109 protein-coding genes, 5 tRNA genes and 2 pseudogenes (1 of these 116 cut by a window edge) are annotated in these 113,062 nt (G+C 70.2%); 35 read left to right on the top strand and 81 right to left on the bottom strand.

Going from position 1 to position 113,062, the window contains the following annotated elements:
* Nucleotides 1-697, bottom strand: the 5' portion of a protein-coding gene (gene tsf / locus ABZX90_RS20815) for a translation elongation factor Ts (protein ID WP_351123626.1). The gene continues 140 nt to the left of window position 1, outside the view; 697 of the gene's 837 nt are visible here — the first part of the coding sequence; its start codon is at nt 695-697; its stop codon lies off the left edge, out of view.
* Between the two features lie 96 nt (nt 698-793).
* Entirely contained in the window at nt 794-1,738 is a 945-nt protein-coding gene (rpsB, locus tag ABZX90_RS20810) for a 30S ribosomal protein S2 (protein ID WP_328447629.1), read from the bottom strand.
* A gap of 270 nt (nt 1,739-2,008) precedes the next feature.
* Between rpsB and ABZX90_RS20805 the strand changes: the two genes are divergently transcribed.
* The gene (locus ABZX90_RS20805; RefSeq protein ID WP_355206779.1) at nt 2,009-2,782 is read left to right on the top strand and encodes a M23 family metallopeptidase; all 774 of its coding nucleotides are present in this window, start codon (nt 2,009-2,011) and stop codon (nt 2,780-2,782) included.
* A 111-nt stretch (nt 2,783-2,893) separates the two neighbouring features.
* On the opposite strand, the gene ABZX90_RS20800 is transcribed toward ABZX90_RS20805, so the two are convergent.
* The 18 genes and pseudogenes from ABZX90_RS20800 to proS all read right to left on the bottom strand — a co-directional run bounded on the left by ABZX90_RS20800 (nt 2,894) and on the right by proS (nt 18,095).
* Nucleotides 2,894-3,451 carry a helix-turn-helix domain-containing protein gene (locus ABZX90_RS20800; protein ID WP_351123831.1) on the bottom strand — a complete coding sequence of 186 codons (558 nt, stop codon included), beginning with the start codon at nt 3,449-3,451 and terminating at the stop codon, nt 2,894-2,896.
* 175 nt (nt 3,452-3,626) lie between these two features.
* Nucleotides 3,627-4,469: an RNA polymerase sigma factor WhiG gene (gene whiG, locus ABZX90_RS20795; RefSeq protein WP_261708294.1), complete on the bottom strand. Its 843-nt coding sequence runs from the start codon at nt 4,467-4,469 to the stop codon at nt 3,627-3,629.
* 271 nt (nt 4,470-4,740) lie between these two features.
* The gene (gene dprA / locus ABZX90_RS20790) at nt 4,741-5,886 is read right to left on the bottom strand and encodes a DNA-processing protein DprA (RefSeq protein ID WP_351123633.1); all 1,146 of its coding nucleotides are present in this window, start codon (nt 5,884-5,886) and stop codon (nt 4,741-4,743) included.
* Nucleotides 5,883-7,508 carry a YifB family Mg chelatase-like AAA ATPase gene (locus tag ABZX90_RS20785; protein WP_351123635.1) on the bottom strand — a complete coding sequence of 542 codons (1,626 nt, stop codon included), beginning with the start codon at nt 7,506-7,508 and terminating at the stop codon, nt 5,883-5,885. The genes dprA and ABZX90_RS20785 overlap by 4 nt, the downstream gene beginning before the upstream one ends.
* Entirely contained in the window at nt 7,508-7,879 is a 372-nt protein-coding gene (locus ABZX90_RS20780) for a YraN family protein (RefSeq protein ID WP_351123637.1), read from the bottom strand. Before ABZX90_RS20780 ends, ABZX90_RS20785 begins: the two co-directional genes overlap by 1 nt.
* A 207-nt stretch (nt 7,880-8,086) precedes the next feature.
* A complete protein-coding gene (locus tag ABZX90_RS20775; RefSeq protein ID WP_003965949.1) occupies nt 8,087-8,395 on the bottom strand; it encodes a DUF2469 domain-containing protein in 309 nt (102 codons plus the stop codon).
* A 55-nt stretch (nt 8,396-8,450) separates the two neighbouring features.
* Complete coding sequence (locus ABZX90_RS20770) at nt 8,451-8,975, bottom strand: NUDIX hydrolase (RefSeq protein ID WP_351123639.1); 525 nt, start codon at nt 8,973-8,975, stop codon at nt 8,451-8,453.
* Complete coding sequence (gene lepB / locus ABZX90_RS20765) at nt 8,965-9,738, bottom strand: signal peptidase I (RefSeq protein WP_351123642.1); 774 nt, start codon at nt 9,736-9,738, stop codon at nt 8,965-8,967. The genes ABZX90_RS20770 and lepB (ABZX90_RS20765) overlap by 11 nt, the downstream gene beginning before the upstream one ends.
* Before the next feature lie 266 nt (nt 9,739-10,004).
* Nucleotides 10,005-10,946 (bottom strand): signal peptidase I, encoded by a 942-nt coding sequence (gene lepB, locus ABZX90_RS20760; protein WP_351123645.1) that lies wholly within the window; start codon nt 10,944-10,946, stop codon nt 10,005-10,007.
* Nucleotides 10,885-11,922, bottom strand: a pseudogene (lepB, locus tag ABZX90_RS20755) (signal peptidase I); the annotation flags it as partial. The gene lepB (ABZX90_RS20760) and the pseudogene lepB (ABZX90_RS20755), both read right to left, overlap by 62 nt.
* Nucleotides 11,915-12,631, bottom strand: coding sequence for a signal peptidase I (lepB, locus tag ABZX90_RS20750; protein ID WP_355206772.1), 717 nt, complete (start codon nt 12,629-12,631; stop codon nt 11,915-11,917). The pseudogene lepB (ABZX90_RS20755) and the gene lepB (ABZX90_RS20750), both read right to left, overlap by 8 nt.
* Before the next feature lie 80 nt (nt 12,632-12,711).
* Nucleotides 12,712-13,062, bottom strand: coding sequence for a 50S ribosomal protein L19 (gene rplS, locus ABZX90_RS20745; RefSeq protein ID WP_351123650.1), 351 nt, complete (start codon nt 13,060-13,062; stop codon nt 12,712-12,714).
* Nucleotides 13,063-13,193: 131 nt separating this feature from the next.
* Nucleotides 13,194-14,015 (bottom strand): tRNA (guanosine(37)-N1)-methyltransferase TrmD, encoded by an 822-nt coding sequence (trmD, locus tag ABZX90_RS20740; protein WP_351123653.1) that lies wholly within the window; start codon nt 14,013-14,015, stop codon nt 13,194-13,196.
* Nucleotides 14,015-14,602, bottom strand: coding sequence for a ribosome maturation factor RimM (rimM, locus tag ABZX90_RS20735; protein ID WP_355206768.1), 588 nt, complete (start codon nt 14,600-14,602; stop codon nt 14,015-14,017). The genes trmD and rimM overlap by 1 nt, the downstream gene beginning before the upstream one ends.
* A 181-nt stretch (nt 14,603-14,783) precedes the next feature.
* Complete coding sequence (locus ABZX90_RS20730) at nt 14,784-15,023, bottom strand: RNA-binding protein (RefSeq protein WP_003973401.1); 240 nt, start codon at nt 15,021-15,023, stop codon at nt 14,784-14,786.
* Between the two features lie 2 nt (nt 15,024-15,025).
* A complete protein-coding gene (rpsP, locus tag ABZX90_RS20725) occupies nt 15,026-15,445 on the bottom strand; it encodes a 30S ribosomal protein S16 (protein ID WP_351123659.1) in 420 nt (139 codons plus the stop codon).
* 386 nt (nt 15,446-15,831) lie between these two features.
* Nucleotides 15,832-16,428, bottom strand: coding sequence for a hypothetical protein (locus tag ABZX90_RS20720; protein WP_266763183.1), 597 nt, complete (start codon nt 16,426-16,428; stop codon nt 15,832-15,834).
* 251 nt (nt 16,429-16,679) lie between these two features.
* A complete protein-coding gene (proS, locus tag ABZX90_RS20715; protein WP_355206764.1) occupies nt 16,680-18,095 on the bottom strand; it encodes a proline--tRNA ligase in 1,416 nt (471 codons plus the stop codon).
* A gap of 197 nt (nt 18,096-18,292) precedes the next feature.
* Here proS and ABZX90_RS20710 point away from each other — a divergent pair, with 197 nt between their 5' ends.
* A complete protein-coding gene (locus tag ABZX90_RS20710; RefSeq protein WP_355206761.1) occupies nt 18,293-19,150 on the top strand; it encodes an SAM-dependent methyltransferase in 858 nt (285 codons plus the stop codon).
* A gap of 5 nt (nt 19,151-19,155) precedes the next feature.
* Here the strand turns inward: ABZX90_RS20710 and ftsH are convergent, their stop codons facing one another.
* The 6 genes from ftsH to ABZX90_RS20680 form a co-directional block, all read right to left on the bottom strand.
* A complete protein-coding gene (ftsH, locus tag ABZX90_RS20705) occupies nt 19,156-21,090 on the bottom strand; it encodes an ATP-dependent zinc metalloprotease FtsH (protein ID WP_351123665.1) in 1,935 nt (644 codons plus the stop codon).
* Between the two features lie 120 nt (nt 21,091-21,210).
* The gene (gene ffh, locus ABZX90_RS20700) at nt 21,211-22,764 is read right to left on the bottom strand and encodes a signal recognition particle protein (RefSeq protein ID WP_351123668.1); all 1,554 of its coding nucleotides are present in this window, start codon (nt 22,762-22,764) and stop codon (nt 21,211-21,213) included.
* Between the two features lie 237 nt (nt 22,765-23,001).
* On the bottom strand, nt 23,002-25,455 hold the full coding sequence (locus ABZX90_RS20695) for a [protein-PII] uridylyltransferase (protein ID WP_351123671.1): 2,454 nt from the start codon (nt 25,453-25,455) through the stop codon (nt 23,002-23,004).
* A gap of 41 nt (nt 25,456-25,496) precedes the next feature.
* Nucleotides 25,497-25,835: a P-II family nitrogen regulator gene (locus tag ABZX90_RS20690; protein WP_003993253.1), complete on the bottom strand. Its 339-nt coding sequence runs from the start codon at nt 25,833-25,835 to the stop codon at nt 25,497-25,499.
* A complete protein-coding gene (locus tag ABZX90_RS20685) occupies nt 25,832-27,169 on the bottom strand; it encodes an ammonium transporter (RefSeq protein ID WP_351123674.1) in 1,338 nt (445 codons plus the stop codon). Before ABZX90_RS20685 ends, ABZX90_RS20690 begins: the two co-directional genes overlap by 4 nt.
* 434 nt (nt 27,170-27,603) lie before the next feature.
* Nucleotides 27,604-29,079 carry a hypothetical protein gene (locus ABZX90_RS20680; RefSeq protein WP_351123677.1) on the bottom strand — a complete coding sequence of 492 codons (1,476 nt, stop codon included), beginning with the start codon at nt 29,077-29,079 and terminating at the stop codon, nt 27,604-27,606.
* A gap of 447 nt (nt 29,080-29,526) precedes the next feature.
* On the opposite strand from ABZX90_RS20680, the gene ABZX90_RS20675 reads away from it, so the two are divergent.
* The gene (locus ABZX90_RS20675; RefSeq protein WP_351123680.1) at nt 29,527-30,189 is read left to right on the top strand and encodes a bifunctional DNA primase/polymerase; all 663 of its coding nucleotides are present in this window, start codon (nt 29,527-29,529) and stop codon (nt 30,187-30,189) included.
* Nucleotides 30,190-30,336: 147 nt separating this feature from the next.
* Here ABZX90_RS20675 and ftsY read toward each other — a convergent pair whose 3' ends face one another.
* Nucleotides 30,337-31,539: a signal recognition particle-docking protein FtsY gene (gene ftsY, locus ABZX90_RS20670; protein WP_351123682.1), complete on the bottom strand. Its 1,203-nt coding sequence runs from the start codon at nt 31,537-31,539 to the stop codon at nt 30,337-30,339.
* Between the two features lie 354 nt (nt 31,540-31,893).
* Here ftsY and ABZX90_RS20665 point away from each other — a divergent pair, with 354 nt between their 5' ends.
* Entirely contained in the window at nt 31,894-32,862 is a 969-nt protein-coding gene (locus ABZX90_RS20665) for an LLM class flavin-dependent oxidoreductase (protein WP_351123685.1), read from the top strand.
* 131 nt (nt 32,863-32,993) lie between these two features.
* On the opposite strand, the gene ABZX90_RS20660 is transcribed toward ABZX90_RS20665, so the two are convergent.
* Nucleotides 32,994-34,412, bottom strand: coding sequence for a sugar porter family MFS transporter (locus ABZX90_RS20660; RefSeq protein ID WP_355206752.1), 1,419 nt, complete (start codon nt 34,410-34,412; stop codon nt 32,994-32,996).
* A 503-nt stretch (nt 34,413-34,915) separates the two neighbouring features.
* On the opposite strand from ABZX90_RS20660, the gene ABZX90_RS20655 reads away from it, so the two are divergent.
* Nucleotides 34,916-35,257: a DUF4326 domain-containing protein gene (locus ABZX90_RS20655; protein WP_351123690.1), complete on the top strand. Its 342-nt coding sequence runs from the start codon at nt 34,916-34,918 to the stop codon at nt 35,255-35,257.
* A 3-nt stretch (nt 35,258-35,260) separates the two neighbouring features.
* On the opposite strand, the gene ABZX90_RS20650 is transcribed toward ABZX90_RS20655, so the two are convergent.
* The 3 genes from ABZX90_RS20650 to ABZX90_RS20640 form a co-directional block, all read right to left on the bottom strand.
* Nucleotides 35,261-38,935, bottom strand: coding sequence for an AAA family ATPase (locus ABZX90_RS20650; RefSeq protein ID WP_351123692.1), 3,675 nt, complete (start codon nt 38,933-38,935; stop codon nt 35,261-35,263).
* 207 nt (nt 38,936-39,142) lie between these two features.
* A complete protein-coding gene (locus tag ABZX90_RS20645; RefSeq protein ID WP_028802434.1) occupies nt 39,143-39,346 on the bottom strand; it encodes a hypothetical protein in 204 nt (67 codons plus the stop codon).
* A gap of 381 nt (nt 39,347-39,727) precedes the next feature.
* Nucleotides 39,728-40,009: an acylphosphatase gene (locus ABZX90_RS20640; RefSeq protein WP_351123695.1), complete on the bottom strand. Its 282-nt coding sequence runs from the start codon at nt 40,007-40,009 to the stop codon at nt 39,728-39,730.
* A gap of 153 nt (nt 40,010-40,162) precedes the next feature.
* Here ABZX90_RS20640 and ABZX90_RS20635 point away from each other — a divergent pair, with 153 nt between their 5' ends.
* Complete coding sequence (locus tag ABZX90_RS20635) at nt 40,163-41,155, top strand: CAP domain-containing protein (RefSeq protein WP_355206747.1); 993 nt, start codon at nt 40,163-40,165, stop codon at nt 41,153-41,155.
* Between the two features lie 20 nt (nt 41,156-41,175).
* On the opposite strand, the gene ABZX90_RS20630 is transcribed toward ABZX90_RS20635, so the two are convergent.
* From ABZX90_RS20630 to ABZX90_RS20560, 15 genes are all read right to left on the bottom strand, one after another.
* Entirely contained in the window at nt 41,176-42,417 is a 1,242-nt protein-coding gene (locus tag ABZX90_RS20630; RefSeq protein WP_355206744.1) for a site-specific integrase, read from the bottom strand.
* The gene (locus tag ABZX90_RS20625; protein WP_355206741.1) at nt 42,417-42,614 is read right to left on the bottom strand and encodes a helix-turn-helix domain-containing protein; all 198 of its coding nucleotides are present in this window, start codon (nt 42,612-42,614) and stop codon (nt 42,417-42,419) included. The genes ABZX90_RS20630 and ABZX90_RS20625 overlap by 1 nt, the downstream gene beginning before the upstream one ends.
* Nucleotides 42,611-44,011 (bottom strand): replication initiator protein RepSA, encoded by a 1,401-nt coding sequence (gene repSA, locus ABZX90_RS20620; RefSeq protein WP_355206738.1) that lies wholly within the window; start codon nt 44,009-44,011, stop codon nt 42,611-42,613. The genes ABZX90_RS20625 and repSA overlap by 4 nt, the downstream gene beginning before the upstream one ends.
* A complete protein-coding gene (locus ABZX90_RS20615) occupies nt 44,008-44,700 on the bottom strand; it encodes a DNA methylase (RefSeq protein ID WP_355206735.1) in 693 nt (230 codons plus the stop codon). The genes repSA and ABZX90_RS20615 overlap by 4 nt, the downstream gene beginning before the upstream one ends.
* On the bottom strand, nt 44,700-44,936 hold the full coding sequence (locus ABZX90_RS20610) for a hypothetical protein (protein WP_355206732.1): 237 nt from the start codon (nt 44,934-44,936) through the stop codon (nt 44,700-44,702). The genes ABZX90_RS20615 and ABZX90_RS20610 overlap by 1 nt, the downstream gene beginning before the upstream one ends.
* Nucleotides 44,937-44,941: 5 nt before the next feature.
* Nucleotides 44,942-45,124: a hypothetical protein gene (locus ABZX90_RS20605; RefSeq protein WP_355206729.1), complete on the bottom strand. Its 183-nt coding sequence runs from the start codon at nt 45,122-45,124 to the stop codon at nt 44,942-44,944.
* Nucleotides 45,125-45,215: 91 nt separating this feature from the next.
* Nucleotides 45,216-45,452 (bottom strand): hypothetical protein, encoded by a 237-nt coding sequence (locus tag ABZX90_RS20600; RefSeq protein ID WP_355206726.1) that lies wholly within the window; start codon nt 45,450-45,452, stop codon nt 45,216-45,218.
* Between the two features lies 1 nt (nt 45,453).
* Nucleotides 45,454-45,756, bottom strand: a complete 303-nt coding sequence (locus ABZX90_RS20595; protein ID WP_355206723.1) for a SpdD protein — start codon at nt 45,754-45,756, stop codon at nt 45,454-45,456.
* A gap of 24 nt (nt 45,757-45,780) precedes the next feature.
* The gene (locus ABZX90_RS20590) at nt 45,781-45,936 is read right to left on the bottom strand and encodes a hypothetical protein (RefSeq protein ID WP_355206720.1); all 156 of its coding nucleotides are present in this window, start codon (nt 45,934-45,936) and stop codon (nt 45,781-45,783) included.
* A gap of 13 nt (nt 45,937-45,949) precedes the next feature.
* Nucleotides 45,950-46,138: a mobile element transfer protein gene (locus tag ABZX90_RS20585; RefSeq protein WP_355206717.1), complete on the bottom strand. Its 189-nt coding sequence runs from the start codon at nt 46,136-46,138 to the stop codon at nt 45,950-45,952.
* A 15-nt stretch (nt 46,139-46,153) separates the two neighbouring features.
* Nucleotides 46,154-46,807 (bottom strand): DUF2637 domain-containing protein, encoded by a 654-nt coding sequence (locus ABZX90_RS20580; protein WP_355206714.1) that lies wholly within the window; start codon nt 46,805-46,807, stop codon nt 46,154-46,156.
* Nucleotides 46,808-46,880: 73 nt separating this feature from the next.
* Entirely contained in the window at nt 46,881-47,060 is a 180-nt protein-coding gene (locus tag ABZX90_RS20575; protein WP_355206711.1) for a hypothetical protein, read from the bottom strand.
* A 4-nt stretch (nt 47,061-47,064) separates the two neighbouring features.
* The gene (locus ABZX90_RS20570) at nt 47,065-47,268 is read right to left on the bottom strand and encodes a hypothetical protein (protein ID WP_355206708.1); all 204 of its coding nucleotides are present in this window, start codon (nt 47,266-47,268) and stop codon (nt 47,065-47,067) included.
* An 82-nt stretch (nt 47,269-47,350) separates the two neighbouring features.
* Nucleotides 47,351-48,688, bottom strand: a complete 1,338-nt coding sequence (locus tag ABZX90_RS20565) for an FtsK/SpoIIIE domain-containing protein (protein WP_355206705.1) — start codon at nt 48,686-48,688, stop codon at nt 47,351-47,353.
* Nucleotides 48,689-48,690: 2 nt separating this feature from the next.
* On the bottom strand, nt 48,691-49,020 hold the full coding sequence (locus ABZX90_RS20560) for a hypothetical protein (protein ID WP_355206703.1): 330 nt from the start codon (nt 49,018-49,020) through the stop codon (nt 48,691-48,693).
* Between the two features lie 190 nt (nt 49,021-49,210).
* Between ABZX90_RS20560 and ABZX90_RS20555 the strand changes: the two genes are divergently transcribed.
* The 3 genes from ABZX90_RS20555 (at nt 49,211) to ABZX90_RS20545 (ending at nt 51,604) form a co-directional block, all read left to right on the top strand.
* Nucleotides 49,211-49,531, top strand: a complete 321-nt coding sequence (locus ABZX90_RS20555) for an antibiotic biosynthesis monooxygenase (protein WP_355206700.1) — start codon at nt 49,211-49,213, stop codon at nt 49,529-49,531.
* Nucleotides 49,528-50,766, top strand: coding sequence for a helix-turn-helix domain-containing protein (locus tag ABZX90_RS20550; protein ID WP_355206697.1), 1,239 nt, complete (start codon nt 49,528-49,530; stop codon nt 50,764-50,766). The genes ABZX90_RS20555 and ABZX90_RS20550 overlap by 4 nt, the downstream gene beginning before the upstream one ends.
* A 670-nt stretch (nt 50,767-51,436) precedes the next feature.
* Nucleotides 51,437-51,604, top strand: a complete 168-nt coding sequence (locus tag ABZX90_RS20545) for a hypothetical protein (protein WP_351135383.1) — start codon at nt 51,437-51,439, stop codon at nt 51,602-51,604.
* Between the two features lie 354 nt (nt 51,605-51,958).
* Here ABZX90_RS20545 and ABZX90_RS20540 read toward each other — a convergent pair whose 3' ends face one another.
* Nucleotides 51,959-52,402, bottom strand: a complete 444-nt coding sequence (locus ABZX90_RS20540; RefSeq protein WP_351135385.1) for a hypothetical protein — start codon at nt 52,400-52,402, stop codon at nt 51,959-51,961.
* An 88-nt stretch (nt 52,403-52,490) separates the two neighbouring features.
* Between ABZX90_RS20540 and ABZX90_RS20535 the strand changes: the two are divergent.
* From ABZX90_RS20535 to ABZX90_RS20525, 3 genes and pseudogenes are all read left to right on the top strand, one after another.
* Nucleotides 52,491-52,688 (top strand): annotated as a pseudogene (locus tag ABZX90_RS20535) (IS630 family transposase); the annotation flags it as partial.
* Between the two features lie 227 nt (nt 52,689-52,915).
* Nucleotides 52,916-53,245 carry a hypothetical protein gene (locus ABZX90_RS20530; RefSeq protein WP_355206694.1) on the top strand — a complete coding sequence of 110 codons (330 nt, stop codon included), beginning with the start codon at nt 52,916-52,918 and terminating at the stop codon, nt 53,243-53,245.
* A gap of 469 nt (nt 53,246-53,714) precedes the next feature.
* Entirely contained in the window at nt 53,715-54,137 is a 423-nt protein-coding gene (locus ABZX90_RS20525; protein WP_355206691.1) for a hypothetical protein, read from the top strand.
* A 370-nt stretch (nt 54,138-54,507) separates the two neighbouring features.
* On the opposite strand, the gene ABZX90_RS20520 is transcribed toward ABZX90_RS20525, so the two are convergent.
* Both ABZX90_RS20520 and ABZX90_RS20515 read right to left on the bottom strand, forming a co-directional pair.
* The gene (locus tag ABZX90_RS20520; RefSeq protein ID WP_351123700.1) at nt 54,508-54,819 is read right to left on the bottom strand and encodes a hypothetical protein; all 312 of its coding nucleotides are present in this window, start codon (nt 54,817-54,819) and stop codon (nt 54,508-54,510) included.
* Between the two features lie 294 nt (nt 54,820-55,113).
* Nucleotides 55,114-55,713, bottom strand: a complete 600-nt coding sequence (locus ABZX90_RS20515; protein WP_355206688.1) for a flavodoxin family protein — start codon at nt 55,711-55,713, stop codon at nt 55,114-55,116.
* A 134-nt stretch (nt 55,714-55,847) separates the two neighbouring features.
* Between ABZX90_RS20515 and ABZX90_RS20510 the strand changes: the two genes are divergently transcribed.
* Complete coding sequence (locus ABZX90_RS20510) at nt 55,848-56,282, top strand: helix-turn-helix domain-containing protein (RefSeq protein WP_351123704.1); 435 nt, start codon at nt 55,848-55,850, stop codon at nt 56,280-56,282.
* Nucleotides 56,283-56,315: 33 nt separating this feature from the next.
* Here the strand turns inward: ABZX90_RS20510 and mutM are convergent, their stop codons facing one another.
* From mutM to recG, 8 genes are all read right to left on the bottom strand, one after another.
* Nucleotides 56,316-57,176 carry a bifunctional DNA-formamidopyrimidine glycosylase/DNA-(apurinic or apyrimidinic site) lyase gene (mutM, locus tag ABZX90_RS20505; protein WP_355206685.1) on the bottom strand — a complete coding sequence of 287 codons (861 nt, stop codon included), beginning with the start codon at nt 57,174-57,176 and terminating at the stop codon, nt 56,316-56,318.
* A 214-nt stretch (nt 57,177-57,390) separates the two neighbouring features.
* The gene (gene rnc / locus ABZX90_RS20500; protein WP_351123709.1) at nt 57,391-58,248 is read right to left on the bottom strand and encodes a ribonuclease III; all 858 of its coding nucleotides are present in this window, start codon (nt 58,246-58,248) and stop codon (nt 57,391-57,393) included.
* A 19-nt stretch (nt 58,249-58,267) separates the two neighbouring features.
* Nucleotides 58,268-58,441 (bottom strand): 50S ribosomal protein L32, encoded by a 174-nt coding sequence (gene rpmF, locus ABZX90_RS20495; RefSeq protein ID WP_006139588.1) that lies wholly within the window; start codon nt 58,439-58,441, stop codon nt 58,268-58,270.
* A 2-nt stretch (nt 58,442-58,443) separates the two neighbouring features.
* Nucleotides 58,444-59,097, bottom strand: coding sequence for a DUF177 domain-containing protein (locus tag ABZX90_RS20490; protein WP_351123712.1), 654 nt, complete (start codon nt 59,095-59,097; stop codon nt 58,444-58,446).
* A 172-nt stretch (nt 59,098-59,269) separates the two neighbouring features.
* Nucleotides 59,270-60,367, bottom strand: coding sequence for an ATP synthase F0 subunit B (locus ABZX90_RS20485; protein WP_355206681.1), 1,098 nt, complete (start codon nt 60,365-60,367; stop codon nt 59,270-59,272).
* A gap of 99 nt (nt 60,368-60,466) precedes the next feature.
* Nucleotides 60,467-60,946: a pantetheine-phosphate adenylyltransferase gene (gene coaD / locus ABZX90_RS20480; RefSeq protein WP_351123834.1), complete on the bottom strand. Its 480-nt coding sequence runs from the start codon at nt 60,944-60,946 to the stop codon at nt 60,467-60,469.
* 26 nt (nt 60,947-60,972) lie between these two features.
* On the bottom strand, nt 60,973-61,599 hold the full coding sequence (gene rsmD, locus ABZX90_RS20475; protein WP_351123837.1) for a 16S rRNA (guanine(966)-N(2))-methyltransferase RsmD: 627 nt from the start codon (nt 61,597-61,599) through the stop codon (nt 60,973-60,975).
* 29 nt (nt 61,600-61,628) lie between these two features.
* Nucleotides 61,629-63,845 (bottom strand): ATP-dependent DNA helicase RecG, encoded by a 2,217-nt coding sequence (recG, locus tag ABZX90_RS20470; RefSeq protein ID WP_355206678.1) that lies wholly within the window; start codon nt 63,843-63,845, stop codon nt 61,629-61,631.
* A gap of 167 nt (nt 63,846-64,012) precedes the next feature.
* On the opposite strand from recG, the gene ABZX90_RS20465 reads away from it, so the two are divergent.
* Nucleotides 64,013-65,851, top strand: coding sequence for an HSP90 family protein (locus tag ABZX90_RS20465; RefSeq protein WP_355206675.1), 1,839 nt, complete (start codon nt 64,013-64,015; stop codon nt 65,849-65,851).
* Nucleotides 65,848-68,973: a tetratricopeptide repeat protein gene (locus ABZX90_RS20460; RefSeq protein ID WP_355206672.1), complete on the top strand. Its 3,126-nt coding sequence runs from the start codon at nt 65,848-65,850 to the stop codon at nt 68,971-68,973. Before ABZX90_RS20465 ends, ABZX90_RS20460 begins: the two co-directional genes overlap by 4 nt.
* Nucleotides 68,974-68,983: 10 nt before the next feature.
* On the opposite strand, the gene ABZX90_RS20455 is transcribed toward ABZX90_RS20460, so the two are convergent.
* Nucleotides 68,984-69,928 carry a LysR family transcriptional regulator gene (locus ABZX90_RS20455; protein ID WP_355206670.1) on the bottom strand — a complete coding sequence of 315 codons (945 nt, stop codon included), beginning with the start codon at nt 69,926-69,928 and terminating at the stop codon, nt 68,984-68,986.
* 81 nt (nt 69,929-70,009) lie between these two features.
* Here ABZX90_RS20455 and ABZX90_RS20450 point away from each other — a divergent pair, with 81 nt between their 5' ends.
* Nucleotides 70,010-70,942, top strand: coding sequence for a DMT family transporter (locus tag ABZX90_RS20450; RefSeq protein ID WP_351123727.1), 933 nt, complete (start codon nt 70,010-70,012; stop codon nt 70,940-70,942).
* A gap of 91 nt (nt 70,943-71,033) precedes the next feature.
* Here the strand turns inward: ABZX90_RS20450 and ABZX90_RS20445 are convergent, their stop codons facing one another.
* Entirely contained in the window at nt 71,034-73,094 is a 2,061-nt protein-coding gene (locus tag ABZX90_RS20445) for a DAK2 domain-containing protein (protein WP_355206667.1), read from the bottom strand.
* Between the two features lie 255 nt (nt 73,095-73,349).
* Between ABZX90_RS20445 and rpmB the strand changes: the two genes are divergently transcribed.
* The 3 genes from rpmB (at nt 73,350) to ABZX90_RS20430 (ending at nt 78,034) form a co-directional block, all read left to right on the top strand.
* Nucleotides 73,350-73,535: a 50S ribosomal protein L28 gene (rpmB, locus tag ABZX90_RS20440; RefSeq protein WP_037625034.1), complete on the top strand. Its 186-nt coding sequence runs from the start codon at nt 73,350-73,352 to the stop codon at nt 73,533-73,535.
* Nucleotides 73,536-73,673: 138 nt separating this feature from the next.
* Entirely contained in the window at nt 73,674-76,775 is a 3,102-nt protein-coding gene (locus ABZX90_RS20435; RefSeq protein WP_355206664.1) for a BTAD domain-containing putative transcriptional regulator, read from the top strand.
* A gap of 35 nt (nt 76,776-76,810) precedes the next feature.
* Entirely contained in the window at nt 76,811-78,034 is a 1,224-nt protein-coding gene (locus ABZX90_RS20430) for an FAD-dependent monooxygenase (RefSeq protein ID WP_355206661.1), read from the top strand.
* Between the two features lie 199 nt (nt 78,035-78,233).
* Here the strand turns inward: ABZX90_RS20430 and ABZX90_RS20425 are convergent, their stop codons facing one another.
* Nucleotides 78,234-79,199, bottom strand: coding sequence for a thiamine-phosphate kinase (locus tag ABZX90_RS20425; protein WP_351123739.1), 966 nt, complete (start codon nt 79,197-79,199; stop codon nt 78,234-78,236).
* 206 nt (nt 79,200-79,405) lie between these two features.
* Here ABZX90_RS20425 and ABZX90_RS20420 point away from each other — a divergent pair, with 206 nt between their 5' ends.
* Nucleotides 79,406-79,639: an Lrp/AsnC ligand binding domain-containing protein gene (locus ABZX90_RS20420; RefSeq protein ID WP_028802415.1), complete on the top strand. Its 234-nt coding sequence runs from the start codon at nt 79,406-79,408 to the stop codon at nt 79,637-79,639.
* Between the two features lie 20 nt (nt 79,640-79,659).
* Complete coding sequence (locus ABZX90_RS20415; RefSeq protein WP_355206658.1) at nt 79,660-80,169, top strand: DUF3515 domain-containing protein; 510 nt, start codon at nt 79,660-79,662, stop codon at nt 80,167-80,169.
* A gap of 21 nt (nt 80,170-80,190) precedes the next feature.
* Here ABZX90_RS20415 and ABZX90_RS20410 read toward each other — a convergent pair whose 3' ends face one another.
* The 3 genes from ABZX90_RS20410 to ABZX90_RS20400 all read right to left on the bottom strand — a co-directional run bounded on the left by ABZX90_RS20410 (nt 80,191) and on the right by ABZX90_RS20400 (nt 83,243).
* The gene (locus ABZX90_RS20410; protein WP_351123746.1) at nt 80,191-81,348 is read right to left on the bottom strand and encodes a D-alanine--D-alanine ligase family protein; all 1,158 of its coding nucleotides are present in this window, start codon (nt 81,346-81,348) and stop codon (nt 80,191-80,193) included.
* Between the two features lie 117 nt (nt 81,349-81,465).
* Nucleotides 81,466-82,476, bottom strand: a complete 1,011-nt coding sequence (locus ABZX90_RS20405) for an NAD(P)H-dependent glycerol-3-phosphate dehydrogenase (protein ID WP_355206655.1) — start codon at nt 82,474-82,476, stop codon at nt 81,466-81,468.
* Nucleotides 82,473-83,243: a lysophospholipid acyltransferase family protein gene (locus ABZX90_RS20400; RefSeq protein ID WP_351123752.1), complete on the bottom strand. Its 771-nt coding sequence runs from the start codon at nt 83,241-83,243 to the stop codon at nt 82,473-82,475. Before ABZX90_RS20400 ends, ABZX90_RS20405 begins: the two co-directional genes overlap by 4 nt.
* A 144-nt stretch (nt 83,244-83,387) precedes the next feature.
* On the opposite strand from ABZX90_RS20400, the gene cofC reads away from it, so the two are divergent.
* Both cofC and ABZX90_RS20390 read left to right on the top strand, forming a co-directional pair.
* Complete coding sequence (gene cofC, locus ABZX90_RS20395; protein WP_351123755.1) at nt 83,388-84,026, top strand: 2-phospho-L-lactate guanylyltransferase; 639 nt, start codon at nt 83,388-83,390, stop codon at nt 84,024-84,026.
* A gap of 189 nt (nt 84,027-84,215) precedes the next feature.
* Nucleotides 84,216-84,419: a hypothetical protein gene (locus ABZX90_RS20390; RefSeq protein ID WP_261708243.1), complete on the top strand. Its 204-nt coding sequence runs from the start codon at nt 84,216-84,218 to the stop codon at nt 84,417-84,419.
* A 67-nt stretch (nt 84,420-84,486) separates the two neighbouring features.
* Here the strand turns inward: ABZX90_RS20390 and ABZX90_RS20385 are convergent, their stop codons facing one another.
* The 4 genes from ABZX90_RS20385 to leuC form a co-directional block, all read right to left on the bottom strand.
* Nucleotides 84,487-85,128: an HU family DNA-binding protein gene (locus ABZX90_RS20385; protein WP_355206651.1), complete on the bottom strand. Its 642-nt coding sequence runs from the start codon at nt 85,126-85,128 to the stop codon at nt 84,487-84,489.
* Between the two features lie 138 nt (nt 85,129-85,266).
* Entirely contained in the window at nt 85,267-85,497 is a 231-nt protein-coding gene (locus tag ABZX90_RS20380) for a hypothetical protein (RefSeq protein WP_351123761.1), read from the bottom strand.
* Nucleotides 85,498-85,774: 277 nt separating this feature from the next.
* Entirely contained in the window at nt 85,775-86,368 is a 594-nt protein-coding gene (gene leuD, locus ABZX90_RS20375; RefSeq protein WP_351123764.1) for a 3-isopropylmalate dehydratase small subunit, read from the bottom strand.
* Between the two features lie 5 nt (nt 86,369-86,373).
* Nucleotides 86,374-87,798, bottom strand: coding sequence for a 3-isopropylmalate dehydratase large subunit (gene leuC, locus ABZX90_RS20370; protein WP_355206647.1), 1,425 nt, complete (start codon nt 87,796-87,798; stop codon nt 86,374-86,376).
* 191 nt (nt 87,799-87,989) lie between these two features.
* Between leuC and ndgR the strand changes: the two genes are divergently transcribed.
* On the top strand, nt 87,990-88,706 hold the full coding sequence (gene ndgR, locus ABZX90_RS20365; RefSeq protein ID WP_028806673.1) for an IclR family transcriptional regulator NdgR: 717 nt from the start codon (nt 87,990-87,992) through the stop codon (nt 88,704-88,706).
* 284 nt (nt 88,707-88,990) lie between these two features.
* Here ndgR and ABZX90_RS20360 read toward each other — a convergent pair.
* From ABZX90_RS20360 to ABZX90_RS20315, 10 genes are all read right to left on the bottom strand, one after another.
* Nucleotides 88,991-89,063 (bottom strand) — tRNA-Glu (locus ABZX90_RS20360).
* 28 nt (nt 89,064-89,091) lie between these two features.
* Nucleotides 89,092-89,163 (bottom strand) — tRNA-Gln (locus tag ABZX90_RS20355).
* Nucleotides 89,164-89,179: 16 nt separating this feature from the next.
* Nucleotides 89,180-89,252: transfer RNA gene (locus tag ABZX90_RS20350), tRNA-Glu, on the bottom strand.
* A gap of 62 nt (nt 89,253-89,314) precedes the next feature.
* A tRNA-Glu gene (locus tag ABZX90_RS20345) sits at nt 89,315-89,387 on the bottom strand.
* A gap of 43 nt (nt 89,388-89,430) precedes the next feature.
* Nucleotides 89,431-89,502, bottom strand: a tRNA-Gln gene (locus ABZX90_RS20340).
* A gap of 89 nt (nt 89,503-89,591) precedes the next feature.
* On the bottom strand, nt 89,592-90,326 hold the full coding sequence (locus tag ABZX90_RS20335) for an HAD family hydrolase (RefSeq protein WP_355206644.1): 735 nt from the start codon (nt 90,324-90,326) through the stop codon (nt 89,592-89,594).
* A gap of 36 nt (nt 90,327-90,362) precedes the next feature.
* Nucleotides 90,363-92,600, bottom strand: a complete 2,238-nt coding sequence (locus tag ABZX90_RS20330; protein ID WP_355206641.1) for a FlgD immunoglobulin-like domain containing protein — start codon at nt 92,598-92,600, stop codon at nt 90,363-90,365.
* A gap of 173 nt (nt 92,601-92,773) precedes the next feature.
* The gene (gene gltX, locus ABZX90_RS20325) at nt 92,774-94,243 is read right to left on the bottom strand and encodes a glutamate--tRNA ligase (protein WP_351123776.1); all 1,470 of its coding nucleotides are present in this window, start codon (nt 94,241-94,243) and stop codon (nt 92,774-92,776) included.
* Nucleotides 94,236-95,012 (bottom strand): fumarylacetoacetate hydrolase family protein, encoded by a 777-nt coding sequence (locus ABZX90_RS20320; RefSeq protein ID WP_355206638.1) that lies wholly within the window; start codon nt 95,010-95,012, stop codon nt 94,236-94,238. The genes gltX and ABZX90_RS20320 overlap by 8 nt, the downstream gene beginning before the upstream one ends.
* A 175-nt stretch (nt 95,013-95,187) precedes the next feature.
* Nucleotides 95,188-95,376 carry a hypothetical protein gene (locus ABZX90_RS20315; RefSeq protein ID WP_351123782.1) on the bottom strand — a complete coding sequence of 63 codons (189 nt, stop codon included), beginning with the start codon at nt 95,374-95,376 and terminating at the stop codon, nt 95,188-95,190.
* A 596-nt stretch (nt 95,377-95,972) separates the two neighbouring features.
* Between ABZX90_RS20315 and ABZX90_RS20310 the strand changes: the two genes are divergently transcribed.
* The 8 genes from ABZX90_RS20310 (at nt 95,973) to ABZX90_RS20275 (ending at nt 106,462) form a co-directional block, all read left to right on the top strand.
* Nucleotides 95,973-99,722 (top strand): nitrate- and nitrite sensing domain-containing protein, encoded by a 3,750-nt coding sequence (locus tag ABZX90_RS20310; protein WP_351123785.1) that lies wholly within the window; start codon nt 95,973-95,975, stop codon nt 99,720-99,722.
* 9 nt (nt 99,723-99,731) lie between these two features.
* Complete coding sequence (locus ABZX90_RS20305; RefSeq protein WP_266765867.1) at nt 99,732-100,145, top strand: roadblock/LC7 domain-containing protein; 414 nt, start codon at nt 99,732-99,734, stop codon at nt 100,143-100,145.
* A gap of 111 nt (nt 100,146-100,256) precedes the next feature.
* Nucleotides 100,257-100,655, top strand: a complete 399-nt coding sequence (locus ABZX90_RS20300) for a DUF742 domain-containing protein (protein ID WP_095936861.1) — start codon at nt 100,257-100,259, stop codon at nt 100,653-100,655.
* Entirely contained in the window at nt 100,636-101,211 is a 576-nt protein-coding gene (locus ABZX90_RS20295; RefSeq protein WP_028802395.1) for an ATP/GTP-binding protein, read from the top strand. The genes ABZX90_RS20300 and ABZX90_RS20295 overlap by 20 nt, the downstream gene beginning before the upstream one ends.
* A 351-nt stretch (nt 101,212-101,562) precedes the next feature.
* Nucleotides 101,563-104,781 carry a nitrate- and nitrite sensing domain-containing protein gene (locus ABZX90_RS20290; protein ID WP_355206633.1) on the top strand — a complete coding sequence of 1,073 codons (3,219 nt, stop codon included), beginning with the start codon at nt 101,563-101,565 and terminating at the stop codon, nt 104,779-104,781.
* Between the two features lie 11 nt (nt 104,782-104,792).
* Entirely contained in the window at nt 104,793-105,206 is a 414-nt protein-coding gene (locus ABZX90_RS20285) for a roadblock/LC7 domain-containing protein (RefSeq protein ID WP_266763130.1), read from the top strand.
* A 94-nt stretch (nt 105,207-105,300) separates the two neighbouring features.
* Nucleotides 105,301-105,900, top strand: coding sequence for a DUF742 domain-containing protein (locus tag ABZX90_RS20280; RefSeq protein ID WP_351123792.1), 600 nt, complete (start codon nt 105,301-105,303; stop codon nt 105,898-105,900).
* On the top strand, nt 105,881-106,462 hold the full coding sequence (locus ABZX90_RS20275; RefSeq protein ID WP_351123795.1) for an ATP/GTP-binding protein: 582 nt from the start codon (nt 105,881-105,883) through the stop codon (nt 106,460-106,462). Before ABZX90_RS20280 ends, ABZX90_RS20275 begins: the two co-directional genes overlap by 20 nt.
* Before the next feature lie 261 nt (nt 106,463-106,723).
* Here the strand turns inward: ABZX90_RS20275 and ABZX90_RS20270 are convergent, their stop codons facing one another.
* The 3 genes from ABZX90_RS20270 to ABZX90_RS20260 form a co-directional block, all read right to left on the bottom strand.
* A complete protein-coding gene (locus tag ABZX90_RS20270; protein ID WP_266763125.1) occupies nt 106,724-106,918 on the bottom strand; it encodes an acyl-CoA carboxylase subunit epsilon in 195 nt (64 codons plus the stop codon).
* A 57-nt stretch (nt 106,919-106,975) separates the two neighbouring features.
* Nucleotides 106,976-108,583 (bottom strand): acyl-CoA carboxylase subunit beta, encoded by a 1,608-nt coding sequence (locus ABZX90_RS20265; protein WP_351123799.1) that lies wholly within the window; start codon nt 108,581-108,583, stop codon nt 106,976-106,978.
* Nucleotides 108,584-108,835: 252 nt separating this feature from the next.
* A complete protein-coding gene (locus ABZX90_RS20260; RefSeq protein WP_351123802.1) occupies nt 108,836-109,333 on the bottom strand; it encodes a hypothetical protein in 498 nt (165 codons plus the stop codon).
* 290 nt (nt 109,334-109,623) lie between these two features.
* On the opposite strand from ABZX90_RS20260, the gene ABZX90_RS20255 reads away from it, so the two are divergent.
* Nucleotides 109,624-110,244 carry a YceI family protein gene (locus ABZX90_RS20255; protein WP_351123805.1) on the top strand — a complete coding sequence of 207 codons (621 nt, stop codon included), beginning with the start codon at nt 109,624-109,626 and terminating at the stop codon, nt 110,242-110,244.
* 340 nt (nt 110,245-110,584) lie between these two features.
* On the top strand, nt 110,585-111,076 hold the full coding sequence (locus ABZX90_RS20250; protein ID WP_351123808.1) for an N-acetyltransferase: 492 nt from the start codon (nt 110,585-110,587) through the stop codon (nt 111,074-111,076).
* Between the two features lie 47 nt (nt 111,077-111,123).
* Here ABZX90_RS20250 and ABZX90_RS20245 read toward each other — a convergent pair whose 3' ends face one another.
* Nucleotides 111,124-112,485 (bottom strand): hypothetical protein, encoded by a 1,362-nt coding sequence (locus tag ABZX90_RS20245; protein ID WP_355206627.1) that lies wholly within the window; start codon nt 112,483-112,485, stop codon nt 111,124-111,126.
* 209 nt (nt 112,486-112,694) lie between these two features.
* On the opposite strand from ABZX90_RS20245, the gene ABZX90_RS20240 reads away from it, so the two are divergent.
* Entirely contained in the window at nt 112,695-112,937 is a 243-nt protein-coding gene (locus ABZX90_RS20240) for a hypothetical protein (RefSeq protein WP_351123814.1), read from the top strand.
* Nucleotides 112,938-113,062: the final 125 nt, after the last annotated feature.

The raw sequence follows: 113,062 nt of genomic DNA, 5'->3' as shown, positions 1-113,062 counted from the left end.
CCTCGACGATCTTGGGGAGGGCGGCCTCGGGCTTGCCCTCGGCGCGGGTGGTCTCCTCGGCGACGCGACGCTCGGTCTCGACGACCTCGGCCGGAACGTCCTCACGGGAGAGGTACTTCGGCGCGAAGGCGGCGATGTGCTGCGCGATGCCCTTGGCGAGGTCGGCGTCGGCCTTGTCCAGCTCGACCAGAACACCGATCTGCGGGGGCAGGTCGGGCATGGTGCGGTGCATGTACGCGGACACGTAGGCACCGGAGAACTGGGTGAAGCGGTCCAGGACGATCTTCTCGCCGAGGTTGGCGTTGGCCTCGTCGACGAACGCCTGAACCGTCTTGCCGGCCTCGATCTCGGAGGCGAGCAGCGCGTCGATGTCCGCCGGGGAGGTGGCGGCGACGTGCTGGGCGATCTGGTTGGCGACGGCCTGGAACTTCTCGCCCTTGGCGACGAAGTCCGTCTCGCACTTCAGCTCGACCAGGACACCGGAGGTGTTGTCGTCAGCGATGATGGAGACCACGGCGCCGTTCTCGGCGGAGCGGCCTTCGCGCTTGGCGACGCCCTTCTGGCCCTTGATGCGCAGGGCCTCGACGGCCTTGTCGACGTTGCCGTCGGCCTCGTCCAGCGCCTTCTTGCAGTCCATCATGCCGGCGCCGGTGAGCTCACGGAGCTTCTTGACGTCGGCGGCGGTGTAGTTCGCCATGATTCCTGGAATCTCTCTCGAAGTCTGAAGATCTACGGGACGAACGGCGGGGGCTTTGTGGGCCCCCGCCGTTCACAAACCCGAAGGGGTGAGGGGTCAGGCCTGCTCGGCGTCCGCGGCGGGGGCCTCGGCGGCGGGCGCCTCGGCAGCAACCTCGGCCTCAGCGGCGGGGGCCTCGACGGCCTCAGCCTCGGCCGGAGCCTCGGCCTGCTCGGCGTCGGCGACCTTCTCCGTCTCGGCGGAGGTCTGGACCTCGGCGTCGTCGGCCTTCTTCTCGCCCTCGAGCAGGTCGCGCTCCCACGCGGCGAGCGGCTCGCCCGCGGCCTTGTCACCCGCGGCCTTACCGGCGCCGGAGCGGGAGATGAGTCCCTCGGCGACGGCGTCGGCGATCACGCGGGTGAGCAGGGTGACGGAGCGGATCGCGTCGTCGTTGCCCGGGATCTTGTAGTCGACCTCGTCGGGGTCACAGTTGGTGTCGAGGATGGCGACGACCGGGATGTTGAGCTTCCGGGCCTCACCGACCGCGATGTGCTCCTTCTTGGTGTCCACGATCCAGACGGCGCTGGGCACCTTCTGCATCTCGCGGATACCACCGAGGGTCTTCTCCAGCTTGGCCTTCTCGCGCGAGAGCACGAGAAGCTCCTTCTTGGTGAGACCGGAAGCGGCGACGTCCTCGAAGTCGATCTGCTCGAGCTCCTTGAGGCGCTGCAGACGCTTGTAGACGGTCGAGAAGTTGGTGAGCATGCCGCCCAGCCAGCGCTGGTTGACGTAGGGCATGCCGACGCGGGTGGCCTGCTCTGCGATGGCCTCCTGCGCCTGCTTCTTCGTGCCGACGAACATGACCGTGCCGCCGTGGGCGACGGTCTCCTTGACGAACTCGTAGGCGCGGTCGATGTACGACAGCGACTGGAGCAGGTCGATGATGTAGATGCCGTTGCGCTCCGTGAAGATGAAGCGCTTCATCTTCGGGTTCCAACGACGGGTCTGGTGACCGAAGTGGACGCCGCTTTCCAGCAGCTCCCGCATCGTGACGACGGCCATGGCCGTTCTCCTCGGTTTGCTCGGTTGTGCCGCGTGTGCCGGACGGCTCACGCGCCTGACGCCCGCGATGCGCCTTGCCACAAGGGACCGAGAGGCGCTGACACCGATCTGTGATGACCAGGTGCCGGGGCGTGCGAAGTCGACTCGGTGACCCGAATCGCCATCAGAAGTGTACGGGACCCGAGAGGGGGCAGGTGACGCCGCTGTCCACAACCGGCCGGTACTCCACAGATCCCGGCCATGATCCGCTCGATGCGGGACGGTTCCCGCATGCGAGTGAACCGATGTGCGCGTACGTGGCCGGGACTCCTCCTCGGCCTGACCCTGACCGTCCTGGGCGCCCTGCCCCCGTCGGCCCTGGCCCGTGGGGTCGGCCCCGCACCCCCGCCCCCGGCCGCCGCGCCGAAAACCGGCTCGCACCTCCCGTCCGGAACCGGCGCGCCCCGCCCGTCCGGAACAGGCTCGGTCCTTCCGCCGGGGGCCGACTCGGCCGTCCGGGCGGCAGCCGGCCCAGCCGTTCCTCCGGGAGACGTTCCTCCGGGAGCCGGCTCCGGCGGCCCTCCGGCGGCCGACCCCTCCGTCCCGACGCTCGCCCGCGCCTGGCCCGTGGGGGTCCGACCGTCCGTCGTACGAGGCTGGGAACCCCCGGCGACGGCCTATTCGCGGGGGCATCGCGGTGTCGACCTGGCGGCCCTACCCGGCACCCCGGTGCGCGCCGTCGCACCCGGCCGGGTGGCCTTCGCGGGCCCGGTCGCGGGCCGCGGGGTCGTCTCGGTGGAACTGTCGGGCACGGGAGCGCCCCCGCTTCGGACGACCTACGGTCCCGTGCGGGCCTCGGTGCACAAGGGCGACGAGGTCCTCGCGGGCCAGGTGCTGGGCACGCTGGAGGCGAAGGGCACCCACTGCGGACCGACGGCCTGTCTGCACTGGGGCCTGCTCAGAGGCAGGACCTACCTGAACCCGCTGTCCCTGCTCCCGCCGTGGCTCCTGAACACGGGCCCGTCCCGCCTGCTGCCACTCCACGGAACCGACGCGCACCCCTGACCCGGGCCAGAACCTGGAAGGGCCCGGACACGGTCAGGAGAACCGAAACACCTTCGCCATGGCCGGCGGAGCACTGCCGCGGACAACCGCGTGGTCATCGCCCGGCTGGGCTCAGCCCCGGACGCCCCGCAGGGCCATCGCGACGGCCGCTTCCGTGATCGCCGACGGGTCCTCCGCGGCCCCCAGTTCGATGCGCCGCACCGCGGCGTCCACCACGCCCTGGAGGAGCATCGCGGCCAGCCTCGGCTCGGCGTGTCCCATCGCGCCGAGCGCCTCACCGATCATCGTGACCAGTCCGCCGTGCGCTGCCCGGATCTTCTCCCGGGCACCCGCGTCGAGTTCGCTGGCGGAGATGGCGACCACGGCCCGGTGCCGCCGGTCCCCGACCAGGGCCAGCTGCTGCCGTACGTACGCCTCCACTGTCCCCTCGGGGCCGTCCGCCGCGGCCATCGCCGCCGAGACCTCGGCCGCCCAGACGGGGAAGTCGACCTCGCACAGCTCCTCGACCACGGCCGCCCTGGACCGGAAGTACTCGTACACGGAGGAACGCGCGAGCCCCGTGCGCTCCGCGAGCGCCGGGAAGGTCAGCGCTTCCGTCCCTCCCTCGGACAACAGGGACCGCGCCGCGTCCAGCAGGGCGGCTCGCTGCATCGACCGGTGCTCGGCCACGGAGGCCGCTCGAATCCTTGGCACGTCAACCACTGTACGGACGCACCGCCGCGTACGGGAGTCACTCCACCCAGCCGACCGCGGTGGCGTCCGTCTCCGCAGCCGGGGTGTCAGGGCGGCGCGGCACCACGGCAGCACCCGCGCCGATCCGGGCGGTGCCACGGCTCCACCCGGCTCAGCGCCCGAAACTGGCCAGTTTGGCGCGCAGCTGAAGCACCGACTTGGTGTGGATCTGACTCACCCGGCTCTCGGTCACCCCGAGCACATTGCCGATCTCCGCGAGCGTGAGTCCTTCGTAGTAGTAGAGCGTGACCACGGTCTTCTCCCGGTCCGGCAAGGTGTTGATCGCCCGCGCCAGCAGTCTCCGCAGCTCCCGGTCCTCGGCCACCTCGACCGGATTGTCGGCGGCGGTGTCCTCCAGCGTGTCCATCAGGCTCAGCCGGTCGCCGCCCTCGCCGCCGACGTGCAGCAGCTCCTCCAGAGCGACCACGTTGGCCAGCGACAACTGACTGAACACCGCGTGGAGTTCCTCCACACCGATGCCCATCTCGGCGGCCACCTCGCCCTCCGAGGGGGTGCGCCGCAACCGCGCCTCCAGGGTCGCGTAGGCGCGCTCCACATTGCGCGCCTTCTGCCGCACCGACCGCGGGATCCAGTCCAGCGCCCGCAGTTCGTCGATCATGGCGCCACGGATGCGGGTGATCGCGTACGTCTCGAACTTGATCTCGCGCTCGATGTCGAACTTCTCGATCGCGTCGATCAGCCCGAACACCCCCGACGACACGAAGTCCGCCTGTTCGACATTGGCCGGCAGCCCCACGCTGACCCGGCCCGCGACGTACTTCACCAGCGGTGAGTAGTGCAGGATCAGCTGCTCCCGCAGCCGCTCGTCACCGGTTGATTTGTACGACCGCCACAGCTCGTCGAGCGTCGAGGGCGCGGGCGGGCGCACGCTGCCGCCGTCGCGGGCGGCTGGCGGAATCGCCGTCCGGTCGGACCCGGAGGTGTGCTGGGGCATTCGTCGCCTTGTGCCGTTCTGCCGTGAACTGGGAGTGCCTGGGTGTCCTGTCGGCCTCGTGCCGAGATCGCGTGCCTGCTTCGGATCCTTGTGAGCGTAGCGTGACTGGACTGTCGCAGTGCGCGAAGAGCGGGCTGTCACCCGCACGCGAAGACTCTCCCCGGGGCGTCCCCCGGAGTCACGACGGTTGCCCTGTGTGATCGCCGGGGGCCGCCAACTGCACGGATTCCCGGGGGTGTCGGCGTTCCCCCGGACGGCCGAACACGCTCGGTCAGCATCCCTCCCGATCACCGCTGACGGAGGTCATCGCCTGGCGTGTCAACTTCCAGCCGTCGCCGTGTCGTTCGACGAAACCAAGTGCTCGGAGTTCGTACAGTCTCCCGACCGCGTCGTCCGTGGTGGTCGCCGCTCTACGGGCGATCTCCTCGACCTCCACGGGATCCCGCGCCGGCAGGGCGGCCAGGACGCGTCCCGCACCCGGGTGCAGGAGGTCACGGGGTACCACGGGCCCGCGCCGGTCCGGCGCCAGCTCACCCATGTCACCGACCAGTTCGGCGACTTCCGCGGCGTCGGAGACCAGGACGGCTTCGCCGCGCAGCAGTTCGTGCACCCCGGCCGACAGTGCACTGGTGGCGGGTCCCGGCACGCCCATCGTGAACCGCCCCAGCCGTTGTGCCGCGCGAGCCGTGACCAGCGCTCCGCTGCGGTACGCCGCCTCGACGACCACGGTGCCCCGGGTGAGCGCCGCGATGACCCGGTTCCTGAGGATGAACCTGCTCGGCGTCGGATGCTCGCCGGGCGCCAACTCCCCCACCACGAGGCCCTGTTCAGCGATCCTGGTGATCAACTGGGTGTGTCCGCGCGGGTAGGGCCGGTCGACGCCGCAGGCGAGCACGGCGACGGTGGCGCCGCCCGCCCCGAGGGCGCCCCGGTGCGCGGCGCCGTCGATGCCGTAGGCGCCGCCCGACACGACCACCCAGCCCCGCTCCGCGAGCCCGGCGCCGAGGGTGGCCGCCATGTGCGCGCCGTACTCGGTGCAGGCCCGGGCGCCGACGACGGCGACGGACCGCAGCGCCCATATCCGCAGGCCGGGCCGTCCTCGCACCCACAGTCCGATGGGCCGGGTATCCCGCAGGTCGTCGAGCTGCGCGGGCCATTCGGGTTCACCGGGACAGATGAACCGCACTCCGGCGTCCCGCGCGAGGGCGAGGTCACGCTCCGGGTCGGCCCGCCCGGCCCGGGCCCTCAGCCCCGCCCACCGCTTGTCGGTCATTCCCCGCGGCTGCCCGTCGTCGCCGTACAGCCACCGAACCGCCTCCCGGGCCCCGATTTCTCGAACCCATCGCCCGCAGACCTCGTCGCCCGGTTCGACGACCCGGGAGAGCGTGACGCGAGCCCTGCGCTCGTCGTCCGTCATGCCGGCGAGCCGATCGCCATCGGTACCCCGCGCGGGACTCCGGTGCGCAACTGGAGGGCGAGGGCGACATCCCCGCCGTCGGGCCTGTCGTGTCCCGACAGGTCCGCGACCGTCCACGCGACCCGGAGCACCCGGTCCAGCCCGCGGACCGTCAGCAGCCCGCGCTCCAGACCGCGCTCGGCCTCGTCCATCGCTCCCGTCCGTGCCTGCCAGCGACTGCGCAGCTCACGTCCCGGCACCTCGCTGTTGGTGTGCCAGGGGGTTCCCGCCAGGCGCGCGGCCGCCCGCTCGCGGGCGGCCCTCACCCGGTCCGCGACCGTCTTGGTCGACTCGCCCCGCGCGCCGCGCGCGGTGAGTTCGGCCCGGGTGACCGCCTCCACCTCCACCCGCAGATCGACCCGGTCGAGCAGTGGTCCGGAGAGCCTCGCCTGATAGCGGCGGATGGCGGAGGGCGGGCACTCGCAGAAGTCGTTCGTCGTGCTGAAGCGACCGCAGGGGCAGGGGTTGGCGGCCAGCACCATCAGGAATCTCGCGGGGAACCGTACGACACCGGCGCTGCGCGCGATCACCACGTGCCCCGCCTCCAGCGGCTGCCGCAGCGCGTCCAGCACGAAGCCACTGAATTCCGGCGCCTCGTCGAGGAAGAGCACGCCGCGATGGGACAGGGACACCGCGCCGGGCCGGGCGAGCCCCTTGCCGCCGCCGACGAGCGACTGCATGGTCGCGGAATGGTGGGGTGCGCAGTACGGCGCGACGTCCACCATGGGTTTGCCCGGTGGCAGCAGGCCGGCGACGGAGTGGATCGCCGTCACCTCCAGGGATTCCTGCCGGGACAGACGCGGCATGAGCGACGGCATCCGCTCGGCCAGCATCGTCTTGCCCGCGCCGGGTGGCCCTTGGAGGAAAACGTGGTGGCCCCCGGCCGCCGCGACCTCCATCGCGGTGCGGGCCGACATCTGGCCGACGACGTCGCCGAGGTCGTGGTCCCGGTCGTGTTCCGGCACGGCGATGCCGCACAGACCGGTGGCCTCGCCCGTACCGGGCACGCGCAGGCCGGCCAGCAGCGGATCCGGGCGGCCCTGCTCGTCCGGATCCTCCTCGGGCACCGGTTCGTCCGCGAGCACCGCGATCAGCTGGCGCAGGCTGCGGACCCCGAGCACCGACACCCCCGGCACCAGTGAGGCCTCGGCCGCCGCGCACTCCGGCACCACCACCTGTTCGTATCCGGCGTCCGCCGCGGCGAGCACGGCCGGCAGGATGCCGCGGACCGGCCGCACCCTGCCGTCGAGCCCCAGCTCCCCGATCATCACGATGTCGGTGAGCACACGGGGATCGATCCGCTCGGAGGCGCCCAGCACCGCGCACGCGACAGCGAGATCGAATCCCGAACCGCCCTTGGGCACGGAGGCCGGGCTCAGACCCACCGTCAGCTTCTTCTGCGGCCAGGACGCACCGGAATTGACCATCGCGGCCCGGACCCGGTCCCGGCTCTCCGTCAGGCTCTTGTCGGGGAGCCCCACCAGCGTGAAGGCCGCGATGCCCGGCTCCAGGTCCGCCTGCACCTCGACGACGACGCCCTCCACGCCCACCAGGGCCACCGAACACGTACGCGCGAATCCCATCAGGCCACCCCCCGCGCGTGCTCGACCACGGGCGCGCCGCGTTCGGGGAGGACGATGCCGATCAGGTCGATGCGGATGCCGCCGGGTGGGGCTCCGCCGTGTTCCTGCACCCAGCGTTCGGCCAGGCCGCGCAGTCGCCGGGCCTTCGCCGGTGTGACGCCCGCCATCGGGTGCTGGAACGCGCCCGCCCCACGGGTCTTGACCTCGCAGACGACCAGCGCGTCGCCGTCACGGGCCACGATGTCGATCTCGCCGGTCCTGCCGCAGCGCCAGTTGCGGGCCAGGATCGTCATGCCGGACCCGGTCAGCCGCCGTGCGGCCAGTTCCTCGCCGTAGGCGCCCAGCGCGTTGCGTGCCTCGGATGTCTTCATGTCGGCACCACCTCCGGCACCGACACTGAGGCCACGTCATCCAGCTATTGGATCTTGGTGGACGAGCGGGTGAGTGTGGAAAACTCCGTCACCCGCACGAGCCACCACCACGATCACCGCTCGTCATCGGCCGCCCGGGGAAGCCGCCGGCCCGGGACCGCCCACGCGTCCCGGAGCCCGTCAGCCCGCGGCCCTGCCGAGCGGGATTCAGCCGCCCGGCAGCTCCAGATCACTCTTGTTCAGTTCCTCGATATTCACGTCCTTGAATGTGAGGACGCGTACCTGTTTCACGAAGCGCGCGGGCCGGTACATGTCCCACACCCAGGCATCCGCCATGGATACCTCGAAAAACACCTCACCCTGGACCGAGTGCACCTGCATCTCGTAGTCGTTGGTGAGGTAGAAGCGCCGTTCGGTCTCGATCACATATTTGAACAGACCGACGACATCGCGGTACTCCCGATAGAGCTTCAGCTCCATCTCGGTCTCGTACTTCTCGAGGTCCTCGGCGCTCATGGCATGTTCCCCTTCAGCCGTGCGTCCCCCTATTGTGCGCCAGCCCCGAGAGCCCCTAGACGATTTCCGTGTCGAGGACCTCGGGCGTGGCCGGGGGACCCTCGTCGAGCACCCTGCGCAGCAGCCCGGCGAGCTTGGTCGGATACACCGTCTCATGTGCCTCGGTCAGTTCCCGGCACGTCCACCAGCGCGCTCCGGCGACGCTGCGCCGCTCCAGGTCCGTCAGCCCCGCGGCCACCGTGGCCGTCTGGGTCGTACGGGCCAGGAAGTACCACTCGTCCTGGTCCCAGCGCCGCCCCGCGAACGGGAACGAGCAAATCCGCCGCCACAGCACCGGGCCCAGTTCGACCTCTGTGATACCGGTCTCCTCCACGAGTTCCCGCAGGGCGGCCTGCTCCCGGGTCTCGTCGCCCTCCAGGCCGCCGCCCGGTGTGAACCACCAGTCGTCCGAGGGGTCGTCCGGCTCGTGGCCGTGCAGCAGAAGTACGCGGTCCTGCGGGTCGAGCAGCACGACCCGGGCGACCTTGCGGAGCCCGCCCCGATACGAGTCCTCGCCCCGGTCCGCCGCCTCAGCGGGCACCGGCGGGCTCCGTACGCGCGCGGTTACGGCCCGCCCGCTTGGCGATGGGCCCGTACGCCGCGCCACCCAGCACAAGCACGGCACCGGCGATCACCAGGGCGACCATCGTACGGAGGGGTCCCGGCTCGGACAGCGCGCCGAGCGCCTCGAAACCGGTGGGGCGCTCGAGCATGCCGTTCATCGGCCAGGCGATGGCGTCGACCCGGGCCGTCACGGCGCCGCGCGCTACGGTGCCGCCGGCCGCGTCCTGCAGATGAGCGGTGGAGTCCAGCGAGCCCTGCCGCTCGTCGCCGAGCAGGAACAGCCGCCCCTTGGGGACCTTCACCGTCGGGAAGTCCGTGATCTCGGCGAGGCTTCCCTCGGGCAGATACGGTTCGTCGATCTGCTTGCCGTTGACGGTCAGCTTGCCCTTGGTGCAGCAGGAGACCGTGTCACCGCCGACGGCGACCACACGCTTGACCACGGACGCGTTGGCGACCCAGGCCTCGTCCTTGAAGACGACGACGTCACCGCGTCGGACGTCGCTCCCGTCGACGCGCTGCGCCAGTACCCGGTCGCCCACATTGATCGTCGGTGACATCGAACTCGTGGGCACGGTGTACGGCAGATAGACCACCGCTCCCCAAACGAATCCGCCGAGGAACAGCACCAGGCCCAGCGCGACCGCCAGCCCGGACAACCGCTGTCCGGCCTTGCTGCCCACCGGGGCCGTGCCTGCGCCACCGCTGCGCGGGGCCGTACGTGTTGCGCTCTCGCCACCCATGGGTCCGCACCTTACCCGGGGGTACGGTCCGGGGTCAGCCCATGGTCCGGATCACGATCACCGTCAGGGCGGACACGCGTGGGGCTCGTACCGTCCGCCCTCGGCCCGCAGCAGTCCGCCACCGTGGCCCTGCCCCTGCCCCTCCGCCCTCCGCCCTCCGCCCTCCGCCCTCCGCCCTCCGCCCTCCGCCCTCCGCCGGAAAACGAGCCGGGGCCGGCCGCCCCGGAGAAATCCGGACCGGCCGGCCCCGAAGGCCGAGCGTCGTCTCAGTCGTCCTTGGACGCCTTGCGCCTGCGTCGCACCAGCACGAGCGGCACCGCGCCCACGAGGGCCACGGCACCCGGCGAGGTGATCCCCGCGGCCGCCTGGTCGTTCAGGCCGGACTGGTCGAAGGTGTCCGGGACCGGGAGGGTGCCCCAGCGGTTGATGGGCCAGGCCTTGACGATGGCACGGCCGACGACCTCGTTCACGGGCACCATGCCGTGGTGCTTGTCCGCCTGGTTGTAGCGCGAGTCCCGCGAGTTCTGGCGGTGGTCACCCATCACCCAGATCATGCCCTCGGGAACCTTGACCTTGAACTGGCCGCCGTCCTCGTCCTGGCTGCACGGGGTGTTCCCGGCGTAGACGTACGCGTCCTCGTTCAGCGCCTTGCCGTTGACGGTGAGCGGGCCGGTGCCGTTGCACTGGACGGTGTCGCCGCCGACGCCGATGACCCTCTTGATGAGGTCCTTCTCCTCGGCGGACGGCATCAGGCCGATCCAGCTGAGGAACGTCTGCAGGGCGTTCGGGTTGGCCGTGGGCTCGCCCGCCAGCCAGTTGTCGGGGTCGTGGAAGACGACGACCTCGCCGCGCTCCGGCTCCGAGCCGAACCATGGGGTCAGCTTGTCGACCAGAACGCGGTCACCCTGCTGGAGGGTGTTCTGCATCGAGTCCGAGGGGATCGAGAACGCCTGCACCAGGAAGGTCTTGATGAGCAGCGCCAGTACCAGGGCGATGCCGATGAGGATCGGCAGTTCCTTCCAGAAGGAGCGCTGCTTCGTGGACTTCGGGTCCCGCTCGGCGCGCCCGGTCGAGGCGTCCCCGTCCTCGGAGCCGCTCCCAGAACCCGAACCGTCCTCTACGGCAGGGGCAGCCGCATCGTCGGGCCGCTCCGGCTGCCCTTCGGGACCTTCGTGTCCAGACCGTGCGCCGACCGCCACATCCCCCACATCCACTCCTCACTCCGTGCCGCCGCCCGCGCCGTATTCGGCGCAGGCCCACCACTCCCATAACGAGCGGGAGTTCCGCAGGGCTCGGGAGCGGGATCAATCCATCTGGATCCGCTGAGGCCACCCTATGCGACAGGGAGAGACCGGAGGTCGACCCTCCAGGCGCGTCGGCCACCGTCGAGAAGGTGCTCGGCTCCTGCAGCCGGGTCCAGTGACCGATGGGCCAACCGATGACCATCGCCCGGCCCACGATCGACTCCTCGGAGACGGTACCGCTGAACTTGTCGGTGCGGTGGTAACGGGAGTCGGCGGAGTTGCCCCGGTGATCGCCCAGCACGAACAGACGGCCCTCGGGGACCTTCACCTCGAAGGAGAAGTCCGACGGTTTGTCGCCGGCGTAGATGTACGGCTCGGTCAGGGGTGTGCCGTTCACGGTCACCCGGCCCTGCGCGTCACAGCACTTCACCGTGTCGCCGCCGACCCCGACGACCCGCTTGATGAGGTCCTTCTCGTTGTCGGACGGCAGCAGGCCGATGAAGGTCAGCCCCTGCTTGAACTGCTTGACGACCACCGGGTCGTTCTTCTTCTTGGTGTCCTCGGCGGTGAGCCAGCCCCCGGGGTCCTTGAAGACGACGACGTCACCGCGCTTGGGCTCGGAGCCGAACCAGGGGGTGAACTTGTCCACCAGGACGCGGTCACCGATCTGGATCGTGTTCTCCATGGAGCCCGACGGGATCACGAAGGCCTGGACGAGGAAGGTCTTGAGGACCAGGGCTATCAGCACGGCGACGCCGACCAGGAGCGGTATCTCCTTGACCGCCGAGCGCCGCCTGCGCCGCTTGATCTTGCGGGCGAGCTTGCGCCGTTCGACCCGGCTGGGCCGGGCGGCACCTCCGGAGGCACGCCGGGACCCGGTGGGCAGCAGGTTGTCGGCGGCGCTGGCGGAGACCCCGCGCGCTCGTCCACGGTTACCCACGGGCACCCCCGGTGGCGGGCACACCCGCGTAGGCGTCAGAACGTGTCAGACGGGTCCAGTGGCCCGCGGGCCAGGCGATCCAGTCGGCCCTGCCGATGACGTCACCGACGGGGACCATGCCGCCGCCGGGCGAGCCGAGATGGTCGCGGGAGTCGCTGGAGCGGCTGCGGTGATCGCCCAGGAGGAAGAGGGACCGCTCGGGCACGACGATGTCGAAGGGCACGTCGGACGGGCTGTCGCCCCGATGGAGAAATGTCGACTCGTCGACCGATCGGCCGTTCACTTCGAGTCTTCCCTCCTTGTCGCAGCAGACCACATGGTCTCCCTCTACCCCGACGACGCGCTTGATGTAGTCGGCGTTCCCGAAATAGCCGGTGCCGTCGAACACGACGACGTCGCCCCGCTGCGGCTCGGAACCGAAACGGTACGCCAACTTATTTACGAGAACGCGGTCCCCGATCCTCAATCCGGACTCCATGGAGCCGCTGGGAATTTCGAACGGCTGCATCACGAAGCGGCTGACCAGCAGCAGAAATACCAGACAGCCCAGCACGGTCAGGGTGATCCGGCCTCCGGGGAGCCAGTCGGCGACCCGGTCGGCGAACGCGAAACGCGACCGTCCCTCCGGCCCCGCTGTGTCCGAGATCTCCTCGGAAGCGGAAGGGCGGGAGGAGCGGTCGCGCTCCACAGGCTGTGCTTCGGTGTCCATCGAGGCCAGATGCTATCCGGCCTCCCTGAGACACCGTCCTACCGGCTCGGTCGCCGACGGATCACCGCGGCGGCACCGGCTCAGCGGTCGCGCTTCTCCTTGATCTTCGCGGCCTTGCCGCGCAGGTCACGGAGGTAGTACAGCTTGGCGCGACGCACGTCACCGCGGGTGACGACCTCGATCTTCTCGACGATCGGGGTGTGCACCGGGAAGGTGCGCTCGACGCCGACGGAGAACGAGACCTTGCGGACCGAGAAGGTCTCGCGGACACCGGCGCCCTGGCGGCGGATGACTACGCCCTTGAACTGCTGCACACGGGAGCGGTTGCCCTCGATGACGCGGACGTGGACGTTGACGGTGTCACCCGGGCGGAACGCCGGGATGTCGGTGCGCAGCGACGCGCCGTCGACGGAGTCGAGCAGGTGAGACATTTTGTCTGCTTTCTTCGTTGATGCCACAGGTCATCAACGGGAGAGAAGTTCGAAGATGATGCTGCCTCGTCGGGACGGGCGTCGTGTCCCCCCGTGGCAGGGGCGCACGCCGGACGACGGAGAGCAGCGGCCTATTCTTCCACGGCCTCGGGCCTGCGCCAAAATCGGCCGCCGGGGTCCGGCTGCCAGCCCAGGATCGAGAGCATCTCGCGGTCCTTCTTGTCGAAGGCCGCGGCATCGCAGCGCTCGATGAGGTCGGGCCGGTTCGCCGCCGTCCGGCGCAGGGCCTCGTCGCGGCGCCAGCGGGCGATCTTCCCGTGGTGGCCGCTGACCAGCACGTCGGGGATCTCACGGCCGCGCCACCGCGGAGGCTTGGTGTAGACCGGGCCCTCCAGGAGGTTGGCCATGGCCCCGGGGGCGAAGGAGTCGTCGCGGTGCGACTCGGCGTTGCCGAGGACGCCCGGCAGCAGCCGGGCCACGGCCTCGGTGACGACCAGGACGGCCGCCTCTCCGCCGGCGAGGACATAGTCGCCGATGGACACCTCGTAGACGGGCATCCTCGTCGCGTACTCGTCGATGACCCGGCGGTCGATGCCCTCGTAGCGCGCGGGCGCGAAGACCAGCCACGGACGCTCGGAGAGCTCGACGGCGAGTTCCTGGGTGAAAGGGCGTCCGCTGGGAGTGGGGACCACCAGGACGGGCCCGTGGGAGCCCGTCTCGTAGCCGTCGGCCAGGGCGGAGTCCAGGGCCTCGCCCCAGGGCTCGGTCTTCATGACCATGCCGGGGCCACCGCCGTAGGGAGTGTCGTCGACCGTGTTGTGACGGTCGTAGGTCCACTCCCGAAGATCGTGCACGTGCACGTTCAGCTGTCCACGCGCGCGTGCCTTGCCCACGAGCGAGACGTTCAGGGGTTCCAGGTACTCGGGGAAGATCGTGACGACGTCGAGCCGCATCAGGCGTCGGCCCCCGCGGCGTCCTCGTCGCCCTCCGAGGAGCCGTTCTCGGCGTCCCTGGCGGAGGCGACCTCGGCCTGGTCGTCGATCAGGCCGGGCGGCGGGTCGATGACGGCGCGCTGCTCCTCCAGGTCGATCTCGACGACGATCTCCTCCACGAACGGGATAAGCACCTCGGTCCCGTCCGGGCGCTCCACCACGAACAGGTCCTGCGAGGGCAGGTGCGAGATCTCGGTGATGCGTCCGACCTCCTCGCCGTCCTTGGTGACCACGTCCAGGTCCATCAGCTGGTGGTCGTAGTACTCGTCCGGGTCCTCCGGCACCTCGTTCGGGTCGACCTCGGCGATCAGCAGGGTGTTGCGCAGCGCCTCGGCGGCGTTGCGGTCCCGTACGCCTGCGAAGCGCAGCAGAAGACGGCCGCTGTGGACGCGGCCCGTCTCGATGGTCAGCGGTCCGGTGGAGGCCGGATCGGTGAGCAGGACGGCACCGGGCCCGAGCCTGAGCTCCGGCTCGTCGGTGCGGACCTCCACGGTGACCTCGCCCTTGATGCCGTGGGCGCGGCCGACGCGAGCGACTACCAGCTGCACTGCTTGATCTCCTGTCGTGTGCCGACGGCAATGCTTCATGACGACGACTTCGAATGCGCGGACCCTGCGGGGTGCGTGGACGTCCACGAGGTCCGCGGCCGTCCGCGAGGGTTCGCAGACGACTACGGGCCGGGGACGGCTCGTAAGCCCTCCCCGGCCCGAGCCGGTGCTGCCTGTTACGTCAGCGGACGTGGTCCACGTCGACAAGGTCGACGCGGACACCGCGGCCGCCGATGGCGCCCACGACGGTACGCAGAGCGCGCGCGGTACGGCCGTTGCGGCCGATCACCTTGCCGAGGTCGTCGGGGTGGACCCGGACCTCGAGAACGCGCCCGCGGCGCAGGTTGCGCGAGGCGACCTGCACATCGTCGGGGTTGTCTACGATGCCCTTCACGAGGTGCTCGAGAGCCTCCTCGAGCATGCTCAGGCCTCGGTCGACTCGGACTCGGCCGGAGCCTCGTCCTTCTTCTCAGCCTTCTTCTTCTGGGTGATGGCCTCACCCTTGCCCGTGTCGTCGCCACCGAGGGCGTCGAACAGCGGGCGCGCGGCCTTCGGCTCGGCCACGAGCAGCGGAGCCGGGGCCGGCAGGCCCTTGAACTTCTGCCAGTCGCCGGTCAGCTTCAGGATGGCGAGCACGGGCTCGGTCGGCTGCGCGCCGACACCCAGCCAGTACTGCGCGCGGTCCGAGTCGACCTCGATGCGCGAAGGGTTCTGCACCGGGTGGTACAGACCGATCTCCTCGATGGCCCGGCCATCACGGCGGGTACGGGAGTCGGCGACGACGATGCGGTAGTGAGGCGAACGGATCTTGCCCAGACGCTTCAGCTTGATCTTGACTGCCACGGAAGTGGTGTCTCCTGGTCTTGACGGGGTTGGACACGACGAGATGGCCGCGTGGGGTTGCGGTACCCGAGTGTCCGATGGACGCGTCAGCCGGAGGAGAGAGGGGTCCTATGCGACTGTCGAGTACAGCTAGCCATTCTGCCACATACTGCGGGCGGCCCGGACCGAGGGTGCGTCGGCCCATGCCTGACGGGCACCCGGCGTTCCGGGTGCCCGTCAGGCATGGGCCGGCACGGATCGGCGGCGGTGGGCGCGGTGAGATGCCGCCCGTGCGCACTCGTGCCTCCTGAATTCCCCCACTCCCTCAGGGGCAGTGGGGGAAGGCACGACTGCTCACGGGCCGCGCGCACTCGTCCGGCACCCACGAGACGCCGGTCGCGCGCACCTCAGCCGGCGGCCGCCCCGACCACCTCCGGAATCCGGAAGGGTTTGCCACACCCCCCGCACACGATCGGCGCCTGCGCGAGGACGGACGGGACCACGCGCACATTGCGCCCGCAGTCGCAGACGGCCTTGACGCGGACGCCTCCCCCGGAGGAGCCGTGGCGGGCGGCCGGGCCGCGGAACGAGCGGGCGGTGTCCGCGGCGGTGGCGGCCGAGTGGGCCTTCAGCGCGCGCTGGAGCCGCTCGATCGTCGGGCGGTAACGGCGCTTCGCCTCGGGGTTGAGCGTGACCAGCGAGAAGCCACTGCTGGGATGCGGCTCCTCGGGGTGGTCGAGGCCCATCTCCTCGGCGATGGCGAGGAATCTGCGGTTGTGATACCGGCCGGCGCGCGAGGTGTCGCGGACTCCGCGGGCGGCGGCGATGCCGTGGACTGCTTCGTGAAGCAGTCGTTCGAAGGAGAGCTCGTGTCCGCAGGCGGACGACGATTCTCCGATCAGGGACTCTGGCGCGGCAAGATCGGGCAACTCGGGGTGGTGCCGCTGAATGTCGGCCCACGCCCCTGCCAGCTCTGCGGCGAGAACAGGTGGTGTCGTGCTCACGTAATGACAACGAGCGGGGGTGCCCCTGTGTTCCGATTCCGGGGCATCCCAAATAATTTGCACGTACCCGTCAGTTGCCGCTGATGCGTCCTGACGAGGGCGGGTGCGCTGATCTGCGGAGAAGCGGCACAGCTCCTACCAAGGCGGTACGTAGGGACACGTACGCCCCGGCACGTAGACGGTATGCACGCGCCGGGGCACCTGTGGCCGGCAGACGCGCAAGAGGTGTTTCGGTCGCCCTCGGCGCCCGGTCAGTAGGCGCGGGCGACGACGGCGACGTTACCGGGTGCGTCGTCGGCATCGGGCACCGACCCGTCCTCGGCGACCAGACACCGTACGGTCACCGCGTGCTCGGCGAGCCTGACCTCGCCCTCTTCGCCGAGGTCGGCCCACGGAATGCGTGCCCAGCCGCCCGCGACGGCGGCCTCCACGGCCGCGTCGATCGTCGTCACGTCCGACGTGCGCGACTCGCGGCGCTCGCGCGACTGCCGCAGGAGCAGCGCCTGGTCCTCCTCCAGGATCGCGGGGAGCAGTCCCGCCAGCGCGTCGACGGCGACGGGCTCCTTGCCTCCGGGGATGCGGCGGACCAGCATCGCGGTGCCGTTCTCCAGGTCACGGGGGCCGACCTCGACGCGAACGGGGACGCCCTTGAGTTCCCAGTCGATGGCGCGGCGCCCGAAGGGGGTGTCCGTGCGGTCGTCGACCTGGACCCGTACACCCGCCGCCTTCAGCCGGTCGCCGATCTCGCGGACCTTGGCCAGAACCGATTCGTCCCCCTTGATCGCGAGGACGACAACCTGTACTGGGGCGAGACGGGGCGGCACCCGCAACCCACTGTCATCACCGTGCGACATGATCAGGCCACCCACCATGCGGGTCGAGGACCCCCAGGAGGTCTGCCAGACGAGCTCCTGCTTTCCGTCCTTGGACAGGTACCGGGTGTTGAACGCCTTCGCGAAGTTCTGCCCCAGCTCGTGGCTGGTGCCCATCTGGAGCGCCTTGCCGTCGCCCATCATCGCTTCGAGCGTGAGGGTGTTGATGGCGCCCGCGAACCGCTCGCTCGCCGTCTTCCGGCCAAGGACGACGTCGATGCCGAGGACGTCCGCCATGAAGTCGGCGTACACCTCCTTGTGGATGTGCGCGGCGTAGTCCCGGGCGTCCTCGTAGGTGGCGTGGGCGGTGTGGCCCTCCTGCCAGAGGAATTCAGTCGTTCGGAGGAACACCCGCGGACGCATTTCCCAACGGACCACGTTCGCCCACTGGTTGATCAGCAGCGGCAGGTCGCGGTAGCTCTGCACCCACTTGGAGAAGTACTCGTTGATGATCGTCTCGGAGGTGGGGCGGACGACGACCGGCTCCTCCAGCTCCTTGCCGCCGCCGTGCGTGACGACCGCGAGCTCGGGGGCGAAACCCTCGACGTGCTCCGCCTCCCGGGTCAGGTAGGACTGCGGGATGAACAGCGGGAAGTACGCGTTCTGGGCGCCGGCTTCCTTGATGCGGGCGTCCATCTCCTGCTGCATCCGCTCCCACAGCCCGTACCCGTACGGCCGGATGACCATGGTTCCGCGCACCGGGCCGTTGTCGGCCAGCTCGGCCTTGTTGATCAAGTCCTGGTACCAGCGCGGGAAATCGTCCGCTTGGGGCGTGAGAACGGGAGCCTTTGCCATGCGGCGATGGTACGGGCCCACGTTGCCGGTATGTGAATTCTCGCGCCCTTTGCGGCCCGCGCACAAACGGGGCCCCGCAACCCCTGGACGCCGCGTCGAGGGCGGAGTTACCTGACATACGGGGGGAGTGCGGGCCTCGTGCGCGGGGGCGAAGGTGAAGGCCCGGCAGCAACTCTCGGCGGATTGGGGCACTTTCGATGACACCTACGCTCGTGCGGCAGCACCTTCCTCATGCGGGCCCGTCGCCCCGCGCGGACCGGGGTGCACGCGCGCGTGACTGGGCCGAGATCCAGGAGCGGATGCTGGTGCCGCTCTACGAGGCCGTCTACGAGCGGCTCGACGTGGGCGGTGGGACACGGCTGCTGGGGCTCGGCTGCGGGTCGGGGCTCGCCCTGCTGATGGCGGCCTCCCGCGGCGCCGCGGTCACGGGTGTCGACTCCTCGTCACCCGAACGGCTGGCCCTCGCGCGGGAGCGTCTGCTGCCGGAGGGCTGGGGCACGCGCCCGCGCGGCGACACCCGGCTCGTGGCCGGCCCGCCCGGGGACGCGGCCGTCACGGGAGCGCCGGCGTACAACCTGGTGACCGCGTTCGAGCCGATCGGGTGCGTGTCCGGCGACTCCGAGGACCTCGGTTCGCTGCTCGCAAAGGCGGCACCGCTCACCGGCCGCGGAACGCCCGTGGTGCTGGTCGGATGGGGGCCGCCGGAGCGGTGCAGCACGTCGGCCGTGCTGCGGGTGGCCACCAAACTGGCCGATCCCCTGCGCGGCACGGCGCCCTTGCGCGCCGCCCGCCGGGACGACCTGGAGGAGGTCGCCCAGCGGGCCGGGCTGCGGCCGGACGGCTCGGGCCGGGTGGCCTGCCCGTTCGGGTACGCCGATGTGGACAGTGCCGTGCGGGGGCTGCTGTCCACGGGACTCTTCGACGCCGCGATCGACGCCACCGATCACGCCCAGGTCGACAAGGAGGTCGCCGAGGCGCTGCATCCGCATCTGCGGAGGGACGGGACGGTCTGGATGCCGAACGTGTTCCGGTATCTGATCGCCCGGACGGTCTGAGGCGTTCAGAGCTCCTTCACCGTCCGGGGCACCCCGGCGATCCGGTACGCCTCCACCTCCTCGAGCGTCTCGTTCGCGAGCAGCGCCTCCGCCAGGGCGTCCAGTTGTCCTCTGTGCTCGCGGAGTTTCTGGCAGGCCTCCTCGTAGCACTCGTCGACGATGCGGCGCATCTCGTGGTCGATGGAGTCGAGGGTGCCCGGGGCCGCCGCGAGGCCGTAGGCCTGCTGGGCGTCGTTGGGCAGCGCTGAGAGCCGGCCGACGCGTTCGCTCATGCCCCAGCGGGCGACCATGCCGCGGGCGATGTTCGTGACCTGTTCCAGGTCGTTCTCCGAGCCCGTGGTGACGACGTCGTAGACGACGTGTTCGGCGGCCATGCCGCCGAGGGCGCCGATGATGCGGCCGCGCAGGTACTCCTCGGTGTAGGCGTACCGGTCCGCGTCCGGCGTCGAGAGGGTGACGCCGAGGGCGCGTCCGCGCGGAACGATGGTGATCTTGCGGACCGGGTCGGCGCCGGGCCGCAGCATGCCGAGGAGGGCGTGGCCGCTCTCGTGGTACGCGGTGCGGCGGCGTTCCTCGTAGGGCATGACCAGGGAGCGTTCGGCGCCGAGCTGGATCTTCTCGAGCGCTTCGGAGAGGTCGCTCGGTGTCACCTCGTCCTGCTTGCGCTTGACGGCGAGGAGGGCGGCCTCGTTGGCGAGGTTGGCGAGGTCGGCACCGGTCATGCCCGGGGTGGTGCGGGCCACCTGGGTCAGGTCCACGTCGGGGGCGAGCGGGATCTCGCGGGTGTGGATCTCCAGGATGGCCTCGCGGCCGCCGCGGTCGGGGGGCGAGACGTTGACGACGCGGTCGAAGCGGCCGGGACGGGTGAGCGCCGGGTCCAGGATGTCCGCGCGGTTGGTGGCGGCGATGACGATGACACCCTCCGAGCCGGAGAAGCCGTCCATCTCGGTGAGGATCTGGTTCAGCGTCTGCTCACGCTCGTCGTGGCCGCCCATGCCCGAGCCGCCGGACCGCGCCCGTCCGATGGTGTCGATCTCGTCGATGAAGATGATGGACGGGGCCACCTTGCGGGCCTCGGCGAACAGCTCACGGACGCGCGAGGCGCCGACGCCGACGATCATCTCGATGAACTCGGAGGCGGAGGCCGAGAAGAACGGGACACCCGCCTCCCCCGCGACGGCCCGTGCGAGCAGGGTCTTTCCCGTACCGGGCGGGCCCGCCAGCAGCACACCGCGGGGCATCTTCGCGCCCATCCTGCGGTACGCGTCCGGGTTCTTGAGGAAGTCCACGACGTCGTTGAGCTCACCGGCGACCTCGTCGATGCCGGCCACGTCCGCGAACGTCGTGCGTTTGCCGCCGGGCACGAGTTCGACCGGCTTCGGGGGCGTCTTGCGGCCGAGCATGCCGCCGGCGCCGCCCATGCCGGAGCCCATCCGCCGGGCGATGAAGATCCACAGGACGACGAGCAGGAGCATCGGGGCGAGCGAGATCAGCAGATTGAAGAGGAAGCTGCGCTCCTGGACGACCGGCGAGGCGGTCACCGTCACGTCGTGCTTCTGCAGGTTCTCCCAGAGCTTGTCGTCCGCGAAGACCGGGCGCTGGGTCTTGAACTTGGTGTATTTCCCGTCGCCGTCGGGGTTCTCCTGGGAGTTCTTGAGCTGCCCCTGGATCGCGTCGCCCTTGGAGTAGATCTTGGAGACGTTGCCGTCGCTCACCTGCCTGCTGAACTCGGTGTACGAGATCGTCGGCTCGTTGCCCTGGTTGTAGAAGGACAGCACCAGGTTGGCGACCAGAAACACGATGAGCGCGGCCAGGGCCAGGCTCCACCAGCCGCCGGGCAGCTTCCGCCGGCCGCCCGACGGCGGTGTCGGCTCGGGCGGGGTGCCCTCGGTACGCCACGGTTGGTCGGGTGCCTTGCGCGGCGGCACGGCATTGCTCATAACTGGACGTTACGACAGATGGCGGACACCGGCACCCGCGGTCATGCCACTGGGGGCGCCCTCACGGTGAAGGGCGCCCCCAGCGGGCGTCAGAAATGCGCTCCCGTACGGAACGGGAGGTCAGCCCATGAACTTCTTGAACTCGTCCGGCAGCTCGAAGTTGTCCTGGGCGCTCTGCTGCGGAAGACCGAAGGCGTTGCCGTTCTGGGCGCCGGCCTCGCGGCGGGCCGCCTCCTCTTCCTCCTGCAGCTTGCGCTTCATCGGGTTGCCGGAGCGCTGCTTGCCCTTGGCCTGCTTCTGCTTCTTCTTGGCGCGGCCGGGGCCGCCGCCCATGCCCGGCATCCCGGGCATCCCCGGCATGCCGCCGCCCTGGGCCATGCGGGACATCATCTTGCGGGCCTCGAAGAAGCGCTCGACCAGGCCCTTGACCGCGCTGACCTCGACGCCGGAGCCCTTGGCGATACGGGCGCGGCGCGAGCCGTTGATGATCGTCGGCTCCTGGCGCTCGCCCGGCGTCATCGACTTGATGATGGCGGCCGTGCGGTCGACGTCGCGCTCGTCGAGGTTGTTGATCTGGTCCTTGATCTGGCCCATGCCCGGGAGCATGCCGAGCAGCTTGCTGATGCTGCCCATCTTCCGGACCTGCTCCATCTGGGACAGGAAGTCGTCCAGGGTGAAGTCCTGGCCCTTCTTGGACGCCAGCTTGGAGGCCATCTTCTCGGCCTCTTCTTGGCTGAACGTCTTCTCCGCCTGCTCGATCAGGGTGAGCAGGTCACCCATGTCGAGGATGCGGGAGGCCATCCGGTCCGGGTGGAACGCGTCGAAGTCGTCGAGCTTCTCGCCGTTCGACGCGAACATGATCGGCTTGCCGGTGACCGAGGCGATCGACAGGGCCGCACCACCACGGGCGTCACCGTCGAGCTTGGAGAGCACCACGCCGTCGAAGCCGACGCCGTCGCGGAAGGACTCGGCCGTGTTGACCGCGTCCTGGCCGATCATCGCGTCGACGACGAAGAGGATCTCGTCGGGGCTGACGGCGTCGCGGATGTCCGCGGCCTGCTGCATCAGCTCCTGGTCGATACCGAGGCGGCCGGCGGTGTCCACGATCACGATGTCGTGGACCTTGGTCTTCGCGAACTCCATGGAGTCCTTGGCGACCTTGACCGGGTCGCCGACGCCGTTGCCCGGCTCGGGGGCGTAGACGGCGACGCCCGCGCGCTCGGCGACGACGCTGAGCTGGTTCACCGCGTTCGGGCGCTGGAGGTCGGCGGCGACGAGGAGCGGGGAGTGGCCTTGGTCCTTGAGCCACTTGCCGAGCTTTCCGGCGAGCGTGGTCTTACCGGCACCCTGGAGACCCGCGAGCATGATCACGGTGGGCGGGTTCTTGGCGAACCGGAGTCGGCGGGTCTCGCCGCCGAGGATCGTGACGAGCTCGTCGTTCACGATCTTCAGGACCTGCTGGGCGGGGTTCAGCGCCTTGGAGACCTCGCTCCCGAGCGCCCTCTCCTTGACGTTCTTGATGAACGTCCGGACGACAGGAAGGGCAACGTCGGCTTCGAGAAGTGCGATGCGGATTTCGCGGGCCGTGGCGTCGATGTCCGCCTCGGAGAGCCGGCCCTTCCCGCGGAGGTTTTTGAAAGTCGCGCTCAGGCGGTCTGAGAGGGTATCGAACACGGTGGCGTCGGTCCTCGGAGTCGGGGGCAGTTTGGGTCGCTCTCCAGGGTATCCGCCCCCGCAAGACAATCGTCCCCGCCGGTCGATTCGGCGGGTGGGGACGAGGACCCCGCAGTGGCGGGGACAACGCGTCGAACACCGTCGCGCGCCGGGCGCACGGTCCGGCCGACCCCCGCGGCGGCGGGCCGCATATCCGGTCTGTGTCCGACCGTACGACTGTACGGCCTGACCGCAGGGTCACTCGCGCAGTGTGTCCTCCAGAGCACGCGCCAGCGAGGCGGCCTCCGCCCCCGGCAGGGGCGCCCCCTTCGTGCCTGTCACGTAGAAGGCGTCCACGGCGTTCGCGCCGAGCGTGGAGACGTGCATGCTCCGCACCCGGACGTGCGCCTTCTCCAGGGCCCGCCCGATGCGGTGCAGCAGGCCCGGGGCGTCGTGGGCGCGGACCTCTATGACCGTGGCGTGCCGCGAGGCGGCCGGGGCGACGGTCACACGGGGTGGCGGCGCGATCGTTCCGCGGCGGCGCGGGTAGGCGGCGTCGCGTTCGGCGAGGCGCGCCGCGATGTCGAGGGAACCGTCGAGGGCGCGTACGAGGTCGGCGCGCAGGCGGGCGGCCTGCGGCAGGGAGCCGTACTCGGCGGCGACCCGCCAGTTGAGCAGCAGGACCGAGCCTTCCACACCGTCGGGCAGGTCCAGGGCGCGCAGCTCGGCGGTGCGGACGGTCAGCCGGTGCATGGCGAGGACGCCGGCCACCGCGGGGAGCACGCCGGGCTGGTCCGGTACGGCGATGAGAAGTTCCACACCGAGCGGCTCCGGGTCCTCCGGGACAGTGCCGGCCTCGGCTTCGACCGGCTCGGTCTGCGCGCGCAGGGCCAGGACTGGCCCGCCCGTGCGGCACGCCTCGATCGCGAGCCGTTCCTGCTCGGCGGTCGGCGCGGCGTCCTCGGGCTCCTCGGGGGCGTCCCCGGCTAGGACGGCCGCGACCCGCTTGACCAGGTCGGCGACGAGGGAACCGCGCCAGGAGGACCAGGCGGCGGGCCCGGTGGCCAGCGCGTCCGCCTCGGTGAGCGCGTGCAGCAGTTCCAGGGTGCCCGGCGATCCGACGGCCTCGGCGACCGAGCGGACGGTGGCCGGGTCCTCCAGGTCGCGCCGGGTCGCGGTGTCGATGAGCAGCAGATGGTGGCGTACGAGGGTCGCGAGCACCGCCACGTCCGCGCGGTCGAAGCCGATGCGGGCGGCCACGTCGCGGGCGATGATCTCGCCCGCCACCGAGTGGTCGCCGGGCCAGCCCTTGCCGATGTCGTGCAGCAGGGAGGCGACGAGGAGGAGGTCGGGGCGGCCGACGCGGCGGGTGAGTTCGGAGGCGCGGACGGCCGTCTCGATGAGGTGACGGTCGACGGTCCAGATGTGGACGGCGTTGCGCTGCGGCCGGCAGCGCACCCGCTCCCAGTCGGGCAGCAGCCGGGTGATCAGTCCTTCCGCCTCCAGCGCCTCCCAGACCTCGATGGTCGGGCGGCCCGAGCCGAGGAGCGTCACGAGCTGCTGGCGTGCCTCGGCGGGCCACGGCGTGGGGAGGGGACGCGCGACGGCGGCCATGCGGCGGACGGCGTGCAGGGACAGGGGGAGGTCCGCCTGCGCGGCCGCGGCCGCGGCGCGCAGCGGGAGCACGGGGTCGCGCTCGGGACGTGCGGCGCGGGCGAGCACCACCTCGCCGTCCTGCTCGACCACGCCCTCGGCGAGGGGGGACCGCTCGCCGACCGGCTTGCCGCCGCCCAGCATGGCGCGCAGCCGCGGACGCACAGCGCGCGACCGCAGCACGCGGTTCACTTCGCGCCAGGTGACGTCACTGGCGTAAGACACGACGCGCGCGGCCTCGTAGACCTGGCGCAGCAGCGTGTCGGCGTCCAGCAGACCGAGCTCGGCGGCGACCTGGTCCTGTTCCTGGAGCGCGAGGCGGTCGGTGGCGCGCCCGGTGGTGAGGTGCAGGGCGTCGCGGACGTCCAGGAGCCTGCGGCGTGCGTCGGAGAGGCCTTCGCGGGGCGCGTCCGCGAGCCAGGAGGCGGCGACGGCGCGCAGTGCGGTGGCGTCGCGCAGTCCGCCGCGCGCTTCCTTCAGGTCCGGTTCGAGGAGGTACTGGAGTTCGCCCTGGCGTTCGGCGCGCTCCGCGCACAGTTCCTGCAGTTCGGGCAGGCGTTTGGGCGCCTGGTTGCGCCAGTCGGCGAGGACGGCCGTACGCAGTCCGGCGGTGAGGCCGAGATCGCCCGCGAGGTGGCGGGCGTCGAGGAGGCCGAGCTGGACCTTGAGGTCGTCGGAGGCGGTCTTGCGGGCCTCGGCCGGGGTACGGACCGAGTGGTCGAGGGCGAGGCCCAGATCCCAGACGGGGTACCAGATGCGGTCGGCGAGGGAGGCGACGGCGCCGGAGTCGCCGCCGTCGTGCAGGAGGAGCAGGTCGAGGTCGCTGCGGGGGGAGAGCTCACCGCGGCCGTAGCCGCCGACGGCGATGAGGGAGACCCCGCGCAGGCCTTCGGATCCGGCGGTGAACAGGCCGGTCAGCCAGTCGTCCGTCAGTTCGGCGAGGGCGGCACGGCGCGGCGGCCCGGACCGCGCCCCCTCCTGGAGGAGGCGCAGCCGGGCCGCCGCGTAGCCACTGGGTCCCGAGTCCTCTGCTTCCACTCGCGCGTCCGTACTCGTCACCCAGCGACTCCTGTCTTTCTTCTTCGTGCGGGCCGGTCCGGTCAGAGTGCGTCCGGGCCACGCTCGCCGGTCCGGACCCGGACGGCCGTATCGACCGGGATGGACCACACCTTGCCGTCACCGATCTTGCCGGTACGGGCCGCCTTCACGACGACGTCGATGAGCTGTTCGGCGTCGTCGTCCTCGACCAGCACCTCGATGCGGATCTTGGGGACGAGGTCGACCGTGTACTCGGCGCCGCGGTAGACCTCGGTGTGTCCCCGCTGCCGACCGTAGCCGCTGGCTTCGGTGACCGTCAGTCCGTGCACGCCGAAGGCCTGCAGGGCCTCCTTGATCTCGTCGAGCCGGTGCGGCTTCACGACGGCGGTGATGAGCTTCATGCGTCCACCTTCTTGGCGTCCGTGTCGGCCGAGGCGGGCACGGCGGTCCGGGCGGAGCCGCCGCCGGCACCGCTGAAGTCGTATGCGGTCTCGGCGTGCTCGGCCTGGTCGATGCCGGCGATCTCCTCGTCCTCGCTGACCCGCATACCCATGGTCTTGTCGATGAGGAAGGCGAGGATGGCGGAGACGACGAGGGAGTAGCCGAGGACGGCGAAGACGCCGGCGCACTGCTTCCAGAACTGGGTCAGGCCGCCGCCGTAGAAGAGGCCCTCGACCGTGGACTGGCCCTTGCCGCTGGCGAAGAAGCCGATCAGCAGGGAGCCGATGACACCGCCGACCAGGTGGACACCGACGACGTCCAGGGAGTCGTCGTAGCCGAACCTGTACTTCAGGCCCACGGCCATGGCGCACAGGACACCGGCGATGGCACCGACCGCGATCGCGCCGAGCGGGGAGACCGCGCCGCCGGACGGGGTGATGGCGACCAGACCGGCGACCGCGCCGGAGGCGGCGCCGAGCGTGGTGAACGCGCCGTGCCGGATCTTCTCGTAGGCGAGCCAGGCCAGCATGGCGGCCGCGGTGGCGATCTGCGTGTTGACGAACATCAGCGCGCCGACGCCGTCGTCGTTGCCGAGCCACGAGCCGGCGTTGAATCCGAACCAGCCGAACCAGAGCAGACCGGAGCCGAGCATCACCAGCGGGAGGCTGTGCGGGCGCATCGGGTCCTTCTTGAAGCCGACGCGCTTGCCGATGACCAGGATCACGCCGAGCGCCGCGGCGCCCGCGTTGATGTGGACCGCCGTACCACCGGCGAAGTCGATCACACCGAGCTCGAAGGCCCAGCCGCCCGCGCCCCAGACCCAGTGGGCGACCGGGAAGTAGACGACCGTGGCCCACAGCGCGATGAAGAGCGACCACGCCGTGAACTTGACTCGATCCGCGAGAGCGCCGCTTATCAGGGCGGGCGTGATGATCGCGAACATCAACTGGAAGATCATGAAGACGAAGACCGGGATGGTGTACCCGTCCCACAGCTCCGTCAGGCCGATGTTGCTGAGGCCGACCCAGTCAGAGGTCCAGCCGATGAACGATCCCTTGTCCGTGCCGAAGGCGAGGGAGAAGCCGTACAGCACCCACAGGATGGTGATGATCCCCATGCTGATGAAACTCATCATCAGCATGTTGAGGGTGCTCTTGACGCGGACCATGCCTCCGTAGAAGAAGGCGAGGCCGGGCGTCATGATGAGCACCAGGGCGGAACAGATGAGCATGAACCCTGTGTTGGCGGCAGACAGCTTGGGTGCCTCTGCGGCAAGGGTGATGGCTGGTGCCATCGGCGTCTCCTCGTCGTTGGTACGGCCCCGTGCGGGCGAAGCCTGAGTGGGTCGTGAGGGGTGGGCCGGTTATGCGCCATGAGATTGGCGCAGCGCGGTTTCCGTGGAAGCCCCTCGATGTTTCGCACTAGTGACGAAGGCGCCCTGCGTGTTACGCATTCATGAACTGCCGGATTGTGGCCGAACCGATCGTTATCGTGACGCAATCTCCGGCAAGGGACGTCGCGGCCTTCGGGCGGGGACGACCGCGACCAGGATGTGCGGCATCCCCCCGGTGACCAGCCACGTTCGTGAGAGCGGCCCCGGTCGGGGCCACAGACGGAACCGGCCACGGCTGGTCGTCCGATGACCTGGCATGGGGGAGCCGAGTCGGGCAGTTCGGGACGACCGGCCGCGGCCGGGGTACTGGGCGGGGCCGCCTTCGCGGCCGGGAGTCAGACCGCCTCTGCGGTCTCGGGCAGGTCGACGGCCAGCTGGTCGGTGAGGTCGATGACCTCGGCGAGGTCACCGAAATCGCGGACCGCGGCGTCGACCGTCTTTCGGATACGAGTGTTGACGCGCTCGGAGCGCACTTTCTTCCCGATCCTCAGGGCGTCCTTGGCCAGGTCCGCACTCCGCTCGGGCTCACGCTGCAGAAGGTGCACGGTGGCCATGCCGATGAGGTTGAGTGCGTACGAACGCTGGTGCTCGGAGTCCTTGCCGAAGCGGTCGACCGCCTCCTGCATCAGGGGCTCGGCCATGGAGGCGTACGTGGGGCTGCGCCCGGCAACATAGGCGAGGTCTCGGTAGGAGTGCGAGTTCTCGCCGTACAGCTCGGCCTTGGAGAAGAAGCGGATCCAGTCGGGATCCGGGTCGTCCCACTCGTGCACATCGGCGAAGGTGTCCTCGGCCATCCGGACGGCCCGCTTGCACTTTCCGGGCTGGCCCATGTTGGCGTAGGCGCGGGCCTCCATCGCATACAGCATCGACTGGGTGCGCGGGCTCGCGCAGTCGCGGCTGCCGTACTGCGCGAGATGGATCAGTTCCAACGCGTCGTCGGGCCGCCCGAGATGAATCATCTGACGGCTCATGCTGGACAGGACGTACGAGCCGAGCGGCTTGTCGCCCGCTTCCTTCGAGGCGTGCAGGGCGAGCACGAAGTACTTCTGCGCGGTGGGCTGGAGGCCCACGTCGTAGCTCATCCAGCCTGCCAGCTCGGCCAGTTCGGCGGCGACCTTGAACAGGCGCTTGCTGGTGGCAGCGGGCTGGGGCTCCTGGAGCAGGTCCGTCACCTCGTGCAACTGGCCGACGACCGCCTTGCGGCGCAGTCCGCCGCCGCACTGGGCGTCCCACTGACGGAACATCACGGTGGTGGACTCCAGGAGGTCCAGCTCCGGCTTGGAGAGCCGGCCGCCGCGGCGGGTCGTGGCCGGGGGTTCGGGCTCCTCCTGCGGCGCCGTGGGCGCGGGGACGAGCCAGCGCTGCATGGGCTCGATAAGGGCAGGACCCGCGGCGAGCGCCAGCGAGCTGCCGAGGAAGCCGCGCCGCGCCAACATCAGGTCGCTGCGCGAGTATTCGCTGATCAGGGCGACGGTCTGGGGGCCCGTCCACGGGAGGTCGATGCCCGACACGGAGGGTGCCTGGTGGGCGGTGCGCAGACCGAGGTCCTCCACCGCGACGACACAGCCGAACCGCTCGGAGAACAGCTCGGACAGGATCCTCGGGATCGGCTCGCGCGGGTTCTCCCCGTCCAGCCAGCGGCGCACCCGCGAGGTGTCCGTGGAGATGTGATTGGCACCCAACTGGCGGGCCCTGCGGTTCACCTGACGTGCGAGCTCGCCCTTCGACCAGCCACTGCGCACGAACCACGAGCCGAGCAGCTCGTTGGGGCGCCTGTCAGCGTTCGTCCCGCCTCCACCGTTGCCGCCCACTGGAACGCCCCCACTCCCCGAGACCACTTGTCGCCGCTCTGCGCCAAGCCCTATCAGAATGCCGGTAAATACGGCCGCGCGTCCGGCAGTTCTCACCCTTCGAACGGTAAGCCGACTTGCCCTTGGCATACCCACGAGTGCATACGTCCCCAGGACTCGTGCACTCAAAGTAATCCTACGATCACGCGTCCAGCCATGGCGATCCGTGAAACGCCACCATTCGCCACCCCTTCGAATGAACTCCGGGCGCCCTGCTCGCGATTGACTTGACACTAGAAGGCCGGGGGTGGGCGGAGCGGTGTACGCCGGGGCGCACGGAGCCGAGCGCACCACCTGGTGCACCACAAGGCGCTGCCTGAACGGCGCGATACGGGGCAGCCAGGAACAGAGGGTGACAATCCGGTTCCATCACGTAACCACCGGCGCATCGGACCCGTTGGAGGGGGCATGGGCTTCACGATCGGCAGCAGTCGGGCGATGCGCGACATCCGGACCGGCACTCGTCGCCGCGGCCGCTCGTCGGAGAGCACCGCCGTCGCGGAATTCACCGGACTCTGGGGGTGGGACGTGGTCCCGGGCGCCCGGGCCGCCGCAGGGGTGTGTTCGTGCGGCAGGGCCGACTGTGCGGCGCCGGGTGCGCACCCCCTGAGCTTCGCCCCGACCATCCCGGCCGGCGCGACACTGAACGAGGCGACCGGTACCTGGGCCGAGTTCCCGGGTGCCGCGGTGATGCTGCCGGTCGGCGGGGCGTTCGACGTCATCGAGGTGGCCGAGCCGGCGGGGCGCCGCGCGCTCGCCCGCCTGGAGCGCATGGGTCTCCCCCTCGGTCCGGTCACAGCCGGCGCGGACGGCCGCGCCCACTTCTTCGTCTCCCCCGGCTCCGCCGCCGAGCTTCCCGAGCTTCTCTACCGGATGGGCTGGGACGACGCCTCCCTCGACCTGCACGGCCTGGGGCCCGGTTCGTTCATCACGGCCCCGCCCTCCGACCGCGCGGGACTCGGCCCGGTCCGCTGGCTGCGCTCCCCCGCACTCGACTCCGCCACGAAGCCGCCTCCGGCCCGGCTGCTGCTGGGCACCCTCGCCTACGTGGCACACCGCTCACGGGCCTGAGCGTGCCCGCACCGGCCCGGCCGTCGCCTCAGATCGATGGCGCCGGCGCCTTCGACGGGCCCGGTCCCGGAACGACGAAGCGCCCGTCCCCCGACAGTGTCGTGGGGGCGGGCGCTTCTTCGGGCACCTACGCGTTCACGCGGGTGCTCACTCTCCGATAAGGGCGTCAACGAACGCCTCCGGCTCGAAGGGCGCCAGGTCGTCCGCGCCCTCCCCGAGCCCGACCAGCTTGACGGGGACACCCAGCTCGCGCTGCACGGCGATGACGATGCCGCCCTTCGCCGTGCCGTCGAGCTTGGTCAGCACGATGCCGGTGATCTCCACGACCTCGGCGAACACACGCGCCTGGACCAGACCGTTCTGGCCGGTGGTCGCGTCGAGGACGAGCAGCACCTCGTCAAGCGGCGCGTGCTTCTCGACGACGCGCTTGACCTTGCCGAGCTCGTCCATGAGGCCGGTCTTGGTGTGCAGCCGGCCCGCGGTGTCGATGAGGACGACGTCCGCCCCCTCCTCGATGCCCTCCTTGACCGCGTCGAAGGCGATCGAGGCGGGGTCGCCGCCCTCGGGACCGCGGACGGTGCGGGCGCCCACGCGCTCGCCCCAGGTCTGCAGCTGGTCGGCGGCGGCGGCTCGGAAGGTGTCGGCGGCGCCGAGCACGACGTTCTTCCCGTCGGCGACGAGCACACGCGCGAGCTTGCCGGTGGTGGTGGTCTTGCCGGTGCCGTTGACGCCGACGACCATCACGATGCCCGGGGTGTCGAGGTTCGAGTCGGTCTTGACCTCGCGGTCGAACTCCGGGACGAGCAGCAGGAGCAGCTCCTCGCGCAGCAGGCCGCGCAGCTCGTCCGGCGTCCGGGTGCCGAGCACCTTCACGCGCTCGCGCAGCCGCTCGACCAGTTCCTGGGTGGGCTGCACACCGACGTCGGCGACGAGCAGCGTGTCCTCGATCTCCTCCCAGGTGTCCTCGTCGAGGTGCTCGCGCGAGAGCAGCGTGAGCAGCCCCTTGCCGAGCGCGTTCTGCGAGCGGGAGAGCCGGGTGCGCAGGCGCACCAGGCGGCCCGCGGTCGGTTCCGGGATCTCGATCGCGGGGACGGCCGGAGGTTCCTCGACGACGACCGACGTGGCGGCCGAGCCGTCGGGGAGATCCACCTCCTCCAGGGTGCGGCGCGGTTCTTCGCGCGGCTCCTCGGCCTCGTCGCCGACATGCGGTTCGGCCGGAGGGGCGGTGATGTCGGGGGCGGCGGGGGGCGGCGGGGGCAGCTGCTTCCGCTTGCGACTGCCGACGACGAGCCCACCGAGCGCGCCGATCACCACCACGGCGATGACTACAGCAAGGATGATGGTTTCCATAACGCGTCCAGTATGCGTGACCCCGCGTCCGGCCAGCCGTTGGCCGTGCGGGGGCCGCGTGCCCCGCGGGCCGGGCCGGTCCGGTCCGCCGGTCGGCCGCGCGTCGGCGGGAAACCTCGACGGCGGAGTCACCACGCTTCCCGGTGTCACTCAAGGGGTGCGCGGGTGTGCGCGCAGCGTACCCAGGGTGCGGCACGGCTCCTACCGTGGACCGTGCCGCGCCCTCGCCGCCCTGTGGTGCCCCCCGGGCCCGCGGTGGCGCCCCTGGCACGGCCCGCGAAAGGTTCCGCGACTATGGATGTCTGACGCACCGTCAGCTACCGTCCCCCTCCACACACGAAGGGGGGGCTCCCCATGCCCGTAACGGTCGTGCGCTTCAACCTCGTCGAACCCGACGCCACCCCCGCCTCGCTGAGTGCCCGCTACCAGGCGGCCGTCGAGATGGCCACGTACGCCGACGACCGCGGGATCACCACCGTGCAGACCGAGGAACACCACGGCGTCGCCAACAACTGGCTGCCCTCGCCGTTCGCGTTCGCGGGCGCGGTCTTCGGGGCGACCCGGCATCTCGCGGTCACCGTCTCGGCCGTCATCGGCCCGCTGCACGACCCGCTGCGCCTCGCCGAGGACATCGCCGTACTCGACCTGCTGAGCGGCGGGCGGCTGGTGACCGTGGCCGGCATCGGCTACCGGCCCGAGGAGTACGCGCTGTTCGACGTCGACTGGAAGCGGCGCGGCAAGCTCCAGGACGAGCTGCTGGAGACGGTGCTGAAGGCGTGGACCGGCGAGGAGTTCACCTACCGGGGCCGCACGGTACGGGTCACCCCGCGTCCGTTCTCGGATCCGCACCCCCTGCTGCTGGTGGGCGGTTCCTCCAGGGCGGCGGCCCGGCGCGCCGCCCGGCTCGGGCTGCCGTTCTTCCCGAGCGCGCACCTGCCCGAGCTGGAGGCCTACTACAAGGAGCGGCTCATCGAGTACGGCACCGAGGGCTGGACCATGATGCCCGGCGCCGAGACGCCGCTGCTGCACATCGCCGAGGACCCGGACCGGGCCTGGGCCGAGTACGGCTCCCACTTCCTGCACGAGGCGCGGACGTACGCCTCCTGGCAGTCCGGCGAGATCCGCTCGGCGGTGAAATCGGCGGCCACCACGGTCGAGGAGCTGCGTGCCGAGGGCGTCTACCGCATCCTCACGCCGGACCAGTGCGTGGCGCAGGGCCTCGAGAACCTCGTCCTGCATCCGTTGTCCGGCGGGATGCCCGTCGACGAGGGCTGGCGCAGCCTGCAGCTGTTCTGCGAAAGCGTGCTGCCCCGGCTCGAATGACCTCACGGTCCGAGCCGGGGCAGCACGCCCTCTTGACGAGTACGGGGAGAGGGGCAGCGGGGACTTGGCCCTTCTCCCCGAGTTCCGGGGAGCCACCGGGGCCCGCGAGGAGCCACCGGTGACGCGGAGGGCTAGCCCATCTCCTCCAGGGTCTTGCCCTTCGTCTCCTTGACGAACTTGAGCACGAACGGGATGGAGAGCACCGCGAAGCACGTGTAGATCACGTAGGTGGCGGAGAGGTTCCAGTCGGCCAGGGACGGGAAGCTCGCGGTGATGGCCCAGTTGGCCATCCACTGCGCGGAGGCGGCGACACCGAGTGCGGCGGCGCGGATCCGGTTCGGGAACATCTCGCCGAGGAAGACCCAGACCACGACACCCCAGGAGAGGGCGAAGAAGAGGACGAAGACGTGGGCGGCGATCAGGGCGACCCAGCCCTGAGTGGCCGGCAGCTTGCCGTCGACCAGGTCGAAGGAGAAGGCCCAGGCCTCCAGACCGAGACCGATGGCCATACCCACCGAGCCGATGAGGGCGAGCGGCTTACGGCCGATCCGGTCCACGAAGATCATGGCGATCACGGTGCCGATGATGTTGATGATCGACGTCGTGAACGAGTAGAAGAACGAGTCCGCCGGGTCGACGCCGACCGACTGCCACAGCGTCGAGGAGTAGTAGAACGCAACGTTGATGCCGACGAACTGCTGGAAGACCGAGAGGCCGATACCGATCCAGACGATCGGCTTGAAGAAGACGGTGCCGCCGAGCAGGTCCTTGAAGGTCGACTTGTGCTCACGCTTCATGGCGTGCTCGATCTCGGCGACGCGGGCGTCCAGGTCGATCTTGTCGCCCTCGACCTCCTTGAGCACCTCGCGGGCGCGCTCCCTGCGGCCGACCTCGAGGAGGAAGCGCGGCGACTCGGGGATGGCGAAGGAGAGCAGACCGTAGAGAACGGCCGGGATGACCATGACGCCGAGCATGACCTGCCAGGCTTCCAGGCCCATCAGCTCGCCGCGCTGGTCGCCGTCGGCGGCGTTCAGGATGCCCCAGTTGACGAGCTGCGAGATGGCGATGCCGACGACGATCGCGGCCTGCTGGAAGGAGCCGAGCCGTCCGCGGTACGCGGCCGGGGAGACCTCGGCGATGTAGGCGGGGCCGATGACGGAGGCCATGCCGATGGCGAATCCGCCGATGATGCGCCAGAAGGCGAGGTCCCACAGCGCGAAGGGCAGCGCCGAGCCGACGGCGCTGATGGTGAAGAGGACCGCGGAGATCTGCATGCAGCGGATGCGTCCGATGCGGTCGGCCATGCGACCGGCGACCGCGGCACCGACCGCACAGCCGATCAGCGCGATGGCGATGACCTGGGCCAGGGCCGCGGAGCCGATGTCGTAGCGGCTTCGGATCGCCTCGACAGCGCCGTTGATCACGGCACTGTCGTAGCCGAACAGGAAACCGCCCATGGCGGCCGCCGCCGCGATGAAGATGACGTGCCCGAGATGTTCGGGGTGAGCCGACCTGGCTTCTGACTTAGGTGCCTGCGCTGCGCTGGTCACGTAAAACTCCTCGGGCCACCGGCCTCGCTGCCGGAGGTGGGGGGGGCGAAACCCTTCGCTGGTGCTATCAGTGGCGCATACGTCCGCGCCGCCCACCACCTGAAGGTAAAAGCAACGTCGCAGAGACTATGCCTTCAACTTTCGAAGTCAAACTTCGATTGTTATGGGGTTCTGCGCCTGATGTGGCGAGCTTGTGTTCAAAGCTTGAACATCCTATGCCCGGATGGCCCACCAAAAGCCACGGTGGGCCCGGGTCCCGTCGTCGCTCCGCCGCGTCGACACAGCGGAATCCGCAGCGTGTTGACGTGCTCGTGGCCGACCGCGCGGTCGATCGAGCCCGTCGGGAGGCCCGGCGCGGGCGGCAGCCGCGAGGGCTGTTCCGGCGCGCGGCTCCTGGGCGAAGGGGGCGGGTGTGACAGGCGGAACACGACGGACGGCCCGCAGGGGCGCGCTGCCGCCGCGTTCGCGTTGCCGGGAGGGGCGCGAGGGGCGAGGATCCGACCATGCCGCCCACGACGGTCGTCAATCTCAAGGGTCATCGCGACGATCCCGCGTATGCCGATGTGGTGTACGTCGGCCGCGCCATGCACCGGGGCGGCTGGCGGCTGGCCGGCTCCCCGCTGGCGAGCCCCTTCCGCCCGGGCCACGACGGCACCCGGGAGGAGGTCGTCGAGATGTACCGCGCGTACCTGCTGGCGCGTCCCGAGCTGCTGGCCGAGCTCCCCGCGCTGCGCGGCCACCGGCTCGGCTGCTGGTGCGTCCCCGAGCGCTGCCACGCGGAGGTGATCGCCGAACTCGCCGACGAGGGCGTGGGCGAGGACCTCACGGAGCCGGACGGGCCGTAGGGATCACCGCAGGCGCTGGCTGATGACCTTCGAGACGCCGTCGCCCTGCATGGAGACGCCGTACAGCGCGTCGGCGACCTCCATCGTGCGCTTCTGGTGCGTGATCACGATCAGCTGGGAGGCCTCCTGCAGCTCCTGCATGATCCTGATCAGCCGCTGGAGGTTGGTGTCGTCGAGCGCCGCCTCGACCTCGTCCATCACGTAGAACGGGCTGGGGCGCGCCTTGAAGATCGACACGAGCAGCGCGACGGCCGTCAGCGACCGCTCGCCGCCGGAGAGCAGGCTGAGCCGCTTGACCTTCTTGCCCGGCGGCCTGGCCTCCACGTCGACACCCGTGGTGAGCATGTTGTCGGGATCGGTCAGGATGAGCCGCCCGTCCCCGCCCGGGAACAGCCGGCTGAAGACGCCTTCGAACTCGCGGGCCGTGTCCCGGTACGCCTCGGTGAAGACCTGCTCGACGCGCTCGTCGACCTCTTTGATCACCTGGAGGAGGTCGGTGCGCGTCTTCTTGAGGTCCTCCAGCTGCTCGCTGAGGAACTTGTGGCGCTCCTCCAGCGCGGCGAACTCCTCCAGGGCGAGCGGATTGACCTTGCCGAGCTGCTGGTACGCCCGCTCGGCCGACTTGAGCCGCTTCTCCTGCTCGGCGCGGTGGAACCGCCGGGGCTGGTTGCGCGGATGCTCCGGGTCCTCGGGCAGTTCCTCGCCCTCGGCGGGCAGCGACGGCGGTACGAGCTGATCGGGGCCGTAGTCCGCGACGAGTCCCGCCGGTTCGACGCCGAGTTCGTCCAGCGCCTTCGCCTCCAGCTGCTCTATGCGCATCCTCTTCTCCGCGCCGAGCACCTCGCCCCGGTGCACCGAGTCCGTGAGTTTGTCGAGCTCCGCCTTGAGGTCGCGGCCCTGGCTCCGCGCGGCGACGAGTTCCTGCTCACGGCGGGCCTTGGCGCTGTCGGCGGCGGTGCGCTCCTCCTCGGCACGGGCGAGCGAGACCTCGACGTGCGCGAGGAGCTGCCGCGCGCCGGAGGCGACGGCCTCGGCGACGGCCGCCTCGTGGCGCAGCCGGGCCCGGCGCTGTTCGGCACGCGCGCGTGCCTCGCGTTCGGCGCGGGCGGCCCGGTCGAGCGAGTCGGCCCGTCCGGCGAGTCCCTTGACCCGCTCCTCGTGCGTACGCACCTGGAGCCGGGCCTCCATCTCCGTCTGGCGCGCGTTGGCTCCGTCGGCGGCGAGCCGGTCCCGTACCGAGGTGTCGGGTTCCTCCTCGACGGGCATCTCCTCGGCCACGGCGAGCCGTTCGGCCAGTTCCTCGGCCTCGTCCACGGCCCGGTCGAGCGCGTCCTGGGCGCGGGCGGCGGCCGCGGTGCTCCGCTCCGCCTCGCCCGCGGCGCCGCGCGCCTGCCCGGCCAGCCGTCCGAGCTGCTGCGCGACCGACGACTTCTCCCGCTCGGCGGCCCGCCGTCGCTCCCCCAGTTCCTCGACGAACGCGGCCCGCTCCTTGCGCAGCTCGGTCGCCAGCCGCTGCGCCTCGGTCAACTCGTCGCAGCGTACGGCGAGTTCCTCGAGCTCGGCTGCCGCTTCGTCCACGGAGGCCTGTACTTCGAGCAGACTGGGCGCCCCGGCGGACCCGCCGTGCGCGAAGTGCGCCCCGAGCAGGTCGCCCTCGGCGGTCACCGCGGTGAGTCCGGGCCGCGCGTAGACGAGATCCTCGGCGTCCTCAAGGGTCCCGACGACGACGATCCCGCGCAGCAGCCGCCGTACGGCGGGCATCAGCTCGGCGGGACCCCGGACGAGATCGGCGGCGTACGGCGTCCCGTCACTCCGCCCCTCGTCCAGGTCCCGGTCACGGTCAATGTCCCGATCACTGTTCCGGTCCCGATCATTGTCCCGGTCCCGGTCCCGGTCATGAAGGGGTACGTCGCTGGGGGCGTCGCCCGCCTGGCCCGCACCGGCGCGGGGCTCCTCGGGCGCTCCGGCGAGCAGCAGGGCCGCCCGGCCCGCGTCCTGCTTGCGCAGCAGGCGGATGGCCTCGGCCGCCGAGGCGGGCGTGGTGACCGCGATGGCGTCCGCGGCCGCGCCGAACGCGGCGGCGAGCGCGACCTCGAAGCCGGGGGTGACCGACAGCAGTCCGGCGGCGGGACCGAGCACTCCGGTGAGCCGGTCCTGGGCGCCGAGCAGGGCGCCCGTGCCGTCCTTGCGCCGCAGGCCGAGCGCCAGGGCCTCGTGGCGGGCCTGGGTCGCTGCCCGCCTGCGTTCGGCCGAGGTGGCCGCCTCGCGGGCCGCGGTCAGCGCGGCCTCGGCGTCGGACAGGGCCCGCTTGGCCGCCTCGTGCTGTTCGGCGAGGTCGGCGTCGCCCGCGTCGAGGCCGTCGACCTCGGCCTTCAGCTGCTCGTACTCCTCCTGGGCCGTGACCGCGCGTTCCTGGGCCTCGTCGCGGGAGGCGGCGAGCCGGTCGATCTCGGCCTGGGCGGAGGCGGCGCGCGAACGGGCGGCGTTGACCTGGCCGTTGAGGCGGGCGAGTCCCTCGCGGCGGTCGGCGATGGCGCGGGCCACGTCCTTGAGGCGGCGCTCCTCGACGGTGAGCTCGCGCTCCAGCTCGGCGCGGTGCGCGACGGTGTCCTCCAGGGCCCGCTCGGCCGCCTCCAGGGCCGCTTCGAGTTCGGCCTCCTGCTCACGGATCCGGGCGGCCTCGCGCTCCATGTCCTCGGGGTCGCGTCCGCGCCGTTCCTCGGCGGGCAGTGAGGTGGCGCTCTTCACCCGCGCGTCGGCCAGCGAGATCGTGCCGCGCACCCGTTCGGCGAGCTGGGAGAGTTCGTACCAGGTCTGCTGTGCGCGCTGCAGGCGCGGAGCCAGCTGCCGTACCTCGTCCTCAAGCAGTGCCTCCCGCTGGAGCGCCTTCTTGAGTTCGGACTCGGCGGATTCCTTGCGCTCCTTGAGCGCGGCCTCGTCGGCGATCTCGGACTGGAGTGCCCCTCGCAGTCGTACGAGGTCGTCGGCGAGCAGGCGCAGCCGGGCGTCGCGCAGGTCGGCCTGGATGACGGCGGCGCGGCGTGCAACGGCGGCCTGCCGGCCGAGCGGCTTCAGCTGGCGCCGCAGTTCGTCGGTGAGGTCCTGGACGCGGGCGAGGTTCGCCTTCATCGCGTCGAGCTTCCGCAGCGCCTTCTCCTTGCGCTTGCGGTGTTTGAGGACGCCGGCCGCCTCCTCGATGAAGGCGCGGCGGCCCATCGGGTCGGCGTGCAGGACGGAGTCGAGCTGGCCCTGTCCGACGATGACGTGCATCTCGCGGCCGATGCCGGAGTCGGACAACAGTTCCTGGATGTCCAGCAGTCGGCAGGTGTCGCCGTTGATCTGGTACTCGCTGCCGCCGTTGCGGAACATGATCCGCGTGATGGTGACCTCGGCGTACTCGATGGGCAGGGCGCCGTCGGAGTTGTCGATGGTGAGGGAGACCTCGGCACGGCCGAGCGGCGGGCGCCCGGTGGTGCCGGCGAAGATGACGTCCTCCATCTTGCCGCCGCGCAGCGACTTGGCCCCCTGCTCGCCCATGACCCAGCTGAGCGCGTCCACGACGTTGGACTTGCCCGAGCCGTTGGGGCCCACGACACAGGTGATGCCCGGCTCGAACCGCAGCGTGGTCGCCGAGGCGAACGACTTGAACCCGCGCAGGGTCAGGGCCTTGAGGTGCACGCCGCTGGACTCTACCTTTCGGGCCGGTCTCACTCCATGAACGCGCGGTTTCGCCCATGAACGCGCAGGGCACACCAGACGTTAAAGAGGGGGAAGGGTGCTCGGGGGAAAGAAAGAAGGGACGCCTAAGGGCGTCCCTTGCAAATCTGACAACTTAGCGGTTGATTCGGGCTGCCCAACCACTGCTGTCGTGGTGCGGTGCAGTGATCAGGTGAGCGCAGGCTCCGCCTGGGGTACGTCGATGCTCTCGAGAAGCGAGTCGTGAGAAGCGGCAGCCGCGAGCGCGTCGTTCTCGGCCTGAATCCGTACGAGCTCGGATTCGAGGTCCTGTACGCGCTGCTGGAGCCGTCGCATCTCGGCAATGAGTCGCGGATCGGAACCGCCGACGTAACCGAGAAGCGCCTTTGCCATGATGGATGGTCCTCCACACTGAGTGACCGACCGAAGCGGTGTGGGTCGTGAGGGAATCGCACCCGCGATGCTTGACACTGCTGATGTCCTGCTGCCGTTCCACATGCCAAACAGCTAGGGTGCGCGGGGCTTTCAGCGTCTCACCAAAAAGTTTGACGGTCAACACGATCACGCCCCGTATCGGGGGGCAACCCACTGTCGCGCGGCTCCAGGGACGGCGGCGCTGCGACTCCTGCGGGACCCTCAGGGCGTCGAGATCATCGTTACCTCGGGAGCCTGCCACTTCGAGCCGTTCTTGGCAACCACCAGGCCGTTTCCGCTACTGAGGGATGCCGGTGGCATACGCCATGGCTTCGGCGCGGGACATCGCGGCCGTCATCGTCACCGGATGGCGAAGCCGTCGTAGATCCCCCGGGGCGTGTCCCAGATCTCAGTGACTCCGTCCACCCGCCCGGGCGTGTCGTGTCCCTGGAGCCAGTCGAGCAGACCCTGACAGCCGGCCCGGGGGCCCTCCGCGACCACCTGGACGCGTCCGTCGTCGAGATTGAGAGCAAAACCACTCAGCTCGCCGATCTCCAGCGCCTTGGCCCGCGTAAACCAGCGGAAACCCACACCTTGGACCCGTCCGCGCACCCAGACGACCAGCCGTACGACCTCGTTCATGGCTGCACGCTAACCGGACAATGTCTCGCGGAGCACATCCTCCCCTTGCGCCATGGGGTACCGTCCCGACCCAATGAGTCTCATTAGAAACTCACTCTTTCGGGTGAGGTTCATGTGAGGATCGCTGACTCAAGATCGAGGAAGGCCCAAGAGATGGGACGCCACCGACGCTCCGACGCCGGCCGCGCCGCCACAGGGCGCGCCACCGGAGTCACAGATACGAACGGGGCCCACACGGAAAGCTACGGCCCGGAGAACCTGTACGGCTACGCGGCCGTCGCCGATCTCCCGTCCGCGGCCTCCGCCCGCTCGCACCGCAAGAGGAAGGGTCCGAGCCCGGTCAAGACGGGACTGCTCGGCGTCTCAGCCGCCGTGGCCCTCGGCACCGTGGCCGTCGCGGCCGGTGTACTGCCCGGCAGCGACAACTACGCGCTCGGCGGTGGCAGCAGCAACTCCGACAACGTGCAGGCCGCGAGCTCGCCGTCCAGTCTGGAGACCCAGCAGGGCGGCACCTCGGGCAACGCGGACTCCCACGACGACGGCTCGGCGACGAGCCGGGACGCCGATCGCGCCGCGACCCCGCCGGCCGCCCCCTCGACCACGTCGCCGTCGGCCGCTCCGACCACGACGGAGCAGCCGAGCGCCGAGCCCACCAAGAACGACCAGAGCGACAAGAACGACAAGAAGACGAAGGAGCCCAAGGCTCCGAAGCCTTCCAAGACCGCCACCAAGGCGCCGAAGACCGACACCCCGGTGACCGTGTCCGCGGAGGCCGCCGCCGAGGCCGAGGTGCTCAAGCTCGTCAACGACGAGCGGGCCAAGGTGGGTTGCAGCCCGGTGGCCGCGAACAGCGCCCTGTCGGACCTTGCTCAGACCTTCAGCGAGGACATGGCGGCGCGGGACTTCTTCGACCACACCGACCCGAGCGGGCTCAGCCCCTGGGACCGTGCGGCGAAGGACGGGATCACCAGCCTCGGCGGCGAGAACATAGCCCGCGGTCAGGCCGACGCGGCAGCCGTCATGGAAGCCTGGATGAACAGCCCCGGCCACAAGGCCAACATCCTGAACTGCGACTTCAAGACCCTCGGCGTCGGAGCCCACTTCGGCACGGGCGGCCCTTGGTGGACGCAGGACTTCGGCTACTGAGGTAACCGCAGGTCAGAGGGCTAGGCGCCTTCCTGGGCCGTGTCCGGGCCGTCCTCCGTGGGTTCTTCATCGCTGAAGACACCGTCCACGGCGGCCCGGGTCCGAGTCCCGCTCGACGGCATCAGATGCGTGTACGTCCGCAGCGTGAAGCCGGGGTCGTGGTGACCCAGATACTCACTGACAGCCTTGATGCTCTCCCCCGCGTCCAGCAGCACCGAGGCGTAGAAGTGCCTCAGCGCGTGCATGCCGTTGTCCCGCCCGGTCTCGACGCCCGCGGCTCGAAGCGCCGGCCGCCACTCGCGGTCGTTGAAGCGGTTCCGGTCCAGCGATAACCCCATAGGCCCGGTGAAGATCAGCGATGCCGTGACGGGCGGACCGTCGAGGGTCTTCCAGGGCAGCGTGATCCTGGTTGCCGGGTACCGCTTGAGGTGCTTTGCCAGCGCGAAGGCGACAGACTCCGGCAGAGGCACGTCACGCTCCTTGCCACCCTTCGGCGGGGCGAACACCGGACGATGCAGCCTCAGTAACTTGACCTGCCGTACGACGTGCACCACTCCCCCGAGGAAGTCCACGTCCTCCACCGCCAGGCCGAACGCTTCACCCTGACGCAGGCCACATCCGGCCGCGATGTTGACGAGAGCCTGGTAGCGCTCCGGCAGCTCCGAACGCACGGCCCTGATCCTCTCGGCCGGCCACGGCTTGACCTTGCGCGGCTCCAGACGAGGAGCACGCACGGAACGAGCCCGGCACGGATTGACCCGGATGACCCGGTCCTCAACGGCAGCCGTGAAGACCGTCGAGACGTGCGCGAAGATCCCGCGTCGGTACCCGGCGGAAAGCCCACGGTCCTCCAGGGTCCGCAGCCAGAGCCGCAGGTGGGACGGGGTGAACGATCCCATCGGGCGCGTGCCCAGGTACGGGATGGCATGCAGCCGCAAGCGACTCTCCACGGACTCACGGGTCAGCGGGTCCGTGATCTGCGTGGTCATCCACTGCCTTGCGTACTGCTCGAACGTGACGTTGCCGGCGTCGGGAGCGACATAATCACCGCGCGACATGTCAGCTTCGATGTTGGCCAGCCACTGCTCAGCCTTGCGCTTCTGCTTGTCGGGGAAGCTCTTCGACTTCTCGGACCCGTCCGGGCCGACGTAGCGGGCCCGATAGCGCAGCCCGACGCCGTAGCGCTCGGTCTTCGTCCTACGAGCCTTGCCGTCGGCACCGGGCTCGGTCTTGTACCAGCGGTCTTGGATGTGCCCGGCCATCAGGCGGCCCTTTCTCTCAGGGAGTCGACCCAGGCGCGTACGTCCTGGGGGTCAAAGCGAAGGTGCCGACCAACACGGAAGCCGCGAGGCCCGGTGCCCTTACGGCGCCACTGGTAGACGGTCTCGACACTGGGCAGACGCAGCAGAATCACCAGGTCTTCGGGGGTCAGGTACTGGTCAGGAAGAGACCGGATCACGCGTGTACCTCCCAGTCCTCTTGATCTGGCAACTCGGCCAGTGCTTCGCGTGCGGTTTCGCGGTTGAGCTGGATGTCCCGGCGGATGTTCGCGGCGAGCCAGGATTCGCCGGGGGTGTGGCCGTGGCCGGCGTAGGTCCAGTGGGCGAGCACGAGGGTGGTTGCCTCCGGGTTGTCGTCGGGGTCGGGCAGGCCGAGGGCGGCGCGTTGTTGGGCGGCGCGGTAGTCGGCTCTCACCTGGCGCAGCGCGCCGAGGGTGGTGGAGTAGCGGCGGGACTTGGTGGAGAAGTGGCCGCGGAAGCCGAGCATGTGTGCCCAGTCGCGGAGCTTCCGGCCGGGGTAGAGCGCGTGCAAGTCGAGGCAGGCTTCCATCAGCCGACGGGGGTGGTCGGGCGCGTCGAGGAGCACGAGGGCTTCCCTGTTGCCGACCCGGCGGTCCACAGCGCCCGTGCTCTCGGCCGCTTTCGTCGCGTACTTGGCGACGTAGGAGGCGACGGCCTGTTCCGTGATCTCTTCACCGTCCCCGAACGCGCTGATCGGCTGGACGTCGAGCTGTGTCCCCCAGTGCAGCGTCCGAGCCGGCTCGTCACCCGCGGCGGCGACGTCGACGGCGACGCGGGCAGCAGCGGCCCCGATCGCGTCGGTGAGCAGTCCGAGCGTGGCCCAGTGCGGGGGCGGTGTGTCGGGTCCCTCGGGTCCGTCGAAGCGGATCACCGCGTGGAAGTGGACCGCGCCGCGCTTCTGGTACTCGGCGACCTTGCCGAAGGAGACCCGGGACTGTTCGCGGGCATCCTTCTGCGTGAGCCCGGCGCGGGCGGCGATCTCCCGGCGGAGGTAGATCGAGAAGTAGCGCCACAGGTCGGATGCGTGGTTGTTCCACAGCACGGCGCCCGCGTAGTCGTACGTGTCGGGGTCGAGCGGGGTGCCGAGTTCGGGCGCGTCCTCGGGGTGGTGTTGTCCGCAGCGGCAGGGCCGGTTGCCGGGGCGGTTGTGGACGGAGCCGAAGCTCGGGGCGGTGAGCGTGGCGAAGACGCGGGGGTGTTCGCGCACGGTGTGCGGGGTGCCCTTGTCGGGGTCTCCGGTCAGGCCGGCGCGGATCAGGTGGTAGGTGTCGCCGGCGTAGGTCCAGGCGCAGGCCGGGCAGCGGGAGGCGCGGCGGTTGCCGCAGGCGATGCGGAGCATGCCGCCCGGCTCGTGCTCGGTCGTGTACGCGTGCAGGACGGTCTTGGTGGTCGGGTCGATGGTCTTGGTGGCGCCGGATAACCGGATGGGATCGGAGCATCCCCCAGTGCGGCGGATCTGTTCTTGCCAGCGGTCGAAGTCGGAGGAGCCGGCCACCCTCAGCACGTCGCCGAGGGTGGCCGCGTCCAAGCCCGCCGCGGTGGCGGGGTCGGTCACGCCAACACCTCCTGTCGGGCGGTCAGGAAGGCGGTGCCGATCCACCGCGTGTAGGCGGGCGGGATGGCCTCGGTCAGTTCCTCGTGGACGTCGGTCCAGGTGATGCCCATAGCGGCCTGCATCTCCGGCACGGTGGCCTTGCCGCCGCCCTTGCCGTACGCGGCGACATAGGGACCGTCGCGATAGACGCCGTGGCGGTGGCCGCGGACGTAGCCGTCGTGCTTGACGTGCACCGGCTTGACCGTGGACCAGTTGCCCAGCTCGAAGTTCCGGTGCCGGAAGACCTTCAGCCCGAACATCACGCCGCACAACGAGACGTCCTTGCGGATCCTCGCCCGGCCGTTCGGCTGCTCGATCACGTACGGAAGGCCGGTGCGGTCGAGGAGTTCGCGGGTCGGCGCCACAAGGTCTGTGTGCGAACCGCCCCAGCCCTGGGAGCGGTTGGTGCCCACGGTGAGGGCGCAGCCGGCCTGGCAGGGCGGGGAGGCGTGCACGAGGGTGTAGCGGTCGATGTCGCCGGTGGTGATCAGGTGGGCGAGGTATTCGAGCGCGTCGCCGCGGTGGTAGGGGAAGGGGTAGCGGGGGCGGTCGGCGATGTCGCAGCCGTCGACCTCGAACCCGGCGAGCCAATATCCCCAGCCGGCCCCGCCCGCGCAGGAGTACAGATCCAGGACACGAGGAGCGGTCATCAACGGCCCCCGCGGTGGGCCGGGCCGTGGTTGTCGGTGTAGTCGTTGACCAGGGCGGCTACGTCGCGGTGGCCAGTGGCGGTGTCGGACTGGCCGCAGCCGCCGCAGGTGTAGGAGCCGGTGGGGGTGGAGGCGGTGGTGTTCCACCAGCGGGCCGGGTCGTCGTGACTGCGGTAGAACGGTTCGGCAGCGACATGCAGACCGGGTGCGTTCTTGTCGGGGGTCAGGTCGGCCACGGCGCTCACCTCCCGGCCAGGGCGAGGGCTGCGCGGCGGACCGTGCGGCCGGTGCCCTTGCAGGCCGGGCAGGCGATGCGGAGGGTGGTGCGGGAGCCGTCGCGGTTGCGTCCGCCGGTGGTGATGGCGACGACGGGGAAGCCGTCGCAGTCGCGGCAGACGGGCGTGTTCGGGTGGTGCTGGGGCATGATGAGGCTTCCCTTTCGGGTCCGTTGGATCAGGAAGGTGGGCCGTCCGGGGCGGCGGATACTTGGCGGTTGAGGCCGCCCCGGACGGGTGTTACTTGCGGCGGTTGCGTCCGCGCGGGATGGGCGGGACGGAGTCGTAGGACTCCTGGCCGGCGCGGAAGGCGTTCAGGTCGGTCACGTCCTTGTCGGTGCCGATCTCGCGCATGATCCGGTTCATGGCCTTGGTGTCGCGGTGCCGGCGCGCGATGGCGTAGTCCCGGCCCAGTTCGACCAGATGGTCATTGCGAGCGGACTGCGCGGAGCTGTCCTTTCGGCTGAAGAGGCCCATGTCAGTGCTTCCTTTCCTGGTTGAGGATCGAGCGGAGGACGACCGCGCACACCGCCACGGACATGCCGGTGATGGCGACGGCGAGGAGCAGTGAGACCAGGACCGCGCCGACGACGAGGACCACGCCGCCTCCGGCTACCGCGAGGGCGACCGTGCTGCCGGGGGTGAGCTGAACGGTCGGCCGGTTCGAGACTTGCGCGAGCGGGGCGGGAGCCTGCGCAACGGGCACCGGGGCGCCGGCGCTCGGTGCGGTCGGGGCCGGGGCGGGCGGGGTGTCGGGGGTCGGGTACTTCGGGGTGAACACGGGCTTTCCCCTTTCGGGTTGGGGTTACTTGACGACGGTGGCGACGGTGGGGCCGAGGAAGCTGTCGGCGATGAGGTAGCCGCCGAGCAGGAGCACAGCCACGAGCCACCAGGGCGGGCGGACGAGCTTGACGCCGAGGGCACCGACGACGATCAGAGCGAGCCAGAGCGGAACGTCCATGGCGGGCGGTCTCCTATGCCTTGCAGCGGTGTGTGCGGGCGGCGAGTTCGGCGCCTGAACGGTCGTAGTAGTCGGCGGAGAAGCCGCAGCCGGGGGCGGAGCAGGCCGCCGTGTGCTTGTCCCGGCCGTGTCCGTCGAAGTACGTGGCGACCTGGACTGGGCCGATACGGATCAAGTCGCGAAAGCGCCGATGGGCGGGCATGACGGTCCCTTCGGGTCAGGTGAGTTGCAGTTCGGAGGTGATGGCGGCGGTCATTGGACCGGGCAGCCCGAGCCGAGCGGACAGTGCCTCCGCGGCCATCGGCGATCCGGTCGCAGCGCGGTGGCTGTCGGCGATCTTTCGGGCGTGGTCCAGGAGGGCGACCGGCACCGTCACCGCAGGAGCAGCAGGCACGGCGGCCGGTAGCTCCGGCGCCGCGGGCGGGGCCGGCTCGTCACGCCGTACGTCAACCTCCGGCGCGGCTGGTTCATCCACAGGCTGTGCGGAAACCGCGACCGGGGCCGGAGTGTCACTGGGTGCGTGGACGAGGAGGGTTCCGCCGAGGAAGGCGAGGGCGGGCCAGCCGGCGACGAGGATGCACAGCCAGGCCGGGACGTGGTCGAGGTCGAGGAGTCCGGCGGTGGCGATGTTCGCGCCGAGCGAGGCGAACAGGGCGATCACGAACCAGGTCCAGGCGGAGCGGTCCTTGCGCGCAGTCCGCAGCCGGCGCCATGCGGCGACGAGCAGCAGGTCGACGCTGACCGGGTAGGCCCAGGCTTTCCATCCGGACTGCCCGGCGGCCGAGGCGAGGTCGTGTAGGTGGGCGAAGGACAGCGCGCCGGCGATCACGGCCTGAACGAGCACGGCATCCGGTCGGATCGAGCGGGACATGTCTTCACCTCCTTCGCGGGAGTTGGGCCGGAGCGGGCGGGGAACGAGGTCCGCCCGCCCGGTCCCGGCGGGTTCATTCGGTGGCTTCTCCGGTGCCGAAGCAGGCCAGGCAGATCCCGGCCTGTTCGCCGACGGTGCGGTGCTTGCGGCCGACGCGGACCGTGCGGGCGACCTCTCCGGTGCCGTTGCAGGGCCCGCACTTCGGCGCAGCAGGCGCGGGGGCGGGGCGCGGGGGTGTCTTCTTGGTGGCCATGGGGTCACCAGCCGCCGGGGTAGTCGGGGCCGGCGGTGGGGTCGTAGCCGGGCGGGAACATGCCCGGCGGCGGCTCCGGCAGCGATGCGGCCAGCGACGGGCCCACCGCTTCGATGAACGCGGTGTCGGCTCCGGTCTGTTCGGCATACACGGCCAGCGCGCCGAGCATCAGCACCGTGCGGTGGAAGTCCTCGATGTGCTCACACACGGGATGGGTCCTCCTGTTTCCGGCATGGCTCGGGTAGGGACCTGGCGCGAGACGGTCACGCCAACCGGGATGGATCAGAGGGTTAGTCGGTCACCGGGACCGGCTTGACCAGCGAAGGCCCGTCGACCGCGGGTTCCGGAACGTAGGGGCGGAACGGGTCGAGCGCGGGCAGGTTCGGGACCAGGTGGGCGAATTCCCGGCACACCGCGGTGGCTTCGGCCGGGGTGGTCATCGGGGTGCGGATTCGGGACCAGCCACCCGAGGCATCCGCGGCGACCGCCAGGCCGGCTTTGTCCGGCGCCATCGACGTCACCAGCGGAACAGCTTCGGGCGCGACGTCCCCGAGGCCCATTTCGGCGGTCTGCTTGTCGTTGACCCGGTGCACCACACGCCCGGTGAGCTGCGCGCGGAGCATCGTTGCGCCCTTGCCGAGTTCGGAGCCGAAGCGCTGCCCGCAGATCTCCAGGAAGATCCCCGCGGCACGGGCCATCTGCGCCAGCCGGACCAGCGCAGTGACTAGCCGCTCGCGGCGCTCCTCATCCTTCTTGGAGGAGATCAGGAAGAGTTCGGCGATCTCGTCCACGAGGAGCACGATGGGCACCGGGCGTACGTCCTCCGGCAGCTCCCACAGGTCTGAGACGCCGTGCAGGCTTAGCAGGTCGAACCGGGATTCCATCTCGGCGACCAGGACATCGAGGAGCGAGGCGGCATCGTCCGGCGTCGTGGCCAGAGCCGACAGGCGGGGCGCGTATGCGGACTGCTCCACACCGCGCTTGCAGTCGATACCCGCCAGGGCGACAGGCAGTTGGGCGAGGCTCTTGACCAGGTTGCGCTGATACATCGACTTGCCGGACTGGTTGGCGCCTAGGGTCAGTGCCATGGGCACCTTGCGGTAGTCGCGGACGAAGACGGTCCCGTCCTCCCGCAGTGCCACCGGCACGATCATGTCGTGAGGGCGTGCCTTGCGCGGCATGCGCACCCGGCGCAGCACGTCGTACCCGGTCATGCGCAGTTCCACGAAGCCGGGCTTCGTCTCGGTGACGTTCACCGAGTGCACGCCCCAGGCGTGGCGGAGCCGTTCCGAGGAGGCCACGACGTCCATCGGCTCCAGGCCGGCGGGCAGTCGCAGCGTGACCCGCAGGCCGGTGGACGTGCCGCGGACCCGGCGGACCTTCGGCGGCACCGGCTGCACTTCACGCCGGGCCACGTTGCGGACCATGAACGCCCGAAGCCCCGACGGCTGCACCGTGAGCCCGCACACGTCCATGGTGGAGCGGTAGGAGAGGGTGAAGCGGCCCCAGGTGACCGGCAGTCCGACCAGCGACCAGTACACGCGCGGAGCGCGGACCTTCGCCAAGCCCAGACCACCGGCGCCGGCCGCAGTACCGCCCAGCTCTAACCAGGTAGCGACGTCAGTCATGGTCAGGCCGCCGCTGTGATCGCGACCGCGCGGAACGAGATCCCGTGCCGCTTCTGCCCGTTGAACTCATTCTCCCAGTCTCGGGCCTTGAGCCCGATCACCTTCACCGGCATACCCGGCGCCAGCCCCTCCGGGAGACCCGTCTCCGGGACGGTCACCTGGTAGAGGTTCCCCTCCCCCTCATCCGAGATGAGCAGGCCCACCGTGGACAGACCCGCGTTCGTCTCACGATCCACGGCCCGCTCACCGGTCTGCTTGTTGACCAGCTTCGGCACGGGCGCGGTCGCCACGAACACCACAGCGGTCGAAACGTCGATCTTGAAGGACGGCATTATGGAGTTCTCCCCTTGTGGGATGAGCCCCGGGCTGCGTCGTGATCTTGGCGGATGGCACGCAGTCCGGGGTGCCTTGTTCCTGACCTTTTCGAAGCTACTCGCAGTTTTTCTGCGGGTCAACAGAAAAGCTGCGAGTAGCAGTGAAACTCTGCTTCTGCGAGACTGAGCCCGGGAAGAAGGAGGAAGTATGGGGAATTTTGCACTCTTTGTCCGCTTCACCTTGCGCGACGGCATGGGAGACGCGTTCGACACCTTGGTGAAGGAGACCGAATCGGGGATCCGGGCGCACGAACCGGGGACGCTGGTCTACGCCTGCCACACGATTGAAGGGGAGCCCAACCAGCGGATCTTCTTCGAGATCTACGCCGATCGGGCGGCGTTCGAGGAGCACGAGCGCCAACCGCACACGGTGCGATTCCTGAGCGAGCGAACGCGGTACGTCGAGAAGACCGAAGTGGACTGGCTTGAGACGTACGCCGGCAAGTACCCGCACGGAGCCGCGAAGTGAGCACCCTTCCTCCCACCACTGGTCAGCGGGTCAAGGAGCTGCGGCGAGCCGCAGGCATGTCGCAAGCCGATCTTGCTACCGCCATGGGCCGCTCCGAGAGCTGGGTGTCCCAAGTAGAACGCGGCGTGCAGCCTGTTGAGCGTCTGGCGATCCTTCAAGGGCTAGCAGATGCGTTGGGCGCGTCGATAAGAGATGTTCGGCCGGACGCAGCACCCACTGCTGCGGACAAGGCTGATGTCCCACCCGTGCCGGAAAGCAACGATCTAGACGGCCTTCGCGTCGCTCTCACAGGTCACCCAGCCCTGGGTAGCTTGTTCGACCGCGGACCGGGTTCCCCTGTGCCCACGCTTGCCGAGTTCCGCAGTCGCGTCGACGAGGCATGGGAGTACGTCCATGCATCGAGCTTTGCGGCCTTGAGTGACCATCTCGTCAAGTTGCTGCCGGACATCGAGGTTGCGGTACGCCACGCACCCGCAGCCGATCAGATCGAGTTGCACTCTCTAAGAGCCCGCAGCTACCAGGCAGCCGCCGCCAGCTTCACGCGCCAGGATCAGGCTGATGCCGCATGGGTAGCCGCAGACCGCGCCCTACAGGCCGCCGAGATGGCCGGCCAGCCGCTTGAGGTGGTGGCCAGCCTCTTTCGCATGGCTCACGCGTTCATGCGCCAGCAACACATGGACCAGGCCGAGCAAGCAGCAAAGTCAGCGGTCGAGGTCCTGGACCCACGGGCAGGGGATCCCGCCTGCCCAGCCGAGGAACTGTCACTTCTCGGCGCCATGAACCTTGTGCTCTCGGTGATCAATGCACGCGAGGGCAACCGATCCGAGACGCACGCCCACCTTGAGCGAGCAGAGGAAATCGCCGCGCGGCTTGGCGAGGACCGGAACGACTTCGACACCGAGTTCGGCCCCACGAACGTCAAGCTGCACTCAGTGAGCACGGCCGTGGAACTGGGGGATGCCGGAATGGCATTGGAGATCGCGGCACAGGTCGACGCCAGCGGGCTCTCCGCTGAACGCCAAGCGCGCTTCCTCCTCGACGTCGCACGAGCCCATTCGCAGCGCCGACACGTCGGCGAGGCCACCGCAGCGCTCTTGGAGGCCGAGACCCTCGCACCGGAACAGATCCGCGATCACCACTTGGCCCGCGAGATCATCCGCGACCTCATCCAACTCTCCGGCCGACGCGTACCCGAGTCGCTCCGGGAGCTTGCCGACCGATGCGGCGTGAGCTGACCTGTTACAGGTTTCTCTACCTCATCAAGCCCCGGCTGCGCTCCGCTCCGCCGGGCGCGCTCCCGGCTCCGCTGCGGGCGCCGCTCCTGCCTTCGGCCCGCTCCGCCCGCGCTGCGCCGACGCGCGCCCACAGGTGGACAAGGCCGATGGCCATGAGCTGATCACTGCACATTGCAGCAGCGGTCAAAGCATGCCTCCGGCGGGGGCGCTCAGGCTCCGAGATGGCGGGGGCTCCGTTCGCGGGTGCCGGCCGATTGTGGCGTGCGCGGGGTGCTTCCCATCCCGTCTGCCGTCGACCCAGGCAGAGCCGAGCAGTCGCGGCCCAGGGCGTCAAGGTCGTTCGTCCGGCAGGGCGCTCCACCTTGACGCCCTGAACCACGCCCGCTCCACGGTGTGTGGGTCGACGGCAGACGGGATGGGAGCTGGGGCGAGTGGTGGGTGACGGGACGGATCAGCGCCGCCGTGGTTTCTCCGACAGGCCGGCCAACCAGCCGCCGAACATCCATGACCATGATCGACCTCCACTTTCGGAGCGGGGTCCTGGCACACTCCCCTCAGATTGCCCAGCCGATCCTGTGAGCCCGCGCCCCGGCTGAGCGACCCACCAGCAGACCAAACGGTTGCCAGGGGTAGCCTTCCGATCCGTTCGAAGGTCTCTGGAAGGTTCCCTGTGCACACCATCGTTTTCCTGCTGCGCGACGCGCTGGGCCTTGGCGGCTGTCTGGTGTTCACGTGGGAACTGAACCGCCAGGCTTCAGGGCCGGGCTGGAGGAAGCCACGGGTCTTCACTGCTGCGGCGGCCGGGCTACTTTCCGCGCTGCTGGCCGCCTACGCCTAGAGGCCGCCAGTCGACGTGCCCCTCCCGTGCCCGTTCGGTCGGGAAACAGCGGGGAGTCACGGGGGCCGGCGGACACCGGGCATGAGAACGGACCCTGACCGATTTACCTGGTCAGGGTCCGTTTCTGCTGGCGGTGGGTGTGGGATTTGAACCCACGGCGACTCGCGCCACGACGGTTTTCAAGACCGCCCAAATGTCCATGGCCAGAAGGGCGCTGACCAGGATGACGTCCTCCGACTGGCTCGCCTGAGGGAATCTAGCCAGAGGATGGCCGCAGAGCACTGATCCGAACGTGCGGGACAGCGCGAGGCCATCCTTATCTGGATCCGGGGCTGTCTCGGGCCGCACGGGGGACTACATGGACGGGGAACCCCCAAGGTCCCAGCGCTTTTCGCCCAGGCCGTCGTCGGCGATGTCGTAGAGAACCGTGGCGTCGCCCGTGAGGCCGCCCGGAGTTGTGGAAGTCCACGGCACCTGACAGAGGACGCCGCCGTCGGCTTCCCTGGAGTTGACCTCATCGGTGAAGTCGCAGACGGCGCCCTTGACGACGACGTCGTACTTCTCCAGCCGGAGATGGAGGTCCAGGTTGTTGAATTTGTTACTGCCGCCCTCCTGCCAGTCGATCATTGCCCAGGCCCGGTACACACCCGTGACGTCCCTCTCGACGCACACCTCGATGGACATGTCGGTGTTGTACCAGTTGGTGTCGAACTCATGGTGCTGCCAGGCGGAGCAGGAGCTGTTGGCGGCCGCCGGGGTGGCCAGGCCGAGCACGGGAGCCAGGGCAAGAGCCGACACTGCCGCGACGCTGAGCAGGCGTGGTTTCAAGTTTCCCCCTAAGAATGGATCACTAGTGCGAGCACGGTAGCGGATCATCTTCGTTCTTTGGCTCAACGTGGTCGAGCGATGGTTCGCCGAGCTGACCAACTAGAAGCTCCGGCGTGGCGTCCATCGGTCCGTCCAGGACCTCGCAGCCGACATTCACGACTGGATCAAGGGGTGGAACGACAATCCCAGGCCGTACGTGTGGACCGAGACCGCCGACGAGATCCTCGCGTCTCTGGCAGCGCACTGCCGACGGATCAAGGCGGCCGCGGGTGTGCCGGCGGTGCAGCAGCGAAGTACCGCAACCTTCGCGACCGGCCCCGAACGCCATCGGCTCTGGGTGACCGTCTGACGTGCCCGGCAGACCTCAGAGACCGCCGTGCCCATAGTTCGTATCGAGGGGGCGCGAGCGGTGGCCGTGGACTCCGCCGACCGCATGGCTTCGCCATTAAGCATGGCCGCTAGGGTGCGGAGTGGGGTGATCGAGTGCACGAAAGTCTGCCGGTTGAGAATGCGGGGAGTGCCCCGCTGTGCCTCTTCATTGAGCCGTACGGTGAGGACTTCTGGCTTGAGCCGGGTGATGCCGTCACCGTCTCGGCGGTCGACGACGGCATCAACGTTCAGTTCGCGGTAACCGTTGCGGCCGAGCTGGTCAGCGTGTGGCTCTATGAGGACGGCGACCCCTACAGGTGTGTTTCGGAATCCCAGGTGATCGATGCGGCTGGCAAACCGTTGACGTGTGGACACCAGCGTCACGACCGGCGAATCCCCGGACCGTTCATGCCGCGGGGTGGTCAAGCCGGATGCTTCTCCTGACATCAGCGTCTGACACCAACCAGGGCGAACCGCGACGGTCAACGCCGAAGCTCAGCGGCTAGCCAGAAGGGTCCGGAGCGGGTTAAGAGTGGTCCCGGCGTCCCTCCGCCTTGACTCGGCCATTGAGACTCAGCCGACCGCGTACGCACACCGCTGCCCGCGATGCACCCAGGGAAAATAATCAGCCACGTTTGAGTTGGCGGAAAACGGATCTCACCAAAGCGCCAGGGGAATACGCTACACCTTGATCAACAGAATTGATGCTGACCAACGGGCATCCGGCGAGCTCTGCACCCCCTGCACGAGTCAGTCATCAAGCACGCCGACAGAGTGGCTATTTTCCCGAGTTCGCGACGAGTAGCAGGCATCTCACGCTTGATCACGTCACATGCGAACGATATGGTGCACAGGGTTTCTCAACGCATCACAAAATCACTTTTGGTAACAAAAGGCGAGGTAGGTAATGCAAATGGCAAAGCTCTACGCACGGACATTCTTCGTGGCTCTCTCCATAGGAACTACGTACGTCGCCACCTCGTCGGCTCCAGTCAGTGCGGATGTCGCACACCAGCAGTTGATCCACCCCGCCAGCGATGTAACGTATCAATTCCCTGACGGAACAACACAACGTGTTTCGTCGACTGTCGCGAAGGCACTGGACAAGGCATTCAATGGCAGTCAAGCCCGCGCCGCATATGGTTCTGGATTTACATGGAAAGCGATTAACCCCGAGAGCCTGAAAACCGGCGATGGCGCCATGTGGGCAAACTACAACGCGCTGATTGTCGTAAAGAGCGGAAGTATAAAGGTGATTACTAATGGACAGATGAAATCCTTCAACAGTGGCGATCACGGCGGGTTCACGGGTTTCTATCATCCCGTAAAGAAGTGAAATTCAGCTTCTATCCCCGCACTCTCGCGACCAGGACGGTGACCTCAACGGCCCTCAGGCCCATAGTCCGCCAAGGGGCGCACACCGCAGCACCCCCGCTCGGGCCGTCTCTGGGCCGTACTGGGGTGCTCGACAACGACCAACGCTGACAACCGTCGACAGCTAAGTCGCAGGTCACAGCGTTGGTCGATTGCGTGACCGCAGGTCACAGACCTGGCCAGTCACTTCTTCGGCTACTGAGCCGGCCGAAGATCACAGCCCCGGCCCCGCTCGGGGAAGCCGGCCGGCGCATTGCCCCGGGCCGTGTCCGAGGTGCCAGCCGTCCCGGTCGGTCTCGGCGCCCGCGGCTCGAAGGGCCCTCTGCCGCGGGCTATGCGCGGGCGGCGAGGGAGTGGAACATGAGCGCTCCGATCCCCAGGACGATGAGTTGCACGGAGCCGGTGATGCGCAGCCGCAGGGCGAGAAGGCCACCCCCTGTGACGACCGCGCCGCCGACCAGAATCCACATGCCCTGCCACGCGACCCCCGGCGCCTCGGGTGCGTTGCCCTCGTCGTAACTGTCGGCCCATCCCGTGATCCCGTAGCCGTACAGCAGCCAGGCGATGACCAGTAGGTCGACGACAAGCAAGAGCGCGCCGATCACGACCTGCAGGCCGCTCGACGGCCCACTCCCGCGCTCCATACCCACCCCGTTCCGCCCGCAGCCGCCGGTCCCGATCGCACGCGGCCCAGCATGCCGACTCGGCGGGCGCCGCGCATGGGTACGCGTACTCAGAATCAAGGCCGGACCGCCGGTCGAGACAGCCGGTCCGGGCGCCGGACGCCCGCGCGTCGAAGCGATGAAGCCATGAAACGACGAAGCGACGCAGGAGCCGCGGTCACCGGGACACGGTGACCGCGGCTCTTCGCGAGCATGGACGGCCGCGCTTCGGCCGTCACGGCTCGGCGCGTGCAGGCGCGGCGGCGGCGCGGGTCCCTACGCGGCCACCCCGGCCAGGGCCGCGCGCCCCAGGGTGACCACCCGGGCCGCGTCCGCGATCCGGCGGCCGAGGTGTTCGGCGGTGGCGATGTCCGCCTTGTGGACGGCCTCGGGGCCCTCGTCGACGTTGGTCTGGGCGGCGGCGCCGGCGAAGACGCCGAGGCGGTTGAGGTCGTGCTCGGAGCCCGCGCTGTTGTTCCAGCCGGGGTGCAGACCGAGGTTGACCCAGTTCATGCCGTGCTGTGCGGCGAGGATCTGGAAGAACTGGAGGGTGTGCAGCTTGTCGCCGCTCTTGGACCCGGAGTTGGTGAAGCCCGCGGCGAGCTTGTCCTTCCAGTCCTGCCCGAACCAGCGCTTCGAGGACGCCTCGGCGAAGACATGGAAGGCGCCCGACGCGGTGCCCATGTACGTCGGAGAACCGAAGACGACGGCGTCCGAGGCGTCGAGCTGCTCCCACTGCGCGTCGGTGATCTCGTCGACCTTGATCAGGTGGACCTGGGCACCCGCCTCGAGTGCACCGGAGCGCACGGCTTCCGCGAGGACCGCGGTGTGGCCGTAGCCGGAGTGGTAGGCGATGGAGACAACAGGGGTCGTCACGGTACGTACTCCTCGGGAGAGGGGAAAGGGAGGCAGCCGCGTATGCGCTGCTCACCGGCGATACCGAAAGGAAAGCACTAACTAGAAGTTAGCGCAACCTACCGGGCAGCGCTGTGCCCGAGTACGCTCTTCGCATGGAATCCCCAGCGCAGACCACGAAGCGCGCCGACCGCGGCGAGAACACCGCGTGCGCCGACGGCAAGGACCTCGCGTACAACGTGTTCGCCCGCAGCTGCCCCTCGCGGGGCACGCTGGAGCACGTCACCGGTCGCTGGGGCTCGCTCACCCTGGGAGCGCTGTACGACGGCACTTTCCGGTTCAACGAACTGCGCCGCCGGATCGACGGTGTCAGCGAGAAGATGCTCTCCCAGACGCTGCACGCGCTGGAGCGCGACGGTCTGGTGCACCGCGACGCGCAGCCCACGAACCCACCGCGCGTCGACTACACCCTCACGCCGCTCGGCCGCGAGGTCGCCGAGCGGCTGCGGACCCTCATCACGTTCGTCGAGGGCCACATGGACGACGTCCTGGAGGCCCGCGGGCGCTACGACGAGACGCGCGAGGTCTAGGGAGAAAGGAGCCTGACCCCCGCGAGGCCGGGGTCAGACTCCCGGGCGCGGTGCCCGCTGGCAGCGCGGGCAGAAGTAGCTGGAGCGGTTCATCCAGGCCCGTCGGCGCATCGGCGTCCCGCAGCGGCGACAGGGCTCCCCCTCGCGTCCGTACGCGTCGAGCGAGCGGTCGAAGTAGCCCGACTCGCCGTTGACGTTGACGTACAGGCTGTCGAAGCTGGTGCCGCCCGCGGCGAGGGCGTCGTTCATGACGTCGCGGATGTGGCCCAGGAGTTCGGCGGTGCGCGGCCGGGTCATGGTCCCCGTGGGGCGTTCGTAGTGCAGCTTGGAGCGCCAGAGCGCCTCGTCCGCGTAGATGTTTCCGACGCCGCTGATCAGCGACTGGTCGAGCAGGGCGCGCTTGATCGTCGTACGGCGGGCCCGCAGGGCCGTGTGGAACGCGGCGTCGTCGAAGAGCGGGTCGAGCGGGTCGCGGGCGATGTGAGCGATGACGTCCGGAAGGCCGTCCGGGGTGTTCTCGTGCAGCGACAGCCCGCCGAAGGTCCGCTGGTCGACGAAGCGCAGCTCGGTGCCCTGCGTGTCCTCGAAGCGGATGCGGATGCGCAGGTGCTTCTCCTCGGTGGCGCCCTCCGGCTGCACGAGGAGCTGGCCGCTCATGCCGAGGTGCGCGAGAACGGAGAACGGCGAGTCGTCGAGCGGCAGCCACAGATACTTGCCGCGGCGCATCGCCTCGCCCACCCGGTGCCCGGCGAGCGCCTTCGCGAAGCCGTCGGGCCCCGCCAGATGCCGTCGCACGGCCCGCGGATGCCGTACGTCCACCGTCTTCACGACCCGCCCGGTGACCCAGCGTTCCAAGCCCCGGCGCACGACTTCGACCTCGGGCAACTCGGGCACGGGACTCCTCCGGAGGGGCGGACTGAGGCGGTGATGCCGGAAGGGTACATCGTGCTCGACAGCGGCCGCCGTCGAGCGGTTCGGCCCCGGTCCGGGCCCACTTCAACGCGCGGACCCCGCCGCGGCGCGACTGCGCTGCGGCGGGGTCCGGTACTACGGGTACTACGGGTACTGCGGGTACTACAGGTACTGCGGTGCTTCAGTGGTGAAGGATTCAGGCCGTGGCCGTGTCGGTGGTCGGCGTCGAGGAGGTGTCGGCGATCTCCTCGACGTCCTGGGCCGCCTGCTGGGCGGCACGAGCCGCCTGCTCTGCGGCCTGGGCCGACTTCGCGCGTTCGTCCGCGGCGGAACGGATCGCACGCCACGCGGACTCCGCGGCCTGCTGCTCCGCCTCCTTCTTGCTGCGGCCGGTGCCGGTGCCGTACGAGACGCCTCCGACGCGGGCGGCAGCAGTAAAGGTCTTCTCGTGGTCGGGACCGGTCTCCGAGACCAGGTACTCGGGAACGCCGAGCCCCTCGGTCGCCGTGAGTTCCTGGAGACTGGTCTTCCAGTCCAGGCCGGCACCCAGATTCGAGGACTTCTCGATCAGCGGATCGAAGAGCCGGTGGACGAGTTCGCCCGCCGCTTCCAGTCCCTGGTCGAGATAGACAGCGCCGATCACCGCTTCAAGGGTGTCGGCGAGGATGGACGCCTTGTCCCGGCCTCCCGTGCCTTCCTCGCCCCGGCCGAGCCGGATGAAGGAGCCGAGTTCGAGGCCGCGGCCCACTTCCGCCAGCGCACGAGAATTGACCACCGCGGCCCGCAACTTGGCCAGTTGGCCCTCGGGCAGGTCGGGGTGGGTGCGGTACAGCGTGTCCGTGACCACGAGGCCCAGCACGGAGTCCCCGAGGAACTCCAGACGCTCGTTGGTCGGCAGACCGCCGTTCTCGTACGCGAAGGAACGGTGGGTCAGCGCACGCACCAGAAGGGCGGACTCGAGCTTGTAGCCGAGCCGCCCTTCCAGAAGCGTGTGGGACGAGGCTGTGTTGTCCGCCTTTTTCTTGGCGTTTGTATCCGCCTTGGCGTCAGACATCAGACCTCTCACCAGCCGCTCAGACCTCGAGGACCTGGCGCTTGTTGTAAGTGCCACAGGCCGGGCACGCGATGTGCTGCAGCTTGGGCTCGTGGCAGCGCTCGCACGCAACCAGGGTGGGGACCGCAGCCTTCCACTGCGACCGGCGGTGGCGCGTGTTGCTGCGCGACATCTTCCGCTTCGGAACAGCCACGGCTACTTCTCCTGCTTCTCGTCGGCGTGCGCTGATGGAAGCGCGCCGCCGCTCATCTCGTCCTTCTCGCCATCTTCGAGTGAACCGGCGAGTCCCTGCAGTGCCGCCCAACGGATGTCGACGGCGTCATGGTGGTGGTCCGGGTCGTCCGCGAGCCGGGCTCCGCATTCGGAGCACAGGCCGGGGCAGTCGTCCTGGCACACCGGCTGCATCGGCAGTGCGAGCACCACCGCATCACGCAGCACGGGTTCGAGGTCGAACAAGCCGTCCTCGAGAAAGAGCGTGTCCTCGTCTTCCTCGGCGTCGTCGACCGGCTCCGCCTTGGGACGGTTCCGGTCATCGGCGTCAGGGTACGAGAACATCTCCTGGAAGTCCGCTTCGAGCACCTGCTCAAGCGGCTCCAGACACCTTACGCACTCCCCCTTGGCCGATGCACGGGCGGTGCCTGTGACAAGCACCCCTTCCATGACCGACTCCAGCCGGAGCTCGAGCTCCATCGGGGCGCCTTCCGGCACTCCGATGACGCCCTGGATACCGAGATCCCTGGGCGCGTCGATCGTGCGGGTCAGGCGCTGGAGCGCGCCAGGACGCCGCCCCAGCTCGTGTGTGTCGAACACGAGAGGATTGCGGTGGTCGAGGCGGGCGTTCAGAGCCATTCCTGCTTTCGATCTTCGAACTCAAGGGACGCCGCCCCCGGTCTCCCATGGGCAGCGTTGATCGCGGACGTACACGCGACCGAAGAGCCAGGATACTGGACCTTTCGCTCACGGCCCAATCCGGTACGCGCCCCGGCCTCGGCCGCCGGTCCGCCCCCTCCGGTTCCCCTGATCAGTGGCCGCCGCGCCCCTGCTCGTACGCCCTCAGCTGGTCCGCGCTGATCATGCTGGTGTCGAAGAGGCTGGCCTCGTCGAGGGCGGCCGCCTGCTGGTCCATGGCGTGGGCCTGCTGCTGGGCATAGGCCTGCTGCTGGTTCTGGTCGTACGCCGACTGCTGGTCGTACCCCTGCTGGTCGTACCCCTGCTGCTGGTACGCGGCGTACGGGTCGGCCTGCTGGTAGCCGTACGCGTCCTGCTGCTGGGCGTACTGCTGCTGATAGCCGTACGGATCGGCCTGCTGCTGGTAGGCGTACGCCTCCTGCTGCTGCCCGTAGGACGGCCGGCCGTCCGCTTCCGGGGCCTGGGCGGGCTGCTCCGGGGCCTCGGCGAGCTCCGCGAGGCCGGCCAGGTAGTCGGAGTCGCTGGTGTGCAGACCGGGCGTTCCGTCGTCCGAGAAGGCGCTCAGGTCGCCGAGGTCGTCGCTGGCGATCCGGCCGTGCAGCTTCTGCCGGCCGCGGCCGACGGCCTCCAGGGTCTTGGCGAGGACGGCCTCGAAGGCGCCGAGCTTGACGTCGACGTAGTCGTCGGCGTTGCGGCGCAGGGTCTCCGGGTCGTGGCTGCGCTCGGGGGCGTCCTCGTCCTCGTACCCCTGCTCGTCGACGCCCGGGCCGGTGCCGAGGAGCTTCTCGCGGCCGCGGCCGACCGAGCCGAGGGTCTTGGTGAGGACGACCTCGAAGTTGGCGAGCTTGGAGTCGACGTAGTCGTCGGCCTCGGCACGGATCTCCTCGGCCTCCTTGCGGGACTCGGCGAGGATGCGGTCCGCCTCGTTCTGCGAGCGGCGGGCGACCTCGGTGTCGGAGATCAGGGAGCCGCGCTCGGCGTGCGCGGTCTCGATGATCCGCTCGGCCTCCTGACGGGCCCGCTCGACCATTTCCTCGCGGCCGCCGATCAGCTCCTGCGCCTGGGCGAGGGAGCCGGGCAGCGCCTGGCGCACCTCTTCCAGCATCGAGAGCAGCTCGGCGCGATTGACCACGCACGAGGCCGACATGGGCATGGAACGGGCACCGCCGACCGTAGCGACGATCTCATCGAGCTTCTTCTGCACGTCCACCGTGTGCTCGCCACTCTCTACAGCTGTGATGGAGACGGACGGGTCGACTGTACGACCACTCCTGCCCCGCCCGACACCGGGTGACGGACTGTCAGGCGCTCAGTCCTGGCCCAGCCGCTCCTTGAGCGCCTCCAGGACCACCGGCGGCACCAGGTGGGAGATGTCACCGCCCCAGTTCGCGACTTCCTTCACCAGCGACGAGGAGAGGAAGCTGTACGTGGGGCTGGTCGGGATGAACAGGGTCTCGACGCCCGAGAGGCCGTTGTTCATCTGGGCCATCTGGAGTTCGTAGTCGAAGTCGCTCACCGCGCGCAGGCCCTTGACGATGGCCGGGATGTCCCGCTGCTTGCAGTAGTCGACGAGGAGGCCGTGGTATGCCTCGACCTGGACATTGCCGAACTCGGCCGTGACCTCGCGGATCAGCTCGATCCGCTCGTCGACCGTGAACAGGCCCTTCTTCGACTGATTGATCATCACCACGACGTGCACGACGTCGTACAGCGCGGAGGCGCGGGCGATGATGTCGAGATGTCCATTGGTGATGGGGTCGAATGACCCCGGACAGACGGCGCGGCGCAACAGTGGTCCCTCGCTCTCCGGTCCGGTCATCGTGCGTCTTCGCACGTAGAGGCGGCGCGACCGTACCAAAACGTTCCCTCGCCGTATCGACGGGCCCTGACGGCTTCGAAACCGTCCGGCCAGCCGAATTCTCCGCCTCTGGTGCTGCGCTCCACGGTGACGAGCGCATCGTCCGCGAGCCAGCCCCCGGTCCGGAGTGTGAGCAGAATCTCCCGAAGATCGTCGTCCGAGACGGCGTACGGAGGGTCGAGGAAGACCAGGTCGTACGGTGCCTCCGGCGCCGCCGTCCGGACGATCTGCTCCGCTTTGCCCGATCTGACCTCGGCGCCGGGCAGGCCGAGCGACTTCACGTTGTCGCGGATGACCTTGGCCGCGCGGGCGTCCGCCTCGACGAGCAGGGTGTGTCCGGCGCCGCGGCTGAGCGCCTCCAGGCCGACGGCGCCCGAGCCCGCGTACAGGTCGAGGACGCGCTCGCCCTCCAGCGGGCCGCCGAGCAGGGACTGCCAGGTGGAGAAGAGGCCCTCGCGCGCCCGGTCGGAGGTGGGGCGGGTGCCGGTGCCCGGCGGGACGGCCAGACGGCGTCCGCCGGCCAGGCCGGCGATCACGCGGGTCATGAGGGTCCTTTGCGCTGAGGGTGTGTCGGTTCCTCCCAGTCTCTCAGTCGCGGGCGGGTCACCGCCGCTCAGCCCTTGTCCAGATACTGCTCGCGCTCCTCGTCGAGGAGGGCGTCCAGCGCGGTGCGCAGGCCGGGGAGGCCCCGGAGGTCCGGGTCCGCGGCGACGACCGCGGTGGCCTCCTCGCGGGCCTCCGCGATGATCTCCTCGTCGTCGATGACGGTGAGCATGCGCAGCGAGGAGCGGACGCCGGACTGGGCCTGGCCGAGGACATCGCCCTCACGGCGCTGTTCGAGGTCGATGCGGGAGAGCTCGAAGCCGTCCAGGGTCGAGGCCACCGCGTTCAGCCGCTGACGGGCCGGGCTCGCCTCCGGCATCTCGGAGACCAGGAGGCACAGACCCGCGGCCGAGCCGCGGCCGACGCGGCCGCGCAGCTGGTGGAGCTGGGAGACACCGAACCGGTCGGCGTCCATGATCACCATGGCGGTGGCGTTCGGTACGTTCACCCCGACCTCGATCACGGTCGTCGCGACCAGGACCTGCGTCTCGCCCGCGGCGAAACGGCGCATGACGGCGTCCTTGTCGTCGGGGTGCATCCGGCCGTGCAGGACCTCGACCCTGAGTCCCCGCAGGGGGCCCTTGGCGAGTTGGGCTGCGACGTCGAGGACGGCCAGCGGCGGACGCTTCTCGGCCTCGTCCTCGGGGGACTTCTTCTTGCCGCCCTTCTTCGGGTCGTCGTCCTCGTCACCGATGCGCGGGCAGACCACGTACGCCTGATGGCCGTTCTCCACTTCCTCGCGTACGCGCTCCCACGCGCGCGTGAGGAAATGCGGCTTGTCGGCGGCGGGGACGACATGACTGGCGATCGGGGAGCGTCCGGCGGGGAGCTGGTCGAGCACGGAGGTCTCCAGGTCGCCGAAGACCGTCATCGCGACCGTGCGCGGGATGGGCGTGGCGGTCATCACCAGGAGGTGCGGGGGTTGCTTGCCCTTGCCGCGCAGGGCGTCGCGCTGCTCGACACCGAAGCGGTGCTGCTCGTCGACCACGACCAGGCCCAGGTCGTGGAACTGCACCTTGTCCTCGATCAGCGCGTGCGTGCCGATCACGATGCCGGCCTCGCCGGTGACCAGGTCGAGCAGCGCCTGACGGCGGCCCGCCGTCCCCATGGACCCGGTGAGCAGCACGACCTTCGTCGAGTGCTCGGCCCCGCCGAGCATGCCGCCCTCGGCCAGCTCCCCCATCATCTCGGTGATTGACCGGTGGTGCTGCTGGGCGAGCACCTCGGTGGGCGCGAGCATCGCGGCCTGCCCGCCCGCGTCGACCACGGCGAGCATGGCGCGCAGGGCCACCATTGTCTTCCCGCTTCCCACTTCCCCCTGCAGCAGCCGGTGCATCGGGTGTTCGGTGGCGACGTCGTCGAAGATCTCCTTGGAGACCTTCTGCTGGCCCTCGGTGAGGGTGAAGGGCAGTTTGGCGTCGAAGGCGGTCAGCAGGCCGTCGGGCGCAGGGACGCGGGCGACGGCCGGGAGCTGGGCGTCGGCGTGGCGGCGGCGGGCCAAGGCGACCTGGAGGACGAAGGCCTCGTCCCACTTGAGGCGGGCGCGGGCGTCGTGGATGTCCGCCTTGGTGTGCGGGCGGTGGATCTTGAGGAGAGCCTCGGGGAGGGGGACCAGGCCACGGCCGTCCCGCAGCGAGTCCGGGAGGGGGTCGACCGCTTCCTGGGCGCTCGGCAGCACCGTCTGCACGGACTTGGCGATCTTCCAGGACTCCAGCTTGGCGGTGGCCGGGTAGATCGGGATGAGGGCGCCCGCCCAGCTGTCGACGCTCTCCACGGCCTCGTCGCCTTCGCCGCGCAGCGGTTCGTACGCCGGGTGGGCCAGCTGGAGGCGGCGGTTGAAGACGGAGACCTTGCCGGAGAACATCGCGCGAGTGCCGGGCAGCAGGTCCTTGTGCGGCTTGTGCACGCCGTTCCCGAAGAAGACCAGTTGGAGGCGGCCGCTGCCGTCCGTGATGGTGACTTCGAGTCGCTGGCCCTTGCCGCGGGGCGCCTTGGACGAGGCGAAGGTGAGCAGGCGCGCGTCGGCGACCTGGGCGACCACCGTCACGTGTTCGTCCATCGGCAGGTCGGCGAGGTGGGTGAGCTGCCCGCGCTCCTCGTATCTGCGGGGGTAGTGGTGCAGCAGATCGCCGACGGTGTGCAGGCCGAGGTGCTCGGCCATCACCTTCGCGGTGGCGGGACCGAGCGCCTTCTTCAGTGGTTCTTCGAGCACGGGCACGAGATCCATTGCACACCACGACACTGACATTGCCGTATACGTCCCGGAAATCCGCTGGTCAGACGGCTCGTTCCGGGCCTAGGATGACGCGCTCCGGCCCTCTTCGCGGTCACCGTCCCCCGGGACCGCCCGACCCCGCGCCGTCGCACGTCCCCCCACCCGCCGGCGCAGCGACGATGGACTCCCAGACCTCACAGCCGTCCCAGGCATCCCCGTCACCTCATACGTTCCAGGTCGACCTGCGCGGTCTGGTGGACCTGCTCTCCCATCACCTCTACTCCAGCCCCAAGGTCTATCTGCGCGAACTGCTGCAGAACGCCGTCGACGCGATCACCGCGCGACGCGCCGAGCAGCCGGACGCCCCGGCCACGGTGCGCCTGTACGCCGAGGGCGGCACCCTGCGGGTGGAGGACTCCGGCGTCGGGCTCACCGAGTCCGACGTGCACAACCTGCTGGCGACGATCGGCCGCAGTTCCAAGCGGAACGACGGTCTGGAGTCGGCTCGTTCGGACTTCCTGGGCCAGTTCGGCATCGGGTTGCTGGCGTGTTTCGTCGTCGCCGAGCGCATCCGGGTGGTCAGCCGCAGCGCGCGGACGCCCGACGCGGCGCCCGTCGAGTGGACGGCCGCCGACGACGGCTCGTACACCGTGCGCACCCTGCCGCACGAGGCGCGCACCGAACCGGGCACCACCGTGCACCTGGTGGCGCGCGCCGGGGCCGGCGAGTGGCTGAGCGAGGAGCGGGTCCGCTCGCTGGCGCGCGACTTCGGTGCGCTGCTGCCGTACGACGTGCGGGTCGGCGACGAGCCGATCGCGGACCTTCCCGCGCCCTGGGACCGGCCCTATCCGAGCCCCACGACCCGAAGGGTCGCCCTGGCCCGGCACTGTCACGACCTGTTCGGGTTCACTCCGCTGGACTCGATCGATCTGGACGTGCCGCTCGCCGGGATCCGGGGCGTGGCCTACGTCCTTCCGTCGGCGGTCAGCCCCGCCCAGCGCGCGAGCCATCGCGTGCACCTGAAGGGCATGCTGCTCACCGAGCGGGCCGAACAGCTGCTGCCCGACTGGGCGTTCTTCGTGCGCTGCGTCCTCGACACGGACAGTCTGCGGCCCACCGCGTCGCGCGAGTCGCTGTACGAGGACGAGACCCTCGCCGCCGTACGGGAGGCACTGGGCGAGCGCATCCGGTCGTGGCTGACGGGGCTCGTGGCGGGCGATCCGGAGCGGTTGGCCGCCTTCCTGTCGGTGCACCACCTGGGCGTGAAGTCGCTGGCGCGGCACGACGCCGAGATGCTGCGCACGATGCTGCCGTGGCTGCCCTTCGAGACGACCGACGGACCGCTGTCCCTGGAGGAGTTCGCGCAGCGGCACCCGGTGGTGCACTTCACGCGGACCGTGGAGGAGTACCGGCAGGTCGCGCCGATCGCCTCCGCGCAGGGCGTCGGGGTCGTCAACGGCGGCTACACGTACGACAGCGAGCTGATCGAGGCGCTGCCGGCCGTGCGCCCCGGGACAGTCGTCTCGGAGCTGGACGCGGACACCGTGACGGCTCACCTGGACGCGGTGGACCCGGACGAGGAGCTGGCCCTGTCCGCCTTCCTGGGGGCGGCGCGGGCCCGACTCGACCCGCTGGGCTGCGATGTGGTCCTGCGCGCCTTCCACCCCCTGTCGGTGCCCGCCCTGCATCTGGACGACCGGGCGGCCCGCCACGAGCAGGCGAGGGCGGAGGCCGAGGAGCAGGCGGACGACCTGTGGGCGGGCATTCTCGGCTCGCTGCGCGGCAGCACCCCGCGCGCGCGTCTGGTCCTCAATCACCTCAACCCGCTGATCCGGCGGATCAGTTCGCTGAGGGATCCGGACCTGATAGGCACCGCCACGGAGTCCCTCTACGGACAGGCCCTGCTGATGGCGCAGCGCCCGCTGCGGCCCGCGGACTCGGCGCTCCTCAACCGCGCCTTCATCGGCCTCCTGGAGTGGGCCACCCACACCGACCCCGGAAAGGACGACCGCCGATGAGCCCGGCCATGGACTTCGACACGCTGCGCCGGGCGATGGCGGACAACTACGGGCAGCCGGAGGGGCCCGGCCGCAACGCGCGCGCGGAACAACTGCTCGTGGAGGCCGAGAAGCTGAACATCCCGCTCGCGGTCATCGAGGCGCTCGGACACCAGCTGAAGGTCTACAACTACAGCTCCGAGAAGGGCAAGATGTTCGTCCCCTTCGCGCGGCTGCTGCGCATGTGGGACGAACACCCCGAGGACTTCGACGAGTTCGAGATCCACTCCCTGCACTGGGTCTTCAAGTGGATGTCGGCGGGCATGCTCGACCAGCCGCACGTCCCGCTCGCCTCCATAGAGAAGTGGCTCGGCGAGATGGAGCACCGCTACCGTCTCGCCGGCCACTCCGAACGGGCCGTGCGCAGTGCCGAGTTCAGTGTCGCCGCCCACCTGGGCGACCTGGCGCGCGCCGAGCGGGCGTACACCGCCTGGATGGCCGCGGACCGTGACTCCATGGCCGACTGCCACGCGTGCGAGCTGCACGGGCAGGGGTGGTGGCGGGCGGTGCGCGGCGCGGACCCTGCCGCGCTGGAGGTGTGGGCGCCGGTTCTGGAGGGCGAGTACACCTGCGCCCACGAGCCGCACACCGTCCTCGCGTCCTCCCTGCTGCCGCTGCTGCGCCTCGGGCGGGTCGAGGAGGCGCGCGCCCATCATCTGCGGGGTTTCCGGCTGGTGCGCGCCATGGAGAGCATGCGGGGCGCGTACGCGGACCACGTGGAGTTCTGCGCCCTCACCGGCAACGAGGCACGCGCCCTGGAACTGCTCGCGGAGCGCCCGGCCTACTTCACGGACTCCGGGGACCCGCGCAGCAAGCTGGACTTCATGGCGGTGGTGGCGCTCACGATGGACCGCCTGACCGCCCTCGGGCTCGGCGGGCAGACGGTTCCCGGGCCCGTGGGGCGCGCGTGGACCGCGGGGGAACTCGCCGTGCACGCGCGCGGGGAGGCGTTCGGGCTGGCCGCACGGTTCGACGCCCGCAACGGCACGTCGTACGTCAGCGGGCGCGCCCGCGCGCGCATGGATCAGCCGCCGCTCATCGACCGGCTGCCGCTGGGTGTGCGCTCCACGCGGACGGCACCCACCGGGCCTCGTGTGTCGGCGCCGGTGCCCGTGCCGCAGGCCATGACCGAGGCCGCCGAGCCCGATCTGGACGCGCTGCTCGTCGAGGCCCGCCGCCTCTCGGCGCGTCGGAGCCCGGACGCGGTGGAGGCGTGGGCGGCGGTCTCGCGCGCCGCCGAGGGCCACGAGCTGGACGTCCGCGACCGCGCGGAGATCGCCGATCACGCGGCGATGGGGCGCGGCCCGCAGGGTGTCGACCTCTTCCACCGGGCCGCCGAGCTGTACGCCGAGGCGGGCGACCCCGGCGAGGCGCTGGCGGCCCGCGCCCGCGCCGCGTACGTCCACGCGCTGTCGGGCGGGACCGCGGAGGCCCTGACCACCGTCGCGGAACTGCGCGAGCAGGTGCTGGTCCTCTTCGCGGAGGGCGGGACTCAGGTGTCGCAGACGGCGTCCGTGCTGGTGGGACGGGCGCGGACGCTGATGCATCGGGTGGAGGAGGTGGAGGCCGGTTCGGAGAGCGGGCCCCTCGCCGCCTACGGCACCGGCGCGGAGGGCGATGTCATGGTCGTCGCCGAGGAGGCCGCGCGGGAGCTGCTGGCCCTCGCGGAGCCGCGTGCCGGGGACGACGTGGCAGTGGCGTCGCGGGCCGCGGAGGCGTACGCGATGCTCGGGGAGCTCGCGGCCCGTGCCGATGACGCCGAGGCGGCCGCCGAACTCCTGGCGCGCGCCGTCGAGGGCTTCGTGGCGGCGGGGCTGCCGTGGTTCGCCGTCGAGTACGACTCCCGGCTCGCCGGGATAGCGATGCACCTCGGTGATGTGGAGACGGCGGAGCGGGCGGCGCGCGCTGCGCTGGACCACGGGGGGTCCCATCTGGAGCCGACCGGCCATGCGCAGCTGCATCTCCGGCTGGCCGAGATCCTCGCCGCCACCGGGCGGTTCGGCCCGGCCTCGGAACACGCCCTGGAGTCCGCGCACTGGGCCGACGAAGCGGGCGAGGCCGCCACGCTCGGGGCCTGGGCGCGTCACCAGCTCGGTGGTTTCCTGCTCCGTCAGGGACGGTGGGCGGAGGCCGCCGAGATCCTGGAGTCGGCGCTGCCCGATCTGACCGGCGAGATGCACGGCGACGGTGCGATCGTGCAGACGCGCTGGTGGCTCGGCGACTGTCTGACCGAGCTCGGGGAACACCGCGAGGCCGCCGAGCACTGGCTGCGCGCCGCTGACATCGCCCGGCACTGGCCCGAGCAGCGCGACCACGCGATGCTCGCGCATCTCGCCGCCGAGGCCCTCGGGCACGCCGGGCTGACCGCCCAGGCGGATCAGGCGTACGCCCGTGCGGGCGACCTCTGGCGCGAGCTGGGCAACGTCCACGGGCTGGTCCGGGCGCTGCGGGCACGCGCCTGGGCCGCGGCCCGGCTGGACGGGGGGCTCGACGCGGCGCGGGAGTTGATGGGAGCGGCGGTCCAGGAGTGCGAGTCGGCGGCGGCGGGCGGGGCGGCTGCCTCGGGCCCGTCAGGTGACTCACCCGAGGCCGGGGCCGGATCCAGATCCATGGCCGGGACCAGGGGCGAGCGCGTACACGAGCACGAAGCCGAGGGCGAGGTCGAGGCGGAGCAAGAGGCGGAGCACGAGCACGAAGCCGCGCAGGAGGCCGAGGACGCGCGTCTTCGTGTGGTCGCCGAGCTCGGGCACACGCACCGCCAGTTCGGGGATCTCGTGGCCCGCTCCGTGGAGGACGACGCGGAGGAGGCCGCCACGCGGGCCGCGTTCGAGGAGGCTCTCGGGCACATCGCCCGGGCGGTCACCGTGTTCGACTCCCTCGGGGACGCCCTGCTCGACGCCCGGACGGGTGCCGAGCTGGCGGCTGGCTGGCTGGAGGCGGACCTGGGACGGCGCGAGGCCGCGACGACACGCGCGCGGGTGGTCCTCGCCGCTTGCGCGCGGCTGGACGGGGAGGTCGCGGAGGCGCGGCGGACCGAGGCCGAGAAAATGCGGGAGCTCATGGAGAGGGCCGACCAGGCCTGATCCGGATGCCTCACGGCAGACCCATAGCGGAAGACCCCGCAGCGTCGGGATCCGCGTCGTCGTCGCCCCGGATCTCCGCGGCCGCGCGGCGCAGTTCGTCGAGCACCGTGCGTACGGCCTTGCGCGCGACGCGTTCGGGCCGGTGGAGCACGTCGATGCGCCGTATGGCGTGGACCCCGCCGAGTGGTCGGAGAACCAGGGCGGGATGCGGGCGCGTGGTCCAACGGGGCATCAGGGCGAGCCCGCCTCCCGCCGCGACCGTCTCCGCGACGACCGCGAATTCGTTGATGCGGTGCACGATGTCGAGCCGCCGGTTCGCGGCGGTCGCGATGGCGTCGATGGTGGCCATCAGCGGGAAGCCGTCGTGCACGGTGATCCAGGGCCGGTCCGCGACATCCTGAGGGGTCAGGCGCTCTTCGCGGGCCAGCGGGTGGTCGGCCGGCATGGCGACGTCGAGCGGTTCACGCATCAGCGTGGTGGCGGTGACGGTGCGCGGCCAGGGCGGCGCGTGCGCGAGGTGGTGGGCGAGCACTAGGTCGTAGTCCCGCGTCAGCCGGGGAAAGTGGTCCTGCGCGACATCCTCGTCGGCGAGCGACAGTCGCGGAGCCTCCGGGCCCCGGCCGCGCAGCAGGACCGGGAAGAAGGTGGCGGCCGCACTGTGGAAGGCCGCCACCGACACGTCTCCGGCCGGCTCGTCGACGAACTCGTCCACGATGTGCCGGGCCCGGGCGAGGGCGGTCTCCACCTCGATCGCCGCGCCAGCCAGCGCCCGCCCGGCGTCCGTCAGCACCAGCCGTCGTCCGTCGCGTTCGGTGAGCGGTACGGGAATCGAACGTTGCAGCAGCCGTAGGTGCTGCGAGATCGCCGAGGGAGTCATCAGCAGCGCCTCCGCCACGGCGGTGACACTTCCCAGTTCACCGAGTTCCCGCAGGATCCGCAGCTGCCGCTCGTTCACCCGGTCATTGTAGTGATGCTTCAAAGATGGTGAAGAACATCGCTCTGGGCTTCAGGGTCGGGGTGCGGGAGCGTGTGGGGCGTGTCCCGAGTCCGCAGCACTGACGCAGTGCTCCTCCTTGTCGCCGCCGTCTGGGGTTCCAGTTATCTGGCCGCGAAGACCGCCACGTCGGCGCTCCCCGTCCTGCTCGTCCTGTTCGCCCGGTACGGCATCTCGGCCGTCGCCTGCCTCGCGCTCGTCGCCGTCCGCCACCGGGCCGGGCGCTGCACACGCGACGAGCTTCGCGTCGGGGCGGCACTGGGGGTCACGCAGGCCGCCGTCCTGGTACTGGAGACGTACGGTGTCGCGCACACCAGCGCGGCGAACGCGGGCCTGATCATCAGCCTCACCGTCGTCCTGACCCCGCTGCTGGACCGCACGGCGGGTGGGGCGGGGCTGCCCCCGCGCTACTTCGCCGCCACCGGCCTGTGTCTCCTGGCCGTCGGACTTCTGGTGTCCGGCAGCGGTTTCCACTCGCCCCGCAGCGGTGACCTGTTGATCCTCGCCGCCGCACTGGTCCGCGCGGCCCATGTCGCGCTGGTGGGACGGCTCACCGCCCGTCGCTCCGTACGGCCGCTGCACGTCACCACCGTCCAGACCGTCGTCGGCACCGCCCTGTTCGCGGTGCCCGTCGCCGGCACCCTGCCGACGCTGGGCAGGATCGACGCCGCGGGCTGGGCGCAGCTCGTCTATCTCGCCCTGTTCTGCAGCGTGTTCGCCTTCCTCGCCCAGACCTGGGCGGTGCAGCGCAGTTCCGCCAGCCGGGCCAGTCTGCTGCTGGGCACCGAGCCGGTCTGGGCCGTCGCGGTCGGCATCGGCCTCGGCGGCGAACACCTCACGGTCCTCACCGCCCTGGGTGCCACGCTCATGGTCGCCGGAACCTACTGGGGGCAAGCCGTCGAACGCGCTCACCGGACCGCCGGATCCAAGGAGGTCCCCGGACGGGCCACGGCTCGCGCGAGCGCGAGCGTCTGACCGGCCGGCTCGAACGTCGTGATCCGTACGCCGGAAAGCGGCTGCGGAAAGCGGCTCCGGCGACCGTCCGCCGTGCGGCGCCCGGCAGCCGCTACTCGACGCCGATCAGCAGCAGCGCGCCCTGGCGTCCGCCCCGGTACACCACGGTGTCCACCGCCAGGTACGACTCCCGTACCCGGGATTCGAGGTGGGCGGCGATGGTCTCGGGGGCCTCGTCGCCGAGGACGAGCGTGACCATCTCACCGCCGGCGGCGAGCATGCGGTCGAGGACGGTCTCGGCCGTGGTGGTGAGATCGGCGCCGATGACGGCGACATCGCCCTCGATGAGGCCGAGAACGTCCCCGGCCTGACAGATGCCGGCCATGGTCCAGGACTGCCGCTCGGCGACGGCGACCTCGGCATAGCGGGTGGCGCCCGCCGCCGACGTCATCGCGACCACGTCCTCGTCGAAACGGCGCTCCGGCTCGTGCACGGCCAGCGCAGCGATGCCCTGCACGGCGGAACGGGTCGGGATCAGCGCGACCCGGACGCCCTCGGCGCGGGCCTGTTCGGCGGCCGCCGCCGCGGTGTGCCGCAGGTCGGCGTCGTTGGGCAGCAGCACCACCTCGCGCGCGTGGGCCCGCCGTACGGCCTCCACGAGCTCCCCGCTGGCGGGCGGCTCCCCCGGCCGCGCCAGCACCGTGGTCGCCCCCGCCTCCGTGTACAGCCCGGCCAGGCCCTCGCCGGGTACGACGGCCACGACAGCGCGCTGCGCCCGCTCCCGGGGCGGACGCCCGGCCCCGGCTCCGGTGTGGACGTCACCGAGCGCGAAGTGGGTGATCCGGATGCGGTACGGCCTTCCCGCCTCGACCCCCGCCTCGACGGCCGCGCCCGCGTCGTCCACATGCACATGGACGTTCCACAGCCCGTCGCCGCCGACCACGACGAGGGAGTCGCCGAGTCCGTCGAGCCGGTCCCGCAGACGGTCCACGGCGGCGTCCTCCGCCTCCAGGAGGTAGATCACCTCGAACGCGGGATGGCCGTCCTCCGCCGCCCCGTCCACGCAGGCGTCCACCCCGCCGTCCTCCGGCACGTCCGCCCCGTCGGCCCCGACGTCTCCGTGCACGCGGGGACCGGGACGCCCGCCCTCAGTGGTTGCGGGGGCTTCGGGAGCTCCGGGACGGGCGTGCGGGGTGTCGGTGGTTCCGGCCGCAAGGAGGTCGGCCGTGCCGGTCACCCCCACGCCATGGGGAACGGTCTCCTCAATCCGCTCGTGCAGGCCGACGGAGGCCACGAGCGGCCTCGGCGCCTCCCCCGTGAACGTCTCCACCAGCGCCGCGAGCACCGCCACCAGACCGCGCCCGCCCGCGTCGACCACCCCGGCACGCTCCAGGACGGCGAGCTGCCCGGTGGTCGCGGTGAGCGCCGCACGCGCTCCCTCGTACGCCGCGCGCGCGACCGTGCCGCAGTCCCCCTCGGCACAGGAAGCCGCCTCGGCGGCGGCCGAGGCGACGGTGAGGACCGTGCCCTCGACGGGGTGCGCGACGGCCCGGCGGGCGGAATCGGCGGCGTTCCTCAGGGCGAGGCGCATGCCCCGGCCGTCGGTGTGAGGGGTCTCACTGTCGGCGGCGAGCACCTGGGCCATGCCCCGCAGCAGCTGCGCGAGGATGGTTCCGGAGTTGCCCCGGGCCCCGATCAGGGCCCCGTGCGCCATCGCCCGCACGGCGTCGGCGAGGGAGGGCCGCCCGATCGCCGCCACGGACGCCCCGTCCAGGCCCGCCCCTGCCCCCGATGCGGCGGCACCCTCGGTGCCGCCGGAAGTCCTGTCCCCGTCGGAGGCCGCGATCCCCCCGAGAACGCCGTTCCCTTCTGCGGTCCCGGTTCCTTCGGCGGCCCCGGTTCCTTCGGCGGCCCCGTTCGCTTCGGCCGTCCCGGTTCCTTCGGCAGGCTCCGGCGCCGGAGCGGCCGCCGCCTCGTACCCGGAGAACACCGCCTCGACCGCGGCCGCCGCCGACTCCACCGTCAGATACAGGTTCGTCCCGGTGTCCCCGTCGGCGACCGGGTAGACATTGATCGCGTCGATCTCCTCGCGCGCGCGGCCCAGGGCCTCCAGCGCGAGCCCGCACCAGGTGCGCACCGCGAGAGCATCGAATGTCTGCGGCACCTGCGGCACCTGCGCCTCCTTGAGCTGCTGGACGTGGGACGCAGCGTAGACCCAGAAAGGGTTACTGCCGGTAGCGGGCCTTGATGAGGGCGAGGGCAGCCGGGGCAGTCATGGTAGTTTCGTTCTCCGGACGCAGTCGTTGTATGCTGCTCCAGTTGCCCGATCCGATCGGGCCATCCCCCTGGCACCGACTCAGATCCTAGATCTTGATCCTCGGCACGCCGGGATCAACCGTAAGTGCATCTGAAGTCTTTGGAGTGACCCGTGGCTGCCAACTGCGACGTCTGCGGCAAGGGGCCGGGCTTCGGCAACAACATCTCGCACTCGCACCGCCGTACACCGCGTCGCTGGAACCCCAACATCCAGCGCGTCCGTACCGTGGTGGGCGGGACGCCGAAGCGCGTGAACGCTTGCACCTCGTGCATCAAGGCCGGCAAGGTCACGCGCTGACAACCGCTAGCGCGCGGCCACTGCTGGTACGTCTGCAATGAGCCCGTCCACCTCACGGTGGGCGGGTTTTTTGCTGCCCTCATCCGCCGGCCCCGCACTTCTGGCAGCGGCGTTCCACCACCTGCCAGAATCTGCCCAATGCGCTTCGGCATCCTGGGCCCCCTCGACATCCGTGCCGAGGACGGTGGCCCACTGGACCCCGGCGGGCCCCGGCCCCGCGCCCTGCTCACGCTGCTTCTCCTCCACGCGGGGCAGCCGGTCTCCACGGAACGGCTGACCGACGGCCTGTACGGCGCCGAGTGGCCGGCCGGGGCCGCCAACGCCCTCCAGTCCCAGGTCTCCCGCCTGCGCAGACGGCTCGGCACCCCTCCGGAGATCGAGGCCACCCCGACCGGTTACCGCATCGCCGTCTCCCCCGACTCCGTGGACGCCCACCGCTTCGAGCGCCTGGCCCGCGAGGGACGCACCGCGCTCCGGGGCGGCGATCACCTGAGCGCGGCGGGTCTGCTCCGGGAAGCGCTCGCCCTGTGGCGGGGCCCCGCTCTCGCCGACCTCCCCGGCGCGCACGCCCAGGTCGCCCGCCTCGACGAGCTGAGGCTCGCCGCCTTCCAGGACCGCGTCGACGCCGACCTCGCACTCGGCGGCGGCCCCGAACTCGTACCGGAGCTGCGCGAGCTGATCACGTCGCATCCACTGAGCGAGCGGCTCTACGGACAGCTGATGCGGGCCCTGCACTCCGGTGGACGGCCCGCCGAGGCTCTCGCGGTGTACGAGGAGGCCAGGCGCACGCTCGCCGACGAACTCGGTGCCGATCCGTCGCCGGAACTGTCCGCGCTCCACCTGGAACTCCTCCAGGGCGCGGAACCGGCCCGGCGGCGCATTCCTGCCCAGCTGACCCGCTTCATCGGCCGCGACGCCGAACTCCGACGGGTCGCCGCTCTCCTCACGCAGGCCCGCCTGGTGACGCTCACCGGGCCGGGCGGAGCCGGAAAGACCCGCCTCGCGATGGAGGCGGCGAGCACCGGCGCACGGGGAATCGGCACCGGCACCCGCAGCCCCGGCCCCAACGCCAGCCCCGGCCCCAGCCCCAGCCCCGTAAACGCTTGCGCAAGCGTTTACGCCGACGTCTGCGTCGTCGAGCTGACCGACCTCACCGACGGCTCCCGGATCCCGTACGCCGTCCTCACCGCACTCGGTGTCCGTGAGGGATTCCGTACGCCGGCGAGCGACACCACGCGGCGTCTCCTCGCCGCGCTGGAGGACCGTGAGCTGCTGCTGGTACTGGACAACTGCGAGCACCTGGTCGAGGACGTGGCCCGGGTGGCGGCGCTGCTGCTCGGCGCCTGTCCCGGGGTGCGGATCCTCGCGACCAGCCGGGAGTCGCTGGGGATCACCGGTGAGGTGCTGTGCCCGGTGCCGCCGCTGCCGCCGGAGGCCGCGATGCGGCTGTTCCTCGACCGGGCGGCGGCCGTGCGGCCGGGTTTCGAGGGGCACGCGCGCGTGGCCGGCATCTGTGCCGCGCTCGACGGGCTGCCGCTGGCCATCGAACTCGCCGCGGCCCGGCTGCGCACCCTCACCCCCGACGAACTCGCCGACCGCCTCGGCGACCGCTTCCGCGTGCTCTCCCGGGGCGACCGCACCAAGGCGCCCCGGCATCGAACCCTGCGGGCGGTCGTGGAGTGGAGCTGGGACCTGCTGGACGACGAGGAACGACAACTGGCCCGGCGGCTGACGGTGTTCTCCAAAGGAGCGACCCTCGCTGCGGTCGAGGCCGTGTGCGCCGTGCCGTACCCCGAGGACCTGCTGGCCTCCCTGGTGGAGAAGTCGCTGCTGGACGCCGTCGACGGGCGCTACCGGATGCTGGAGACCATCCGCGTGTTCGCCGCCGAGCACTTGGCGCGGGCGGGTGAGGAGGGCCCGCTGCGGGACGCGCACGCCGGGTACTTCCTGGGCCTGGCCGAGGAGGCGGAGCCGCATCTGCGGGACGGTGGACAACTCCCCTGGCTGGCCCGGCTGGGCGCGGAGCACGGGAACCTGGACACGGCCCTGCGCCATCTCGTCCGCACCGACCCGCGACGGGCCCTGCTCCTCATGGCCGCCCTGTCCTGGTTCTGGCGTCTGCGCGGGCTGCACGGCGAGCAGGTGCCGCTCGCCCACGCATTGCTCGCGGCCGTCGGCGACACCCCTCCTCCGGGGCTGACGGAGGAGTACGTCCTGTGCCTGATCAACACGGTCTCCGGCGACGGCGGCGATCCCGGCGCGCAGGAGCGCCTGAACCGCGCCGCCGTCCTGTTCGACACCCTCGCCGGGCCTCTGCGACTGCCCTTCGCCCTCGTGATGTGGTCGGTCGCGGACGGACCGCGCCGCGTCACCGACGACCGGGTGCGCCGCCAGGTCGGCGACGCCCCCTGGGGTTTGGCCCTGCTGGAGCTCGGCGACGGCCTCCAGCAGATGTTCGCCGGACGGCCTGAGGCGGCCGAGGCGGCGTTCACCCGCGGGCTGGCCGGATTCCGGGCCACCGGATGCCGCTGGGGCCTGGCCAACTGCCTCGACTGGCTGGCCCTGCCGGCCGACGTGCGCGGCGAGCACCGGCGGGCCCTGGCGTTGATCGACGAGGCCCTGACGTACGTACGGGAACTGGCGGCGTCGGAGGAGACCGGTGACCTGTTGCAGCGCCGGGCCACGGTCCTGTTGCACCTGGGAGACCTCGAAGGGGCTGCGGCGCACTACACGCGCGCCGCCTCCCTGGCCCGCGGCGCCGGTGCCGCGGACAAGGTCGCGGCCGCCCACCGCGGCCTCGGCGACACGGCCCGGCTGGGCGGGGACACGGCACGCGCACGCGTGCACTACGAGAACGCCCTGGAGGCGTGTGCGGCGAACTGGTTCAGTGTCGGCGAGTCCGTGCGGATCCTCATCGGGCTGGGCCGTACCGCGCTCGCCGAAGGGCACGCCGACGAGGCCCGCGACTGGTTCGCCCAGGCCGGCACCCTCGCCCGCGAGGTGCACGGCGGACTCGAACTCGCGGACGTCGCCGAGGCGTCGGCCGCCGTCGCGAGGTCTCCCGCACAGGCCGCCGTCCTGCTCGGCGCGGCCGTCGTCCTGCGGGGCTGCGCGGCCGACGGCGACCCCGAGATCGTCCATACACGGGAGCGCGTACGAGAACGGCTCTCCTCGGAGGCGTACGGCGCGGCCTTCCAGGAGGGGAGAAGCCTCGGGGCGGCGGCGGTCAGCGAACGGTAGGGGCACGGTCAGCGGCCGCGGCGAAGGTCCTGACCATGACGAAGAACTCGACAGAGAACCGCACCGGCAGGCTCGCGCACCTCGACGTCCTGATCTCCGGCGCAAGCATCGCCGGGCCCGCCCTCGCCCTCGGCCTCGCGCGGTACGGCGCCCGTGTCACCGTCGTCGAGAAGGCGTCCGAACTGCGCGAGGGCGGATTCGCCGTCGACTTCCGGGGCCATGTGCACCGGACCGTGCTGACCTCGATGGGCATCTGGGACGCGATCCACGCCCGGCAGACCCGCATGGGCCGGCAGACCGTCGTCGACGCCGACGGCACCCCTCGGGTCGATCTGCCGGCCGAGATGATGAGCGGCGACGTGGAGATCCTCCGCGGCGATCTGGCCCGGATCATGTACGAGCGCACCGCGGATCGGTTCGCGTACGTCTTCGACGACTCGATCGCCACGCTCGACGAGTCCCCCGGAGGCGTCGACGTGACCTTCGAGCGGGGCGCGCCCCGCCGCTTCGACCTCGTCGTGGGCGCCGACGGGCTGCACTCCCTCACCCGCCGTCTGACGTTCGGCGACGAGTCCGGCCACCTGCGCTTCCTGGACCACTACGTGGCGGCCTTCGGCGTCCCGAACGACCTGGGCCTGGATCGCGTCGGCCGTCTCTACAGCGAGCCGGGCCGGGCGGTCGTCATCGGCAACTACGACGGTGATCCGGACCGTGCGGGCGCGCTGCTCGTCTTCCGGTCGAGGAGGCTGGAGTTCGACCGGCGTGACGTGGCCGCGCAGAAGCGGATCCTGGCCGAGCGGTTCGCCGGAATGGGCTGGGAGGCCCCGCGTGTCCTCAAAGCCCTGGAAGGGGCCGAGGAGCTGTACTTCGACGCCATCGCCCAGGTCCATGTCGACCGGCTCACCAAGGGGCGGGTGGCGCTGCTCGGGGACGCCGGGTACGGCGCCACCATGGGCGGCATGGGGACCGGCGTCGCGATCGTGGCGGCGTACGTGCTGGCCGGTGAACTGGCTCTGGCGGACGGCGACCACCGCACCGCGTTCGCCGCGTACGAGACACGCATCCGGGACTTCGCCAAGGGCTGCCAGAAGATCTCCGGGAACGCGGGCCCCTTCTTCGCGCCGCCGACCGAGCGCAGGATCCGCAGCCGCGACCTCATGTACCGGCTCCTGAGCTCACGGCCGCTCGCGGGCTTCTTCAAGAAGCTCACCGAGAGGGCCGCCACCGGCATCGAGCTGCGGGAGTATCCGCGCCCGTGAGCCACGGCCCGGTCCTCTCAAGGGCCGGGCCCTCCCGCGCCTGATCCACCGGTCGCGGACAACTCGGCCGACGGCCCGAGAAGTTCCGCGGCGATCGTTCCACCGGACCGACGGGCGTCGCCATTTGGCCCTCCGGACCCCGAAGTCCACTTCCCGGACGGCGCGTTGGGCAGCGTCGGCCCAGCCGGCACGAGCACCCTCAGGACTCGATGTCCCCGAAGTGGTCCCAGCCGCCCTTGCTGGTCCAGGGGGCGCCGTCGACGGTGACCTGGGGCAGCGCCGACGGGTTGAGGACCTCGCCGATCACCTTCCAGCGCGCGGGCAGCTTCACGTCCGGCGGGAAGGTCGCGACGATCGCGTGGTCCTCGCCGCCGGTGAGCACCCACTGGATGGGGTCGACACCGACGGCCTGACCGATGTCGTTCATCTGGGAGGGGATGTCGATGTCCCCGGAGCGGACGTCGATGCGCACCTTGCTCGCCTCGGCGATGTGCCCGAGGTCGGCGATCAGCCCGTCGCTGACGTCCGTCATCGAGGTCGCGCCGAGTCCGGCGGCCGCCGGACCCGCGTGGTACGGCGGTTCGGGGCGGCGGTGGGCCTCGACAAAGGCGCGCGGCGAGCGGAAGCCCCGGGAGAGCACGGCGAACCCCGCCGCGGACCAGCCCAGCCAGCCGGTCACGGCGACGACGTCACCGGGCTGCGCGCCGCCCCGGGTGACCGGCTCGTGGTTGCGCAGATCGCCGAGCGCGGTGATCGCGATCGTGATGGTCTCGCCCCGTACGACATCCCCGCCGACCACGGCCGCGCCCGCGACCTGGCACTCGTCGCGCAGCCCGTCCATCAGCTCGGAGGGCCATGTGGCCGGGAGCTCGGCGGGTACGACGAGGCCGAGCAGCAGCGCGGTCGGTACGGCGCCCATCGCGGCGATGTCCGCGAGGTTCTGCGCGGCCGCCTTGCGTCCGACGTCGTACGCGGTGGACCAGTCGCGGCGGAAGTGCCGTCCCTCGAGGAGGATGTCGGTGCTCGCCACGACCCTGCGGTCCGGCGCGGCCACCACCGCGGCGTCGTCGCCGGGGCCGACCCGGACCGCCGGGGTGGTGGTGAGACGCGAGGTGAGCTCTCGGATGAGCCCGAACTCCCCCAACTCGCCCACGGTGCCCTTCATGATCGTCGTGCTCCCTCTGTCGCTGCTCGTGCCCGGTCGCGAGCCGTCTCCGTAGTCGGTACGGTCGAGTTGACCGTCAACTTGTGCAGTCCGTGCACCCCGGCGCGCAAGCCCCAGTCACCGCGGGTCTCCCCGCGGCGAGCGGCAACGCGATACCGTGGCGTTCCTTTTCCCCACATGATCCTCGTGGCCGCCCTGGAGGTTCCGTGGTACAGGCGTACATCCTGATCCAGACGGAGGTCGGCAAAGCGTCGACCGTCGCCGAGACGATCAGCAAGATCCCGGGGGTGATCCAGGCCGAGGACGTGACAGGACCGTACGACGTGATTGTGCGCGCCCAGGCCGACACGGTCGACGAACTCGGTCGCATGGTGGTCGCCAAGGTCCAGCAAGTGGACGGCATCACCCGCACCCTGACCTGCCCGGTCGTGCACCTGTAGCCCCCGTCTACCCTTGGCCGGTGAACTTCTTCCGTCACCGGCACACCGCTCTCCTCGGGCTGCCCGCTCTCGCGACGCTGATCGCGATCGCGGGCTGCTCCTCAGCAGACGACAGCGCGTCCGTCGCGGTTCCGAGCCCGGACACGAAGGTCACCGAGCTGTGCCAGAACCTGGACAAGGTGCTGCCGCGGACGTTGGACGGCCACAGCCGTGAGGACCCTGAGCCCCGGTCCGCGCTGACCGCGGGCTGGGGAAGCCCGGCGATCATACTGCGCTGCGGTGTCGAGCGGCCGCCGAAGATGGTCGACCCGAAGGTGGCGAAGGGCGACGACCCCAAGGCGGTAGGCGGCGGTGTGAACGGCGTCGACTGGCTGATGGAGAAGCAGGACGACGGAACGACCCGCCTCACCACCGCGTCGCGTCTGGCGTACGTCCAGGTCATGGTGCCCGACAGCGCCGATGTCTCCGGGGTGCTCGTCGGTCTGGCCGCCTCCGTCAAGAAGGCGATCCCCGAGGGGATCGCCGACTGACAGCAGGGTCCTGCGAGATGCTCAGCGCAGCCCCGTGGAGCGTCGCAGCGCCGCCTGCACGAGGCGGTCCACCAGCTCCGAGTAGCCGATGCCCGTCTCCTGCCACATCCGCGGGTACATGGAGATCGGCGTGAAGCCCGGCATCGTGTTGATCTCGTTGATCACGAACTCGCCGTCCTCGGTGAGGAAGAAGTCGGCGCGGACCAGGCCCTCGCAGGAGGCGGCCTCGAAGGCCTCGACGGCCAGGCGGCGGACCTCGGCGGTCTGCTCCTCGGTGAGCGGCGCGGGCACGATCCCGTCGGCCGAGTCGATGTACTTGGCCTCGAAGTCGTAGAAGGCGTGCGACTGCACGGGCGGGATCTCCGCGGGGACCGAGGCGCGCGGCCCGTCCTCGAACTCCAGCACCCCGCACTCGATCTCGCGGCCGCGCAGCAGCGCCTCCACGATGATCTTCGGGTCGTGCCGCTGGGCCTCCTCGATGGCCTCGTCGAGGCCCGAGAGGTCGTCGACCTTGGTGATGCCGAACGAGGAGCCCGCGCGCGCGGGCTTCACGAAGAGCGGCCAGCCGTGCTCACCCGCGAAGTCGACGATCTTCTTGCGGGCGGCGGACTCGTCCTGCTGCCACTCGCGCGGCCGGATCACGACGTACGGGCCCACCTTCAGGCCGAACGAGGTGAACACCCGCTTCATGTAGTCCTTGTCCTGGCCGACGGCCGAGGCGAGCACGCCCGAGCCGACGTAGGGGACCCCGGACAGTTCCAGGAGGCCCTGCAGGGTGCCGTCCTCGCCGTACGGGCCGTGCAGCATCGGGAAGACGACGTCGACCTCGCCGAGCGCCTTGGGGACCGAACCGGGTTCGTTGTAGACGACTTCGCGGTTGGCCGGGTCGACGGGTAGCACCACGCCGCCCTCGCTGGACTCGGCGAGCTGATCGACGCTGGGCTGCTTGCGGTCGATGATCGCCATGCGTTCCGGCTCGTCCGCGGTGAGCGCCCAGCGGCCGTCCTGGGTGATGCCGATCGGCAGTACGTCGTATTTCGTACGGTCGATCGCGCTGAGGACGGCGCCGGCCGTGACCACGGAGATCCCGTGTTCGGAGCTGCGGCCGCCGAAGACGACGGCCACGCGCGGCTTGCGAGGCGGCTGCTCAGGGTTCTGGGAGAGGTTCTCGGTGCTCATATCGCGTTGAGAGTACCCGGTGGTACGGCGGTGAGTCAGCGCCCCACGGCGGCCGTTGCTCAGCGTCGTACCCACCGTTGCGGAGCGTCGCCCACCTGGCGGTTCGGCGGAGCCGGTTCAGCGGCGTTCGGGCTTCGCGCTGCGCGACATCAGCTCCTTGAGGGCGACCACCGGGGGCTTGCCCTCGTGGACGATGCTGACGACCGTCTCCGTGATCGGCATGTCGACGCCGTGCCTGCGGGCCAGATCCAGCACGGACTCACAGGACTTGACGCCCTCGGCGGTCTGCCGGGTGACCGCGATGGTCTCCTGGAGGGTCATGCCCCTGCCGAGGTTGATGCCGAAGGTGTGGTTGCGGGAGAGCGGCGAGGAGCAGGTCGCGGCGAGGTCGCCGAGGCCCGCGAGGCCGGAGAACGTCATCGGGTCCGCGCCCATGACGAGTCCGAGCCGGGTGGTCTCGGCGAGGCCGCGGGTGATGAGCGAGCCCTTGGCGTTGTCGCCCAGGCCCATGCCGTCGGCGATGCCGACGGCGAGACCGATCACGTTCTTGACGGCGCCGCCGAGTTCGCAGCCCACCACGTCGGTGTTCGTGTACGGGCGGAAGTACGGCGTGTGGCATGCGGCCTGGAGGCGCCGGCCCACGGCCTCGTCCCGGCAGGCGACGACCGCGGCCGCGGGCATCCGCTGCGCGATCTCCTTGGCGAGGTTGGGTCCGGTGACGACGGCGACGCGGTGCGCGGAGACCTTGGCGACCTCCTCGATGACCTCGCTCATCCGCTTCACGGTGCCGAGTTCGACGCCCTTCATGAGGGAGACGAGCACGGTGTCCGGGGCGAGCAGCGGCACCCATTCCGCGAGGTTCCCGCGCAGGGTCTGGGAGGGCACGGCGAGCACGGTGAAGTCGGCGTCGCGTGCGGCCTCGGCCGGGTCGGCGGTGGCCCGCAGGTTCTCGGGAAGTTGGATTCCCGGGAGGTAGTCCGGGTTCATCCGCGTGGAGTTGACCGCGTCGGCGAGTTCGGGGCGGCGCGCCCACAGGGTGACGTCGCACCCCGCGTCGGCCAGCACCATGCCGAAGGCCGTACCCCACGATCCGGTCCCGAAGACGGCCGCCCTGACCGGCTTGCTCACGTGCCCTGCCCTTCTTCCTGCTGTGCTTTTTCCTTGGTCGCGGCCTTGCGGCGCTGCGCGATGCGCACCTCGCGCGGGTCGTACACGTTCTCGGGCGCCTTCTCGCCGCGGATCAGCTCCAGCTGCGCGGTGACGGCGGCCATGATGACCTCGGTGGCCTCCTTCAGGAGGTCCGGGTTCATCTCCCTGTCGTAGAAGCGCGAGAGGTCCACCGGCGGGCCCGCGAGCACGTGGTGGGTCTTGCGCGGAAGGATGTTGGGCTTCTTCGCGTACGCGGGCAGCAGTTCGTTGGCGCCCCACTGCGCGACCGGAATCACCGGGCACTTGGTCTGCAGGGCGACCCGCGCCGCACCGGTCTTGCCGGTCATCGGCCAGCCGTCGGGGTCCCGGGTGAGGGTGCCCTCGGGGTAGAACGCGACGCACTCACCGCGTTCCACGGCGTCGATCGCGGCCCGGAAGGCGCTCAGCGCGTCGGTGCTCTCGCGGTAGACGGGAATCTGTCCGGTGCCGCGCATGGCGGCACCGACGAATCCCTTCTTGAAAAGGCCGGCCTTCGCCAGGAAGCGCGGAACACGCCCGGTGTTGTACTGGTAGTGCGCATACGCGAACGGGTCCACGTGGGAATTGTGGTTCACCGCGGTGATAAATCCGCCCTCGGCCGGAATGTTCTCCATTCCGCGCCAGTCCCGCTTGATCAGAACCACCAGCGGCGGTTTGCAGAGAACCGCTGCGAAGCGGTACCAGAAGCCGATTCTGCGGCGGGGCACGCGGACACCTTCCTCTAGAGCCTGGGGGGCCGCACAAGTGTCGCTCCAGGCCGCCTGTCTGTCGAGAACACCGTACGCCCCGACGTCCGGACCGCCAGGGCGACCGGGTCACAATAAGGCGTGACTGGAGAGGGCGGAGCGCTCGTGCGGTGGACCTTGGTCGTACCCCTCAAACCCTTGGCTCGGGCCAAGAGCAGGCTGGCGGACACCGCCTCCGACGTACTGCGCCCCGGCCTCGCCCTCGCGTTCGCGCAGGACACCGTGGCGGCGGCGCTGGCCTGCGCCGCGGTCCGGGATGTGGCGGTCGTCACGGGCGACGCGCTGGCCGGACGGGAACTGTCCGCGCTGGGCGCGCGCATCGTCGCGGACGAGCCGGGAGGGGGTCTCAACGCGGCGCTGACGCACGGAGCAGCGGTCGTGCGGTCCCGGGATCCCGAAAGTGCCGTTGCGGCGCTGAACGCCGATCTGCCCGCTCTGCGGCCTTTGGAATTGGCCCGGGTGCTGGCCGCCGCCGGCGAATTCCCCCGCGCCTTTCTGGCCGATGCTGCTGCAATCGGCACCACTCTCCTGGCCGCTTCCCCGGGCCTGGAATTGCTCCCCGCTTTCGGCGGCGATTCCCGGAACCGCCATCGCGCCTCGGGAGCCGCGGAACTCCGTCTCGACGCCGTGGATTCCGTACGACAGGACGTGGACACCCGCGACGATCTGCGGGCGGCGCTGACGCTCGGCGTGGGGCCGCGCACGGCCGCGGCGGCGGCACGGTTGCTGATTCCCGGACAGTAGGCCGGTCCGCCGCCGACGGGCCGGTTCCCCGACGGCGGACCGGTCGTCCGGCGGCGGACCGGTCCGCCGGCCGTGGGCCGTCCGCGGCCGGCCGGGAGTTCCCCGCACCTCGCGAGCCGCCTCCGCGCGGCCGGAGTTCCCGCTTCCCTCAGGCGGCGCTCCGCGCAGCGGGGTCAGTAGGCTGCCCCCATGCAGGCGACCTCGTACACGTACGACCCCGAGACCCGCAGCGGACAGGTGCTGCTCGACGACGGCACCCCGGTGCCCTTCGACGGGCCGGCGTTCGATGCCGGCGGGCTGCGGCTGCTGCGCCCCGGGCAGCGCGTGCGGATCGAGACCGAAGGGGAGGGCGCGGAGCGCCGGATCACCCTGATCACCCTGCAGACGTTCTGAGCATGCCGCGGGCCGGGCTCCCGGTGGGAGCCCGGCCCGGCGCGTGAGGAACCCCAGCGCCCTGCTTCTAGCGGGCGGTGGCCTTCTTGGCGGTGGTCTTTCGAGCCGTCGACTTCTTGGCGGGGGCCTTCTTGGCGGTGGCCTTCTTCGCCGGAGCCTTCTTGGCCGCGGTCTTCTTGGCAGCGGTCGTCTTCGCCGCGGTCTTCTTGGCTGCCGCGGTCGTCTTCTTCGCGGCCGTCGTCTTCGCCGCGGTCTTCTTGGCTGCCGCGGTCGTCTTCTTCGCGACCGTCTTCTTCGCCGTGATCTTCCTGACCGCAGCCTTCTTGACGGTGGTGGCCTTCTTCGCCGCGGCCTTCTTGACCGTCGCGGAAGCTCCGCCGGAGAGGCTGCCCTTCGGGGCCTTCTTGACGGCGACGTCGTTCTTCGGGAGCTTCTTCGAGCCGCTCACCAGGTCCTTGAAGCCCTGGCCCGCGCGGAAACGCGGCACGGAGGTCTTCTTGACCCGAACACGCTCACCCGTCTGCGGGTTGCGGGCGTAACGAGCCGGACGGTCGACCTTCTCGAAGGAACCGAAGCCGGTGACCGAGACCCGGTCTCCGCCGACAACCGCACGGACGATGGCGTCCAGTACCGCGTCGACCGCGTCGGCGGCCTGCTGACGCCCGCCGACCTTGTCGGCAATCGCTTCTACGAGCTGCGCCTTGTTCACGTCTTCCCCTTCGGAGACATTGCCCGAACGAATGCGTTCAAGCTTTTTCGCACGTTAGGCAGATATATACCGCAAATCAAACACGAAACGGGCTAATCACCCTTGTGCCGCAACGAACTCGGGCCGCAGCGGAGTTCCTCAGCGTTCCCCTTCGAGGAATCGACCCTCGTCGAGGTCGTCGGTGAACCGCTCCAGACGCCTTGCCGCATCGGCGAGATCGTGCTTGGCCACGGCCGTAATGACCAGCAGCTTCCGGGTCAGCGCCATCCGTACGCCCTCCGGGACTTGCAGTGCGCGCACTGTTGTGTGCGCTTCCTTGAGTTGGGCCGCGACTGCCGTGTAGAGCTCGAGTTGGCCGTCACGTTCCATGCACAGATTGTGCCATCTGGGGCGAGTTGTCGCCTGCGCAGGGGGTAACTGCCGTCCCTCGAAGGCCTGCTGAGCGCCCCGCCCGGAAGCTGCGCATACCTGCGCGTACCCAGGCAACCGCCTTTGTAACTAAGGGAGTTGGCGGGCATTTCGGGGGCCTGCGGGGCCCTCCCGAGGGCGGATACAGCTGTACCCCCAACCGTCCACGATTGGGGGTACAGAGGGGTGTTGCGGTGGCTGAAATCAGTCTTGCCCCGGCCGCGATCGGGCCTGCGCGTCAGACCTGCAGCGTCTTCGGCTTGTGCGACGGCCGCTTGGCCTCGTACGCCGCGATGTCGCCCTCGTTCTGGAGGGTGATGGAGATGTCGTCCAGCCCGTTCAGCAGCCGCCAGCGGGCGTTCTCGTCGAGTTCGAAGGCGGCGGTGATGCCCTCGGCACGCACTTCACGGGCCTCCAGGTCGACCGTGATCTCGGCCTGCGGGTCCTGCTCCGACAGCTCCTGGAGCGCGTCCACGATCTTCTGCTCCAGAACCACCGTGAGCAGGCCGTTCTTGAGCGAGTTGCCGCGGAAGATGTCGGCGAACCGGGACGAGATGACGGCCTTGAAGCCGTAGTTCTGGAGCGCCCAGACGGCGTGCTCGCGGGAGGAGCCCGTACCGAAGTCGGGACCCGCCACCAGAACCGTGGCGCCCTTGCGCTCGGGCTGGTTGAGGATGAAGGACCCGTCCTTGCGCCAGGCCTCGAAAAGGCCGTCCTCGAAGCCGTCCCTGGTCACCTTCTTGAGCCAGTGGGCGGGGATGATCTGGTCGGTGTCGACGTTGCTGCGGCGCAGCGGGACGGCCCGGCCGGTGTGCGTGGTGAATGCTTCCATGGCTCTCAGACTCCAGCGGGCACAGGGGCGTCGGACAGGTCGGCCGGGGAGGCCAGGTGGCCGAGGACCGCCGACGCGGCGGCGACCTGCGGCGAGACCAGGTGCGTACGGCCGCCCTTGCCCTGCCTGCCCTCGAAGTTGCGGTTGGAGGTGGACGCGGAGCGCTCACCGGGAGCCAGCTGGTCGGGGTTCATGCCCAGACACATCGAGCAGCCCGCGTGCCGCCATTCGGCGCCGGCCTCCTTGAAGACCACGTCCAGGCCCTCGGAGACGGCCTGCAGACCGACCCGCGCGGAGCCCGGGACGACCAGCATCCGTACGCCGTCGGCGACTTTGCGGCCCCCGACGATCTCGGCGGCCGCACGCAGGTCCTCGATACGGCCGTTGGTGCACGAACCTACGAAGACGGTGTCGACCTTGATGTCGCGCAGCGGCTGCCCGGCGGTCAACCCCATGTATTCCAGGGCCTTTTCGGCGGCGTGGCGCTCCGAAGCGTCTTCGTACGAAGCCGGGTCGGGGACGTTCGCCGAAAGCGGCGCGCCCTGGCCCGGGTTGGTGCCCCAGGTGACGAACGGCGACAGGGAGGCGGCGTCGATGACAACCTCCGCGTCGAATTCGGCGTCGTCGTCGGACTTCAGGGTCTTCCAGTATTCGACCGCGGCGTCCCAGTCCTCGCCCTCGGGGGCGTGGGCGCGGCCCTTGAGGTAGGCGAAGGCGGTCTCGTCGGGGGCGATCATGCCCGCGCGGGCGCCGGCCTCGATCGACATGTTGCAGATGGTCATCCGGGCCTCCATCGAGAGTTTCTCGATGGCGGAGCCGCGGTATTCCAGGATGTAGCCCTGGCCGCCGCCGGTGCCGATCTTGGCGATGATCGCCAGGATCAGGTCCTTGGCGCTGACGCCGTCGGGCAGCTCGCCGTCGACGGTGATGGCCATGGTCTTCGGGCGGGCCAGCGGCAGCGTCTGGGTGGCCAGCACATGCTCGACCTGCGAGGTGCCGATGCCGAACGCCAGGGCGCCGAAGGCACCGTGTGTGGAGGTGTGCGAGTCACCGCAGACCACGGTGGTGCCCGGCTGGGTCAGACCCAGCTGAGGTCCCACCACATGCACCACGCCCTGCTCGACGTCGCCCAGCGAGTGCAGTCGTACGCCGAATTCGGCGGCGTTCTTGCGCAGCGTCTCCAGCTGGATCCGGGAGACCGGGTCCGCGATGGGCTTGTCGATGTCGAGGGTCGGGGTGTTGTGATCCTCGGTGGCGATGGTGAGGTCGAGACGGCGCACCGGGCGCCCCGCCTGACGCAGACCGTCGAAGGCCTGCGGGCTGGTCACCTCGTGCAGCAGGTGCAGATCGATGAAGAGGAGGTCGGGCTCGCCCTCGGCGCGCCGGACGACATGGTCGTCCCAGACCTTCTCCGCGAGTGTCCTACCCATCGCTTTCCCTCCGGCCGGCTTGTGTGGCGCCGGCCCAACTAGAGATTTCCGGGGCGGTGGACGTCCGTACCCCTTGTACCGGACGTCGTCCGCCGGACCCGTTGGTTCGCGGGCCGCTGTGTCTACAAGGGTGGCGCGTTCCACCGGAAATTGAACTTGCGTTTCACAGAGTGAGACGCGAGTATCGTTTCATGGACAACAGTAGCGGCGTCGGCGTTCTGGACAAGGCAGCCCTTGTCCTGAGCGCTCTGGAGTCCGGTCCGGCCACCCTCGCGGGCCTGGTCGCGGCGACCGGACTGGCACGACCCACGGCACATCGCCTGGCCGTGGCACTTGAACACCACCGCATGGTGGCGCGCGACATGCAGGGGCGCTTCATTCTCGGGCCCCGTCTCGCCGAGCTGGCCGCGGCCGCCGGTGAGGACCGCCTCCTCGCGACGGCGGGCCCGGTGCTCACGCACCTGCGGGACATCACGGGCGAGAGCGCGCAGCTCTACCGTCGCCAGGGCGACATGCGTATCTGCGTCGCCGCCGCCGAGCGGCTGTCCGGCCTGCGGGACACCGTCCCGGTCGGCTCGACCCTCACCATGAAGGCCGGCTCCTCCGCCCAGATCCTGATGGCCTGGGAAGAGCCGGAGCGGCTGCACCGCGGTCTGCAGGGCGCCCGCTTCACCGCCACCGCCCTGTCGGGAGTACGGCGCCGGGGCTGGGCCCAGTCGATCGGTGAGCGCGAGCCGGGCGTGGCGTCCGTCTCCGCGCCGGTCCGCGGTCCCTCGAACCGTGTCGTGGCCGCCGTGTCGGTCTCCGGACCGATCGAGCGCCTGACCCGTCACCCGGGCCGGATGCACGCCCAGGCGGTCATCGACGCCGCCGGACGTCTCTCCGAGGCCCTGCGCCGCACGGGCTGACCTTCTCTCCACTCCCGCGCGTGACGGGACGGGCCGGCCTCAACGCCGCGGCAGGCCCTCCCCGATGCGCACCGTCCCGTACGCGGGGTGTGCCGGCCTTCGAGGTCCCGGCACACCCCGCGCCCTCTTTACGGTTTCTCGGCGTGAGCGAACTCATGGCGCCGCATGCCGAGTTGATCTCCGGTCGGCGCGGCCGTCCGCAATCGTCCGGGCACCCTCGGTCGCCGGTTCGCCCGGGAACGCCGAAAGGGCCCCCACCGAAGTGGAGACCCTTTCCGATCGCGTACCCCCGACCGGATTCGAACCGGCGCTACCGCCTTGAGAGGGCGGCGTGCTAGGCCGCTACACAACGGGGGCGTGGATCTTGCGTTTCCGCAGACCCGAGCTGGGCTACCAGGACTCGAACCTAGAATGACGGTACCAGAAACCGTAGTGTTGCCAATTACACCATAGCCCATGGTGGTTTAGACCAGTACCCCCGACCGGATTCGAACCGGCGCTACCGCCTTGAGAGGGCGGCGTGCTAGGCCGCTACACAACGGGGGCCCTAGCGATCCTGCATGAGAGGCAGCGGGTGCGACCCGAACTGTCTCCCTGGGAAGGATCTGTACCCCCGACCGGATTCGAACCGGCGCTACTGCCGTGAGAGGGCAGCGTGCTGGGCCGCTACACAACGGGGGCGTTGCGGATCTGGATCTCCGCGTGTGCAGATGAGCTCTGCGAGCTGGCCTACCAGGACTCGAACCTAGAATGACGGTACCAGAAACCGTAGTGTTGCCAATTACACCATAGGCCACTGAAACGCAACCCCGGATGGGATTCTGTTTCGGCTAGCACCTCCGAGCTCCGGCCTTTCGGCCCGCTCCCGGCGGCGCAGAAAGAACATTACCCGAAGGTGGACCCCGCTCCAAAACGGGTATCGGTGCCGAGCAGCGCGGGGAGTTCGGCCAGCGACGAGATGCGGTGCGGACCCGTCGGCGGACCGTCGGACGCGAGGTGCGCGCCGTCCCGGTCGATCCAGACGGAGAGCAGGCCCGCCTCGGCGGCACCCCGTCCGTCGATCTCCGGGTGGTCGCCCACGTAGGCGACCCGGTGCGGCGGCAGGTCCAGGGCGTCGCAGGCCGCGTGGAAGGCGGCCGCGGCGGGTTTGGAGACGCCGAGCTCGGCGGCGCACAGGATCGCCTCGAAGCGGTCGTGCACGCCGAGGACGCGCAGTTTGCGGTCCTGCACGAGGAGGCTGGAGTTGGACAGGACCGCGTGCCGGTGGCTGGCGACAAGGGCGTCCAGCGCGGGCAGGACGTCCGGGAAGAGGGTCCAGGCGCATTCGTAGTGCGTGATGTACCTGTCGAACCACGCGTCGGCCTCGGTGTCGCTCAACGCCTCCCCCAGGAACACCCGGACGCGGTCCCGGCGCTGGCCCTGCCAGTCCGTCTCGCCCGCCGAGAACCTCGCCCACTGCGCGTCGGTGACCTCCCGCCAGCGCGCGAGGGTCTGCTCGACGGACGTGTGTCCGTCGAGCAGACCCTCGGCCACGAGGTGGTCGCGCATGCCCGCCCGGTCGGCGGCCGTGTAGTCGAAGATCGTGTCGTCGATGTCCCAGACAACGGCGTCGATGGTCATGGACCGACCGTATCCCCGGGTGCGGGCGGTTGTCCCTCAGGCGGTCGTGGTCGTACCGGTCAGCGTGAGGGCGGGGCCCACGCCGTCGCGCGGGTCCGCGGTGACCTTCCAGGTGTAGGTGCCGCGGGGTGCGGCGACGCCGGACTCGGTCCTGCCGTCCCAGGAGGCGCGGACCGCCGCGGCGGCGGTGGCTCCGGTCAGCGTGCGGACGACCGTGCCGGAGGCGTTGCTCAGCGTCAGGGTCCAGGTGGCGGGCTTGTTCACCTGCCACACGGGCCGCCACGGGGAAGAGGTGCTGGGCCCACCGGGCTGCGGGTCGGTCTGGGCCTCCATCTGCGCGAGCGGCGAGGTCGGCACGCCCGCCGTGACGATCGCCACCTGACGCCGGTCCGTGAGATACGCGACGTTCCCGCCGAACCGGTCGACCGCCCAGCGGCCGGTGCTGCCGCCGGTGTTCTGGTCCCCGGCGGGCAGCACGGCCACGGTCCGGGTGGTGGCCGTACCGGTGTGGAAGTCGGTGAGCAGCAGCTCGTGCGTGGTGCGGTCCTCGCGGACCAGATAGCCGTCGGCGAGGCGGGCCTGGCCGGCCGGGACCGTGATGGCGCGGCCCGCGGCACGGTCGTAGACGCCCGCGGGTCCGGCTCTGCCGCAGCTCCAGTACAGCCAGGTGTTGACCGCCTGGATCTCGCTGGGTGTGCAGGGGGCGCCGGTGTCGACGGTGACGACGTTCTTCTTGGCCTTCAGGTCGTACGCCACGACGGTGCCCTGCGTGCTGCCGGGGGTCCACAGGCGCTGGCCCCAGACCGCGGCGGCGGTGCGGGGACGGTCGAGCGCGGTCTCGCCGGCGGTGGCGCCGCGCGCGAAGTCGGTGACCTTCTGGCTGCCGGGGGTACCGCCGTTGTAGAGGACGTAGCGGCCGGTGCCGGTGCCGATACGGCCGGCCGCGTCGGCGGTCGGCACGCTGACGAGCGTCGTGGCGTCGGGTCCTACGACCAGGACGTGCTCCCCGCCCTGCGCGTCGGTCCACAGGGAGGCCACCCGGCCGTCGCCGAGGGCTTCGAGCTGCGGGCAGGCGGCGTCACCGCCCAGGCAGGTCGTGGGCGCGAGCGCCGGGCCGCGGCGGGACTGGAGGCCGGTGGGCCGGCCGGCGGTGTCCAGCGGGACGGCGTGGAAGCCGTAGACGCCGCCGACGCGCGTCGTGTTGCCGTACATCAGCAGCTCTCCCCCGGCGAGCGCGATGCCGTCGGGGACGGTCTGCCAGGCGGGTACGTCGAGCACCTTCTCGGTGGCGGCCGAGCCGTCGTCGGCGGGGGTGACCCGGTAAACGTGCCAGTCGACGCTCGACGGTCCGGCGGTGGCGAGGGCGCCGCCGTCCGGCGTGGGCAGGTAGGCGCCCTGGGAGTGGGCGAGCAGGGTGCGGGCCGTGTTGTCGGTGAGCGAGACGGCCGTGAGTTCGGGAGTGGCGCCGCCGGGCAGGAACGTCGCGTTGGCGGTGAGGAGTTGATCACCGACCACGGTCTGCGCCACGCCGAGGAAGGGCGCCGTGATGGTGCTCGGGGCGGTACCGGGCGCGGAGTCCACCCGGATCGCCTTGGTGCCGTTGACCAGCCAGCGGTCGTTGAAGACGATCCGCGGCTCGCCGCCGACGCCGGTGAGGTACATACGGAAGGCGCCGTCCGCGAGGTCCACCAGCCCCACGCCGGTGGTGCCGTCCAGGGTGTAGAGGGCGGCGAGGCGGCGGACCGAGCCGCCGGTGACGAAGGTCCCGGTGAGCTGGGCGCCGTCGGGGAGTCCGGTCACCGGTTGGTCGGCCGTGGTGCCGTCGGCGGCGGCGCGCAGCACGTGCGGGGCGCCCGCGGCGTCCTGGGTGAGCACGCTCCAGCCGGCGGCGGCCCGGTACGTCTGGCCGGCCGGGACGGTGACCGTTGCGGTCACGCCGGTGGAGCGGTGCTGCTGGGTCACGGTGGCGCCGGAGACGGTGGTGATCACGTCGGTGCCGGTGGACAGGTCGTCCGGGCCCGCGTGCGCGGGCGGCGTGACTCCCGGGTAGTCGGCCCACTGCGGCGGCGCCGAGCCCTCGGGCAGCCGGTAACGGAACCCGGAGGATCCCGCCCAGGTGTAGGCGACCTCGGTCGGCACCGTGCTGCTCAGCGGCACGGTGGCCACGGGTGTGTCGGCGCTCGGCGCGGCCTGCGCGGGCGCGGTGGGTACGGCGCACGACAGGGCGACGGCCCCGCCGAGGGCCACTGCGGCAAGTCTTCGTGAACGGGTCACGATCCCCTCCCCTGAAACATGGCGCACAGGCACGTCATGAACACAGGAGGCATACAACTGTCGCAGTGGGAGCGGGAGTTGACAGGAACAGTGAACTCCGGGTGACCGGTCGGCGCACAACAGGGGGGCGGTGCCCGAACCGGGCACCGCCCCCCTGCGCGTCCATCGTGTGCCTACGCGGCGAGCCGCTCCAGGGCGGCGTCGACGCGGGCCAGCGTCTTCTCCTTGCCCAGGATCTCCAGGGACTCGAAGAGCGGCAGGCCGACCGTGCGGCCGGTGACGGCGACGCGGACCGGGGCCTGCGCCTTGCCGAGCTTGAGGCCGTGCTCCTCACCGGCGGCCAGGACGGCCTCCTTGAGGGACTCCGGGGAGGACCAGTCGGCCGCGTCCAGCTTCTCGCGGGCCGTTCGGAGCAGGGCGTCGCTGCCCTCCTTCATGGCCTTCGTCCAGGAGGCCTCGTCGACGGCCGGCTCCGGCAGGAACAGGAAGTCGACGTTGTCCGTGATCTCGGAGAGGACCTTCATCCGCGACTGGGCGTGCGGGGCGATCGCCTGCCACTTCGCCTCGTCGAAGTCCTCCGGCGCCCAGGGCGCGAAGGGGGCGCGCAGCCAGGGGGCGCAGCGCTCGGTGAAGTCCTTCACGTCGAGCAGGCGGATGTGGTCGGCGTTGATCGCCTCGCACTTCTTCAGGTCGAAGCGGGCCGGGTTCGGGTTCACGTCCGTGACCTCGAAGGCGGCGACCATCTCGTCGACGGAGAAGATGTCGCGGTCCGCCGCGAGCGACCAGCCGAGCAGGGAGAGGTAGTTCAGCAGGCCCTCGGGGAGGAAGCCGCGCTCCCTGTAGAGGTTGAGCGAGGACTCCGGGTCACGCTTGGAGAGCTTCTTGTTGCCCTCGCCCATCACGTACGGGAGGTGGCCGAAAGCCGGGGTCTCCTTGGCGATGCCCAGCTCGGTCAGCGCCTTGTAGAGGGCGATCTGCCGCGGGGTGGAGGAGAGCAGGTCCTCGCCGCGCAGGACGTGGGTGATCTCCATCAGGGCGTCGTCGACGGGGTTGACCAGCGTGTACAGCGGAGCGCCGTTCGCGCGGACGATGCCGTAGTCCGGGACGTTCTCCGGGAGGTACGTGATCTCGCCGCGGACCAGGTCGTCGAACGTGATCGCCTCGTCGGGCATCCGGAAGCGGACGATGGGCGTGCGGCCCTCGGCCTCGTAGGCGGCCTTCTGCTCGGCGGAGAGGTCGCGGCAGTGGCCGTCGTAGCCGGAGGGCTTGCCGGCGGCGCGGGCGGCGTCGCGGCGGGTGTCCAGCTCCTCGGTCGAGCAGTAGCAGCGGTAGGCGTGGCCCGCGTCCTGCAGCTTGCGGGCGACATCCTGGTAGATGTCCATGCGCTGGGACTGGCGGTACGGCGCGTGCGGCCCGCCGATCTCGGGGCCCTCGTCCCAGTCGAAGCCCAGCCAGCGCATCGAGTCGAGCAGCTGGTCGTACGACTCCTCGGAGTCGCGGGCCGCGTCGGTGTCCTCGATGCGGAAGACCAGGGTGCCTTCGTTGTGCCGGGCGAACGCCCAGTTGAACAGGGCGGTGCGGACCAGCCCGACATGGGGGTTGCCGGTCGGGGAGGGACAGAAACGAACACGGACGTTAGCCACGCTTGATCACCTTGTTGGTGAGAGTGCCGATGCCTTCGATGGTGACGGCGACCTCGTCGCCGACGTTCAGGGGGCCGACCCCAGCCGGGGTGCCGGTGAGGATGACGTCGCCGGGGAGCAGCGTCATGGCCTCGGTGATGTTGACGATCAGGTCCTCGATGGAGTGGATCATCTCGCTGGTGCGGCCGAGCTGCCGCTGCTGCCCGTTGACCGTGCACTGGATGGTCAGGTCGGCGGGGTCCAGGTCCGTCTCCACCCAGGGGCCGAGCGGGCAGGAGCTGTCGAAGCCCTTGGCCCGGGCCCACTGCTTCTCGCGCTTCTGGACGTCGCGGGCGGTGACGTCGTTGGCGCAGGTGTAGCCCAGGATGACGTCCTTGACGCGCTCGCGCGGGACCTCTCGGCACATGCGGCCGATGACGACCGCGAGCTCGGCCTCGTGGTGCAGCTCGCTGGAGAAGGAGGGGTACTGGATCGGGTCGCCGGGGCCGACCACGGAGGTCGACGGCTTGAAGAAGGCGAACGGGGCGTCGGGCACCTCGTTGCCGAGCTCCTTGGCGTGCTCCGCGTAGTTGCGGCCGAAGGCCACGACCTTGTTGGGGAGCACCGGCGGCAGCAGCCGGACCTTGCTCAGCGGGACCTTCGTACCGGAGAGCTCGAAGTCCGCGAACGGGATGCCCTTGATGATGTCGAGGACGAGCTCGTCCGGCCTGTCGCCTTCGACCACGCCGAAAGCGACGTTGCCGTCGATGGAGAATCTGGCGATGCGCACGGGATCCTGGCGCCCCTCACTGAGCCGGCTGGAGTCTGACGCTCCAGGCTAACGCGGCAAGGGCTGCGGGCTTCGCGTATATCCGCCGGGACGGTGAGCGGCGGGGCGCCCGTCCGGCGCGGCGCGTGACCGGCGGGGGCGCGCCGGGCGCGGCCCCGCTCCGGGCACCGGGCTTCTATTCCGCGGCGGAGGCCGCGACCGGGATGTCCATCAGGACGGTGCGGCGGGGGTTGGCGGTCTGGAGGGGGAGGTCGAGCGAGTGCTCCGGCTGCTCCGGCGTCTGCAGGCCATCGGCGTCCTCGAGGTGCGCCAGCGTCGTGCGTCGCGGGTTGGCTATGTTGCGGAACATCATCGTCGTCTTCACCGTTGTACTCGACCTTGTCGTCCTGGGCGCCGTGGGGTCTGAAGAGCCCCGGATGGGCGCGGGTTGTCGGATTCGCCATCCCTGTAAAGCGTCAGGCTAAACATGCAATTCCCGGGCGATGCCGTGAAGACGCCATGATCGATGTGTGAGTTTCCTCACTCGCCGAGGGATGAACCGGTCAATTCCGACCCCCAACCCAGGCCGACTAAACGGACATTGCTCCACTGAAGCAATCATTCCGCTCCTGATCATCGCGACTGGGACACGGTACATACACCAGTAGCTCGTAGGGATACGCCCGGTATGTACGAGATCCCCTTACACATCTCGTGACCTGTCCCTCACATGCTGTCACGGAGGTCACAGCCTGGTACTCGGGCCTTGTTGGAGATCCTGCACTGTGCTGGAATTCCACGGACCGCCGCGGGTTAGGAACCGACGCGCAGGGGCGCAACGCAGCGCCGAGTGGCGGCGGGAAGGGGGAACCTGCGCCGGTCACTCAGACCAACAAGGGGCGCATCTGCGCTTCTTTGTACAACGCCGACACCGTCCCGCCGTTCAGCGGAGGGGCGCCTGGTCCAGAGGTTGCGACGCTAGTGCAGGGACGTTTCAAGAGGGATGGCAGCGCTTCGGCGGAGCCGGAGCCGCGCGGCGGGACCGACCGCGGTTCCTCGCCCCAGCACGCCCAGAACCCGGGACCGGCAGAGGTCGGCGGCAGCGGTGAACACTCCGCTCGCGCCGGCGCGAAGCCGAAGGCTCCCGCCACCACACCGGCCGCCAAGCCGAAGAGCAGCCCGAGCCACGGCTCGCGCGTCGCTCTGCGGAACTGGCGCATCTCGACGCGACTGGTCTCGCTGCTGGCGCTCCCCGTGGTCGCAGCGACCTCACTGGGTGCTCTCCGCATCAACCAGTCGATGGACGACATCCAGCAGCTCGACAACATGAAGCTGCTGACCGAGATGACCAAGCAGGCCACCGAGCTCGCTGTCGCGCTGCAGAAGGAGCGCGACCAGTCGGCAGGCCCGCTGGCGCACGGTGCCCCGTCCAACGACTACACGGTCAAGGGAGCGCGCGACGACACCGATGTCGCCAAGAAGCACTTCCTCGAGGGCACGCAGGACATCGACGACGCGGCGGCCAACGGCCAGCTGTCCGGTGTCCGCGACAGCCTCGTCGGTATCGCGAGTGAGCTGAACAAGCTCGCCAACATCCGCAGCGACGCCTACAACGACCCGCAGAACGCGACCCAGACGGTCGAGGCGTACCACCGCCTCGTCACCGGGCTCCTCGCGCTCTCCCAGGACATGGCCGAGGCGACCAGCAACCCGGAGATGATCCAGCGCACCCGTGCGCTGTCGGCCTTCTCCGCGGCCAAGGAGTACGCCTCCGTCCAGCGCGCCGTCATCGCCGCCGCACTGCCCGAGCGCCCGACGGTCTTCGGAACGCTCTCCAAGAACGACCAGCAGTACGCGCTCTCCGCACAGGAGAGCCAGGCGTCCGAGATCAGCAGCTTCAAGAACATCTACGGCGCCGCCAGCGCGGAGCTGCTCAAGCCGGTCGAGGGTGCCAGCCCGACGATCGAGTCCGCCGACCGGTACGCCAGGCGTGTGCTGAGCGGTCCTGAAGGTCTGAGGACGCAGAACAAGCGGTCCTACAAGGACTGGATCGACGACGACTCGTTCAAGATCGACCAGATGGGCAAGATCGAGACCACGCTGCTCGGCGAGATGGAGCAGAAGGCCCGTCAGCTGCGCAACGAGTCGCAGAGTGAAGCCATCGTCTCCGGTGTGCTGATCCTGCTCGTCCTCGGTGTCTCGCTCGTCGGCGCCTTCGTCGTGGCCCGGTCCATGATCCGCTCGCTGCGCCGCCTGCAGGACACCGCGACCAGGGTCGCCCAGGACCGCCTGCCCGAGCTGGTCAAGCAGCTCTCGGAGTCGGACCCGCAGGACGTCGACACCTCCGTCGAGTCGGTCGGTGTGCACTCCCGGGACGAGATCGGCCAGGTGGCCGCGGCCTTCGACGACGTGCACCGCGAGGCCGTCCGCCTCGCCGCCGAGCAGGCCCTTCTGCGAGGCAACGTCAACGCGATGTTCACCAACCTCTCGCGCCGTTCCCAGGGTCTTATCCAGCGCCAGCTCTCGCTCATATCCGAGCTGGAGTCCCGTGAGGCCGACCCCGACCAGCTCTCCTCGCTGTTCAAGCTCGACCACCTCGCGACCCGCATGCGCCGTAACGGTGAGAACCTTCTCGTTCTCGCCGGTGAAGAGCCCGGCCGCCGCTGGACCCGTCCGGTCCCGCTGGTCGACGTGCTCCGCGCCGCCGCCTCCGAGGTGGAGCAGTACGAGCGCATCGAACTCTCCTCGGTCCCGACCACCGAAGTCGCCGGCCGGGTCGTCAACGACCTCGTGCACCTCCTCGCGGAGCTGCTGGAGAACGCCACCTCGTTCTCCTCCCCGCAGACCAAGGTCAAGGTCACCGGTCACGCCCTGCCCGACGGCCGGGTGCTGATCGAGATCCACGACACCGGTATCGGCCTGTCCCCCGAGGACCTCGCCGCGATCAACGAGCGGCTCGCCGCTCCGCCCACGGTGGACGTCTCCGTCTCCCGCCGCATGGGTCTGTTCGTGGTCGGTCGTCTGTCGCAGCGTCACGGCATCCGTATCCAGCTGCGCCCGTCCGACTCCGGTGGTACGACCGCGCTGGTCATGCTGCCCGTGGACGTCGCGCAGGGCGGCAAGAAGCCCATGCCGAACAAGCCGGGCCAGGGTGCCCCGGGCGTCGGCGGCCCCACCGCCGCGCAGGCTTCGGCCGGTGTGGCCGCGGCCCGCCGGGGGAACGGCTCGCAGGGCGGTCCCTCGCTCGGCGCCGGTGCCCCCGCGGCCGGTGGTGGTTCCCTCGGTGCCCCGCCGCAGCGCGGACAGGTCGGCGCGGGCCAGGGTCCGCGGGCGGCACTGCCCACCAGCAACCAGGGCGGTCGCCCGGGTGCTCCCGGCGGAGCACGTGGTCCGCAGGGTCCCGGTGCCGGTCAGCAGGGCAGGCAGGCTCCGGCCGGTGCGAACGCCTTCGGGCAGAGCCCGCAGGGCTTCCCCGCCCAGAACGGCTCGCCGCAGCAGGGCTACGGCGACGGATCCGGCTCCCAGAACGCCTTCGGTGACACCTCCGGTGGTCGGCAGGGCGCGTTCGGTAACGGCAACGGCTCCGGCGCCCGTCAGAACGGCGACAGCGGCCCCGCGGCCGCCACGCCTCCGCAGGCACCGTCCGGCGGCAAGGGCAGCCGTCGTCGGCCGCAGCTTCCGGGGCGCGGTGGTGCGCGTGCCGAGCTGCCCGGCGGCGACACGGGCTCCCGCACGCCGAGCTGGAGCGACGACAACGCGCAGCCGCCCGTGCCGCGCACGTCCCTCGACACCCCGCGCGGTCACGAGGACCCCGACGCCACTTCGCGCATGCCGCGGATCGACGATCGCCAGGGCCCCGCCTCCACCTCGGAGTTCGCCCGCCCCGACTTCGACGCCCCGCGCCCCGGCGCGAGTGCGCCGCAGAACAACGGCCACCACACCGGCCAGTACCAGCGCCCGGACCTCTACGGTCCGGGCAACCCGTCCTCCGTCGGCCAGAACCCGGCCGGTACGGGACAGTTCGCCGGCCAGGGCTACGGTGCCTCCCAGGACCCGTCGTCCACCGGCCAGTTCGCTCAGCCGGGCTACGGAGCTTCCCAGGACCCCGCGTCCACCGGGCAGTACGCGATGCCCGGGTACGGCAACCAGCAGAACTCCTCGTCCACCGGGCAGTACGAGCGGCCGGGAACCCCGCAGCCGTCCGTACGTCCGCAGGAGCCCGAGGTGCTTCCGCCGGCCTCGAGCCCCGGTGACGGTCGTACCCCGCTGTTCGACACGCTGGAGACCAACTGGTTCCACGGTCAGGCGGACGGCGGCGCGCCCACCAACGGCGCTCCCCAGAGCAACGGTTCCCAGGGATCCGCGCAGGTTGTCCCCCAGCAACCGCAGACTCCCCCGGCTCCGCAGCAGCGGCCGGCCGCCGCACCGGCCACTGCTTCATGGCGCAGCTCTCCGAACGACGATCTCGTCAAGCAGGCAGAGCGCGCCCGTAAACCGTCGGCAGGCGGGGTCACCACCTCAGGCCTGCCGCGCCGCGTCCCGAAGGCCAACCTCGTCGCGGGCACGGCACAGCAGCAACAGCACCAAAGCGGTCCGCAGGTCTCGCGTGCGCCCGATGACGTACGCGGCCGGCTGACCAATCTCCGTAGGGGCATTCAGCAAGGTCGACAGGCCGCTCCCAACGGCCAGACCGGCAGCTTCCCCAGCCCCACTCACCAGCAGGAGCGTTAGTTGAGCCCGATGAGCCAGGCGGCACAGAACCTGAACTGGTTGATCACCAACTTTGTGGACAACACCCCCGGGGTGTCCCACACCGTCGTCGTGTCCGCCGACGGACTCCTTCTGGCAATGTCCGAAGGCTTCCCCCGCGACCGCGCAGACCAACTGGCGGCCGTGGCCTCCGGACTCACCTCGCTGACGGCCGGGGCCTCCCGGATCTTCGAGGGCGGAGCGGTGGCCCAGACGGTCGTGGAGATGGAGCGCGGATTCCTCTTCCTGATGTCCGTCTCGGACGGATCGTCTCTCGCGGTCCTCTCCCACCCGGAGTGCGACATCGGTCTCGTCGGCTACGAGATGGCACTGCTCGTCGACCGTGCGGGCGCTGTCCTCACGCCGGACCTGCGTGCCGAACTACAAGGCAGTCTGCTTCACTGACCGCCGCCGGATCCAGACACCGCACGAAATCACCGTCCGGCCGCCACAATCCCCCCACCGGCCCCAACAGACGGCACGACTGACCGACTTGCTGTCCCGCCCGGAGGATTCATGACCCCGCCCACCGCCTCTCATGATCCGTACGCTCAGCCGTACGAGGACGAGGGCGACCAGCCGCTGGTACGTCCGTACGCGATGACCGGCGGCCGGACCCGGCCGCGGTACCAACTCGCCATAGAGGCCCTGATCAGCACCACGGCCGATCCGGCCCAGCTGATGGGACTGCTTCCCGAACACCAGCGCATATGCCACCTGTGCCGGGAAGTGAAGTCGGTGGCCGAGGTGTCGGCCCTCCTGTCCATGCCTCTCGGTGTGGCCAGGATCCTCGTCGCGGACCTCGCGGAGGCCGGACTCGTCGCCATTCACCAGCCTGGCGGCGATGAGAACAACGGCGGCGCGCCGGACGTGACTTTGCTCGAAAGGGTGCTCAGTGGACTTCGCAAGCTCTGACGGAGGCCGGGCGACCACCTCCGCGAAGATCGTCGTAGCGGGTGGCTTCGGTGTCGGCAAGACCACGTTCGTGGGTGCCGTTTCCGAGATCAACCCGCTGCGCACCGAGGCCGTCATGACCTCCGCCTCGGCGGGGATCGACGACCTCACCCACACCGGGGACAAGACCACCACCACGGTGGCCATGGACTTCGGCCGTATCACCCTCGACCAGGACCTGATCCTGTACCTCTTCGGTACGCCGGGTCAGGACCGCTTCTGGTTCATGTGGGACGACCTGGTCCGCGGCGCCATCGGCGCCGTGGTCCTGGTGGACACCCGGCGTCTCGCCGACTGCTTCCCGGCGGTCGACTACTTCGAGAACAGCGGCCTGCCGTTCGTCATCGCCCTCAACGGCTTCGACGGTCACCAGCCGTACAACCCCGAGGAAGTACGCGAGGCTCTCCAGATCGGCCCGGACGCTCCGATCATCACGACGGACGCGCGACACCGTGCAGATGCGAAGAGCGCTCTGATCACCCTGGTCGAGCACGCCCTCATGGCCCGGCTGCGGTAGCAGCCAAGTAGACAGCTCCGTATGGAAGTTGTCGTAGACGCATTGGAGCCGACTGTGTCGTTTGACACGGTCGGCCACAGTGTTCATAACGTTTCGACAGAGAATTTCACTGGCCCCGACACGCATCGCGGTCGCCCGGTGCCACTGCGCTCATGAAAGCCCCGCCTTTTGGCGGGGCTCGCTCTTTATGACCGTTTTATCTGTGGTCAGTGCCACTCGGAATGTTGGATTCCGAGTGTTTGGAAGGGCGCCGCCTGACGTGCTGGAATGCGCTGAACTGCCCAGTAGTCAAGGGCGCTGGTAGATACCGCGGCACAACGTAGGTGCCGACGCCGAGAGGTTGTTGGTCGAGTGAGGCGAAGCATGAACGGTCCCGAGCCGTCGGCACGGGGCAACTTCACCCCGCCGCCGCGCGGAGCGGCGCCCGCACAGATGCCCGGCCCGGAGCCCACGCCGGCGCCCGCGCCGAGCGGCGGCCGTCTCTCCCCGCGCAACTGGCGCGTGCCGACGAGGCTGAACGCGATCCTGCTCATCCCCGTGGTGGTCGGCCTGGTCATGGGCGGCTTCCAGGTGAAGAGCTCGATCGACACCTGGCAGGAGGCCCAGGACGCCGAGAAGACGGCGCGCCTGGTGCAGGCGGCGCTGAACTACGGCGACAAGCTGTTCGTCGAGCGTGACGTCAGCGCGGCCCCGCTGCTCAAGCCCAAGCAGACCGCCGAGGACAAGGCGGCCGTCGCGGCCGTCCGCAAGGCCACCGACTCGGCCGCCGACGCCTTCGACGAGGCCGCCCAGAACATGCCGAAGACGGCAGGCCTGGAGCGACGCCTCGGCGTCTTCCGCAAGGTCGAGCCCAGCCTGGAGACCCTGCGCAAGGCCGCGTACACCACCAAGCTCTCCGGTGTGCAGACCGAAGAGGGCTACCTCCAGATCCAGCACCCGCTGATGGAGTTCGCCAACGAGCTCGGTCTGGGCACCGGAAACATCACCAGCTACGGCCGTACGGTCTACGCGATCTCGCTGTCCAAGGCCGCGCTGTCGCTGGAGCGGTCCATCGGCATGCACATGCTGATCAAGCCGGGCCCCGGCATCGGCAGCCTCGCCAGCCAGCGCGTCGCCCTCTCCTCGTACGCCTACCTCGAAGGCATCGCGGTCGAGGAGTACCTCGGTGGTGGCACCGAGGACGACGCCACCAAGCTCGAAGCGGCCCAGGCGAAGATCAAGGCGGATCTCACGGACCAGGCCAAGCAGGCCGCGGCCGACGACCCGAACTACGTGAAGCCGCCGGCGGACCCGATCACCATGGTCAAGGAGCTCGCGAGTCTCCCCTCCACGCTGGAGAGCGACCGCGTCACGCTCGCCACGAAGGGCATCACCCCGCAGAACTGGTGGGCGATCAACACCGCCAAGTACAACGCCTACCGCCAGATCGAGTCGGACCTCTCCGACAAGGCGGTGGCCGAGGCCGCGGACATCTCCGAGAACGCCCAGACCGACGCCTTCATCACCGGCGCCGTCGTCGTGGTCGCCCTGCTCGCCGCGTTCATCCTGGCCGGCATGGTGGCCCGCCAGATGAGCCGCGCGATGCGCCAGCTGCGCAACGCGGCCTTCAACGTCGCCGAGCAGCGCCTGCCGATGCTGGTCGACCAGCTCTCGCGCACCGACCCCGGCCGGGTCGACACCCGCGTGCAGCCCATCCCGATCACCACCACGGACGAGATCGGCGAAGTCGCCCGCGCCTTCGACCAGGTCCACCGCGAGGCCGTACGACTGGCCGCCGAGCAGGCCCTCCTGCGAGGCAACATCAACGCGATCTTCACCAACCTCTCGCGCCGCAACCAGTCTCTGATCGAGGGCCAGCTGACCCTGATCACCGACCTGGAGAACAACGAGGCCGACCCGGACCAGCTGGAGAACCTCTTCCGCCTGGACCACCTCGCGACCCGTATGCGCCGCAACGGCGAGAACCTCCTGGTCCTCGCCGGCGAGGAGCCCGGCCGCCGCTGGGACCAGCCGGTCCCGCTGGTCGACGTGCTGCGCGCCGCCTCCTCCGAGGTGGAGCAGTACGAGCGCATCGAGCTCTCGGGCGTCCCGGAGGCCGAGATCCACGGCCGCGCCGTGACCGACCTCGTGCACCTGCTCGCCGAGCTCCTGGAGAACGCGACCACATTCTCCTCCCCGCAGACCAAGGTCCGCGTCACCGCGACCCGTCTCCCGGACGGCCGCATCATGGTCGAGATCCACGACAAGGGCATCGGCCTCACCGCCGAGGACTTCGCGGACATCAACCACAAGCTGGCCAACCCGCCGACCGTGGACGCCGCGATCTCGCAGCGCATGGGCCTCTTCGTGGTCGGCCGACTGTCCGACCGGCACGGCGTCCGTGTCCAGCTGCGACCCTCGGGCGAGCAGGCCGGTACCACCTCGCTGGTCATGCTCCCCGACGCGATCACCCACGGTGGCGGCGGCGAGCACCAGCCGATGCGCGACGAGTTCACCGTGTCCCAGATCATTCCCGAGCAGCAGCAGTTCCAGGGCGAGAGCTTCGGGATCCAGCAGCAGCAACAGCCTGTGCTGACCGCCGCGGACCTCGGCTTCGACGACAGCCGCTACGAGGTCCCGGACGACGCCCGCGACCTCGACCCGGTCGGCCGTTCCCTGATGCGCGAGGAGCGCCGTGCGGCCCTGGAGGCCCAGGCGCAGGGCATGGAGGCCATCGAGGGCCCGCAGGGCTACGTGGAAGGCTTCGACGCCCAGCAGCCCGCCTACGACAACGGACAGCCGTCCTTCAACGGCGGCCCGGCGTACGACGGCGGCCAGGGTGTGCGCGAGGAGCAGCAGACCACCTACGACCAGCAGACGTCGTACGAGGAACCGCAGCAGGCCGCGTACGACGAGGCGTACTTCCCGTCCAGTGGCGGCTACCCTGAGCCCTCCTATGCGGAGCCGGAGCGCGCGGGAGCGGGCGGCCCCGCCCCGGAGACGCTGTCGGGCTTCGAAGAGCCGTCCTACCAGGACGACTGGCCGCAGCAGGACACGTACCAGAGCGCGTACCGATCCGAGTACGCTCCGCAAGCGGAGTCACCGCAGGCCGCCGACGTCAGTGAGCAGGACCGCGTAGGCTTCAGTCGTCCGGGACCGGCCCCCTCGGCCCCCCAGACGCTGACCGACGCCGGACTGCCTCGCCGCGGAGCCACCGCCGGTGGTACCGGCAACGGCCAGCGTCCCGTGGACCGGACGAGGGAGCAGGCGGCGCCGGCTTCCTCCGGGAACGCGGGCGACGACTGGCGCTCGTCCAACGACGACCGCTGGCAGCGCGCCGAGTCGCTCAAGAAGCCCAAGGCGGGCGGGGTCACCTCCTCCGGTCTGCCGCGGCGGGTGCCCAAGGCCAACCTGGTCGAGGGAACCGCGGAATCGACCCCCCAGGGCGGCCCCCAGGTCTCCCGCGCTCCTGAGGACGTCCGGGGCAGGCTGAGCAACCTGCGCCGCGGCGTGGAGCGGGGACGCAGTGCAGGTACTGACACGAACGGTCAGGGCTTCGGTTCTGACAGCACCTACAACCAGGAGCGTTAGTTGTGAGCCCGATGAGCCAGGCGGCACAGAACCTGAACTGGTTGATCACCAACTTCGTGGACAACACCCCCGGGGTGTCCCACACAGTGGTGGTCTCCGCCGACGGACTCCTTCTGGCTATGTCCGAAGGCTTTCCCCGCGACCGCGCCGACCAGCTGGCGGCAGTCGCGTCCGGTCTGACCTCGTTGACCGCGGGCGCGTCCCGTATCTTCGAGGGCGGCCATGTGAACCAGACGGTTGTGGAGATGGAGCGAGGATTCCTCTTCCTCATGTCCGTTTCCGATGGTTCGTCACTCGCAGTACTTGCACACCCCGAGGCGGACATCGGTCTCATTGGGTACGAGATGGCCCTTCTGGTGGACCGCGCGGGCACGGTCCTTACTCCGGATCTCCGTGCGGAGCTCCAGGGTGGCCTTCTCAACTAATAGACAGACGGTGCGAATTGGCGTCCCGTGGCCGTAAGGTTTCGGGACGCGGTCCCACAGTGATGGGTGCCCGGCACAGTCGGAGGAGGAGAAAGTGGTAACACCCCCAGGCGGTTCGTCTTCGGGCAACTGGTCGTACGGCCCCGGCCAGGGGCACGGCGGCCAGGGCGACGGTCCGCAGGACCCGAACCGGTACAACTTTCCCTCCGCGCCCAGCCAGCGACGGCAGCCGTACCCGCCCCAGGGTCCGCAGGGTCCCGGGCCGTCGCCGTACGACCAGCCGTCGGCACCGCGTATCCAGCCCGTCCAACCGCAGCGGCGCTCACCCGAGCCGTCGCCCGCGGGCTCCTCGAGCAACCCCCTGGTGCGTCCCTACGCCATGACGGGTGGCCGCACCAGGCCCCGCTACCAGCTCGCCATAGAGGCGCTGGTGCACACCACCGCGCAGCCGCACCAGATGCAGGGCCAGTTGCCCGAGCATCAGCGCATCTGCAACCTCTGCCGGGAGATCAAGTCGGTGGCCGAGATCTCGGCCCTGCTGACCATCCCTCTCGGTGTGGCCAGGATCCTCGTCGCCGACTTGGCGGAAGCGGGCCTGGTCGCCATTCATCAGCCGGGCGGCGACGAGAGCGCCGGCGGCCAGCCAGCCGTGACATTGCTCGAAAGGGTGCTCAGTGGACTTCGCAAGCTCTAGCGGAGGGCCTTCCCGCTCCACCACGTCCGCGAAGATCGTGGTGGCGGGCGGCTTCGGCGTGGGCAAGACCACGTTCGTCGGCGCCGTCTCGGAGATCAACCCGCTGCGCACCGAGGCCGTCATGACGTCTGCTTCGGCAGGGATCGACGACCTCACCCACACCGGGGACAAGAAGACCACGACGGTCGCCATGGACTTCGGACGTATCACCCTGGACCAGGACCTGATCCTGTACCTCTTCGGTACGCCGGGTCAGGACCGCTTCTGGTTCATGTGGGACGACCTGGTCCGCGGCGCCATCGGCGCGATCGTCCTGGTGGACACCCGGCGTCTCGCCGACTGCTTCCCCGCAGTCGACTACTTCGAGAACAGCGGCCTGCCGTTCGTCATCGCCCTCAACGGCTTCGACGGCAGCCAGCCGTACAACCCCGAGGAAGTACGCGAGGCCCTTCAGATCGGCCCGGACGCTCCGATCATCACGACGGACGCCCGGCACCGCGCGGACGCGAAGTCGGCGCTGATCACGCTGGTCGAGCACGCGCTGATGGCGCGGCTGCGCTAGCGCATCCCCCTCCGAGGCAACGGCCCCCGGTTCTCCGCCAGGAGAACCGGGGGCCGTTGTCGTGAGCCGCGCCGTCGAACTCCCGGCCCGTACCGGCCGAACTCCCGGCCCGTACGGCCCCGTTGGGCGGTGAGGTGGCCCCGCACCCCCGAACACCCCCCGGAACGCTCCCCGTTCGCGCCTGAGGGCCGTGGCGACCTCACGGACACACCACAGCCCCGCCCTCCAATCGGGAGGACGGGGCTGTCGGTGTTCAGACCCTCAGTGCCAGCTGTGCGGTGCCCGGAAGCCGGGCTCGCGCTCCAGTCGGCGCCAGCCTGCCTTCCGGTGGGCGCGGTGGGCAGGAGCGGCATCAGTGGGAGCGGCGGCGGCACGGGCCAGGAGGATCGCGGTGATGGCTGCGACCTCCTCGGGCTCGGCGTGGCCCTTCTCGACGCGGATGTCAGGGGTACTCATAGGTTTCAGTCTCCATGAGAGAGGTTTCCGCGGGGGTACCGCGGAGGATCCGCAGGGTTACTGCGGGGGGTTGCCGTGCTTGCGAGAGGGCAGGTCGGCGTGCTTGGTGTGCAGCATCGCGAGCGACTTGATCAGGATCTCGCGGGTCTCGGCGGGGTCGATGACGTCGTCGACCAGACCGCGCTCCGCCGCGTAGTACGGGTGCATCAGCTCGGCCTTGTACTCCTTGACCATCCGCACGCGCATGGCCTCGGGATCGGCGGCATCGGCGATCTGACGGCGGAAGATGACGTTGGCGGCGCCCTCGGCGCCCATCACGGCGATCTCGTTCGTGGGCCAGGCGTAGGTGAGGTCGGCCCCGATGGACTGGCTGTCCATGACGATGTAGGCACCTCCGTACGCCTTGCGCAGGATGAGAGAGATCCGCGGCACCGTCGCGTTGCAGTACGCGTAGAGCAGCTTCGCGCCGTGCCGGATGATCCCGCCGTGCTCCTGGTCGACGCCCGGGAGGAACCCGGGCACGTCCAGCAGCGTGATGATCGGAATATTGAAAGCGTCACACATCTGGACAAAGCGCGCAGCTTTTTCGGATGCCTCGATGTCGAGCACACCCGCGAGGCTCTGCGGCTGGTTGGCCACGATGCCGACGACCATGCCGTCGAGACGGGCCAGCGCGCAGATGATGTTGCGGGCCCAGCGCTCGTGGACTTCAAGGTAGTCGCCGTCGTCGACGAGCTCCTCGATGACCTTGGTCATGTCGTACGGGCGGTTGCCGTCGGCCGGGACCAGGTCCAGCAGCACCTCGCTGCGGCGGTCGGCCGGGTCCGCGGAGTCGGCCCGCGGCGGGTTCTCGCGGTTGTTCTGCGGGAGCATCGACAGGAGGTAGCGCACCTCGGCGATGCAGGTCTCCTCGTCGTCGTACGCGAAGTGGCAGACGCCGGAGGTCTCCGCGTGGACGTCGGCGCCGCCCAGGCCGTTCTGGGTGATCTCCTCGCCCGTCACGGCCTTGACCACGTCCGGTCCCGTGATGAACATCTGCGAGGTCTCGCGGACCATGAAGACGAAGTCCGTCAGGGCGGGGCTGTAGGCCGCGCCGCCCGCGCACGGGCCGAGCATCACCGAGATCTGCGGGATGACGCCGGAGGCCTTGGTGTTGCGCTGGAAGATGCCGCCGTAGCCGGCGAGGGCGGAGACGCCCTCCTGGATACGGGCGCCCGCGCCGTCGTTCAGGGACACCAGCGGCGCACCGGCCGCGATGGCCATGTCCATGATCTTGTGGATCTTCGTGGCGTGGGCCTCGCCGAGGGCGCCGCCGAAGATGCGGAAGTCATGGGCGTAGACGAAGACCGTGCGGCCCTCGACCGTTCCCCAGCCGGTGATGACACCGTCCGTGTAGGGCTTCTTCGCCTCCAGGCCGAAACCGGTCGCCCGGTGCCGGCGCAGCTGCTCGACCTCCTGGAACGAGCCCGCGTCCAGCAGCAGCTCGATGCGCTCCCGGGCGGTCAGCTTGCCCTTGGCGTGCTGCGCCGCGGTCGCCTTCTCGCTGGGGCCGCGCAGCGCCTCCGCACGGATCGCGTGGAGTTCCGCCACCCGTCCGCGGGCGTCCGTCGGTTCACCTGTGGTGCTCGTGGAGGTTGCGGTGTCGGCCTCGTCCAAAACGGTCATGTAGTGACCTTACGAAGTCCACCTAGGAAACAGGCCCGTCGACTCTGCACAGTCTCCGGACCGTTTTCCTGGTACCCCTGAACAGAAACGCCATCCCATGCAGGCGATCTGACTGCTCAGAGGGGCTTGGGCTTGTGGAGATCACACAAACTCTTCCACTGCGAGCCACCTCACATTCATGAGTGTCACATGCCGTCGCCGGGGTGACGCGGACCCCCCGTTCGGCGGTCCGCGCCCTTCCGAGCCGGCGGTTCAGCAGCCGCCGCAGTTGTAGTAGAGGACGTCCCAGTGGTTGCCCTCGTCGGCGTAGATGTTGCCGGCGCCGGACTTGTACTGCGGGGCGCCGTCGCCGCGCAGGCCAATGTAGGTGAAGTTGTTCTTGATGTAGGCGGTGACGCAGGTGTTCTTGCCGTAGTCGAGTTTGTAGCCGTTCCAGTGCGAGTAGGTGCCGCTCGCGTGGCCGGTCTCGGTGCCGCCGGTGATGTTGAGCGCGCAGCCGCTGGACCCCTTGAGGGTCTGGGCGCCCTGCGCGGTGGCGAGGTTGAGCTGCTCGAACGACGTACAGGTGGAGTTGTTGCGGTCGGAGCAGCCACCGGAGGAGGACCAGGTGATGCCGACCTGGCGGAACATCGAGGTCGCGGTGGCGTGACTGATCTTGGTGACCGCGAAGGCGTCGGTGGCGGTGCCGACGACGGCGACACCGGGAGCGACGACGAGGGCGAGAGCGGTCAGCGCGGATCTGAGCTTCATGCGGGGGGACCTTTCCTGCGGAGGACCGACGGGCGGCCGTACGGACGTACGGCCGTGCTTCCTGTGGGGCGGCAGTGCAGGGGGTGCACGCAGATGGTGCCCGAGCTCTACGCGCGTCCGCCAGAGGGCGGTGAGACATGACCCACCGTGACGCCGGAAACACACTCCGGATGATGTTGAAACTTGAACGGAATAGGTCTACGGTTGCCCTTGTTGAGCTCGTTGAACATTCAACAGATTGATGCCGTGGCTCTGAACGGAACCTCGGCCCGTCCCCCAAGGAGCACCTCATGGGCATCTTCGGCCGCAAGACCACCGACACCGCCGAGTCCTCGGCCACCGCGACGGCCACCGCCGTCAACCCGCACCTGGCCGCGCTGACCGGTGACTACACCATCGACCCGGCGCACTCGACGTTCGGCTTCGTGGCGCGGCACGCGATGGTGACCAACGTCAAGGGCAAGTTCAACGACTTCGAGGGCACGCTGCACCTGGACGGCGGCGACCCGGCCAAGTCGACGGCGACCCTCGACATCACGATGGACAGCATCGACACCGGGTCCGCGGACCGCGACGGTCACCTCAAGAGCGCCGACTTCTTCAAGACCGACGAGTTCCCGGTGATGACCTTCCGCTCCGTCAAGGCGGAGGCCCTGGGCGGCGACGACTACCGGATCACCGGCGACCTGGAGATCCTCGGCACCACCAAGCGGATCTCCATCGACCTGGAGTTCAACGGTGCCGCGAAGGACCCGTTCGGCAACGAGCGCGTGGGCTTCGAGGGCAAGGCCGAGATCCTGCGCTCCGAGTGGGGTCTCACCTGGAACGCCGCCCTGGAGACCGGTGGCGTCCTCGTCTCCGACAAGATCAAGCTGAACTTCGACATCTCGGCGATCAGGAACGCCGGCTGATCCACCGGCTCCCGTCGGCCCGCGTCGGCCGGCCTGTTCGCTCCGGCGACACCCCGAGCGCGCCCGCCCTCCTGCTCCCCGTACGGAGAGGGCGGGCGCTCCGGGTTGTCGGCACGCGGCGGCGGACCCTTCGGTGACAACGAACACGGCCCGGAAAGCGGCGCTCCGGCGCCCGCGTGCGGTCACGTCACCCGCCCCGCCCGCCTGCAACTCGCCGATGGCGCCCGCAGGCGCGCCGCGCTTCCTGTGAGCCCACTGGAGGGGCGCTCGGCCTCGCGGCGTCCGAGGGCCGCGATCAAACCCGGTGCGCGGCGCCCCGCCCGGTCGATAGCCTCCGCGTATGAACTGGCTGCCCGCTGATTTCGTTCATCCGTCGCGTGTCGAGGTGCCCGGAGGATGCCATCTGCGTCCGATCACCGGAGCGGACGCCGCCGTCGACTATCCGACCGTCATGGGGTCGCGGGAGCGGCTGTGGTCGATCTTCGGAGAGGCATGGGGGTGGCCCGCGGCGACGATGACGTACGAGGCGAATCTGAAGGATCTGGAGCGGCACGCGGCGGAGATCGCCGCCCACCAGTCCTTCAACTACGTGCTCTTCGACGCCACGGAGACGACCGAGTTCGGCTGTGTCTACATCGACCCGCCGGAGAAGGCGGGCGCCGACGCCGAGATCTCGTGGTGGGTGGTGGACGAGCGGGTGGGCACGGCGCTGGAGCGGGACCTGGATCTGCTCGTACCCCGCTGGATCGCCGAGGACTGGCCCTTCCGGCTGCCCCGGTTCATCGGGCGTGATCTGTCCTGGAGCGCATGGCTGGCCCTGCCGGACGCCTAGACCCTGACACCCGAGGCCGAGGGGGATCGGGGTGGGCTCCCCGGCTCTCAGAAGCCGCCGCCGCCGAAGTCGCCGCCGCCCCCGAAGTCGCCGCCCCCGCCCCCGCCGTCCCCGAAGCCGCCGCCGAAGTCTCCGGCGTCGAAGTCGGCACCGGAGACGTCACCGCCGTCGTAACCGCCGCCGAAGTCGCCGTAGCCGGTGCCGTAGGCGGCCCCGTACCCGGGGCTCGCCATCATGCTGCCGAGCACGGTGCCGACGAGCAGGCCGGGCAGCAGGCCGCCGCCGAAGTAGCCGCCCGCCCAGGGGCCGTACGCCGGGCCCGCGTCCCAGTACGGGCGGCGGCCGTAGTCCGTCTCGACCTCCCGGACCGCCGGGTCCTGGCCGTCGGCGAGGCGGATCCAGTCCGCCTTGCAGACCGGGACCTCGCGTGACGCGCCCCCGGCGGGGGTCCAGGCCGCGTCGGCGACGGACGGGCCGTGGCGGGGGTCGAAGAAGCAGGGCGCGCGGCGTTCGGGGACCGGCCGGCCCTCGCGGCGCGCGGCGAGCACGGCGAGGGAGAAGCGGCCCTCCTCCAGCGACTGGGTGACGGCGCGGACGTCCTCGGGGCGCTGGGCGGCTGCCATGAAGGACTTCGCCTGTTCGTAGGCGTCCAGCGCGCGTTCGTAGTCCGCGCGCATCGCGTCGTCGGCGCCCGCCTCCGCGGGGTGGAAGTCGAGACGGTCCAGTTCCTCGCCGAAGGCGGTGATGTCCTCGTCCACGACCACGCGGAGCCTGTCGAGCGCCGCCCGCTGCTCCTCTTCCTTCCGGCGCCGGTTGCGGCGTACGACCGTGTACGCACCCGCGCCGCCGACGACCGCCAGCGCGCCGACCGTGATCAGCGCCCCGGTGGAGACGCCTCCGCTGTCGTTGCCGCCGCCCCAGCTCGCCGGCGCCGAACCGTGGATGTTGGCGAGCGCGCTGTCCGTGAAGTCGTTCAGCTGGGTGTTCGCGTCCTTCACGCCCTGGACACTGGTGACGAGGTTCTGCACGGCGGAGCGGGACATCACCGCGGAGTCGGCGCGGGCGTCGAAGCGGTCGCCGAGCCTGATCTCGTACAGACCGGTGATCCCGGTGGCGGTCCGCAGGTTCTGGAAGAGGTTCTGGGTGGGGAAGTCCGCGGGGAGCACGGCGACGAAGACCGGCTTGTCGGCCTTCTTGATCTTGGCGGCCAGGGCGTCGGCCTCCGTCGCGGAGAGCTGGGCGGAGGCGGCCGGGTCCACATAGACAGGGCTCTCCCGCAGGGCCGCCGCGACGGTGGAGACGTCGGTGGCCGCGTGCGCCCGGGGCGCCGGGAACCACAGTGTCGCCAGGGCCGCGAGCATCAGTGCGACCAACAGGCCTGGAAGTCCTCGGGTGCGTGCGGCCCTCATGCCTTCGAAGCTACCCGAACCAGAGCAAAACTGGACATTGGGAGAGCGACGCCTGCGGGCGGCCGGACTCCGGCGCGCCCGCTTCACTGTCGCGACGGGGCGCGCTACGGCGGCGCCCGGCTCACTGTCCTGCAACGATCCGATTCCGCATAGCGGAATTGTGGGCTCCATCACAGCATTCAATGGCATGTACCTGCTGAAGTGATCGCATGCTCGGACTCATCATTCGCGTCCTCCCGTTCTGGGTGCGCGAGCCTCTGCTCATCGCCGTCGGCATCCCCTTCAGCGGCTTCCTCTTCTACGCCGCGGCCCGGGACGGGGAGCCGCTCATGGCGCTCCTCGGCCTCGCGGTCCTCGTGTTCACCGCGATCCGGGTGCACACCGTCGTCAAGGCCCTGCAAGCCCGCAAGCAGTCCAAGGAACTCAAGGGCGCCGCGCCGGCCGCGCCGTAGGGACCGAGGACCGGAACGCGCGCCGGCCGGGGCCCCTGCGGAACACGGAGATCACGGCTTTCTCCAGGACGTGGCCCGCGCTCTTGCAGCGGAGCTTCGACGGAATCGCCGATCGGCGGTCGCCG

Source organism: Streptomyces sp. NPDC002935, from assembly GCF_040611295.1.
Lineage (GTDB): Bacteria > Actinomycetota > Actinomycetes > Streptomycetales > Streptomycetaceae > Streptomyces.
Note: the sequence above shows the minus strand (reverse complement) of the source record. Positions and strands in the feature narration are given on the sequence as shown.

Coding starts and splice junctions, on each gene's coding strand:
- ABZX90_RS20520 (WP_351123700.1), bottom strand. CDS start 54,819: ATGGAGCGCGGGAGTGGGCCGTCGAGCGGCCTGCAGGTCGTGATCGGC.
- ftsY (WP_351123682.1), bottom strand. CDS start 31,539: ATGGAAACCATCATCCTTGCTGTAGTCATCGCCGTGGTGGTGATCGGC.
- ABZX90_RS20655 (WP_351123690.1), top strand. CDS start 34,916: ATGCCGCCCACGACGGTCGTCAATCTCAAGGGTCATCGCGACGATCCC.
- lepB (WP_351123642.1), bottom strand. CDS start 9,738: ATGGGTGGCGAGAGCGCAACACGTACGGCCCCGCGCAGCGGTGGCGCA.
- ABZX90_RS20665 (WP_351123685.1), top strand. CDS start 31,894: ATGCCCGTAACGGTCGTGCGCTTCAACCTCGTCGAACCCGACGCCACC.
- ABZX90_RS20630 (WP_355206744.1), bottom strand. CDS start 42,417: ATGGCCGGGCACATCCAAGACCGCTGGTACAAGACCGAGCCCGGTGCC.
- ABZX90_RS20615 (WP_355206735.1), bottom strand. CDS start 44,700: ATGACCGCTCCTCGTGTCCTGGATCTGTACTCCTGCGCGGGCGGGGCC.
- ABZX90_RS20390 (WP_261708243.1), top strand. CDS start 84,216: ATGCAGGCGACCTCGTACACGTACGACCCCGAGACCCGCAGCGGACAG.
- ABZX90_RS20465 (WP_355206675.1), top strand. CDS start 64,013: ATGGACTCCCAGACCTCACAGCCGTCCCAGGCATCCCCGTCACCTCAT.
- ABZX90_RS20645 (WP_028802434.1), bottom strand. CDS start 39,346: ATGGCAAAGGCGCTTCTCGGTTACGTCGGCGGTTCCGATCCGCGACTC.
- ftsH (WP_351123665.1), bottom strand. CDS start 21,090: ATGAGCAATGCCGTGCCGCCGCGCAAGGCACCCGACCAACCGTGGCGT.
- ABZX90_RS20605 (WP_355206729.1), bottom strand. CDS start 45,124: ATGCCCCAGCACCACCCGAACACGCCCGTCTGCCGCGACTGCGACGGC.
- ABZX90_RS20780 (WP_351123637.1), bottom strand. CDS start 7,879: ATGAAGACATCCGAGGCACGCAACGCGCTGGGCGCCTACGGCGAGGAA.
- ABZX90_RS20785 (WP_351123635.1), bottom strand. CDS start 7,508: ATGGGATTCGCGCGTACGTGTTCGGTGGCCCTGGTGGGCGTGGAGGGC.
- ABZX90_RS20710 (WP_355206761.1), top strand. CDS start 18,293: ATGACACCTACGCTCGTGCGGCAGCACCTTCCTCATGCGGGCCCGTCG.
- ABZX90_RS20240 (WP_351123814.1), top strand. CDS start 112,695: ATGCTCGGACTCATCATTCGCGTCCTCCCGTTCTGGGTGCGCGAGCCT.
- dprA (WP_351123633.1), bottom strand. CDS start 5,886: ATGACGGACGACGAGCGCAGGGCTCGCGTCACGCTCTCCCGGGTCGTC.
- ABZX90_RS20260 (WP_351123802.1), bottom strand. CDS start 109,333: ATGAAGCTCAGATCCGCGCTGACCGCTCTCGCCCTCGTCGTCGCTCCC.
- ABZX90_RS20300 (WP_095936861.1), top strand. CDS start 100,257: ATGACCCCGCCCACCGCCTCTCATGATCCGTACGCTCAGCCGTACGAG.
- ABZX90_RS20775 (WP_003965949.1), bottom strand. CDS start 8,395: ATGAGCGCCGAGGACCTCGAGAAGTACGAGACCGAGATGGAGCTGAAG.
- ABZX90_RS20575 (WP_355206711.1), bottom strand. CDS start 47,060: ATGGCCACCAAGAAGACACCCCCGCGCCCCGCCCCCGCGCCTGCTGCG.
- ABZX90_RS20510 (WP_351123704.1), top strand. CDS start 55,848: ATGGAATCCCCAGCGCAGACCACGAAGCGCGCCGACCGCGGCGAGAAC.
- ABZX90_RS20250 (WP_351123808.1), top strand. CDS start 110,585: ATGAACTGGCTGCCCGCTGATTTCGTTCATCCGTCGCGTGTCGAGGTG.
- ABZX90_RS20410 (WP_351123746.1), bottom strand. CDS start 81,348: ATGAGCACCGAGAACCTCTCCCAGAACCCTGAGCAGCCGCCTCGCAAG.
- leuD (WP_351123764.1), bottom strand. CDS start 86,368: ATGGAAGCATTCACCACGCACACCGGCCGGGCCGTCCCGCTGCGCCGC.
- ABZX90_RS20425 (WP_351123739.1), bottom strand. CDS start 79,199: ATGAAGGGCACCGTGGGCGAGTTGGGGGAGTTCGGGCTCATCCGAGAG.
- rpsB (WP_328447629.1), bottom strand. CDS start 1,738: ATGGCCGTCGTCACGATGCGGGAGCTGCTGGAAAGCGGCGTCCACTTC.
- ABZX90_RS20580 (WP_355206714.1), bottom strand. CDS start 46,807: ATGTCCCGCTCGATCCGACCGGATGCCGTGCTCGTTCAGGCCGTGATC.
- recG (WP_355206678.1), bottom strand. CDS start 63,845: ATGGATCTCGTGCCCGTGCTCGAAGAACCACTGAAGAAGGCGCTCGGT.
- ABZX90_RS20600 (WP_355206726.1), bottom strand. CDS start 45,452: ATGGGCCTCTTCAGCCGAAAGGACAGCTCCGCGCAGTCCGCTCGCAAT.
- whiG (WP_261708294.1), bottom strand. CDS start 4,469: ATGCCCCAGCACACCTCCGGGTCCGACCGGACGGCGATTCCGCCAGCC.
- ABZX90_RS20635 (WP_355206747.1), top strand. CDS start 40,163: ATGGGACGCCACCGACGCTCCGACGCCGGCCGCGCCGCCACAGGGCGC.
- ABZX90_RS20640 (WP_351123695.1), bottom strand. CDS start 40,009: ATGAACGAGGTCGTACGGCTGGTCGTCTGGGTGCGCGGACGGGTCCAA.
- ABZX90_RS20430 (WP_355206661.1), top strand. CDS start 76,811: ATGACGAAGAACTCGACAGAGAACCGCACCGGCAGGCTCGCGCACCTC.
- ABZX90_RS20305 (WP_266765867.1), top strand. CDS start 99,732: ATGAGCCAGGCGGCACAGAACCTGAACTGGTTGATCACCAACTTTGTG.
- ABZX90_RS20685 (WP_351123674.1), bottom strand. CDS start 27,169: ATGGCACCAGCCATCACCCTTGCCGCAGAGGCACCCAAGCTGTCTGCC.
- rnc (WP_351123709.1), bottom strand. CDS start 58,248: ATGTCTGACGCCAAGGCGGATACAAACGCCAAGAAAAAGGCGGACAAC.
- ABZX90_RS20560 (WP_355206703.1), bottom strand. CDS start 49,020: ATGCCGTCCTTCAAGATCGACGTTTCGACCGCTGTGGTGTTCGTGGCG.
- ABZX90_RS20565 (WP_355206705.1), bottom strand. CDS start 48,688: ATGACTGACGTCGCTACCTGGTTAGAGCTGGGCGGTACTGCGGCCGGC.
- ABZX90_RS20245 (WP_355206627.1), bottom strand. CDS start 112,485: ATGAGGGCCGCACGCACCCGAGGACTTCCAGGCCTGTTGGTCGCACTG.
- ABZX90_RS20675 (WP_351123680.1), top strand. CDS start 29,527: ATGGGCTTCACGATCGGCAGCAGTCGGGCGATGCGCGACATCCGGACC.
- ABZX90_RS20490 (WP_351123712.1), bottom strand. CDS start 59,097: ATGGCTCTGAACGCCCGCCTCGACCACCGCAATCCTCTCGTGTTCGAC.
- lepB (WP_355206772.1), bottom strand. CDS start 12,631: ATGGACACCGAAGCACAGCCTGTGGAGCGCGACCGCTCCTCCCGCCCT.
- ABZX90_RS20590 (WP_355206720.1), bottom strand. CDS start 45,936: ATGGACGTTCCGCTCTGGCTCGCTCTGATCGTCGTCGGTGCCCTCGGC.
- ndgR (WP_028806673.1), top strand. CDS start 87,990: ATGGACAACAGTAGCGGCGTCGGCGTTCTGGACAAGGCAGCCCTTGTC.
- leuC (WP_355206647.1), bottom strand. CDS start 87,798: ATGGGTAGGACACTCGCGGAGAAGGTCTGGGACGACCATGTCGTCCGG.
- ABZX90_RS20255 (WP_351123805.1), top strand. CDS start 109,624: ATGGGCATCTTCGGCCGCAAGACCACCGACACCGCCGAGTCCTCGGCC.
- ABZX90_RS20380 (WP_351123761.1), bottom strand. CDS start 85,497: ATGGAACGTGACGGCCAACTCGAGCTCTACACGGCAGTCGCGGCCCAA.
- ABZX90_RS20265 (WP_351123799.1), bottom strand. CDS start 108,583: ATGACCGTTTTGGACGAGGCCGACACCGCAACCTCCACGAGCACCACA.
- ABZX90_RS20730 (WP_003973401.1), bottom strand. CDS start 15,023: ATGCTCGAGGAGGCTCTCGAGCACCTCGTGAAGGGCATCGTAGACAAC.
- ABZX90_RS20270 (WP_266763125.1), bottom strand. CDS start 106,918: ATGAGTACCCCTGACATCCGCGTCGAGAAGGGCCACGCCGAGCCCGAG.
- rplS (WP_351123650.1), bottom strand. CDS start 13,062: ATGTCTCACCTGCTCGACTCCGTCGACGGCGCGTCGCTGCGCACCGAC.
- ABZX90_RS20525 (WP_355206691.1), top strand. CDS start 53,715: ATGGCAAAGCTCTACGCACGGACATTCTTCGTGGCTCTCTCCATAGGA.
- ABZX90_RS20335 (WP_355206644.1), bottom strand. CDS start 90,326: ATGACCATCGACGCCGTTGTCTGGGACATCGACGACACGATCTTCGAC.
- ABZX90_RS20690 (WP_003993253.1), bottom strand. CDS start 25,835: ATGAAGCTCATCACCGCCGTCGTGAAGCCGCACCGGCTCGACGAGATC.
- ABZX90_RS20285 (WP_266763130.1), top strand. CDS start 104,793: ATGAGCCAGGCGGCACAGAACCTGAACTGGTTGATCACCAACTTCGTG.
- trmD (WP_351123653.1), bottom strand. CDS start 14,015: ATGCGGCTCGACGTCGTCACGATCTTCCCCGAGTACCTGGAACCCCTG.
- ABZX90_RS20585 (WP_355206717.1), bottom strand. CDS start 46,138: ATGCCCGCCCATCGGCGCTTTCGCGACTTGATCCGTATCGGCCCAGTC.
- ABZX90_RS20555 (WP_355206700.1), top strand. CDS start 49,211: ATGGGGAATTTTGCACTCTTTGTCCGCTTCACCTTGCGCGACGGCATG.
- ABZX90_RS20805 (WP_355206779.1), top strand. CDS start 2,009: ATGCGAGTGAACCGATGTGCGCGTACGTGGCCGGGACTCCTCCTCGGC.
- ABZX90_RS20435 (WP_355206664.1), top strand. CDS start 73,674: ATGCGCTTCGGCATCCTGGGCCCCCTCGACATCCGTGCCGAGGACGGT.
- proS (WP_355206764.1), bottom strand. CDS start 18,095: ATGGCAAAGGCTCCCGTTCTCACGCCCCAAGCGGACGATTTCCCGCGC.
- ABZX90_RS20460 (WP_355206672.1), top strand. CDS start 65,848: ATGAGCCCGGCCATGGACTTCGACACGCTGCGCCGGGCGATGGCGGAC.